Genomic DNA, 115,343 nt, shown 5'->3' with positions numbered 1-115,343 from the left:
GAACGCGGTGCGCAGCTCGATGCGGGCCAGTTGCAGCCCGGTGCACAGGTGCACGCCGCCGCCGAACGCGAGGTGGCCGGTGGCGTCGCGGGTCAGGTCGAGGTCGTCGGGCCGGGCGTAGCGGGACGGGTCGCGGTTGGCGGCGGCCAGGGACATCGTGACCGACTGCCCGGCCTCGACCAGCTGCCCGTCGACCTCGACGTCGGCCAGGGCGGTGCGCACCGGGCCGATGTGGCTGACCGTGAGGTAGCGCAGCAGCTCCTCCACGGCGGTGTCCGGGTCGGCGAGCAGCGCGGCCCGCTGGTCGGGGTTCTCCAGCAGCGCGAACGTACCCAGCGCGATGGTGTTGGAGGTGGTCTCGTGGCCCGCCATCAGCAGGATCATCGCGACGGTGACCAGTTCGCCGTCGGTGCAGCTCCCGTCGGCGACCAGCCGGCCGAGCAGGTCGTCGGCGGGGTGGGCGCGCTTGTCCTGGATCGCGCCGCCGAGGAAGTCGAGCATCGACGTCCACGCGGCCACCGTGTCCTGCTCGGTGGCGGACAGGTCGAACAGGACCTCGGAGTCGTGTTGGAAGCGCTCGTGCTCGGCGTAGGGCAGGCCGAGCATCTCGCACATCACCAGCGACGGCAGCGGCAGCGCGAACGCGCGCACCAGGTCGACCGGCGAGCCGTGGTCGACCATCGCCTCCAGGTGCTCCTCGGCGATCTGCTCGATGCGGGGCACCAGCGGCGCGAGCCGGCGCGGGGTGAATTCGGGGGCCAGCAGCCGCCGGTACTTGGTGTGCTCCGGCGGGTCGAGGCGGGTGAACATGCCGGGCAGCACCTCGGGGATCTCCACCCGGTCCATCGCCAGCGTCGGCCGCACCAGGTCCGCGCGGTGGCTGAACCTCGGGTCGGTGAGCACCGTCCGGACCGCCGCGTGCCCGGTGGCGATCCAGCCCTGGTGCCCGTCGGGGAAGGTGAACGGCGCGACGGACCGCGCGGCGCGCAGCCGGCCCAGCCGCTCGGGCGGGTCGAACGGGCACCTGCGCTCGGTCGGGATCGCGGTCAGGCCGTGCTCGATTGCCATTGCTCCAGCTCCGTTCCCGTCGGGGAGCCGAGCGTCGCACGACAACGTATCCGCAGGTGGGGACCGGTGTTCGGGGGTTGTCGTTCGGCACCGGGACGCCGAGCCGAACAACCGCCGGCCCCGATCGGGCGGACGACGGGGGCACCGGGGGAGGTCGGCGTCAGCCGTCGCAGAGCGCCGGACGGGGTTGGGCGTCGTGGAAGTCCACGGACAGGGCGGTGCACAGGGCCGTCACGGCGGCGTCGGTGTCGGTGGTCCACGTCGTGATGGTCTGGTCGCGGGCCACGCTGGCCAGGACCGAGCCGTCCGGGCTCCACGCCAGGTCGGTCACGGTCGCGGTGTGGCCGTAGAGCGTGGCCCAGCGGGTGCCGGTCGCGACGTCCCACAGGGCCACCGTGTCGTTGTGGCCGAGTGAGGCGAGCAGCCGGCCGTCCGGGCTGAACACCACGAACCCGAACTGCGCGGTGGGATCGGTCAGCTCGCCGGTGCGCTCGCCGGTCGCGGTGTCCCACACGACCACCCGGCCGGTCCCCTCGCGGTACGCGGCGGCGGTCAGCCGGGTGCCGTCCGGGCTGTACTCGACCGAGGTGACCTGGCCGTCGTCGATCGCCAGCTCGCCCCGGCCCTCGCCCGACGCGCCCCACAGCAGGACCTTGCCGGTCGCGGTGCCGACCGCCAGGCCCGTCCCGTCCGGCCGGTAGACCAGGTCGAGGGCCGAATCCGCGGGGACGTCGCGGTACGCGCCCGTCCGCACGTCGTGCAGGCGCACGGCACGCCCGTCCACGATCATCGCCAACGTCCGCGAATCGGGGCTGAACGCCAGCTTCTCCACCACGTGGCCCTCCGCGCGGGCGATCACGACCGCGCTCGGCGCGAGGGTAGCGGCGTCGCGCAGCAGCACCTCGCCCCGGTGGGCGGTGGCGATCAGCCTGCCGTCCGGGCTGACCACGGGCCCCCGGGTGTCCAGCGAGGACGTCCCGGAGCCCGGCGCGGCGGCCAGCGGCGTCCGGGTCGCGCGGTCCCACAGCACGAGGCCGCCGTCCGCGCCGCTGCTGACCAGGGTGCGGCCACCGGGGTGGAACGCGACGCCGCTCACCGTGTCGACGTGGCCGAGGAACGGCAGGCGCGCCCGGTCCCACAGCAGGGTGCTGCCGCCCGTGCTGCTGCCCGCCAGGTAGCGGCCGTCCGGGCTGAACACCGCGCCGACCACCTTGTGGTTCTCGCTGCGCACCAGCTGGCCGAGTTTGGCGCGCTGCCGCACGTCCCACACGAACACGTCGCCGCCGACGTCCACCGACACCAGCCGCTCGCCGGCCGCGTCGAACGCGACCCGCAGCACGCTGTCCACGTGGCCGAGGTCGGCGACGTGCCGCCCGGTGGCCACGTCCCACAGGCGCACCGCCCGCCCGGTCCCGGCGGTGGCCAGGGTTGCGCCGTCCGGGCTGACCGCGAGCGAGGTCGGCGCGCCCGCGTCGACCGCGCCGAGCACCGCGCCGTCCCGCCAGAACGCCACCCGGCCCGCGTCGTCGACGAACACCACCCGCCCGTCGGCGGTGAACGCCACGTCGCCGGGCCCGGCGGACAGCACGGCCAGCGGCGCGACCCGGTCGGCGGTCCACAGCCGGGTGCCGGTCGGGCCGGCGGTGGCCAGCACCCGGCCGTCCGGGCTGAACCGGACCCGGCGCACCTCCGCGCCGGCACCGCCCCGCGCCACGACCGCGCGCCCGGCGACGTCCCACACCACGATCCGCCCGTCGGCGTCGCCGAGGGCCAGCCGACGGCCGTCCGCGCTGAACGCGGGCGTCAGGACCTGGCCGAAATCGCCGGAGACGTCGTCCACCCGGGCCCGCCGGGCCACGTCCCACAGCTCGACGTGCCCCGGGCCGCCCGGCGCGGCCAGCAGCCCGCTGTCGGGCGTGAACGCCTGTTCGGCGGACACGTCGAACGGCGCGGGCAGCACGGCGTCGTAGTCGTGCCGCGAGGCGAGGCTGAGCACGGCGCTGCGCGCCTCCACCGTCGGGTGGCTGCCGTACGCCTCCAGGCTCTTGCGCAGGGCGGCGGGCACGTCGCGCCCGGCCAGCGCGCCGGCTTCGGCGGCCAGCCGCTGGGAGTCCGCGATCCGCCCCTGCCGCACGACTTCCGACCCCTGCCGCACCACCACGAACGTGATCAGCGCCGAGACCACCAGCAGCACCGACAGGGCGGCGGTGAGCACCCGCAACTGCCGGTTGCGCCGCACGTGCAGCACGTGGTCCCGCCGCGCGGTGCTGGAACTGGTGTCCAGGAACGACTTCTCGCGGGCGGTCAGGCAGTCGGGCCGGTCCTGGGCCCACTCGGCGGCGACCGCGAGCCGCACGCCCCGGTACAGCGCGCCCGGGTCGCGGCCGATCGCCTCCCACGCCGCCGCGGCCTCGGTCAGCTGGTGGTGCACCCGCAGGCCGTCGCGGTCCTCGGCGAGCCAGCCGCGCAGCCGGGGCCAGTTGCGCAGCAACGCCTCGTGCGCGATCTCGACGGTGTCGCGGTCGACGGTCACCAGCCGCGCGCCGACCAGGGCGTCGAGCACGACGGCCAGGTCCGGGTCGTCGCCCAGCTCGTCCCGGCGCACCCGGCGCTTGCCGTCCTCCACGCCCTCGCCGAGCGTGGTCAGCCGCAGCAGCAACCGCCGGGCCCGGCACCGGCCGTCCTCGTCCAGGGCGGTGAAGACGCGTTCGGCGGTCTGCGCGACCGCGCCGTGGATCCCGCCCGCCGCCTCGTACCCGGCCAGCGTCAACGCGTTGCCGCGCCGTCGCCGCCAGGTCTCCAGCAGGGCGTGCGAGACCAGCGGGAGCATTCCGGGCTGGCCGGTCGCGTCGGCCACGATCCGGGCGAGCAGGACGCCTTCGACGGTGCCGCCGGCGGCCACGGCGGGCCGGCTGATGGCCTGCGACAGCTCGTCGCCGGCCATCGGCCCCACGACGACGTGCCCGTCGGCCAGCGCGTCGGCGAGCCCCGGATCGGCGACGCAGTGGTGGTAGAAGTCGGCGCGCACGCCGAGCACCACGCGCACCCTGCTGTCCTCGCCGCCCGCCGCGCACAGCAGCGCCCGGATGAACGCCGACCGCCGCACCGGGTCGCCGCACAGCGTGAAGACCTCTTCGAACTGGTCCACCACCAGCAGCAGGTCGGTCTCGGCGGGCCGGTCGGCCAGCGCCTCGGCGACGATCGCGGACAGCGCCGCCGGGTCGTCGGCCAGCCGCCGCAGCAGCTCCTCGTGGTTGCGGCCGGTCAGCTGCACGAGCAGGGACGCGGTCTCCCACAGCGGGTTCGCGCCCGGCGTGAGCAGCAGCGCCGGTCCGGGTGCCCGGGGCAGCACACCCGCCCGCAGCAGCGACGACTTGCCCGCGCCGGACACGCCGAACACCACCAGCAGCCGGCGTTCGACGAGGCGGTCGAGCACGTCGCGGATCAGCGCGTCGCGGCCGAAGAACCGCGCGCTGTCGGTCTGCTCGTAGGCGGCCAGCCCGGCGTAGGGCGAGTCGGCGGCGTCGGCTGCGGGCGCGGCCGAGGCCAGTTCGCGCCAGCGCCGCTCCCACTCGGCCACGTCGCCGCCGCACGCGCGCACGTAGCCCAAGGTCACCGGCAGGCTGGGCAGCTTGCGCCCGCCGGCGGCGTCGGACAGCGTCCCGGCGGAGTAGTGGGCGCGCCTGGCCAGCTCCCGGTACGGCGGCGAACCGGCCCGTTCGCGGACCGCGCGCAGCCCGGCGGCGAACCGCAGCAGGGCGTCGTCGCCGTCGTCCAGCGGTCGTTCCCGACGTGGCACAACGCACCTCCCCCAGAGGACCGCGTCATTGTTCCCACGTTGTCGTTCGGTGTCGATAGCGCGAACCCGGACAACCGCCGGGCACTACACATCGCTGCCGTGGACCCAACCGCGTTCGGACTGACCGCGTCCCAACGGGACATCTGGGCGGCGGGATCGCAGCTGCCGGACTCCGCCCAGCACACCTCCGTCGCGCTCGACCGGCTGACCGGCGAGGTCGACCCGACCACCCTCGCCGCCTGCCTGGCCCGTGCGCTGAGCCGCAACGACGCCCTGCGGCTGCGCTTCGACGAGCACGACGGCGTGCCGCACCAGTGGTTCCACCCGGAGCCGGTGGTCGCGGAGGTGGTCGAGCTGCCCGGACGCGCCGAGTGCGAGGCGTGGATCGACGCGCTGTTCCAGCGGGCGTTCCCGCTGCACCGGTCGCCGATGGTGCGCGCCGCGCTGCTCAAGGAGGGCGACGACGCCGTGCACCTGTGCGTCGCGGCGCACCACATCGTCGCCGACGGGTGGGCGTTGCACGAGATCATCACGCAGGTCGTGGCGGACTACGACCACGTGGTGCGCCACGGCACGCCGCTGGACGCGACACCGCCGTCGTTCCGCGAGTTCGTGGAGCGCGACGCGGAGTACCGCGCCTCCCCCGCGTTCGAACACGACCGGGATTTCCACCGGGACGTGCTCGCCGAGGTGGAGCCCGCGTTGTTCACGCGCACGGCGGTCGGGCCGCGCCGGTTCGCCCGCCACCGCTTCGAGCTGACCGCCCACCTCGTGGCGCGGATGCGCGAAGGCGGGCATTCGCCGTTCGCGGTGGTGACCGCCGCGTTCGCGGCCTACCTGTCGCGGATCCTCGGCAGCGACCAGGTGGTGCTGGGCGTGCCCGCGCTCAACCGCAGGACGGTGCGGGAACGGCGGACCGTCGGCCAGTTCGCCACCACCGTGCCGTTGGCGCTGCACGTGTCCGCGACGTCGTCGCTGCGCGAACTCGCTACGGAGGTCCGCACCCGCACCTACGGCCTCAAGCGGCGTGAACGGCTGTCGTTGGGCGATCTGCTGCGCGGCCTCCCGGCCGACGGGGTCGGGCCGCGCCGGCTGTTCGACGTGACCGTCTCGTACATGCACTACCCGCGCCGCTCGCCGGTGCCCGGCGTCACCCGGGACATGGCGGGCCTGGGTCACGCGCACGAGCACGACGCGCTGGCCGTCGTGCTGACCGAGTTCGACGACACCGGCCACGTCGTGGTCGACCTGGAGTACGCGACCGACGTGTTCGACGCGGACTTCCCGATCGAGGCGACCGCCCGGCACGTGCTGGCGCTGCTGGACCACGGGTCGAGCCCCGGCGGACCGCCCGTGGCGACGATCCCGGTGCTGTCCGCCGCCGAACGCGCCCGGCTGACCGGCCGGCCGACACCCGCCCGGGGTCGCGGGACCGTGCACGGGCGGTTCGAGCGGCAGGCCGCGCGGACGCCCGACCGGCTCGCGCTGGTCGGCCCGGACGTGACCTACGCCGAACTGGACGCGCGGGCCGAGGCGGTCGCCACCCGGTTGCGGGCGCTGGGCGTCGGCCGCGAGGACCTGGTGGCCGTGCGGCTGCGCCGGGGGCCGGAGCTGGTCGCGGCGCTGCTGGGGGTGCTGAAGGCCGGCGGCGCGTACCTGCCGGTGGACCCCGACCACCCGGCCGCGCGGCAGGAGTTCGTGCTGGCCGACAGCGGCGCGGTCGCGTTGGTCCACGACTCGGGGGTCGAGCGCCTGGGCGCGGCCGGCGCCGGCGGGCCCGCCGGCGAACGGTCGCCGGCCTACGTCCTCTACACCTCCGGCTCGACCGGACGGCCCAAGGGAGTGCAGGTCGAACACCGGTCGGTGGTCAACCGGCTGGCGTGGATGCAGCACCGCTACCCGATCGGCGCGGACGACGTGCTGGTGCAGAAGACCCCGGTGACGTTCGACGTGTCGGTGTGGGAGCTGTTCTGGTGGTCGTTCGGCGGGGCGCGGGTCGCGTTGCTGCCGCCGGGCGCGGAGAAGGACCCCCGCGAGGTGCTGGAGTTCATCGGCCGCCACGGCGTGACCGTGGTGCACTTCGTGCCGTCGATGTTCGGGCCGTTCCTGGACGAGTGGGTGGCCCGGCCGGAGCTGGGCCGGTCGCTGCGGCGGGTGTTCGCCAGCGGCGAGGCGCTCACCCCGGACCTGGTGGCGCGGTTCGGCCGGATCGCCGGCGACGCCCGGCTGGTCAACCTGTACGGGCCGACCGAGGCGACCGTCGACGTGTCGTTCCACGACTGCGGACCCGCGCCCGACCGGGTGCCGATCGGCCGGGCCATCGACGGCATCCGGCTGAGCGTGCTCGACCGGCACGGCAACCCGCAGCCGCCCGGCGCACCGGGCGAGCTGTGCGTGACCGGCGTCGGCGTCGCGCGCGGCTACCTCAACAGGCCCGACCTGACCGCGCGGCGGTTCGTCGCCGACCCGTTCACGCCCGGCGAGCGGATGTACCGGACCGGCGACATCGCCCGCTGGCTGGCCGACGGTGAACTGGAGTACCTGGGCCGCGCGGACGAGCAGGTCAAGGTCCGGGGCAACCGGGTGGAACCCGGTGAGGTGCGGGCGTGGCTGACCGCGTTCCCCGGTGTCGCGGACGCCGTCGTCGTGCTGCGCGACCAGCGGCTGGTCGCCTACTGCGTGGCCGAGGAGCTGGACGAGGCCGAGGTGCGCGCCCACCTGGCGGCCCGGCTGCCCGAGCACATGGTCCCGGCGCGGTTCGTGCTGCTGGACCGCATTCCGTTGACGGCCAACGGAAAGCTCGACGCCAAGGCGCTGCCCGCGCCGGTGGTCGCCACGCGGGGCACCCCGCCGCGCGACGAGGTGGAGGCGGCGTTGGCCGAGCTGTGGGCGCAGGTGCTGGGCGTGCCGTCGGTCGGCGTGCACGACAACTGGTTCGCGTTGGGCGGCGACTCGATCACCGTGCTGCGGCTGCGGGCCCGCGCGGCGGCGCGTGGACTGCACTTCACGCCCTCCGACGTGCTCGCCCACCCCACGGTCGCGGCCCTGGCGGCGCGCGCGGCCTCCCGGCACGCCGACGAGGACCCGGTGCCGACGCCGTTCGAGCTGGTGGCAGCCGTGGACCGGGCGTCGCTGGGCGACGCCGTGGACGCCCACCCGATGACCGGGTTGCAGCTGGGCCTGCTCTACCACAGCCGTGAACGCGAGAACTCCGCCGTGTACCACGACGTCTTCCGCTACACGCTCGCGATGCCCTGGCGGGAGGCCGATTTCCGGCGGGCGCACGACGCGGTCGTCCACCGGCACCCGGTGCTGCGCTCGTCGTTCGACCCGGCGCGTTCGCTCCAGGTCGTCCACCAGACCGTCCACGGTGGACTGGACGTGGTCGACCTGCGGTCGTTGGACGACGGGGAGGCCGAGGTCGAGATCCGCAAGCACGTGGACGACCGGCGGTCGCACCGCTACGAGTTCGACCGGCCGCCCCTGCACCACCTGCGCGCGCACGTCCGGGCCGACCGGGTGGACCTGGTGTTCGCCTTCCACCACGCGATCCTGGACGGGTGGAGCGTGGCGACCGTGCTGCGCGAGCTGCTGGCGCGCTACCTCGGAGCCGGGGAAACCGGCTCGGAGGAGGCCGAGGTGGCCGCCGGCCCGGCCCGGCACGTGCTCGCCGAACGCCGCGCGACGGCCTCGCCCGAGCACGCCGCGCACTGGCGTGCCGTGCTGGCGGGCACGTCCCCGGCGCAGCTCACGTCGTTGCGCCCGCACGTCCCGGCCGGCGCGGACGAACTCGTGGTGCGGCTGGTGGAACTGCCCGCCGACCTGGACGACGACGTGCGCGCGTTCGCGCGCCGGCACTCCGTGCCGGTGAAGTCGGTCCTGTTCGCCGCGCACTGCCTCACCTTGCGGATGCACCACACCGGTCCCGTGGCCACCGGCCTGGTCACGCACGGCCGGCACGACGACCGGGCGGTCGGGCTGTTCCTCAACACCGTGCCCGTGCGCATCGACCCGACGTCCCGGACGTGGGCGGACGCCGTGCACGACGTGGTGCGCCAGGAACGGGAGGGCCACCCGCACCGCCGCTACCCGTTGAGCGCGATCCAGCGCGACCACGGCGGCCCGGTGCTGGAGACGGCGTTCAACCACGTGCACCCGCACGTGCTGACCGACGTGCTCGCGGACGTGGACCTGCTCGGCTTCGAGGCGTGGGAGGAGACGAGTTTCGCGTTGCTGGTCAACACGATCGTGCACCCGGTCACCCGGCGCACCTGGCTGCGGGTCGACTGCGCCGCAGCCCCGCCCGCCCAGGCCGACCTGGTGGTCGACGCCTACACCCGCGTCCTGGCGCGGATCGCGCGCCGGCCGGACGAGGACGTGGACTTCGCCTTCCTGGCCGAGGACGCCCACGTCGTGGCCACGATCGCGACCCGCCCGCCGGACGCGGCGGCGGTCGAGTTCGGCACGCGGAGCTGGACCTACCGGGAACTCGACGACCTGGCCGGGCGCATCGCCCGCGGCCTCACCGCGACCGGGGCGGGCCCGGGGACGCGGGTCGGCATCGGCCTGGAGCGGTCGTTCGAGATGGTCGCGGCCGTGCTCGGCGTGGCGAAGGCGGGCGCGGCCTGCGTCCCGCTCGACCCGTCCTACCCCCGGCACCGCCGGGACGCGATGGTCGCCAAGGCGAAACCCGCGCGGATCATCGCCACCCCCGCCGACCTGACCGAGCTGCTGCGCCACGACCGCCCCCTCACCCACGAACCTTGCCTGGACGACACGGCGTACGTGCTGTTCACGTCCGGCTCGACCGGCACGCCGAACGGCGTCGTCATGCCCCACCGCGCGTTGGCGAACCTGGTGCGCCACGGTCGTGACGCCGCCACCGGCACGACGCTCCAGTACGCGCCGCTGAGTTTCGACGTCTCGTTCCAGGAGATCTTCTCCACCCTGTGCGCGGGCGGCACCCTCCGGCTCGTGTCCGAAAAGGACAGACGAGACCCGCGAACGCTGCTGGAGACCCTGAACGGCGTGGACCGGGTGTTCCTCCCCTACGTCGCCCTGCGGCAGCTCGCCGAAGCCGCCGTCGCCCTGGACCGGATCCCGCGATCACTGCGCACGATCATCTCCTCCGGCGAGCAGTTGCGCGTCACCGAGGAGATCCGCGCCCTGTGCGCGGCCCTGCCCGGCATGACCCTGGAGAACCAGTACGGGCCGACGGAGACCCACGTGGCGACCAGCCACGCCATGACCGGCGACTTCCCCGCCCTGCCCCCGATCGGCAAGCCGCTGGCGGGCCTGCGCGCGGTGGTGCTGGACGACCGGATGCGCCCCGCACCGCCCGGCACCAGGGGCGAGATCCACCTGGGCGGCAAGGGCCTGGCCACCGGCTACGCCGACGACCCCGACCTCACCGCGCGCCGCTTCGTCACCGACCCGGCCACCGGCGACCGCCTCTACCGGACCGGCGACATCGGCACGACCCTGCCCACCGGCGAGCTGGTGCACCTGGGCCGGGTGGACGACCAGGTCAAGATCAGGGGCTTCCGGGTGGAACCCGCCGAGGTCGAACTGGCCATCGCCGCACTCGGCGTCGGCGAGGTCGCGGTGGTGGCCCACGACGACCACCTGGTCGCCTACCTGGTCGACACCGGAAACTGTCGGTGGCCCGTGGGACAATCGAACCGGGGGCCGGAGGCCACGACCACCCACGCCGACCAGTCCCCCGAACCCGTCCCCAAGGCCGTCTCCGACACCGGGACCGGACCCGACACCGACACCGGGGCTGGGGCCGGGACCAACACCGGGACCGGAGCTGGGGCTGGGGCTGGACCCGACACCGCGACCGGGACTGGGACTGGGACCGACACCGGGGCCGGATCCAGCGCCGGGACGGACCTCCGCGCGGCCTTGCACGCCACCCTGCCCGAACACCTGGTGCCGACGCGCTTCGAATGGCTCCCCGAGCTGCCCCGCACCCCCAGCGGCAAACGCGACGACGCCGCGCTGCGCCGCCTCGCCGCGACCCGCCGCGCCACCCCGACCCGGCAGGCCGCCCGACCGGCCGACGAGCACGAGCGCGTCCTCACCGAGATCCTGGCCGACCTGCTCGGCGTCCCCGGAATCGGTCCGCACGACGACTTCTTCGAGCACGGCGGCACGTCGCTCACCGCGATGCGGCTGGCCGTCCTCGTCGAGCAGCGCTACGGCACCCACCTACCCCTGGCCACCCTCGTCGCCGCCCCGACCGCCGCCGCCCTCGCCGACCGCCTGCGCGCCGGGCAGCCGACGTTCGACCCGCTGGTCCCGCTGCACCCGCACGGCACGCGCCCGCCGCTGTTCCTGGTGCACCCCATCGGCGGCAACGTCCTGTGCTACCTCCCGCTGGCCCGCCACCTGCCCGCCGACCGCCCCTGCTACGCGCTCCAGGCCGCCGGCTGCGACCCCGGCACCGAGCCGCTGCACTCCGTGCCCGACCTGGCGGACAGCTACCTCGACGCGATCCGCAAGGTGTGGCCGACCGGCCCGTACGTGCTGGCCGGGTGGTCGTTCGGCGGGTTCGTGGCCTTCGAGATGGCCCGCCGGCTGCGCGCATCCGGTGCCGAGGTCGAGCGGCTGGTCCTGCTGGACACCATCGCGCTGGCGCCGGGGCCGCGCACCGACGTGCCGCCGGAGGCCCTGCTGGACTGGTTCGCCCGCGAACTGCTGTGGCTGCGCGACGAGTCGGTCACGCTGCCCGACACCACCGAGGACGGCCGGATCGACCACCTCGCCGAGCGGGCGGTCGCCGCCGGCGTCCTGCCGCCCGGCAGTCCCGCCGCCGCGGTGCGCCGGCTGTTCCGGGTGTTCCGGGCGCACTGGCGGGCCACCCTCGACTACCACCCGGCGGTGCTCGCCGAGGACGTCGGGCTGATCCGCGCCGCCGCGCCCCTGCCCGGCCCGCTGGAGCCCGCCCACCGGGCCGCCGGGACGCTGCACCGCGACCCGGCCAACGGGTGGGGCGGCCTGACCAGCGGCTTGCTCGACGTGCTGGACGTGCCCGGCGACCACCTCGACATGATGCGCGAACCGAACGTGCGCGAGGTGGCGCGGGCGCTGACCGAACTGGTGGACCGGCGGTGAGGGCGCTGATCGCGGGCGCGGGCATCGGCGGTCTCGCGCTGGCCTCGGCGCTGCGCCGGGCGGGCGTCGAGGTGGTGGTCTTCGAGCGGGCCCGGGAGCTGCGGCCGGCCGGCACCGGGCTGTCGGTGATGAGCAACGGCCTGGCCGCGCTGCGGTCGTGCGGGATCCGGCTGGACGCCGCCCAGCCGATCGAGCGCTTCGAGCTGCTCACCCACGACGGCCGGCCGCTGCGGACCGTGCCGCTCGGGGTGACCACCGCGCGGCTCGGCGTGCCCAGCGTGTGCCTGAGCCGCGCCGACCTCCAGGCCGCGCTGCTCGCGGCAGCCGGGCCGGTCGTGCTGGGCACCGCCGTGCAGGGGTTCGACCACGACGCGACGGGGGTGCGCGTGCGGCTGAGCGACGGCGAGGCGCGCGGTGACGTGCTGATCGGCGCGGACGGGTTCCGCTCGGCGGTGCGCCGGCAGCTCGCCGGGCCGCAGCCGCCCCGCGACGCCGGGTACCGCTGCCTGCTGGCGACCACGTCGTTCCGCCACGACCGGGTCACCCGGGGCTACGTCGGCCACTACTGGGGCCGGGGGCGGCGGTTCGGGCTGGTGGACCTCGGTGACCGGGTCTACTGGTGGGCCACCGGGAACGACGGCCTCGACGACTCGTTCGAGGGGTGGGCGGAGGAGGTCGTGGCGACCGTCGCGGCGACCCCGCCCGAGGACGTGGTCGAGGTGCGCGGGGCGGACCGGCCGTTCCTGCGCCGGTGGGGTGCCGGGCCGGTGACGCTGCTGGGGGACGCGGCGCACCCGATGCTGACCAGCCTCGCCCAGGGCGCGGGGATGGCGGTCGAGGACGCGGCGGTCCTGGCCCGGCACCTGACCGGGAGCGCCGGACCGCGGCAGGCGTTGCGGGACTACGAGGACGAGCGCAGGGCGCGCACCAGGGCGATGGTGCGGACGTCCCGGTTGCTCAGCCGGGTCGAGCAGGCCGACCGCGCGGCGTGGTTGCGGGACGCGGTGTTCCGGCTGCTGCCGACGCGGGTCCTGGTGCGGCAGAACGATTCCGCGCTCGCCTGGGCGGGGGCGCGCCGTGGCTGAGGTGAACCGGCCGCTGAGCCCGGTGGAGCGCTGGTACTGGATCGCCGAGCAGTACTCGGCGCTCAACGTCGTGGCCCGCGTCCGGGTGCACGGCGACGTGGACGCGGCGTCGCTGCGCGAGGGGCTCGACCGGTTGCAGGCCCGGCATCCGCTGCTGCGCACGACGATCACCGCCGACGCGTCCGGCGGCGACCCCGCGTTCGTCGCGGGCGCGCCGCCGATCCCGCTGCGGGAGGCGTCCGGCGACTGGGTGCGCGAGACCGACGAGCGGGAACTGGCCGAACGGCTCGACCTGCGCCGGGGGCCGTTGGCGCGGGCCGTGGCCGTGGCCGTCGCACCCGGTGTGCACGACCTGCTGTTGACCGTCTCGCATTGCGTCGCCGACGCGATCACCGTGCTGTCGCTGGCCCGGGAGTGGGTGGAGGCGGCGCTCGGGCAGGTGCACGGCGAGCTGCCCGCGCTGCCCGCTCCCGAAGACCTGTTCCCGGCGCGGCACCGGGCGTTGCGCGGCACGGTCGGCGCGGCGGCGCGGGCGTTGTCCGACCAGCGGAAGCTGCGGCGGGCGGACGTGCGCCGCCTGGTGCCCACCGAACCGGTGGACGATTCCCGGCGACGCACCCGCCTGGTGCACCGCGAGTTGTCGCCGGCACAGCTGGGGTCGCTGCGGGAGGCGTGCAAGCGGCACGGGTCGACCGTGCACGGCGCGCTCGCCGCCGCGATGATCACGGCGGTCGCCCACGACGCGGGGATCGACCGCCCGTGCCACTACGGGATCGGGTCGCCGATCGACTTCCGGGGCGAGGTCGGGCTCTCCGACCGGGACGCGGGCGCGTACATCGCCACCGTCCCGTCGTTCGCCGCCTACCGCCCGGGCGGCGACTTCTGGCAGTTGGCGACGGAGCTGAGCCGGGACGTGGCGCTGCGGCGGAGCCGGGGCGACCACTTCTCGGTGATCAACCTGCTGCGGTGGGCGTGCCCGGCGGGCCCGGCGGACAGCGAGTCGTTCCGGCGGCTGGTGGAAGCGCGGGGGCCGGGCAACCTGTGCCTGTCGAACGTGGGCGTGCACGACTTCCCCGACCGGATCGGGCCGTGGCGGCTGTCCGGCGCGCAGTTCACCACCGGCCTGTCGATCAGCGGCTACCTCGCGGCCGCGGTGAACACCAGCCACGGCGCGCTGCACTGGAACTTCTCGCACGTCGAGCACGCGGTGCCCGCCGACCGGGCGCGGCGCATCGCCGACCACAGCGTCACAACCGCACTGGAAGGGTTGGCATGAAACGGATCTCGCCGGACGGCCGGGCCGTCGTCGTCACCGGGGCGTCCTCCGGGCTGGGCCGGGAGTGCGCGCTGCACCTGGACCGGCTCGGGGTCCGGGTGTACGCCGGGGTGCGCCGCGAGGCCGACGGGCGCGCGCTGGAGGCCGCGTCCACCGGCCGGCTGCGGGCGCTGCCGCTGGACATCACCGACCAGGACTCGGTGCGCGCCGCGGTGCGGACCGCCACCGAGGTGTGGGGCGTGGTCAACAACGCCGGCACCTGCGTCCCCGGCCCGTTGGAATGCCTGACCCCGCAACGGTTGCGCGAGCAGCTGGAGGTCAACGTGGTCGGCACGGCCACCGTGACGCGGGCGTTCCTGCCGCTGGTGCGCGCGGCGCGCGGTCGGATCGTCAACGTCAGCTCGGGACTGGGCCGGGTGGCGTCGCCCTACCTCGGCGCGTACGCCGCGTCGCAGTTCGCCAAGGAAGCCATGAGCGACGCGCTGCGGCGCGAGGTGCGGCCGTTCGGGGTGGCGGTGTCCGTGGTCGAGCCGGGCGCGATCCTGACCCCGATCTGGGGCAAGATCGCCGCCCAGGACGCGTCGGTGGACGACGCCGAACCCGAGGTCGCCGACCTGTACCGCCGGTCGTTCCGGGGTTTCCTGGCCGCCAACGACCAGCGCGCGCGGTCCAGCCGCACCACCCCGCACCGGTTCGCCCGAGCCGTCGAACACGCCCTGCTGGCGGCCCGTCCGAGGATCCGCTACCGGGTCGGGCCGGACGCGCGGCTGGCCGCCGTGATCGCCCGCCTGCTGCCCGACGCCGCCGTGGACGCGGCGTTCGCCACGACCACCTCCCGCTGACCCAGGACAGGACCGCCATGCGCACGCTGCAACTCCGGGCCATGCTGCTCGGTTTCGACGCCGTCACGCGCACCCGCGCGTGGCAGGGCGACCCGCTGGCCAGGGTCGTGTCGGCCAAGCCCGGCACCGACCCGTACCCGATCTACGAGCAGGCGCGCCGGCAGGGCCCGCTCAGCCGCAGCAGGCTCGGCCTGCACGTCACCGCGTCACACCGGGTGGGCGACGCGATCCTGCGCGACCCGAGGTTCGGCGTGGACACGCGGGCCGCGTTGATGGACATGAAGATGCTGTTGCGCGACGCGAAGGGCCGCCGGCCCGTCCACCCCGTGGACGACTCGTTCATCGCCCTCGACCCGCCGCGCCACACCCGGCTGCGCCGCGCGGTCGCGCCCTGGTTCACGCCGCGCGCCATGCGCGAGCTGACGCCCACCGTGGAGAAGGTGATCACCGGGTTCCTCGACGACTTCGCCGGCCGCGACGAAGCCGACCTGGTCCACGAGTTCGCCGCCCGCATCCCGATCCGCATCATCTGCGAGCTGTTCGGCATCGAGTCGGTCGACTACCCGAGGTTCACCCGGTGGGGCGCCGTCCTGGGCCCCACCCTCGACGGCGTGCGGTCGGTGGCGGAGCTGAGGCGGGTGCGCGAAACCCTGGTGGACGTGGAGGCGTACTTCACCGACCTGATCGACCGACGCCGCCGCCACCCCGGCGACGACCTGGTCAGCGGCGTGATCCAGGCGCACGGGGGCGAGACCGGCTGGGCCCGGGAAGACCTGCTGGCGACCGTGGAACTGCTGATGCTGGCGGGCTACGAGACCACCCTGAACCTGATCGGCAACGCGGCCCTGGTCCTGCTCACCGACGACACCGCGCGCCGGCGGCTCCTGGCGGACCCCGACATCGCGCCGAACCTGATCGAGGAGGTCCTGCGCTGGGACTCCTCGGTCCAGTACACCGTCCGCGCCGCCACCGAACCGGTGACCGTCGAGGGCGTCGACCTGCCGGCGGGCGCGATGGTCGTGGTGCTGCTGGGCGGCGCCAACCGGGACCCGGAGGTGTTCCCCGATCCGCGGACCCTGGACCCGGACCGCCCCAACGCGCGCGACCACCTGTCGTTCTCCTCGGGCATCCACTACTGCGTCGGCGCGGGCCTGGCCCGCCTCGAAGCCGCCACCGCGATGCGCCTGCTGCTCCAGCGCTTCCCCGACGTGCACCTGTCCGGCCCGGTGGAACGGCTCCCGTCCCGCAACATCCGGGGCGCGATCAGGCTGCCCGTCCGGCTGAGGGCGTGAGCGGGCCCAAATGGAATTGCGGTCGTCCGCCGCGATAACGACCATGACCGCGTGGACTACGAGATGTCGTTGCGCGGCTTGGCCTTGGGTGACTCGTTCGGTGAGCAGTGGTTCTCCTACCCTGCCCGCACGCGCGCGCAGGCCGTCGCCGAGCGCCGCCTGGTCGAGGGCCCGTGGCCGTGGACCGACGACACCGCGATGGCGCGGTCGGTGGTCCACGTGCTGCGCGAGTTCGGCGAGGTGGACCAGGACGCGTTGGCGCGCGCGTTCGCTGCGGCCTACCAGGAAGACCCGCACCGCAAGTACGGCGGCTCCATGCACCAGGTGCTCCGGGCGATCCACGACGGAGCCGACTGGCGCACGGTGACCGCCGGCGTGTTCGACGGCCTGGGTTCGTGGGGCAACGGCGCGGCGATGCGCGTCGCGCCCCTGGGCGTGTGGTTCGCCGACGATCTGCCCGCCGTGGTCGAGCAGGCCGGGAAACAGGCCGTGGTGACGCACGCGCACCCGGAAGCGGAAGCCGGCGCGATCGCCGTGGCCGTCGCGGCGGCCGTGGCGGCGAACGGCGTCCGCCCCGAGGACCTGATCACCGCCGTCCTGGACCACACGCCGGACAGCGAGGTGGCCACCGGCCTGCGCCGCGCCGCACGCATGCGGTTCGCCCTGGACCCGAGGAACGCCGCCGGAACCCTGGGCAACGGCAGCAGCCTCTCCGCCCCCGACACCGTCCCCTACGCCGTGTGGTGCGCCGCCCGGCACCTGGACGACCTGCCGGAAGCCCTGTGGGCGACCGCGTCGGCGTGCGGCGACAGCGACACGACCTGCGCCATCGTCGGGGGCATCGTCGCCGCCCGGACCGGCCTGGCCGCCGTGCCCGCGCAGTGGACCCCCGAGCCGCTCCCCGCCTGACCACGGGCCGGCGGGGCGCGGTGCCGACCGCGCCCCGCGCGCGGTCGGCAATTTCCGCGCGCGCCGGACCGCGCAGTGCTTTTGCCGACGAATAGTCGCACTACGGACAGGTCCCGGGGAATTCGAGCAACCCTCGCGGGACGTGCTTCCCGCGGTTCGGAGTTGCAGCCGGTACCGCCCTTTGCGCGGCATTCCCGTACGCCGGACAGTCGTGTCGATACAACACCGATCGGTTGCGGCAACACAGAAGTCGCAAGCCCCGCACGAATACGGTCGGTGTGATCACGACACGTCGAATAACCGGACACCGTAGGCCGAAAAACGAGGCCCGAACGGGTGAAGGTCCGCGCTATCCCATCAAGTTGTGCCCTGATTCCCGCACCGGCTTGCCACTATGTCCCGAGTGAGCCGAAAGCAGGTGAAGGGAGACATCACCGGTGATCGGTGTACCGCCGTCGGGGACAAGCGCGCACGGGGACCTCGACGACGCGGAGACGATCCGGCTGTCCCCGAACGCGTCCCCCCTGGCGCTGCGCGACGCCCCCGCCCTCGTCCGGGGGCTGTTCACCGGGGTCGAGCGGTGGGGGTGGGAGTTCGCGCCGCTGCCGGAGTTCACCGCCGCCCCGGAGCCGCCGCCGAAGTGGCGCGAGCCGGACGAGGTGGCGCTGGCCTGGCAAGTGCGGCGGCGCAGGCTGTGGCAACTGCCCTGGCTGGCCTCCGGTGTCGGGGCCGTGGCGCTGGCAGGCTGGGCGCTGCCGATCCCGTCCGCCGTCGCCGTCGACGCCGCGCTCGCCGGGTGGCTGGTGGTCGGGTTGGCGACCGTCCTGGTCCGGCAGGTGCTGGTGCCCAGGTCGCTGCTGCGCGCGGCCGGCCAGGACCGCGACTTCCGCTTCGAGCAGTTCCGCCACCGCATCGGCGCGTGGCGCGCCGGGGTGGCGGCGCGCGAGGAGGCGATGCGCGGCCGCGGGCTCGCCAAGGAGTGGCTGCCCCTGCGGCTGACCGCGTCGACCGACCGGGTGGAGGTCTTCGGCGGCACCGGGGCCGGCTGGGCCAGCCTGGTCACCACCGCGGGCAGTTCCCTGTTGCGCGCGGGCGGTTCGGTGCTCGTGGTCGACCTGAGCGAACGCCGCGTCGCCGGCGAACTCGCGGCGTTCGCGGCGGTGGTGGGGCAGCCGGTGGCCGACCTCTCGCTCACCCGGGACGACGGAACCCTGTTGCGGGGCCTGGACCCCGACGACGCCGCCGAGGTCGTGGCGGGCGCGGTGGCGACCATGCGGTCCGCCGACGCCGTCGACCTGAGGGTGGTCGACGCGGCGGTGCTCGGCGCGGTCACCGGCTGCCTGGACGGGCCGATCACCTTCACCCGGCTCGCGGCCGGGCTGCGGGTGGTGCGCGGCCACTACGACCCTGAGGTCCCGCTGAGCCGGGCCGAGGTGCGCCGGCTGACCGACCGGATCGACGCCGTCGGCGGCACGGACCGGGTCGCCGACGCGATGCACACGCTGACCGGCCTGGTCGACCTGCTCGCCGGGGCCGAGCCGGCCGGTGACCCCGTGCCGTGGTCCGGGCCGGGGCTGACCGTGCTGGCGACCGGCGGAACCCACCCGCGCCGCAAGGACTTCCTCGACCGGGTGCTGGTCGAGCGCGTGCTGCACGCGCTGCGGACGCGCCCGGACACCGCCGAGCGGCCGGTGGTGTTCCTGGCCGGGGCGGACCGGGTGGGCGTGGCCGGTGTCGAGGCGCTGATCCGGCAGAGCCGCCGGTCGGGCGTGCGGCTGGTGCTGATGATGGAGCGCCTGCGCGACGACCTGACCCGGCTGCTCGGCGGCGCCGGCAGCACGACGATCCTGATGCGCCTGGGCAACCACGAGGAGGCCAAGGCCGCGGCGGAGTTCATCGGCCGCGAGCACACCTTCCGGGTCAGCCAGATCACCCGCCAGGTCGGCGAGAGCTTCACCGAGGGGCGCGCCGAGACCTCCGGCGCGCAGACCAGCTCCTCGACCAACTCCGGCCGGCACCGCAGCCGTCCCGCCGACGCGAAGTGGTTCGACGTCAAGGCCGGCAGCGGCGGCACGTCGGAGGGCGTGGCCGTGTCCAGGGCGGACACCTGGCAGCAGACCGTGAACCACTCCGTCGCGACCTCGGAGAGCACCGGCACCACCGAATCCCGGGTGTACGAGTTCACCGTCGAGCCCGTCGAGGTGCAGAGCCTCCCGCAGACGGCGTTCATCCTGGTCGAGCACGGGGACCAGGGCCGCCGGGTGCTGCTGGCCGACTGCAACCCCGGCATCGCGCTGCTGCCCCGGGTGATCGGCGGTCCCCCGGCCGACGTGGGACGCCGACGTGGCTGACCCCGGCCTGCTCGACGGCGTGCGGTTCCTCCGGCTGCGGTCCGCGCCGCGCCGCACCGCCGAGGCCGACCCGGTCCCGGCGCACCTGTTCGCCGCGCTGACCGCCGCGCACGCCGGGCTGGTCGGCCACGGCGTGCTCGTCGCGGCGTGGCACCGGGTGCCGGGCGACCCGAGGGTGCACGTGCTGTTCGGCGGCCGGCCGGACTTCCCCCCGGCGACCCGGATCGGCGCCCCGGGCGACGTCGTGCCCGTGCGGTACCCGCCGGGCAGCACGGCGGAGGTCGTCGCCGGCGACGAGGTCGTGGACACCTGGCGGCGGTTCCGCAGCTGGGTGCGCTGCCCGGGCCGGTTCGACGCGCTGTGGGGCCCGGCGGACGGCCGGCGGTCCCCGGCGCGCGGCGGTTTCGACGACAGCGTGGCGCACCTGGGCGAGGCGTTCGTCTGGCTGACCGTCGCCGAGCCACTGCCGGTCGAGGACGTGGACGACGAGCTGTCCAGGCTGGACGTGGCGATCCCGCCGCTGCGCCGCGACGTCCGGCTGGAGTCGAGCCGGATCGCCCTGCACCGCGCCGAGGGCCGCTACCGGGAGCTGTCCCGGGTGCGCGCGACCGGCGCGTGGCGGGTGCACGTGCTGGTCGGCGGGCTGGACGAGGTGTCGGCGCGCCGGGGCGCGGCGCTGCTGTCCGGCGCGAGCGACCTGGACGAGCTGCCCTACGTGCTCGGCGCGGCGGGCCGGGCGGAGCCGTTCGAACGGGCGCTCGCCTCGACCACCGCCGACTCGCCGTTCACCGCCGGCGGCGAGCTGGTGGCCGCCCTGGCGCGCCCGCCGAAGCGGGAGCTGCCGGGCGTCCGGCTGACCGAGGTCGCCGGGTTCGACCTCACCCCGGAGACCAGCGGGTCGACCGGGCTGGGCGCGGTGCTGGACGACGCCGACCAGCACGTCGGGCCGTTCACCGTGCCCGAGGCGACGCTGAACCGGCACACCCTGGTCGTCGGGGCCACCGGGTCGGGCAAGTCGCAGACCGTGCGGCACCTGCTGGAGCAGCTGCACCACGCGGGTGTCCCGTGGCTGGTCGTGGAACCGGCGAAGGCGGAGTACGCGGCGATGGCGGGCCGCATCGGCGACGCCCCGGTGGCGGTGATCCGGCCGGGCGACCCCGACGCGGTCCCGGTCGGGCTCAACCCGCTGGAGCCGGAGCCGGGTTTCCCCGTGCAGACCCACATCGACCTGGTGCGGGCGCTGTTCCTGGCCGCGTTCGAGGCGGAGGAGCCGTTCCCGCAGGTGCTCGGGCAGGCGCTGCACCGGTGCTACACCGAGCTGGGCTGGAACACCGTGCTGGGCGGGTCCCGCCTGCCGGGCGTGACGCCGAGGCACCCCACCTTGGCCGACCTGCGGCGCACCGCGCTGGAGGTGGTCGACGGCATCGGCTACGGCAAGGAGGTCACCGACAACGTCAAGGGGTTCATCGACGTGCGGATCGGGGCGCTGCGGCTGGGCACGCCCGGCCTGTTCTTCGAGGGCGGCCACCCGCTCGACGTCGAGGACCTGTTGCGCCGCAACGTGGTCCTGGAGATCGAGGACATCGGCAACGACCAGGACAAGGCGTTCTTCATCGGCGCCGTGCTGATCCGCCTGCACGAGCACCTGCGCACCCGGCGCTCCCCCGGCGCGGGCGGGCTGCGGCACGTGACCGTGCTGGAGGAGGCGCACCGGCTGCTCAAACGCGCCGAACCCGGGTCCTCCACCGCGCACGCGGTGGACCTGTTCACCTCCCTGCTGGCCGAGATCCGCGCGTACGGCGAGGGGATCGTGGTGGCCGAGCAGATACCGTCGAAGATCGTCCCGGACGTCGTCAAGAACACCGCGCTCAAGATCGTCCACCGGCTGCCCGCCGACGACGACCGCGCCGCCGTCGGGGCGACGATGAACCTGGACGAGGCCCAGTCCCGGCACGTCGTGTCGCTGCCGCCGGGACGGGCCGTGGTGTTCGCCGACGGCATGGACCGGCCGGTGCGGGTGGCCGTGCCGCTGGGCGAGACCCGGGAGAAGCGGGGTGCCGGCGCGGAGATCGCGATCCGGCGGACGCGCAGCGCGGCCTGCGGTCCCGCGTGCCGGTCACGGCCGTGCGTGCTGCGGGAGATCGACTCCGCCGCGACGGTCGCCGAAGACCCGCGCGTGGTGCTGTGGATCGAACTGCTCGTGGTGGCCCACCTCGTGGGACGCCCGGCGCCCCGGCCGGAGCGCGCGTGGCTGGCCGGTCTGGTCGCGCGGGTCGACGCGCGGACGCTGGAGTGCGCGGTCGCCCACCGGGTGCAGGCCGCGATCGACGTGAGGTACGGCGGGCTCGCCGCGCACTACCAGCCCGAGTCCCTCGCCGAGCACGTGGCGGGTGCCGCGCTCGCCACCCTGCGCGCCGGCACCACGTCGTGCGACGGGTCCGAGGTGCGCTGGCAGGCCGGGCGCTACCGGTGGTTCGACGTGGTGCGCGCCCTGGTGGAGGCCGGTCCGGACGCCGGCCGGCACCCGGACACGGCGCGCTGGGCCGAGCGCGGCCTGCACCTGACCGGCGACACCACCGGCGAGCAGCTGGCGGACCTGGAGGCGCACCCGGACAGCTGGCTGCCCGACGACTCGGTGATCGTCGGCGCGGGTGCGCCGCCGGTCCACGAGTCGGCGCTGGCCAAGCTCAGCCGGCTGCACCCGCCGGACCGCCGGTTCCTGGCCGTCACCGGGTTCCTGGGCCTGGGCACGACCTGGCCGTTGACGGCGCTGAAGCTCACCGAGCAGACGGCGGGTGACCGATGAGCGCGGACCGGAGCGCGGACAGCGGCCACCCGGACCCGCCGGAGCGATTACCGGAGGCGGACCGGCGGTCGGAGGGCGCGCCGCGACCCGGTGACAGCACCGCGGCGTGGTCGCTGCGCGAGGAACGCCCGCTGGAGACCGACTCGCGGGACAAGGTGGAGGTGGAACCGACCGCGCGGACCATCGTCGAACACGCGGACCGGCGGGCGGTCGACGGGAGGGGCGACCACTACGTGCGCGGGGTGCGCCCCGACGACCTCGTCCACTACGTCGACGGGGTGCTCGACCGGAAAGTACCGAACGTGGAGGTCAAATACCCCGGTAACGGCCGGGTGGCGTACTGGGATCCGGACAAGGACGCCGTGGTCATCGAGGACGGTGACGGCGGCAGCGTGTTCACGCCGAAGCAAGGAAGGGACTACTTCGATGACCTCTGAGGGTCGGGAACTTCCCGGTGAGGGTGATCTCCTCCGATTGCGCAAGGACGAGTTCGAGCTGCTGCGGCAGGTCGTCCGCGAGGCCCGCGAGCTGAGCGACGAGCAGTTGACCGATGTCGGCGTGCAGCGCGGCAAGGTCGACGAGCTGGGCAACGCGCTGCGGTCCGTGCGCGGTGGACTCGCCGACGCCGACCACCCGGCGGTGGACGTGGTCCTGCACGAGTCCGCGGGTGCCCACCCCGCGCTGTCCCACCCGGAGCCCGCCGAACCGCCGCAGGTCACCGGCGTGCTGTCGCACTCGGTCGCGGCCCGGATGCCGGTGCTGATCCACTACGTCGGCGAGTGGCTGGGCGACCGCGAGCTGCGGCATCGGACCGGGAGCGACCAGGCGGCGCTGAGCCACCTCGCCGACCGGTTCCGCGGCCGGGAGGCGTGACCGCCGAGGCCACGAACCCGGCGGACCGGCGCCCACGGCGGTGCCGCGCACCATCGCGGAGCAAGCCGGGGGGCGTTGGCCGTTCGCGCCGATGCCGGGCGGGCCGGCCGAACTCCCGTGACGGCGCGGCGGACGTGGTTCAGCGCCAGCTCTCGCGGTGGGCCTGGAGCCCGTCGATGATCAGGTCGAGCCCGATGTCGAACTCCCCGGTGTAGGCGTACCCCGGTTTCCGGGTGCGGTCGGCGATCATCTCGGCGAGGTGCGGGAGTTCGTCGCGCGGCAGCTGCTCCAGGATCGAGCCCGCGACGTCCTCGAACCCGGCGGTCGACGCGAACGGCAGGCTCATCTCCTGGAGCGTGAACCCGTAGACGTAGCTGTCCAGCACCGAGAGCGCGTGCGCCGCGCCGGACAGCGAGAAGCCGCCCGCCCGCAGGCTGCCGATCACCGCGTCGTGGTGGCGCAGGGTCGCGGGGCCGGGGTTCGCGCGCGAGTCCATCAGCCTGATCGCCCACGGGTGGCGGACCAGCGCGCCGCGCATCGAGACCGACCGCTCCCGCATCGCGGTCCACCACTCGACCTCCGGTGACGGCAGTTCGATCTCGCCGAAGACGAGGTCGACCATGCCGTCGAGGATCAGGTCCTTGTTGCGGAAGTGGTGGTAGAGCGACATGGCCTCGACGCCGAGCCGTTCGGCGAGCTTGCGCATGCTCGGCACGCCGGCACCGGCCTCGTCCGCCATCTCGACCGCCGTGCGCAGCACCACCTCCTTGCCGAGCGTGGTGCGGCGAGGTGGGTCGGCCGACTCGGTGGGCACGCGGTTCTCCTGTCCGGACGGCTGCGCTGCTTGACAACCTTACACCGCAAGGTTGTACCTTACGACGTAAGGGTCGAGGCAGGGAGGAACGTCGTGGAACCGATCGGTGTGGACGGAACCGGGCAGCCGGGGGCGGGCCGGAGGGTGTGCGTGGTGGGCGCGTCCGGGAAGCTCGGGCGCTACCTCGTGGCGCACGCGCTGGAACGCGGGTACGAGGTCGTGGGGGTGTGCCGGGAGCAGAGCGTGGGCAAGCTCGCCGAGTTCGAGGGGCGGATCACGGTGGTCCCCGGCGCGACCGACGACCGCGCGGTCATCGCGCGGGCCGTGGACGGGTGCGACGCCGTGCTCACCGTGCTGGTGCCGTGGGGGCGCAACCACTACGCGTCCGGCACGGCCCAGGCCGTGCTCGATTACGCCCGTCCCGGCGCGCGGCTGGTGTTCTCCTGCGGCTGGCACATCACCCGTGACGGCAAGGACGTGTACTCGCGCCGTTTCAAGCTGTACGCGGCGGTCTTCGGGCGGCTGGCCAAGCTGGCCGGCGTCGTGGACGTGGACGACCAGGTCGACGCGTGCCGCCGGGTGTTCGACAGCGACACCAGGTGGACGGTCGTGCGCGGCAGCGACCTGGAAGAGGGCGAGAGCCAGGGCTTGCCGGTGTGGAGCAGGCACGTCGGCGATCCCGTGCTGGCCGGCAACCTGACCCGTCGGGTCGACTACGCCCTGTTCATGGTCGAGGCCGTGGTGGACGACGCGCTGATCCACGAGGCCCCGGCGATCGTCGGCCGGCTGACCCCGTCGGCCCTCGCCCACGCCGGGCGGTCGGCGTGAGAGCCCGACCCGACCTCGAAGGACGCGCCACCACCGCGCCGAGGAAGCTCGCGCGGATCGCGGGCGTGCTGTACCTGGTCGTCGCGGTGCTCACGACCTTCGCCGGGGTCGTGAACACCACCGTCGTCTCCGGCGACGCCGCCACCACCGCCGACGGCATCGCCGCCTCGGCCACCCTGTACCGCATCGGGTTCATCGCCGAACTGGTCGGTGCCGCGGCTTTCCTGCTGACGGGCATGACCTTGTACCTGCTGCTCAAGCACGTCAACCGGGTGGCCGCCGCCGCGATGGTCACGTTCGTGGCGGTGAGCGTGGCGATGCAGAGCCTGAACCTGCTCAACCAGCAGGCGGCACTGGCGATCGCCACCGGCCGCGACTACGCCGACGCCTTCGGCGCGACCGGTGCCGACCGGTTGACGGCGCTGTTCGCCGGCCTCCAGCACGACGGCTACCTCATCGCCCAGACGTACTTCGGCCTGTGGCTGCTGCCGCTGGGCTACCTGGTCGTCAAGTCCGGCTACTTCCCCAAGGTGCTCGGCGTGCTGGTGGTGATCGGCTGCTGCGGCCACCTCGTGGACGTGTTCGCGCGCTTCCTCGCGCCCGACTTCGGCGCGAGCCTCTCACCGTTCGCGATGACCCCGGCGGCGATCGCGGAGATCTCGTTCATCGCCTGGCTGCTGGTCAAGTCCGTGCGGATCCCCGCGTCCGGCGGCCAGGTTCCGGCGACCGCCCGGCCGTAGCGGATGGCGAGGGCGTGCGGTGCGGTCGAAGACCGTGCCACGTCAACGCGAGAACGTCGCCGGACGCCCGACGTCCGGTCCTCCGTGGACAGTCTCGTACAGCCGGCCGACGCGCAGCACGGTGGCTTCGTCGAAAGGTCTTCCGATCAGATGCAGACCGATGGGCAGGCCGTCGCCGCCCACGCCGACCGGCAGCGACCGCGCCGGTGATGTTCGCCGGCGAGGACAGCCTGACGTACGTGTCGGGCACGCTCTCGACCGAGCCGTCCGGCCACCGCACCACCTGCTGGTCGCTGCGGACCTCCGGGCCGTACAGCTCGGGGGTCGCGCGCAGCGCCCGCTCGTGGGCAGCGGTGGCCTCGGGCACCATGAGACCCCAGTGGGTGGCCTGGATGTACCTGGTCAGCGGGATTTCGACGTCGACCGGCACGGCCCCGAGCCCGCACAGGCGCGTGATGGCCCCGATGACCGCGTCGGCCACCTGCGGCGCGACCCGGTCGAAGTAGTGGTTGCGCGGAACGCCCACGCGCAGCCCGGCCAGGTCCCCGCCCGCTTCGCCGCGCCCGCTCGCGGGGCCGGACGAGGTCTTGCCCACCGGCGCGGCGAGCACGAGTCCGGCGTCCTCGACCGTGCGGGTGATCGGGCCGACGTGGTCCAGCGACCGGGACAGGGACGTCACGCCGTCCAGGGGGACCAGCCCGTAGGTGGGTTTGAGGCCCACCACGCCGTTGAGCGCGGCCGGGACCCGGATGGAGCCGCCGGTGTCCGTGCCCGGGGAGAAGGTCGCCGAGCCGGCCGCGACCGCCACCGCCGAACCGCCGCTCGAACCGCCCGCGAGCCGGTCCGCGTGCCGCGCGTTCCTGGTCTGCGGTGTCGTGAGGCCGTAGGCGAACTCGTGGGTGTGGGTCTTGCCCAGGAGCACCGCGCCGGCGTGCGCCGGCCGTGCCGCCACCGCGCTGTCGCGGCCGGCGACGTGCCGGTCGCGCACGCGGGAACTGGCGGTGGTGGGCGTTCCGGCCACGTCGACGAGATCTTTGAGAGCCATCGGGATGCCGTGCAACGGGCCGCGGTGGCGGCCCGCCGCGATCTCCCGGGCGGTCGTGCCGAAATCGAGTTCGCGCGGCAGGCCGACCACCCGGTGGATGTGGTTGGCCGTGGTGGTGACCAGGTCGAGCTGCCCGATCGGAGCCGGCAGACCGGCTTGGAGCGCCCAGTGGGCGACCTCCTCCGGCGTGAGTTCGGCGGCACTCATGCGTTGATCCTTCCCGGCAGCGCGGCGAACGCACAACGTGCACGCCCGTGTCCGGTCGGCGCGCTACGACCTGGCCGGCTCGGGCGGGGTGAACGCGAACTCGGCGGCGTCGCACACCGGCCGGAACCCGATCCGCCGGTAGATCGAGTTCGACGTCGGGTTGGCCAGGTCGGTGAACAGCACCACGTGCTCGGCTCCCGCGTCGAGCGCCCACCGCGCGCACGCCGCCGTGACGGCCGCCGCGTAGCCGTTGCGGCGGTGCTCCTTCGGCGTGAAAACAGGGCCGATGCGGGACATCCCGTGCGCCGGCCGACCGGCGCACGCCCACGACACCGGCTCGCCGTCGCGCAGCCACAGGACGTGGCCCATGCCGAAGGAGAGCGTGCCGCGCAGGTAGGTCCAGGCGTACTCCTCGTCCGGCTCGTGCGGCGCGGACTCGCGCTCGAAGTCCAGGTACCAGCGGAACAACAGGTCGAGGTCGTCCTCGGTGGCCAGGCGGAACGTGCCGGGGATCCCGGTCGGCGCGGCGAGTTCGGCCAGGCGGAACAGCCGCATCGACATCGCTTCCCGCACGTCGCACCCGGTGCGTTCGGTCCACGCCCGGACGAACGCCGCCGCCTCGACCCTCGGCCCGACGACGCCCGGCAGTTCCACGTCCGCCAACTCCTCGGCGACCACGTCCGCCCACCGCACCGGCACGCCGCTGACCGACAGCGGCCACGGCGGCGTGCACAGGGCCGCCGCGACGACCTCGCCGTGCTCGGTCACCGTCACCAGCAGCGGCGGCCGGTCCGCCGGGTCGGGTTGGTCGAGCCGCCGGTGCACGGCGGCGACCGCAATCGTGTGGAACACCGGGTCCGCGCAGAAAAAACCACTGGTCACGGCCCAGAAACCGGACAGGTCGTGGTGCCTCGCCACATCAGCCACAAGTCGGCAAGGTAGCGCAGCGGGCCGTCCGGAGCACTCGGATAACCACCCCGGTCGATCCCGGGCCCGGTCCTCGCGGTACTCCGCCTCCGCCGCCCCGCCTCGGCGGACGCGCGGCCTCGTCCGAGTCGTCCCGCCCGGCCGGGAGCCGCGCCAGGTCGACCACGCCGAGCCCGCAGCCGGCGTCGACGCTCCGGTGGCACCGGGACTCGGTCGTCTCGGCCGAGCCCTCGGTCTCGAACAGCCCGCCCGCGGCGGCCATCGCCCAGCACCGCCGGTGACTGGTCGAGCCCGAACGATCGCCGCCGGGCTTGAGCCGCTCGCCAGGAAGCGTTGCGCACCAACGGCAACCGTCCGACGGTGCCGCTGCCGCCGACCCTCGGGCAACCGCGCGCCGGGCCCGGCAGCGCCGCCGCTACTCCCCTGCGGCCTTCCGCAGCGCCTCCACGATCGCGACCGGGTCCTTGATCCTCTTCCCGTCCAGGTGGACGGTCCCCTTCTTGCCCCGGAAGGTGAGCTTCAGGTCCGACGTGCGGTGCTGGACCCACACGCTCACCGCACGGGCCAGCACGGCCCCGACCCCGCCGGAACCCAGCGCCACCATCAGCACGTCGCTCGCGCTGCCCATCTCCTCCGGACCCGGCGGGACCGGCACCAGGCGCACGGTGCTGCCCGGCACGTCGTCGTCGCCGCGCAGCCAGCGGAACAACGACCGGATCTCGGCACCCGCGTCGACGGCACCCGGGTCACCGGTGGCGGTGTCGGCGGCATCGGACACGGTGATGGCGACGTCCACCCGGACCTCCAGCGTCAGGCACGAACAGATCACCCGACGGTAGCCGACCGGCCGACGCGCTGTACGGCGATTGCCCGTTCCCGGTTCGGTGCGCTCGCGGCACGAGACCGCCGCCACCGACAGTCCACAGTGGACCGGATCAGTCCCGGAGGGGCAGTTCCACGACCGGCGCGCCGTTGAGGCTGAACCAGCAGACCCGTTCGCTCACCAGGTCGAACTCCACCGACACGACCCCCTCGGGCCGGGGCGGGACCTCCACGCGCACCGGGAACTCGACGTGCTCGCCGGGGCGCAGCCCGCCGCCCGGCAGCGCGATCCGCTCCAGGTCGCGCACGGTGAGGTCGGCCAGGTGCAGGCGCACGCCCAGCCGGACCCCGCCCACGCCCGCGTCGGACGGCAGCCACACGCGCTCGCCCGTGTTGTGCACCCGGCACGTCCCGGTGACGGTGGTCGCCGAACCCGTCCTGGTGATCCGCACGCCGTCCAGCGCGAGGTCGGCGGTCAAGCCCTGCTGCTCGCGGCTGTCCGGCACCTCCTCGCCCGCCACGCGCAGCACGAACATCCGGCGGCCGTCGATCGCGGCGCGGGTGAGGTCGAGGAAGTGCGCGCCCTCCCCCCGACCGGCCACGACCGCCCGGAAGGTGTCGAGGTCGACCCAGCCCGGCGCGGTGTCGACCGGGCACAGCCGCAGGTCCGTGAAACCGGCGGCGCGCGCCCACTCCCACACGTCCTCCATCACCACGTCGTTCTCGATCACGCCGTAGTGCCGCATCTCGTACTGCGACTGCGGCTGCACGGAGTGGCGATCGCCCGGCTCGGAGAACGCGGCGATGCCGCCGGGGCGCAGGACCCGCGCCATCTCCCGGAGCACCTCGGCCGGGTTGGGCACGTGGTGGAAGGCGTCGAAGGACAGGATCCGGTCGACGCTCGCGTCCGGCAGGTCGATCCGGTGGCCGTCGAACACCAGGAACTCCGGTTCCGGCTGCTCCCCCGGCACGGGCTGCTCGGCGAACAGCCGGCGGCCGAGTTCGAGCGCGGTGGGCGAGACGTCCAGCGCCACCACCCGGCAGCCGAGGCGGGTCAGGTAGCGGCTGGTCCAGCACGTGCCCGCGCCGAAGTCGAGCACCCGCAGGCCGGGGAACGGCCGCAGACCGCGCAGCACCTGCCCGAACGTGGTCAGCAGGTCGGCCGCGTCGGCGGCGTCCCGGAACGGCTTGGTCAGCAGGACGTCGGGCTCCTCCACGGCCCGGAAGTAGCCTTCCGCCCGCTCGGCCAACTCCTCGACGGTGACGGTGGCGATCAGCTCGGCGACGTCGATCAGGTCGGGATCGCGCTCGTCGCCCGGCTCCGCGATCCGCTCGGTGTCCGCGACGTCCGGGGCGAGCCGTCGGCCGAACTCCTCCGAGGCGGCCAGGCTCGCGCACACGTCGGCGACGGTCGTCTCACCGGCACCGAGCGCGGCCACGTAGTGCGCCACCCCGTCCGGATCGCCGGGACGGCCGAGGATGAGCCGGTAGGCGCGCTCGACCACGGCCGCCAACTCCCCGGGCCCGTCGCTCCCACCCGCTTCGACCACCGTCGGCACCCCGCCCATAACAGAGGTTTCGTCACGTTCACGTCGCACGCCGGCAAGTTACACGGCCTCGGTCGACAGGCGCAGGCGGCGTCCCGCCATTCAGGGTAGGGCCGAGGGGCGGTTCAGGGTAGTTCCCGGATCCCGGCCGGCCCGACCTGGGCGATGCTCGCAGCGGGGTTCTGCCGATATCGGGGGGTGTCGTGTTGTCCACACGCGAGGGGGCGGCCGTGCGGCCGGGGCGCTTGACGTCGTTCCTGCTGGTCCTGACCGGAGCCGCGTCGGTGTTGTTCACGGTGGGGACCGCGTTGCAGGCGTTCGTCGTCGTGGACGAGGAGACGCTTACGCGGATGATGCTGCTCGCCGGGGCCGCACCGGGGGCCGCGGCCGAGCAGGTGCCGGGGTTCCTGGTCGGGTTCCGCGCGGTCGGGTGCCTCTACCTGGTCGGCAACGCGCTGGGGGTGCTCGCGCTGCGCCGCCGACCCGACCGGCGGCTGTTCTGGCTGGTGCTGGTGGTCAACGCGACCCAGGCGGCCGGGGTGTGGCTGGTGCCGCCGGAGGTGTCCACCGCCGCGCGGGAGCGATTCGGGGTCGTCGGGGTGCTGCCGTCGCTGGTCACCGACGTCGGGGCGCTGGTCCTGGTGGCCGTCCTGGTGGTCGGGTCGCTGGCCACGCGCGCGGTCTGGGGGCAGGTGCGCCACCGCGCGGTCGGGGCGGGGGCGTCTGCCGTGGGCTGATCCGCTCACAGCAGCGACGGCGGACGGCGGCGGCGTCCGGGCGGCATGGTCGGGGCATGACCAACAACGAGAGGCAGCCGCTGTTCGACCACCGGCTGCGGGAGCGCTTCCTCAGTCAGCGGGTGCTGGTCCTCGACGGCGGCCTGGACGACGACAACGGGACCGTGCTCGCCACCCAGATGCTCTCCCTGGCCGCCGAGGACCCCGACAAGGACATCGCGCTGTGGATCCACTCGCCGGGCGGCTCGGTGCCCGCGATGCTGGCCATCCGCGACGTGATGCGGCTCGTGCCGTGCGCCGTGTCCACGCTCGCGCTCGGGCTGGCGTGCAGCGCGGGCCAGTTCCTGCTCTCCGCCGGCACGCCGGGCAAGCGGTACGCGCTGCCGCACGCCCGGATCCTGATGCACCAGGGATCGGCGGGGATCGGCGGCTCGGCGGTCGAGGTCGAGGTGCAGGCCGACGACCTGCGGCACACCCGCGACACCGTGCTCGGGCTCATCGCGCAGGACACCGGCCAGCCGATCGAGCAGATCTTCACCGACTCCCTGCACGACCGCTGGTTCACCACGGCGCAGGCCGTCGACTACGGGTTCATCGACCACGTGGTGCGCGACCTCGGCGAGGTGGTGCCCGTGCGGCGGCACGAACTCGGGCTCGGCAAGGCGACGGGAGCACGCGCGTGAGCACCTACACCATCCCCAACGTGATCACCCGCGGCATCGGCGGCGAGCGGATCATGGACGTCTACTCGCACCTGCTCTCGGAGCGGATCGTCTACCTCGGCACCGCGATCGACTCCGGCGTGGCCAACGCGCTGATCGCCCAGCTGCTGTACCTGGAGGCGGACAACCCGGACCGCGAGATCAACCTGTACATCAACTGCGAGGGCGGCGACCCGTCCGCGATGCTCGCGCTGTACGACACCATGCGCTACATCAAGGCACCCATGGTGACCACGTGCATCGGGCAGGCCGTCGCGGCCGGGGCGGTGCTGCTGGCCGCCGGCCGGGCCGGGCACCGCTTCGTGCTGCCGCACACCAGGGTCGTGCTGCACCAGCCCGCCGCGCAGGGCCGGGGCACCATCCCCGACCTGATCCTCCAGGCCGACGAGGTGGTGCGGGTGCGCACCCAGTTCGAGGAGATCCTGTCCGCGCACACCGGCCACGGCGTCGCGGAGCTGCGCCACGACACCGACCGGGACCGGGTGTTCGACGCGGCGGGGGCCGTCGCCTACGGGCTGGCCGACCACGTCCTGGAGCACCGGGGCTGACCTCAGGCCGCCAGCAGCACGGGTCCCGCCGGTCGACGGCCGACCGCCGGACCCGCGCCCCGGCGCTGCCGGATGCCGCCGGCGATGCCGATGAGCAGGTCGGCGAAGTCCACCCCGAGCGCGCCGGCGACCGCGGCGATCATCTCGCTCGACGGCTCCTTGCGGCCGCGTTCGATCTCGGACAGGTACTGCGGGGAGATCCCGGCGCGCTCCGCGACGTCGACGAGCCGCCCGCCCTGCTCCTCCCGGGCCGCCCGCAGGCTCCGGCCGAGCACGTCGCGCCACAGCGGCTCGGGCTCGGGCTCGCGCGCCGGGGCGGGCGCGCGGTCCCGGTGGAAGGGAAGGATCTCCGCCATGGGGTCATCCTGACACCGGCCCGCCGCCCGCAGACCCCGGTTCCGCTCCCGGCGAAACGCCCGCGCACGACGAGCGGGCGCGCCCGAGGCCCGGGTGCGGTCGTGCCGCCGACCGGGTGGTGGGCGGTCGATCCGGCTAACGGCCGCGCGGGCGTGGCGAACTCACCGGGTGCCGCCCCGTTTCCCCGGTCGCCGAGGAGGACGAACCCCATGCCGTCGTCACGCCTGTTCCGCTGCCTCGCCGCGCTCCTGCCGGCCGCCGCCGTCGCGCTCGCAGCCGCGCCCGCCCACGCCTCGGGGGTGGACCAGGTGTGCGTGGGCACGGAGGTCACCTCGTTCGACCCGCCGCTCACCCTCGCCACCCGGCCCACCACCATCACGGTCAGCGGCATCTACCCGAGCTGCACGAACCCCGGCGCGGGCACCGCGACCTACGCCGAGACGTTCACCATCGCCGCGTCCTGCCTGACCCTGGCCGACTCCGGCTCGGCGCTGCGCACCTTCACCTGGAGCGGGACGACGGCACCGAGCACGTTCGAGTACAACGTCACCTCCAGCTCCGCGGGCGGCCAGGTGATCGTGACCAACACCGGCGTGCTGACCTCAGGCGGTTTCGCACCGGCCGGCGCGGAACAGGTGATCACGCTGGTGACCCCGAACACCCTCCAGTGCCTGACCGGCGGTGTGCCGAACGTGACCGGCCCGACCACCCTCACCGTCCACAGCCCCTGACGGCCCGCGCGGGCCCTCAGCCGGCCGCGACGCGCCCGTGGATGCCGGTGACGGCCGCGCGGGCGGACAGGAACGCGCCGTCCTGCCACGACCACCAGTGGCTGAGCCAGTCGCCGGCGAAGTGGACCCGGCCGACCGGGCGGGTGAGCAGCCGGTACTCGGGCGCTTCCCGGGACGGCCAGGTCACCCACGCGCCCTCGGCCGGCGGGGTCCGCGACCACGCCACCGAGAACGCCGCCCGCACGTCGCGCCGGTAGACCTCGCCGTAGATCTTCGCGCCCTGCTCCAGCGCGTGCCGGACGCGCTCGTCCGGCGTCAGGCCGTCGTAGTGGGTGGCCTGCTCCTCGAAGTTGTAGTAGCCCACGACGACGCCGCGTTCGCTGTGCGCCCCGGAGGAGGGGAACCAGATCTGGTAGGGGTCCAGGTCGGTGCGGGTGATCCCGCCGTAGAGCCGCAGGTCCTGCTCCCACCAGCGGCGGCCGTACTCCAGGCCCAGCTTGCCTACCGGGGCCGGCTTCGGGGTGGCCGGCGCGGCGGTGACCTCCGGGCCGAGGTTGTGCGGGATGCGGGCCAGGACGTGCGGGGGCAGGGCGGCCACGCAGAAGTCGCCCCGGACGGCCCGCAGCACGCCGTACGGGTCGCGGTAGCCGACCTCGACCCCGTCGTCCCCGCCGGTGATCGACCGGACCTCGGAGCGCAGCCGGATCCGGGACCGCCCGACGGCGTCCGCGAGCGCCGCCGGGATCCGGTCGGTGCCGCCGACGACCTGGAACATCATCATCGCGTACTCGAACTCCAGCTCGAAGGCGACGCTCCGGTTGAGGTTGCGGGAGAACACCCGGGACAGCGCCTCCGGCGGCCCGAGCGGCGTCCCCGCCTCGGTGCCCGCGCCGGGCGGCACCGCGTAGCCGCGCCTGCTGCCGCCCCGGTAGGCGAACCCGTCGGCCCGGCCGCCGATGTCGCCGAAGGGCTCCAGGAACGCCGGCAGCCGCTCCCGGTCCTGCGCCGTCAGCTCGTCGTCCAGCGCGCCCCGGTCGGTGGCCTTGGCGAGCAGTTCGGCGAGGTAGCCGAACGCGTCGGCCCTGGCCTCCCGCACGGTGACCGGGCGCGGGTCCACCGTCGAGTCGTGCAGGTGCGCGTTGGCGTTCTGGTTGGGCGTTGAAGTACTGCCCCGACGAGAACCCGGCCGTCTGCTCGTGCCCGTCGAGGTCGCGCAGGCGGTCCCCGCCGCGCACCGTCCAGACCCGGCCGCCCACCCGCTGCCCGGCCTCCAGGACCACGCAGTCGTACCCGGCCTTGCCCAGTTCGTAGGCCGTGGCCGGCCCGGCGATCCCGACGCCCAGCACGACGACCCGGCGACCGCGCTCCGCCGGGTCGAGGTCGGCCGCGCGGGGCGGGACGTACGGCGTGGCACCGGCCTCGGGCGCCGGCCCGAGCGCGCCCATCGTGTGGAACAGCGCCCCCGCGCCACCGCCCGCGCCGACGGCCTCCGGGAATCGCCGCCGTGTCAAAGCGGACATCTGCCCTCCCTGTGTCGGATGCCTCGGCCGGGCAACGGTTTTCGAGCCGGCTGTGCGCCGCGCGGGGCGGCCTCGGCAGACCTGCGGAACACCAGGATCCGACCACCGCGGACGGTCACCGTCGACGGCCGGAAGCGGCGCTCGCGCGGTCGGCCACCGGCACTGCCCGGACGGGCTACTCCGGTCAGGTCGGGCACGCGGACCACCCTGCACGACGAACGGGACTTCCGCCCGCCGAGGTCGGCGGCGGGCGGAAGTCCCGTGGCGGGCCGTCACTTCAGCCGGACGTAGTAACCCTTGTAAGGGAACAGGTCGGTGAAGTCGCGGTGATCGGAGTAGCCGCTGCTGCAACACGCGTAGTGGACCGTCGAGTGCCCGCTCGCCTTCGCGTTGTCCACCAGCACCCGCAACGTCGTGGGGGTGTCCACGGTGATCGGGGTGCCTCGGACGGTGAGCCGGTCCGGCGGGCGCACGGTGTAGTTGATCACCGACTTGCCCTCGGCGAACGACCACGGGTAGCCGGCGGGCATCGCCTGGATCCGGTCCGAGTCCACCTGCTTGAGCTCCAGCAGCGAGGCCGCCGGCGGCGTCCCGGTCTCGATCAGGTTGGCCACCGCGTTGTCCAGGTACGCGCCCGCCGGCGCGTACATCACCACGGTGATCCCAACGGGCACGACGAACGTCCCGGACTTCTTGCGCCGCTCGGTCGGGTGGGCGTCGAGCAAGTCCTCGGTGAACCTGCCGTGTCCGCTGATCACCGCGCCGAACCGGGCACTCGGAGATGACATGTCGGGTTTCCTCTGGTCGAGGGGCGGAGGTCGCGCCGCAGCGCTCCTCATCCTCACGTGGCCCACCCGCCCCGGGGACCGGTCGCGGGGGCAGCGCGAGGGGGCCGGGCCGCCGCCCGAACGTGCGGACGGCGAGGTCGGCGGGGCGCGCCGGACCCTCCACTGTGGACCGGACGGGCCGGACCCGGCGCGGGCGACGACTTTCGTCGCGGCTTTGGATGTACCCCGATCCGGTCCACGGGGTGACGCGGGGGCGGTCCGTTCACCACCAGCATGGGCGCCAGTCGGATGAAAGGGGAGCTTCGGATGTCGACTCTGATGAGGCGGATGCCCGCGGTGGTGGTCGGATTGGCCGCGGCCGCCGCGCTGTCCGCCGGGCCCGCGCAGGCCGCCGGCGACGAGGTCGCCAGGATTTCACTGCCCCCGGTCACCGGGAGGTACCAGGTCGGGACGACCGACCTGCACCTTCTCGACCGGACGCGGCCGGATCCCTGGCAGGCCGGGCGCGAGCGGGAACTGATGGCCACCGTCACCTACCCGGCCGCCGGGCACGGCGGGACGCGGGCGGCGTGGATGTCGCCGGGGTTCGCGCGGTTCGCCGAGCAGACCTTCACCCCGGCGCTGGGCAGACCTCCGGGTTCGGTGGACTGGGAGTGGACGCGGCGGCCCGCGCGGGAACTCGCCGCCGTGGACCGGTCGCGCGGGAGGTGGCCGGTCGTGGTGTTCTCGCACGGTTTCGGGTCGGCCCGGGAGCTGGGCACCGCGCTGACCGACGACCTCGCCGGTCGCGGGTACGTCGTCGTCTCGATCTCGCACCCCGGTGACGCCTCGGCGGTCGCCTTCCCGGACGGGCGGCTGGTCACGACGTCGGTCGACCCCGGGGACCCGGTGGCGATGAAGACCGCCATCGACACCAGGGTGGCGGACGCGCGGTTCGTGCTGGACGCGGTGACCGGGCTGGACCGGGGCGTGAACCCGGACGTGGAGGGCGACCCGCTGCCGCGCGGGATCACCGGGTCGCTGGACCTGACCCGGGTCGGCGTGTTCGGCCACTCGTACGGCGGTTTCGCGGCGGCCGAGACGATGTACCACGACCAGCGCTTCGACGCCGGGATCAACCTCGACGGCGGTCTGGCGGTGGGTGGTACCGGCGAACCGGGCGAGAGCGCCAAGCACGGCGTGCAACGGCCGTTCCTGCTCGTCGGCACGGACACCCTCGACCCGGCGACGGGCCAGATGGTGGAGCACTCCACCCACGTGACCAACCCGTCGTGGAAGTTGTTCTGGGCCAACCAGCAGGGCTGGAAGCGGGACCTGCACTTCGACGGCGCGGCGCACAACAGCCTCTCCGACTTCCAGGTGCCCGAGGCCTCCGCGCTCATCCCGGAGCCCACGCGCACCGCCCTGCTGGGCACGATCGACCCGGCGCGGTCGGTGCGCGCGCAACGGGACTACGTCGCGGCGTTCTTCGACCTGCACCTGAAGGGCCGGGACCGGCACATGTTCGACCACGACGACCCGCGCCACCCGGACACCCGACTGGTCCCCTGAGTCAGGCTCCCGCCCGGCGCAGGCGTTCGGCCGCCTGCTCGCGCAACGCGGTGCCGGTCACCGGGTGATCGCCGTGCAGCGCTTCCCAGCGGGCGTTGTGGGCGGCCGGCCACAACCCGGCCGCCCACGCGACCTGCCACTCCCGCGCGGTGAACCGGCGTCCAGGGACGTCCTGGTAGGCCGGCAGGAACGCCTCGGAACCGGCGACCGGTGCCGGCGTGGGCGTGCGGGTTCCGGCGAACGACCCGCTCGCCGCTCCCGCCGGCGCCGCCTCCGGCTGCCACGCGAGGCTGTCCCAGTCGTGCACGGCCCAGATCTCCCGGCCGTGCCGGCGCAGGTTCTGCGCCTCGAAGTCGCCGTGGCCCAGCACGGGCGGCAGGTCGGCGGCCGGCAGCCGGCCGCGCGCGCGGCGAGCAGTCTCCCTTCCGTGGCCGGGCACCGCGCTTTGGTCCCGCTCGTCGAGGAAGCCGATCGCCCGCCACAGCCACGGATCCGCGTGGTCCCACCGCACCCAGCGCGGGTTGGGCAGCGGCGGCGGGACGGCCACGTCCGCCAGTCCGGCCATCAGCCGGGCGAACACCTCCGCATAGCGCACGGCCACCTCCGGCGAGTCCCCGCGCAGCACCTCGCCGCCGGGCCGCAACTCCTCGGCGTGCACGGCCGACGAGCCCACGGCGACCGCCGGCGTGAGCGGCCGGGCACAGGGGAAACCGCGCGCCGCCAACCGTTCCCGCGCCGCGACGCACGCCCCGGCGCGCCCCTCGTCGGGACGCTCCTTGACCACGACGTCGGTGCTTCCGGTCAGCCGGAGGCCGAACACCCGGGACATCTGCCGCACCTCGGACAGCACCTCGACGGGTTCGCCGCCCAGGTGGTCCAGGCACCAGCCGGGCAGCCGGCCCGGCAGATCGCCCAACGGCACACCCGGCACCTTGCCACGCGGGCCGGCGATCAGCCGAGCAGCAGGGCCGGGAGCCGGGACAGGGCGCGCCGGAACGGGCCGCTGTCGCCGAACAGGCGGCCGTGCACCAGGCCGCCCTCCATCAGCGCGAACGCGTCCTCGGCGGCCGGTCGCGCGGTGTCGGCCGCACGGCCGCCCCGGCGGGCCGCGTCGGCCATGGTCGAGATCCACACCTCGGCGACCTCGGCCGCCCGCCGCCGCACCGCCTCCGGGACGCCGCCGAGCGACATGCTGTCCATCACGCACGACAGCAGCCCGCCGCCGTAGAGCCCGCCGATCAGCTCCGCCGACCGGGTGATCCCGGCACGCACGTCCGGGTCGTCGCGCATGGGCCGCAACGCCTCGGCGAACAGCCGTTCCACCCGTTCCAGCACCGCCTCGGCCATCTGCACCTTGCCGTCCGGGAAGCGGTGGTAGAGGCTCGCCCGGCGCAGTCCCGAAGCCTCGGACAACGCGCCCAGCGACGCGCCTTCGTAGCCGGCCGTGCGGAACACCTCGGCCAGCCGGTCGCTCAGGTCGTCGTCGCGGACGGACGGGGAACGGGCCATCCCCCATCAATACCGAACGTACGGTCAAGACGCAAGGGTCGCCCCCGACCGGGTGGTGTCCGCTCCGCCACGTTGCTTTACCGATCGTTCGGTAATAGCGTCGGCGCTGTCCCGGACCGACCCGGGACGAACACCCCGAGAGGACCCGAGATGCCGTACATCACCGTGGGCCGCGAGAACAGCGCCGACATCAAGCTGCACTACACGGACCGGGGCACCGGCCGGCCCGTGGTGCTCATCCACGGCTACCCGCTCTCCGGCGCGTCGTGGGAGAAGCAGGAGCAGGCGCTGCTGGACGCCGGCCACCGCGTGATCACCTACGACCGGCGGGGCTTCGGCAAGTCCGACCAGCCGAGCACCGGCTACGACTACGACACCTTCGCCGACGACCTGGAGCAGGTGCTCAAGGCGCTGGACCTGACCGGCGTCACCCTGGTCGGCTTCTCCATGGGCACCGGCGAGGTGGGCCGCTACCTCGCCCGCCACGGTGCCGCCCGGGTCGCCAAGGCCGCGTTCCTGGCCTCGCTGGAGCCGTTCCTGCTCAAGACCGAGGACAACCCGACCGGCGTCGACGGCAGCGTGTTCGAGGGCATCGAGGCCGCCGCCAAGAGCGACCGCTACGCCTGGTTCGACCAGTTCTACCAGGACTTCTACAACCTCGACGAGAACCTGGGCAGCCGGATCAGCGAGGCCGCCGTGCGCACCAGCTACGCCGTCGCGGCCGGTGCGGGGGCCAAGGCTTCCTGGGCCGTGGTGTCGAGCTGGCTGACCGACTTCCGCGACGACGTGGCCAAGGTCGCCGAGACCGGCGTGCCGGCGTTGATCGTGCACGGCACCGCCGACCGCATCCTGCCGATCGACGCGGCCGGCCGCGAGTTCGCCAAGCGCCTGCCCGCCGCCGAGTACGTCGAGATCGAGGGCGCGCCGCACGGGTTCCTGTGGACCCACGGCGACGAGATCTCCGAGCTGCTGGTGCGCTTCCTCGCCTGACGCGCCGCGGTGTCGAGCCCGGTCCCGGGGCTCGACGCGCAGCCGTGGACGTCCCGGGTCACGACCCCCCACCGGGCCGGCTCTGCGGAGCCGGCCCGGTGGGGGTCGTCGTGCTGTCCGGCAAGCCCGCCGACGACACCCGTTCCGCGCAGGTCCGTGCGGACCACCGGCCGGCGCGCGGGACCGAAGGTTCGCCCGGCGGCCGGCCGCCGGGGTTCGACCACGACGTCGTCCGCCGGCAAGCACCGGACCGGGCACGGGATCGGCCTGATCAGCCGGCGGACCGCCGTTCGCGGCGGCCTCTCCGAGGCCCGGGAAACCGTTGCCGACCGGGGATTTCTGCTACTTCGGTGGTGACGCCGTTCGTCCTAACACCTGCGAGGGAACGGCTTGAGCCGATCTTGACCGGGGCCGCGCGGACTGGTGAGGATCTGTGGCCCATGCCGCCGCATGTCGAGGAACGGACTTGCCGATGTCACGCAGACACCTGGGTGCCGTGCTCGCCGCGGTGCTCGTCGCCGGCCTCGCCCACAGCGGCGCCCGAGCCGCCCCGGAGCAACCGGTGGTGGGCGAGCCGCGCACCGGGAACGGGTGCGCCCGGATCGAGAAGTCGTTGCCCGCCTTGGCCGACTGGCCGCACGTGCGCAGCCGGGTCGAGTCGGGCGCGGGCGACGAGCGGAGGATCCGCAAGATCCTCGGCTCGATGACGTTGGCCGAGAAGGTCGGCCAGATGACCCAGCCCGAGATCGCCGCGATCACGCCCGACGAGGTGCGCGCGTACGGCATCGGCTCGGTCCTCAACGGCGCGGGTTCCTGGCCGGGCCAGGACAAGCGCGCCGCGCCCGGGGCGTGGCTCGACCTCGCCGACGCGTACTGGGACGCGTCGACGGGATCGCGCACCCGCGTGCCGCTGATCTGGGGCACCACGGCGGTGCACGGCAACAACAACGCTTACGGCGCGACGATCTTCCCGCACAACATCGGCCTGGGCGCGGCACACGACCCGTGCCTGGTCCGCGACATCGGCGAGGCCACCGCGACGCAGATCCGGGCCACGGGCCAGGACTGGACGTACGCGCCCGTGTTGAGCGTTCCGCAGGACGACCGCTGGGGCCGCACCTACGAGGGCTACTCCGAGGACCCCCGGATCACCCGCGCGTACGGTTACGAGGCCGTGCGCGGACTCCAGGGCCCGGACCGGCGGCGGGTGGACGTGCTGGCCACCGCCAAGCACTTCCTCGGTGACGGCGGCACGTCGCGCGGCCGGGACCAGGGCGTGAACCCCTCCCCCGTCGCCGAGATGGTCAACACGCACGCCCAGGGCTTCTACGGCGCGCTGGCGGCGGGCGCGCAGACGGTGATGGTGTCGTTCAGCGGCTGGACCAACCCGGACCTCGGCATCGGCGAGGGCAAGCTGCACGGCAGCAGGCCGGTGATCACCGACGTGCTCAAGGGCAGGCTGGGTTTCGACGGCCTGGTGGTGACCGAGTGGAACGGCATCGGCCAGGTCCCCGGGTGCTCGAACTACTCGTGCCCGCAGGCGATCAACGCGGGCATCGACGTGGTGGTGGTCCCGACGGACTGGAAGGAGTTCATCGCCAACACGGTCGCCCAGGTCGAGAGCGGGCAGATCCCGTTGGCGCGCATCGACGACGCGGTGACCCGGATCCTGCGCGTCAAGCTGCGCGCGGGCGTGCTGGACGGCGGGAAGCCCTCCGCGCGCGCCGACGCCGGGTCGGCGAAAGCCCTGGCAGCGCGCGAACTGGCCCGTGCCGCCGTGCGCGGGTCGCAGGTCCTGCTGAAGAACGACGGTGGTGTGCTGCCGTTGCGCCCGCGTTCGAGGGTGTTGGTGGTCGGCAAGAGCGCGGACAGCCTCCAGAACCAGACCGGCGGGTGGACGTTCTCCTGGCAGGGCACCGGGAACGCGAACGCGGACTTCCCGCTCGGCACCACCGTGCTCGGCGGGCTGCGCGAGGCGTTGGGCGCGCGGAACGTGGTGTTCAGCGAAACCGGCGACGTGGACCCGGCCGGGTTCGACGCCGTGGTCGCGGTGCTCGGCGAGACCCCGTACGCGGAGGGGATCGGCGACCTCGGCCGGCGCACCCTGGAGGCGGCGCGGCTCTACCCGCAGGACTTGGCCGTGCTGGACAAGGTCCGCGGTCGCGGCGCGCCGGTCGTGACGGTGTACCTGTCCGGTCGGCCGTTGCACGTCAACAAGGAGCTGAACCGGTCCGACGCGTTCGTGGCGTCGTGGCTGCCCGGCACCGAAGGCGGTGGCATCGCGGACCTGTTGGTGCGCGGGCGTTACACGTACCCGGGCTTCACCGGCACGCTGTCGTACTCGTGGCCGCGCAGCGCGTGCCAGACCCCGCTGAACCCCGGCCGGCCGGGGTACGACCCGTTGTTCAAGCCGGGTTACGGCCTGAAGTCGTGGCAGCGCGGCACCATCGGGCAGTTGGACGAGACCTCGCCCGGGGCGTGGTGCGACGACGACGACGGCGGCACCGCGACCGAGGACCTGCGGCTGTTCGCGGGGGGCAAGGACATCGCGCCGCATCGCGGCTACCTGTCGTCACCGGACAACTGGGACGGCACCGAGATCGGCCCGGACGGCACCGCCGCGCACAGCACGATCTCGGTGGCACCGGGGGAGGTCGACGCTCCGGGTGACGCGCTGCGGGCGACGTGGACGGGCACCGGGCCGGGCCAGCTCTACTTCGCGAACCCGGCCGGCGGCGCGGACCTGCGCGGGTACGTCAACGCGGACGCCGCCCTGGTGTTCGACGTGGTCGTGCACCGACCGCCGACCGGCCGCACGGCGTTGAGCGCGCACTGCGGGTGGCCGTGCCTGGCGGAGGTCGACGCCACCAGGGTGTTCGCGGGCCTGCCGGTGGGCCGCAAGTCGACCGTCAAGGTCCCGGTCTCGTGCCTGGCGGAGGCGGGCCTGGACGCGGAGAAGGTCAACATCCCGTTCCTGGTCTTCGCCGACAGCCCGTTCGAGGCTTCGTTCGCGAACGTCCGCTGGGTGCCGCGGGCGGCCCACGACCCGGACGCGAAGACCTGCGCGGACCTCACCTGACCTCCGGGGGCGGGGCCTCCCCGACAGGGCTCCGCCCCCGGACCCTTCACACTCCACTGTGGACGGACCACCGCCCGGCGGTCACGACGTGCGGCCGTCGGCCAGGTCCTCCAGACCCCGCCGGTCGAGCAGGTCGAGGCGTTGGCCGTCCTCGGTGCGCTTGACCAGGCCCTTGCGCTCCAGGTGGCCCATCGCCTTGCGGAGCCGCTCGGTGGCCAGCGAACCCTTGCCCTTGGCCGCGAACTCGGTCTTCTGCCCGACGTCCAAGGTGGGCGCGACCGTCTTCTTCCACACGCCCAGCAGCGCGGAGCGCGGGACCGACGGCGCGCCGCCCGCGACGTCGAGGACGATCCCGGCCAGCACGCGCCCGAGGTCGTCCTGCCGGGTCGCGTGGCGGTTGACCAGTTCTTCCACCGACGTGCGCCCGTCACCCTCGGACGTGCCCGGCACGTCGAGCGCGCCCAGCCGCGCCCACAGCGCCTGGTCGGCCGCCGTGGGTTCGTAGCCGGCGTCGAGCACCGCGGCCCGGTGGGCGTCGATGGCCGAACCCAGGGCGAGCACCAGGTCCGTCAGCTCGTCGCGCACGTCGTCGCCGCGCAGCCGGCGGGCGGCCTGCGCGATCTGGCGGTGGTGCTCGCGCAGCAGCGTCTCGAAGTGGGCGGTCTTCGAGGCTTTGGTGGCGTCCTCGGCGGCGTCGCGCTGGTACTCGGTCTGGCTGATCTCGCCGGAGAGGGCCTTCGCCCGCGCGGTGGCGCGCTCGGCCGTGCGGTGGGTGCGCGCCACCGAGATCCGGTCGAGCATCGCCCGCAGGATCCGGTCGGTCTGCTCGACGTAGGCGTCGGTGGCCAGCAGCCGCCACGCCTCCGCGTCGCGGTTGCGCAGCGCGCCGTTGACGTAGTGGTAGGCGGCCGAGTCGTCGTCGGGCCCGTAAGGCAGCGTCACGTGTCCATCCTCGGTAGTGGGCGTGTGGACCCCCGCGTGGACAACAGGGCCGGGCACAAGGGTGCCTGGACTGCCTCGGACGTGCCGCGCGGGGTGGTCTACGCGAGGCCGCGCACCAGGTGGTACGGCGGCGGCTCCACCCACTTCGGACGGTGACCGCTCACGGCGGTGCGCGGGGAGCGCCCGGTTTCGGACGCTCCCCGCGTGGATCAGCTGTCGAACGCGACCCCGGCACCGTAGTTGCACATGGTCGGTGCCATGACCTCCTGAGGGCTGCCCCAGCCGGCGCACTGGTAGCTGGAGTGGCCGTACCAGTCGTGCCCGAACTCGTGGGCGGCCAGCAGGGCGTCGTCGTTCACCCCGCCCATGTAGAGGGCGATCCGCTGGCCCTGGCCCCAGTTGCAGCCGACGATCCGACCGCCGCCACCGCAGTCGGTGATGTAGCCGTTGCGGCACTCCACCGGGGTGCCGTTGGCGCTCTCGGTCAGCCCGTTCCACGCCCGCGCGCCCTGGCGGATGGCCGACGCGTACGGGGAGCAGGAGCTGAGGATCCGGTAGGTCCGCGCGCTCGGCACGGGCCACCCGGCCGCCGGGGCCGCCTTCAGCAGACCGGCCGGGGCTTGTGCGACCTCGACCGCGCTGGTCGCGTGGCCTTCCGCAGCGGAATGACCGTGGCCGTCCACGGCCGCGTGGCCGTCCACGGCGAACGAGCCCTGGGAGTTCGGGGCGACGAGGACGGCCAGCACCAGGGCCAGCAGGGCAGGTGCCAAGAACAACTTCTTCACGTTGCTCTTCCTTTCATTGCAGGGTCCCGACGCGTTGCAGGGCACGCCGGGCGCATTCGAAGCTAGCGAATTGACCAGACCCCGCTCAACCGTCGGCAACCCCGCCCCGCTGCGCGTAAAATGATCAGAACAACACCATGACCAGCAGGTATGTCACACACAGCGATGGTTCCCGATTACCGTGGGTGTTAATTTAACAAGCCGGACAGCGGATCGCACACCGACGTGAATAGGCATCGGACGATTTTCAACCCGTAGTCCGGCCGATATCTGTAGGTATGGTCGGGCGTTGCGATAGGTACACCCGTTCGAGCGAATACGTCGACGCGATCGCCTGGCTCCGGGCGATCTCCGGGCCGTGCCCGGCCGGTGGGGACGCCGGCCTCAGCGGCCGGTGCTGCCGTCGATCTGCTCCCGGAGGATGTCGGCGTGGCCGGCGTGGCGGCCGGTCTCCTCGATCAGGTGGACCAGGGCCCAGCGCGCGCTGGGAGCGGGACGGGTCGACCGGGGGCGCGGGATCGGGGCGCCGAGGTCGGTGCACGTGTCGAGGACGTCGTTGGCCCGGTCGACGGCCTCGCGGTAGCGGGCGACGACATCGGCCGCGGTGTCCGCCGGCGCGGCGTGGAACGTCGCCGGCCAGTCGGCGACCTCGTCGCCCAGGAACGTCGCGCGCTCCACGGACGTCAGGTGGTTGAGCAGGCCGAGCAGGTTCGTGCCGGACGGCACGCCGGGCGTCCGGACCCCGGGCTCGGGCGCGCCGTCGACCTTCGCGGCGATCGAGGTCCGCAGGTAGTCGAGGAAACCGCGCAGGGTCTCGGTCTCGCCGCTGCCGGTGCGGGGCGGCGGGGTGTCGCGGCGGCGGGGCATGGCGTTCTCCTTCGTCGGGGAGCGGTCAGGCGGTGCGGCGGACGAGCAGGACGTGGTCGGTGACCTCGGCCGGCTGCCGGGCGGGGCCGGTCGCGGTCCGGCGGAGCGCTTCGGCCCGTTCCACCACCCACGTCGCCGGGTCCAGGTCGAGGCTCGCGGCGACCTCGTGCGGTGTCGGGTACCGGGCGTCGGGGTCCTGGTTCCAGGTCCACGGCGCGGTCGAGCCGTGGTCGACCACCAGCAGCAGACCTCCGGGGCGCAGCGCGTGCGCGGCCGCGCGCAGGGCCGCCGACCGGTCCAGGTCGAACGCCGTGTGCAGGTAGTGGGCGCAGACCAGGTCGAACCGACCCCGCGGGAACGATCCGCCCAGGTCGTGCTGCTCGGCCCGGACCCGGTCGCCCAGGCCGTGCGACCGGGCGGTCGCGGCGAGCCGGTCGACCGCCACGGCCGAGAGGTCGACGGCGGTGACGCGCCACCCCCGGCGGGCGAGCCACAGCGCGTCGCCGCCGTCGCCGCAGCCGAGGTCCAGCACGTCGCCGGGCGGCAAGTCGGCGGCCACCTCGGTGAGGCGGTCGTTCGGGCCCGGGTCGCCGGTCGCCGGGCGGGAGGCGTAAACACCGTCCCAGAACGTGACCGCGTCGGCGGTGCTCATCGGGAACTCCTTCGGTCGGGATGCGGCCAGTTTCACCGGCCGCACTCCGATCCGGCACCAGTTCTTGCGGTTCTGGCAAGATGGGCGGCGTGGACCGCGCGACGGAGGACGTGCTCGGCACAGTCGGGCCGAGGTTGCGCGCGCTACGCCGGGAACGCGGCATCACCCTGGCGGACCTGGCGGCGTCGACCGGGGTGTCGGAGAGCACCCTGTCCCGGTTGGAGAGCGGGCGGCGCCGGGCGACCCTGGAACTGCTGCTGCCGCTGGCGCGCAGGTACGACGTCCCGCTGGACGACCTCGTCGGCGCGCCCCGGACCGGCGACCCCCGGATCCACCTGAAGCCGGTGCGGCGGTTCGGGATGGTGTTCATCCCGCTGTCCCGGCGGCCGGGCGGCACGCAGGCGTTCAAGATGATCATCCCGGCCCGGCCGCGACCGCTCGAACCGACGCCGCAGACCCACGAGGGCTTCGAGTGGCTCTACGTGCTCAACGGTCGTCTGCGGCTCGTGCACGGCGACCGCGACCTGACGCTGCCGCCCGGTGAGGCGGCCGAGTTCGACACGTCGGTGCCGCACTGGCTGGGCAGCGCCGACGGCGGCGCGGTCGAACTGCTCATCCTGTTCGGACCGCACGGGGTGCGCGCCCACGTGCGCGCCGATCCCGCGTCCTCACCGGACTGACCCGACCGGCCTCGGGCACCGCGTGTCACCCGGCCGCCGACCGGGTAACAGAGCCAGTGGTGCGGTCGACATACGGGTCACGTCGAGGTCCGTCCGGGGGAGGAGACTGGTGGCGCGTCGGAACAACCGCCGTGGGAAGCCGGTGGTGAAGCGGGTGTTGGACGCGTTGACCGGGCTCGTGGTCGTCGGCGTGGTCGCGGTCGGGACGATCGCCGTGTTCGCCGACAACGCGGCGTTGCTCGCGGTGCTGGACACCGGCACGTACCTGCGGGTGATCGGGCTCGCGGTCGGTCTCGGGCTGGCCCGGCTCCTGGTGGTGACCCCGGTGCGCGACAAGTGGGTGCGTGCCGGCGCGGTGGCGCTGACGGCGGCGGCCGTGGTGCTGAGCGCGACCGTCGTGCCCACGGTGGTCCGGGCGGTGCGCGCCCAGCAGGCCCCCGCCGCCACGGCCGCGCCGCAGAGCACGCCGCTGTCGGTCGAGTCGGGCGAGCTGAACCACGTCGCGCACCGCGACCAGGACCTGTCGCACTCGCGGGTCGTCCGGTCGGTCCTGGAGGACGTCGACTTCGGCGGCGCGCGCCTGCGGGAGAGCGATTTCCGCTACTCGACGTTCGTGGACGTCAACTTCGCGGGCGCGGACCTGTGCGCGGTCGACATCCGGGGTGCCGACCTCGAACGCGCGCTGCACCTGGACGAGGTGAAGAACTGGCGCTGGGTGTTCTTCGACGCCGAGACCAAGGTGCCGGCCACGATCAGCCTGCAACGGCTCGCGGGCCCGGTGGAGAGCACGACCGGCGAACTGCTCTACTCCTGCGCGCCGAACCAGACCCGCCAGATCACGGCCGACGGGCAGCGGCGGTGAACGCGCGCGGGAAGCGGACCCGGCGGAAGGTCACCCTGCCCGCCAAGCGGGCCGCGCGGGCGGCACCCGCGCCCAGGCGGTCGACGGTGCGGGACCGGTTGGTGCGCCTGGGTGTCACCGACCTGCTCGCCGCACTGGCCGCGCTCGCGCTGGTCGTCGGCGTGGTGGTGGTTCCGGCCGGTGACGGGCAGAAGCGGCTGCCGCTCCAGTTCCGGGTGGACCGCACGGCGCTGAGCGACCTGCCGGTCGTCGTGTCCGACCTGCGCTCGTGCGGCTGCTGGAGCGGACCGCGCGACCAGGCGGTCAAGAAGTTCAAGTTCGCGCTGGACAACCGGGGCGCGGGCCGGATCGCCATCGGCGGCGGCGAGGGGTCCTCGGTCCGGCTGCTGGTCGCCTACCCCGAGCAGTTCCGGCCGGCGGTCACGTTCCCGGACGAGTCGACCGTGGACGACAAGTACGTGTCGGTGCGCAACCCGCCGGACACCAGCGTGTGGCACGCCGGGACGTTCCGGTCCGCCGCCGTCTCGCGCATCGAGAACGGGCACGACCTGTTCGCCGTGCCGAGCGGGTTCGAGGTGTGGGCGCTCCCGCCGGTGCCGAACTACGTGGTCGAGCAGCAGGGCGAGAACCTGATGACCTTCGCGACGATCGTGGACCGGGACGAGCTGCTGCCGGGCGAGCAGTTCTCCGACGGCCGGCTCGGGCACGGCGCGTGGGTGTTCTTCATGCCCCTGCAACGCAAGTTCGTCGACGAGAACCTGCCGGTGTACGGGGGCATCTTCGTCGACGACCAGTCCCCGTGGCGGTCGCTGCCCAAGACGACGACGAAGGACACCGCCCCGTTCTTCCGGATCCTCGGCATCGGCGTGTTCACCCAGGACGGGTCCCCGAGGCTGGCGGGCTTCGCGCCCGCGCCGCCCGACGACGAGCTGGCGGACCCGGAGGACCTCTGAGCGCGAGGTCCGCCGGGTACCGCGACTACCGCCCGGACGCGCCGGCGGTCAGTCCCACCAGAACGTCCACGAGTGGTCGCCGACGAGCCGGTCCGCGTAGGACTGGAGCGTGTGCGGCTCGTCGTCCTGCCACACGTTGTCCGGGCACAGCGCGAAGTGCTCGGCGGCGACCGCCAGGGCCTCCTCGCGGGTGGTGGGCGGCGCGGCGACGGCGAGCAGGAGGGTGGCGAACCCGACCGCGACGACCCGCGCGCCGAAGCGCTCCTCCCAGCTGCGCAGCACCGCCGACAGCTCGGCGGTGTCGTCGGTGTAGTTCGCCGGGCCCATCCACCCGGCCGCCGTCACGGCGTCGGCGGCGCGGTCGGCGGCCACCAGCCCCAGGCGCACCGACGAGTGCCCGGCCAGGATGTGCTCGGCCAGGCCGTCGGCGATCGGACCGGGGTCCGAGGTCACCGGCCGGGCGGGGGCGAGCCCCGGCCACGCCCGGTACGGGGCCGTCACGGCGGCGCGCTCCTGCGGGGTCACCGCGTCGGCCGGGTCCTCGGCGGTGTGCTCGGCCCACCACCGCGCCAGCAGCCGGGCCGGGTCGTGCTCGGCGGGCGAGGACATCTCGCCGGGCGTCACCTCGCCGTTGCCCCAGGGGCGGTACTCCTCGTCCTCGTCGTCCAAGGCGTCCAGCAGCAGCGGCCACAGCCCCGACCGGGCGTGCTCGGCGCGCAGGCGGGCCCACAGACCTTCGGGCGCGGGCCCGTCGCTCAGCCAGAACGCGGGCCGGTCGCCGTCCTCCTCCTCCGAGGCGACCGGGCGACCGGGCGGCAGCGGGACCGACAGCGTGCGGCCCTCGTCGGCACCCCCGGCGAACAGCGTCCGGAGGTCGTCGGGCAACGGCGGCTCAGAGATCATGCCGCGGATCGTAGGCGTTGGGTACGACGCGCGGGCGCGTGTTCAGCGGGGTTTCCGCAGTCCGCCCGCGGACGTGTCCGCGGTCTTCGCCGGAGCCGCGGGTGATCGAAACGCGCCCGGGGTCGCGGCGGCGTAGGCCAGGATGGGGGCCATGGTGGAGATCAGCCTCCTGACAGGATCCGACCGCGCCGACTGGGAAGTGCTCGCCCGAGGCCACAACGGCCACTTCGGGACCGAGATCGCCGACGAGGGCTACGAGCAGACGTGGCAACGCCTGCTCTCCGGGCAGACGCGCGGGGCCGCCGCGTGGCTGGACGGCAGGATGGTCGGCATCGCGCACTACGTGTTCCACGCCGGTGTCTGGGGTGCCGGGAGGTGCTACCTGGCCGATCTGTTCGTGCCGCCGGACGTCCGGCGGCGAGGCGTCGCGACCGCGATGATCAGGTGGGTGGCGAAGGACGCCGAGGAGCACAGCGCCCCGCGCCTGTACTGGAACACGCTGGAGGACTCCCCCGCGCGCGCCCTGTACGACAAGGTGGCCAAGTCCCACGACGGGCTCGTCCTCTACACCTACCTGCGCACCACGAACCGGCGCTGAGGGGCGGCGTCATCGGGGCTCGGGCCGCGAGCCGGTCAACCGGCGCAGGCGCAGCCGGACGATCTCGGACAGCTCCGCGCGGACGACCCGGAGTTCGGCCTCCCCGGTGTTGGCCAGGCGGGCGGTCAGGTCCTCGATGACGCTCCGCCCGGTCCGGCCGTCGGCGGCGACCAGGTAGGTGAAGCCGAATCTGGCGCGGTAGCGGCGGTTCAGCCCGGACAGGGCGCGGGCCTGGTCCGGGGTGGCGGTCAACGACGACTGCTCGATCGTCGAGAACGCCGCCGCCAGGTCGCCGTCGCCGGTCTCGACGCCGATCTCCGGGTGCTTGTCGACCAGTTCCGCCACCGCCTCGTCGCCCAGCGCGGCCAGTTCCGCGTCGGCGGCGGCCAGCAGCGCGTCGAGGTCGCCGAACGGTCGCCGCGCGGCGACCCGGTCCGCCCAGCCCGCCCACGCGCAGCACGAGAGCAGCAGTTCGACCGCGCGCCGGTGCTCGACGGCGTCGAACCGCCGCAGGTCGAGCGGAACCGGCGTGCCGGTGGCCCGCAGGTCCGCCAGCGCGAGGCGGAAGACCGCGATCGCGGTCTCCGGTTCCAGCCAGCGCGGATAGGTCCGCACGGACGCGACCGCGCGGTCCAGGGCGGCCCGGAGGGCGGACGCCTCGTCCGGCAGCACCGGCTCCCCCAGCGACTCGCCGAGCGCGGTCGCCATGTCGTCGCTGGACAGGCTGTCCCACACCCAGCTCATCCCGCCGCCCACCACCCGGGGGGACAGGCAGGAGGCCGCCGGCGGGAACGCGTCCGTGCCCCGGCGGAGCACGGCCGTCACGTCCCGGGGCAGGTGCCGGAGGAAGGCGTACCGGCCCACCACCGGTTTCAACGGCGGGATGGCCACGCCGGACTCGGCCGCCACCGTCCGGGCCAGCGCGGTCAGCCGGGTCAGGTCGATCCCGGTCCGCACGCCGTAGAGCACCTCCAGCGCCGGCACGACCTCCTCCATCGCGGCGAACCCCGCCCGGTAGGAGACGCCGGCGGAGGCCACGTCCGGCGAGGCCCCGGCGGTGACGGCGGCGATGGTGCACGCCGCGGCGAGGCCGAAATCGTCGTGGGTGTGCATCGTCAGCGGTACCGGGACGTCGAGGCGCTCCCGGAACCGGCGGAGGAACACCTTCACCGCCTCCGGTCCCATGCTGCTCAACGAGTCCATCAGGTCCAGCCGCGACGCGCCCAGGGCGGCGGCGTGGTTCGCGGCGGCCACCAGCTCGTCGAAGTCGCGCAGGCCGACCTGCGCCAGGGTGATCGTCACCCCGACGCCCAGCCCCCGGGCCACGTCGAACAGCGCGGCCAGCTCGTCGCGCTGCCGGGCGCGGGCGTCGGCGTCCGGTGCCGGCACGATCCCGGGCGCGAGGGTGTGCGCGCCCAGGTCCACGAGGAGTTCGGCGGTCTCCCGCATCCCGACCGGCTGCGGGGTGCGCCCGTCGGTCAGCAGGGTGTCGGCGTAGACGTTGAGGGTGAACCCGAAGTCCCGCGCGCCGATGGTGCGCAGGAGTTCGAGCTGCCGGTCCACCGGTGCCCGGCCGCCGGCCCAGTCCACGTTCAGGCTCTCGTGCCGGACGCCCGCGAGCGCGAGTTCGTCGGCGATGCGCAGGAAACCGTCCATGGTGGTCAGCGATCCGGCGGTGAACAACGTCTTGCGCAGCGTGCTGTCGACGACCTCCACGGGGTCCGGCCAGTCGAACCCCTCGCGCGTGCTCGGGTCGACGTTGAAGGGGCTCACCACGAACCGGCCGTCCCGCTGCCACTCGCCGGCGTCGTCCATGCGTTCTCCAGGAAGGTTCAACGGGGGCAACGGGATCGGCGACGGGATCACCGGAGGCGGTCCAGGCCCCGGCGCTCCGCGCGGGTCGCGGCGACGAACGCCAGGACGGCGAGGACCGTCGCCACGACACCGGTCCCCCACGCCCTGGCGTACTGGGCGTAGGACACCGAGTCCACGAACAGGAAACCCAAGCCGCTCTTGCCGATCAGGAACTCGGCCAGCATCGCCGACAGGATCGTGCTCGGGGCCGCGATCCGCACGGCCACCAGGACGTTGGGCACCGCGCACGGCACGCACAGCCTGGTCAGCGACCGCCACTTCGACGCGCCCAGCACGGTGAACAGGTCCCTGGTCGCCGGGGTCGCGGACCGCAGGCCGGACCCGACCAGGCTGAACGCCGGGAAGAACGTCACGATCGCGGTGATCGCCACCACCGTGGGCTTGCCGGTGCCGAGCACGCCGATCATCACCGGCACGATCGCCACCACCGGGATCGACCGCATCAGCACGGCCGTGGGCGTGAGCACCGCCGTCAGGATCCGCGAGGCCCACACCGCGACCGCGAGCACGAACCCGAACGCCGTGCCCAGCACCAGTCCCGCGAGCGCCGTCCCGGTGGTCGTCAGCAACGCGCCCAGGTAGGCGCCGGGATTGCCGACCAGGTCCGCCAGGACGCGTTCGGGCAGCGGGGCGACCAGTTCGGTGTAGCCGTTGGCGCGGACCCAGATCCGCCAGCCGGCCACCAGCACGACCAGCGGCCACGTCAGTTCCGGGATCCGCAGCAGGAAGCGCAGCGCCTTCACCCGATCTCCCCTCTCACGTGAACCGGCGCACGGCCGCCCGGCGCGCGCCGGTCACCGCGCCGTACATGACCAGCGACAGCAGCGAGGTGCACACCGCGGCGGCCCAGAGCTGGGCCACCTGGTAGTTCTGCATGGAGCTGACCAGCAGCACGCCGACGCCGCGCGCGGCCCCGAACCACTCGCCGACCACCGCGCCGAGCAGGGCCGACGGCGCGGCCAGCGCCAGCCCGTCGAAGAACGCCGGCACCGACGCCGGGGCGGTCAGCCGGACCAGGGTCGCCACCCGCGACGCGCCGAGCACGCGGAACAGGTCGCGGGTGCTGTCCGCCGGGCGGGAGAACGCCGACGACATGGCGACGAACACCATGAACCCGGCGCCGAGCGCGGCGATCACCGCCGGCGCCCGCTCGCTGCCGACCGTGGTGATCAGGATCGGCCCGAGCGCGATCAGCGGCAGCGTGCTGAGCACGATGGCGGCCTGGTTCATCCCCGCCCGCAGCCACGGCACCAGCAGCCCGAACGCGGCGGCCGGCAGCCCGGCGAGGGTGCCCAGGGCCAAGCCGCCCAACGCCTCGCCGACCGTGGCGGCGACCGCCCGGCCGATGATCAGCCGCCCCGGCTCGCCCACGCCGTAGGCCACCACCTCGGTCAGCGGCGGCCAGATCGGACCGGCCAACCCGAGCCGCCCGACCAGTTCCAGGGCCGCCACCAGGATCGCGACGCCCAGCGCACCGACGCCGAGCCCGCGCGCCGCGATCATCGCGTCCCCGGCGGCTGCTCCGTGCCCGACTTCTCCCGACCCGCTTTCGCGTTCTCCGGTCGCCCGCTGTCCGGTCCTTCCGGGGAGGGGGCGTCGAGCAGGGCCGTCAGCCGGTCCACGGTCCGGTGGAACTCCGGTGTCCGGGTGAACTGCTCGTCGCGCGGCCGGGCCTGCGCCACGTGCTCGACGTGCGCGCACGACCCGGGGCGGCCGGTCATCACCACGATCCGGTCGGCCAGCAGCACGGCCTCGGGCACGTCGTGCGTCACCAGGACCGTGGTCGTGCGCCGGGCCGCCCACACGGCGGCGAGTTCGAGGTTGAGCCGCCGCCTGGTGACGGCGTCGAGCGCGCCGAACGGTTCGTCCAGCAGGAGCACGTCCGGGTCCAGCGCCATCGCCCGGGCGATCGAGATCCGCTGCCGCATCCCGCCGGAGAGCTGGCTCGGGCGGGCCGTGCCGAACCCCTCCAGCCCGACCGTGGCGAGCAGGTGGCGGACGCGCTCGCCGGGCACCGGGCGGCCGGCGAGCCGGAACGGCAGCGCGATGTTGTCCCACGCGGTCGCCCACGGCAGCAGGGCGGAGTCCTGGAAGCCCACGCCCATCCGGTGCTGCCCGATCAGCGCGGACGGCGGGCCGCCCTCCACCCGCACGGTGCCGGACGTCGGGGTCTCCAGTCCCGCGACCATCCGCAGCACCGTCGACTTGCCGCACCCCGAAGGCCCCAGGATCGCCACGAACTCGCCCCGGCCGACCGCGAGGTCGAAATTGTCCAAGGCGCGGAAGGACTTCCGCTTGCGGGCGAGCGTGAACTCCTTGGTCACGCCGGAGATCTCCACCGCCTGCGGCGGCACCGCCGCCTGGTCCCCCGCCCCCGCGTCCGCCGCCGGCCGACCGCGGCTCACGACCGGCCGCCGTTCTTCCGCGCGTCGGCCAGGATCGAGGTGTCCACGACCGCCGCCGGGTCGGGCAGCCGCTCCGCGCCGGCCAGCCGCAGCCACGGGTACATCTCGTCGCGCACGACGACCGGGTCGATCGCCAGCACGCCCTGCCGCTCGGTCAACGCGCTCCTGGTCAGCGGCACCTGCAACTGGTTCTGGCGGGTCTGCTGCTTCTCGTCGAGGCCGAGGTCCACGCCGTACTTGTCCATCACCAGCTTCACCGCCGCGCCCGGGTCCTCGGCGTTGTCCTGCCAGCCGCGCGCCGAGGCCCGCATGAACTTCACGACCTGGTCGCGCTTCTGCTGGACCAGCGACCGCCGGCAGCAGATCACGTTCGCGTAGGCCGGGCAGCCCAGTTCGCTGTAGGTCACCACCTCGTACCCCGAACCCCGGCCTAGCCCGAACTGCTCCTCCAGGATGATCGGCTGGTTGGTGGCGAAGCAGTTGTAGGCGTCGCCCTTGCCCTGCACCAGGGCGCCGGGGTCGAAACCGGTGGGGATGAACTCGAACTCGGGCGCCAGGCCGTTGGCCCGGTAGAGCCCGTTGAGCAGCGGCTGGGTGCCCTGCTGGCTCAGGATCCGCAGGCCCGGCAGGTCGGCGGCGGTCCGCACCGGCCGCTTGGCCAGCGAGAGCAGGGCGTTCGGGTCGGTCTGGAACTGCGCCCCGAGCAGCACCAGGTCGTTGCCCTGCCCGATCACCTCCAGGACCTGCCGCAGGTTCGGGTCGACGGTGAAGTCCACCGCGCCGGACGCGAGCTGCACGTGCGGCAGCGGGGTGTTGGCCCCGCCGCCCTTGAACACCACGTCCAGCCCCTCGTCGCGGTAGTAGCCCCGCTCGGCGGCCAGCCAGAACCCGGCGAAGCCCACGTCGGTGACCCAGCCGAGGGCGACCCGGAACGCGGTCGCGCCGCCGCTCCCGTCGCCGCAGGCGCCCAGCGCGCCCCCGGCACCCAGCAGCATCCCCCCGGCGGCCAGCGCCTTGAGGAAGCCCCGGCGCGAGGGCGCGCCCGGGGTCGAGCGGGACGATCCGCTGCTTTCCCTGAGTTCGTACACGGTTCACGCCCTTCGTGAGCTGGAACGGGCTAGCGGGGTCGGGCCATCACGCGCAGGCCGCGCGCCGAGCGGGTCAACCACTCGCCGCCGGACGCGGTCACCCGGGCCATGTCGCCGGCGCAGACGTGGCCCAGGCCCGGCACCGAGTAGTTGGGGTGGACCTCGACCACCATCCCCTCGGCGAACACCACGTCCGCGAACGCCGGGTCGGGCGGCACGGCCCCGGACACCGCGCGCATCCCGGGCTCGGAGTAGCTCAGGCCGAGCCCGTGGCAGAACTGGAACCGGAACGGGTCGTCGCCGCGCCCGTAGGGGCAGGCGTCGTCGACCAGGTCCGCCACCCCCGCCGCCACGTCCCGCAGGGACCCGCCCGGGGTCATCGAGCGCGCCACGAAGTCCTGGATCGCGGTCAGCCGCTCGGCGTGCTCCACGAGCAGCGCGGACGGCTCGCCGATCACGCCCGTGCGCAGGCTCTGCCCGAAGAACCCCTCGTACGCCACCGTCGTGCCCAGCTGGACCCGGTGACCCGCCGTCGCCACCCCGCGCAGCTCGGAGAGTTCGAAGTAGGTCGTCTCCGGCGTCGGACCGGTGGCCAGCCAGCAGGACGCCGATTCCGCGCCCAGGCCGCGACCGACGTGCTCGGCCAGCGTCATCAGCTCCGCGCCCGAGCGCGGACCCGTGGCGGCGGCGTCCAGCACGGCCTCGACCATCGCGTCCGAGATCGCCGCGACCGCCTCGGCCAGTCCGCCGAACTCCGCGCAGTGGTCCAGGCGGAGCCGGTGCAGCACGCCGTCGTACTCGACGCCGTTCGGCACGACCTCGCCGAGCGCGGACGCCACCGGAGTCGTCAGCTCCGCCCACCCGGCCACGCCGACGCGGCCCGCGGCGGCGGTGCCCAGTGCGTGCCGCGCCGCCTCGGCGAACGCGCCGGGACCGCCGGCGATCCGGCGGACGTCGGCGAACCCCTCGGCCCGGCGGGAGAACCCGCGCGCGTCGTGCGGCCCGACGGCGATCACCGCGGCCGGCTCGCCGGGCCGCACGACCACGACGGCCGGGCTGTGCGTGGACATCCACCCGGTCAGGAACCGGACGTTGCCGGGCGAGTCGGCCGCCGGGCCCAGGCGCGCGGGCGCCCCGACCACGACCACGGCGTCGAGGCCGTCGGCGTCGGCCCGGCGGCGCAGCGCGTCCAGCCTGCCTTCGAGCACCTCGGGGGCGATGGTGGTGGCGAACACTCAGCACCTCCCGGAACCGGGCAGCGACCGCAGGTAGGCGGTGCCGGCCCGGAGGAAGTCGACGGCCTCGGCGTGGCCGAACGGGCGGCCGGCGGCGGTCTGCATCGACTCGGTCTCGCCCGCGCCCACCCGGCGGCTGCCCTCGACGCCCAGCCGGATGGTGCCGGCCAGCTCCGCCGGGCCCAGGTCCTGGTGCTGCGCGTGCCAGACCGGGTCGTAGATCTCGATCAGCAGCGGCCGCAGGTAGCGGTTCTGTCCACTGTGGACACCCGGGGACTCCTCGGCCGCCGTGACGGTCTCCAGGCTCAGGTTCGCGGTAACCCCCGCCCCGGCCAGGACCTCCAGCACGCCGGGGATGTCCACCACGCCGTGGCCGACCGGGGTCAGCTGGTAGAACAGCCCCTCGTCGGTGACGGTGAGCAGGCAGTCCTTGATGTGCGTCTGCCGCACGTACGGGGCGACCCGGTGCGCGGTCTCGACCGGGTGCTCCCCCCGCTGGAGCAGGTTGGTGGTGTCGAAGGTGATGCCCAGGACGTCCGGGCCGACCTGTTCGACCAGCCGGACCAGTTCGAAGCTGGTGATCTCCTCGTGCGTCTCCAGGTTCAGGTGCACGCCGTGCGCCCGGCAGATCGGCGCGAGCCGGTCGAGGAAGCGGGCGGTCTGCGCGAGCTGGTCCGCCCAGTCGACGTCGGTGCGGAACCGGTCGTAGGCGAACCGGCCGGGGTAGTCCTGGAAACCCCCGGTCACCGCCCAGAGTTCGGTGCACCCGATCGCGGCGGCGGCCTCGATCGCCCGCCGGAAGCCCAGCAGCGTGTCCCCGTCGCCGGCCCGGCGCAGGTGCGGGTGCTCGGCCATGGCGTACGGGTTCACGTTGCCGACCCCGGCTTCCAGGTACAGGCCGAGTTCGTCGGCGCGCTCCCGGAACCCGCGCAGCACGACCGGGTCGAGGTCCGGGGCCATGTCGAACACGGTCCGGTAGAAGACGCCGTCCAGCCCCAGTTTCCGGGCCAGGTCGAGCCGCTCGACGGCGGGCCGCCCGGCCGCTCCGGGCACCTTGCGCCCGTCGATGCCGACACGCATCCGAACTCCTCCTGCCCGTGGTGGGCGGTCAGTGCGCGACGCCGCGCGACTCGGTGATCCGGCCGACGACGGCGCGGACGTGGTCGCGGCTGCGCAGCAGGTCCGCGATGGCCTGGTCGTGGCCGAAGTGGGCCGGGAGCCCGCCGGCCGGGACGGGGGTCGCGCCCACCAGCCCGGCGAAGGCGGCGAACTCCTCGACCGACAGGTGCCGGTGGGAGGCGATGAACTCGGGGTCGCCGATCGGCAGGAGCGTGACCGGCGTCGGGCCCGGGAAGTCCGCGCGCGACTCCCGGCCCTCGATGGTGAGCGTCACGTCCGGGTTGTGGGCCAGCACCGTCGACACGACGTGCTCGAAGTCGACCACGCCGGAACCGCACGGCGTCAGGTCGAACCGGTAGCCGCCGGCGGCGGGCGTGATCACGCAGTCCTTCAACTGGGTCTGGCGCACGTAGGGCGCGACCCGTTCCGCCGTGCGGCGCGGGTGTTCCAGGCGCTGCAACGGGTTCGCGGTGTCGAAGACGATCCCGCACGCGTCCGGGCCGACCGCCTCGACCAGCTCGACCAGCTCGAAGGAGGTGATCTCCTCGTGCGTTTCGAGGTTGACGTGGAGGCCGAGGTCCACCGCGATCGGCCGCAGCCTGAGCAGGAAGCGCCGGGTCGCGGCGAGCTGGTCGGCCCAGCCCACGTCGGTGCGGAACCGGTCCCACACGAACTTCCCCGGGTAACCGAGCTGGTAGTTGGTGGTCGCCGCCCACAGCTCGACGCAGCCGATCCCGGCGGCGGCCTCCATCATCCGGCGGAACCCCAGCAGGATGTCGCCGTCGCCCGCGGCGCGCAGCTCGGGCACCTCCGGCGTGGCGAACGGGTTCACCTTGCCCAGCCCGGTTTCCAGGTACAGGCCGAGTTCGTCGGCGTGCGCCCGGACCTCCCGGAGTTCACCGGGGTCCAGCGCCGGGCTCAGGTCCAGGACGGTCCGGAAGAAGACCCCGTCGAGCCCCAGCGCGGCGACGTCGTCGAGGGTGCCGTGCGGACCGCGCGCGGCGGCCCGGGGGAACTTGCGGCCGTCGACGCCGACCCTCGGCCGGGCCGGTCCGTCCAGGTCTGGGCGCATCGTCGCACTCCTCGCCAACCGGTGACAGGGCGTAACTGGTATTACCGCTCTTACCAGTGGGACGGTAACAACCGGCGGGATCGCTTGTCCAGAGCCCGCCTCCCCGCTCCCACCTGGCACGTTGCCGGCCGGCCCGGTCGCGGCGGGTATCTTGTCGATGATCGGTGCACGGCCGACCGGCCTCGTACCGGTGGCCCGACACCACCGACAGGAGGGCACGGCGTTGACCGTTCAGACCACCGGCGGACCAGCCGCCCGGAGCGCCCGATGAGTTCGGGCACGCAGCGTTCGCGGGTCGCCGACCGGCTGTTGCAGGACATCCGCGCCGGCCGCTACCGACCGGGCGAGCGGCTGCCCTCGGAGCGGCAGATGGCCGAGGCGCTGGGCGTCTCCCGCCCGGTGGTCCGCGAAGCGCTCGGGATGCTCAGCTCGCTGGGCCTGGTGGACGTGCAGGTGGGCCGCGGCGCGTTCGTCACCGCGAACGACGTCACCGCCCAGTCGCGCAACGCCCAGCGCTCCCTGATCGACATCACGGTCGTCCGCGAGGTCTTGGAGAGCGGCGCGCTGACCCTGGTCTCGCAACGCGATCCGTCCGAAGTGGACACCGCGCCGGTGCGCGCGGCCCTGGCCGAGTTGCGGCGCTGCGTCGAGAACCGCACCGACGCGACCGAGGCGGACCGCGAGCTGCACCGCGCCATCGTCGCCTCCGCCCGCTCGGCGACGGTGCTGGGCCTGTGGGAGGACCACACCCGCGAGATCTCCGGCGTCATCCGGATCAGCCCGCGCGGCGGCACCATGGACGAGGCCACCCTCGACCGCCACCGCGTGCTGGCCGACGGGCTGACCGGCGACGCGCGGGCCGCCCTGGCCGCGTGCCACGACCTGCACGAGGACTACCGCCGCTTCCTGCGCGACCTCCTGGACTGAGCCGGTCCACAAAGGACGGCTGCCGGATTGCGCCGAACGGCGGACACCCTCGGTTTCCGGCACGCCGGAACGTCCCCGACACGACCGGCCGGGCCGCGGCGGCAGGCCCTACCGTGGTCGCATGAGCGATCTGCCGGAAACGTTCGACGACGCGTTCCTGGTCTCGGAGCGGTCGGAGTGGTTGCGCCGGGTGTTCCCGGTCCTGTTCGACCCGGACCTGCCGCCGGAGGTGGAGCCGTTCTCGTTCGTGCCGGTGTCCGGGCTCCGGGAGATCGCGGCGGGCGTCCGCGTCGCGCCCGGCGGGCTGCTGGTGGATCTCGCGTGCGGGCGGGGCGGGCCGGGGATGTGGGTGGCGCGCGAGGTCGGCGCGCGGCTGTGCGGTGTCGACGGTTCGGCGGTCGCGGTGGCCGCCGCGACCCGGCGACGTGCGGCGTTCGGGTTGGCGAGCGCGCGGTTCGCGGTCGGGGACCTGGCCGCCACGGGCCTGGACGACGGCGTGGCCGACGCGGTGATGTGCGTCGACGCGTTCCAGTTCGCCACCGACCACGACCTGACGGCGCGCGAACTGCGCCGGGTGCTGCGGCCCGGCGGCCGGCTCGTGCTGACCTGCTGGGAGGCGCGCGACCACGGCGATACCGCGGTGCCGGCGCGGTTTTCCACGTTGCGCTGCGGGGACGTCCTGCACCGCAACGGTTTCACCGACGTCGAGGTGGTCACCCGGCCCGAGTGGGAGGCGCGCCGGAAGGCGGTCTACGACGCGGCGCTGGCCACCGACCCGGCCGAGGATGCCGGGTTGGCGCTGATCCGCACCGAGGCGTCCACGGGGCTGGCGGTGATGTCCCGCATCGATCGCGTTCTCGTGACGGCCGCCAGCCCGTTGTGATTCGGTCTGCACTGAAGTCATCACGGGTGCTGATCAATGATGGAATACCGGCTCAGCCGTGGCGTCGGCGCGCCAGGGTCGCCGCTTCCTCGACCAGCGCGAGGGTGGCGCGCACCGAGACGCCGCACAGGTCCTGCGGCGCGGACTGCCAGTGGCCCGCCCGCAGCGCCGACACCGCGCACCGGACCGCGAGGTCCCACGGGCCACCGCTCGCCACGGCCTTCGCCGCGGCCATCCACGCCTGGCTCTGCTGCTCGGGATCGGTGATCGACCGGACGACCTCGATCGCGAGTTCGTGGTTGCCCCGCTCGGTGATCGCCCGCGCGAGCAGCACCAGCGCGCGCCCGTGCTGGTAGGGGTCCTCGACCGAGCCGATGGCCTCGATCGCCGCCTCGTAGGCACCCGCCCGGCCGAGCACCGACGCCGCCGAGATCAGGATCTCCCCGCGCCGGTAGGGATCCGGGTAGGACAGCGCCAGCCCGACGACCAGCACCATCAGCCGGACGTCCCGGCCGTCGCGCCGGGTCCGCGCGGCGGACTCGGCCACCGCTACCAGCAGTTGGCACCGCTGGTCCAGGTCGGGGTTGGCCAGCGCGGCGTCGACCGCCTCGTCGATCAGCCCGGCGGCCTGGTCGCCGCGCCCCTCCTTGCCCAGCGCCCGGCCCACCGCCAGCAGCGCCCGGCCCTGCTGGTCGGGGTCGGCGATGGCCCGCGCGGTGGAGACCGCGGCGGCATGCTCCCCCACCCGGGCCAGCGCTCCCGCGACCGAGATCATCGCCTCCGCCCGCTGGTACGGGTCGGTGACCGACTCGGCGACGTCGACCGCCTCGTGGACCAGTTGGCCGGCGCGCTCCGCGTGACCGGTGTCGGCCAGCACCTCGGCGACGCCCACCAGGGCCTGGCCCGCCTGCACCGGGTTCGCGATGGAGAGGGCGGTGTCCACCGCGCTCTCGTGCTCGCCCACGCGGGCCAGCACGGTGGCCGCCGACGCCTGGACCTTCCCGCGCTGCAACGGGACCGGGAGCGTGGCGGAGATCCGCACCGCCGACCGCGCGAGCCGCACCGCCCGCTCCCGCGCGCCCGCCCGCGCCACCGCCTCGGCCGCCAGCACCAGCACTTCGCCGTGCTGGTAGCGGTCCGGCGACGCGCCGACCGCCTCGGCCGCGCGGTCCGCCAGGGCCAGCGCGCGCCGCACGTGGCCGGCCGACGCCGACACCTCGGCCACCGCGAGCAGCACCCGGCTGTCCCGCACGGGATTGGTGACCGCGTACGCGCTGGAGATCGACTGCTCCACCAGTTCCGCGGCCCACTCCAGGTACCCCACGCGGGCCACCGCCTCCGCCACGAACATCAGCGCCTGGCTCTGCTGCGGCGAGTTGACCGGCGAGCGGAACAGCTCGATCGCCTGCTCGACCAGCCCGATCACGTCCGGGCTGCCCTCCCTGGCCAGGGATTCCGCCACCAGCAGCAGGGTTTCGCCGCGCTGGTACGGGTCGGTGATGGACCGGGCGGTGTCGGTGGCGAGCGCGTACTTGCCCTTGCGGATCAGCAGTTCGGCCACCAGGACGAGGGCGCGGTGCTGGTAGTAGGGGTCGGACGCGGAACGGGCGGCCTCGATCGCCAGTTCGTGCTCGTCCACCCGCACGGCCACCTCGGTGACCGCGAGCAGCGCGTCCGCCTGCCGGTAGGAGACGGTGGTCGAGCGGGCGGCGTCGATCGCCGTGCGGATCAGCCGGACGGCCTGGTCGCGGTGCCCGTTGCCGATCAGCACCTCGGCCGCCGCCGCGAGGTCCTCGGCCTGCCGCTCCAGGTCGTCCGGGACGTGCCCGGCGTCCCCGCGCGGCCCGGTGCGGCCCGGCTCCACCCCGCCGGCGGACGGCGGGCGCGCGGTCTGCCCGATGGCCCTGGCCGACACCAGGGCCCGGCCCAGCTGGTGGGCGGCCTGGCTGGACCGGGCCACCTGGATCGCCGACTCCATCAGCTCCTCGGCCCGCTCGGTGTGCCCGGCCTTCTCGAACGTGCGGGCGATCCGCGCCAGCACCTCGCTCTGCCGCTCGGCGGGCGCGATCGAGTGGGCGAGCGCGAGCGCCCGGTCGTGGTGGCCGAGCCGGGCCAGCAGCACGGGGGCGCCCGACGGGATGCGGGCGTTGCGGTCGCGCAGGTGGTCGCGGTGCACCGCGAGCCGGGCCACCGCCGCGAGGTCGACGTCCGGCGCGCCGGCGTAGGCGTCCAGCGTCGCGGTGATCTGGGCGAGCGCGGTGGCGTCACCGCCGGTGACGGCGACCAGGCGGTCGTGGCGGCGCGGGTCGGTGCACAGGGCGGTGGCGCGGTCGAGCCCGGCGCTCGCCATGAGCATCGCGTGGTAGCCGCGCAGCAGGTACTCGGGCGTGTCGGCCGGCCAGCCGCGCCGCGCGTAGTCGTCGGCCCAGGCGTGCAGGCGGTCGCGGTAGCCGGGCAGCCCGTCGTGCACCAGGTCCGCGGCGGCGGCCTGGAGTTCTTCGTGGCCCAGCAGGTAGCTCTCGGTCTCCGGGACGAGGGTGCCGGCGCGCCGGGTGAAGCTGCGCCCGGCGGCGGTGTCGAGGTGTTCGCGCACGTGCCGCCGGTTCGCGCCGGTGAGCCCGGCCAGGTCCGCCGCGCCGAGCCCGCCGCCCGAGGCGACCAGCAGGCCGAGCAGGTCCCGTTCCAGCGGCGTGCCGGCGAGCAGCCGCTTGAGGTCGCGCTCCATCTCGGTGCGCGACGCCCGCGCGTGCGGCGAGGGCGTCAGCGGGCGCACGACTTCGGGCCCCCGCAACGGGTGGTGCCCGGCGAGGTCGCCCGGCAGGGGCGGGTCGGGGCGGCCGGCGACCACCACCCGCATCCCGGCGGGCGGGGTCGCGGGCAGCAGCGCGGCGACGCTGTGCGCGTCGTGGCTGGTCGTGTAGCCGCGGTCCTCGTCCAGCCCGTCCACGACCAGCAGCAACGTCTCGCCCCGGTCCCGGCACGCCGCCGCGGCCTCGGCCAGCAGGCCGTGCAGGTGGGCCTCGCGGGTCGTGTCGGTCAGCAGCGGCGGGGCGTCCTGGCCCAGCACGGTCAGCAGTTGCTCCAGCAGCGCGTCGACGAACGCGGCCCGGTCGGACTGGCCCGGGAGCCGGGCGGTGACGAAGAACGACACCACGCGCACGCCCTCGGGCGGGTTGAGCACGAACCACGACAGCAGCGCGGTCTTGCCCGCCCACGGACCGGCCCGCCACCACCGGTAGCGGCCCGCCGTGTCGGCCGAGCGGGCGAAGGCGGCCAGTTCGGCCAGTTCCTCTTCGCGGCCCAGCAGCCGCGTCGGGGCGATCCGCTCCACCTGGTGCCGGTAGCGCGCCTGGACCGGCAGGCCGGTCCGCAGGTTCACCTCGCCCACGAACACGTCGCGACCGGATTGCACGACCACCGATCCACCGGCGGAACTCGCCCGCTGGTCAACCCCAGTCAGCCCACGACCTCCGTTCTGCCACGGGATCCACCGGGCCATTCGGGAGCAATCGGGGAGTGAATCGCCTGCCGGCGAACAACCGCGCCGATGCGGTCACGCCCCCCGTCACCCGATCCGCGCCAGTCCGACCCCGACGGACTGAAAGCGCGGAAACCCACCCCGTTCGACACAATCCGCAACTTGCGGATGACGCGCCGTCACGAACAGTTCACGATGGTCGCGGATTCCCCCACCCCACCGCCCCTGACCTGCACACCGGTGTTCCAGAACGCAATCCCGGCAACACCCTCACATTACCGCCCGAGTCGAATAGCGGACTCCGCGCGGCAACCCCCTCGACAAGTGCCGCAGACGATAGCGCATTCTCCGGCGATCGGGGAACGTCCGCCGGTTCCCGAGCACCGGCGCAAGCCGACGGGTGCTCATCCCGGCGGAAATGCGCGGCACCCCGACCAATCGGTAAGGGAGCGGACCAATCACCCGTCGGCGGAACACCCGAACGATTCTCGATCTCTCGGCGGCGAAACTCGGAGTTCGCGACGCACCCGGTGGCAGGACCCGGTTCCGGCACCTCCGGCGGCGGCATCGAGGGGTAACGCAGAGCACCCGGACAACCCGCCTGGTGGTGCCTGATGGGGTGAAATCGGTGTTAGGCTCCCCCGGCTCGCCAACTCCATATCTCCGCCCAACGTGAGGAAGCCGGTCGAAGTCCGGCACTGTCGCGCAACCGTGGGTCGCCGCAAGGCGACAAGTCGGGTCAACACGTGGGCGGGTGACTGTCCATCCACTGTCGCGAACTACAGGGGTGACGCTCGACATGTGGTGTCGAACCGTCTTTCACGTGGACGACGACGGGACGGCCCGCCACCGCAGGCTCACCCGCTCGTTCGCCGCGCTGTCCGCCGTGCTGCTGCTCGGCACCGTCGCCACCGTCGCCACCGCCGGCGTCGCCACCGCCCGGGACCGGCCGGCCGCCGGTGCCAACGCCCGCTGGCTCGCCGCGCACCTCTCCCCCGACGGCACCTACGAGAACCCCCTCGGCGGAACGCTGCCCGACCACGGCCTGATGATCGACGCCCTGTTCGCCATGCACGCCGCGAACGAGGCCGCGCTGGCCGCGCCGATCGTGTCGTTCCTGGACGACCAGAGGCGCGCGAGCGACTACTTCACCTGGGACGGCCTGGTTCCCGGCCAGGGCTACGACGCCGTCATCGTCGGCGGCGCGACGGCCAAGGTGCTGGTCGCGGCCGAGGTCTCGGGCCGGAACCCGCGCGCCTTCGGCGGCTACGACATGGTCCTGGAGACCGAGCGCACGATCCGCCGCTCCGGCCCGGACATCGGCCGGGTCAGCGACTACTCGAAGAACCCCGACTTCAACGACTTCGTCGGCAACAACGCCAACATGTTCGGCCAGGCGCTGGCCGTGATCGGGCTGGCCGCGGTGGGGCGCAACGACCCCATGGCCATCGACAAGATGGTCAGCCAGCAGTGCGCGGAGGGCTTCTTCCGGATCTTCTTCGAGTACATCCCGGCCACCGCCGGGGATCCGCCCGACCAGGTCACCTCCACCGGCTTCAAGGTGTCGACCTGCGACGAGGGCAAGCCGTACGACAAGGCCGCGCCCGACCGCGACACGACGGGGCTCGCGCTCTCCGCGATGCTGGCCGCCCGCGCAGCCGGTGCCGGCGGCCTGGACGACGCCATCGGCCGGGCCGTCACGTGGCTCCTGGGCCAGCAGGACGCGAGCGGCGGCTGGGGCGGCGGCGTCAGCACCGAAGCGCCCAACACCAACAGCACCGGCCTGGTCGTGCAGGCCCTCGCCGAGGCCGGCGGCGCGGAGGACGCCGTGCGGCGCGGCCTGGCGTACCTCAAGTCGGCGCAGGCCACCGACGCGGACGCGAACACCTCGCTGGTCGACGACATCGGCGCGATCGCCTACAACCCCGACCAGTACCGGCAGGCCCGCACCGGCGGCATCGCCGGCGTGGACACCTGGATCAGGGCGGGCGCGCAGGCGTCGCTGGGCCTGTCCCAGGTCGGCTTCCACGACCTGACCAAGCGGCGCGTCCCGTCCGACGAGCCGACGACCACACCGGAGCCCGAACCCGAGGCCACCCCGCCGCCCGCCGCCGAGCCCGAACCGGCCGCGCCGACCGCCGGGCGGTCCGGGAACCTCGCGCCGCCACCGGGTTCGGCCAAGGGCACGCCGGTCACGCCGCAGGCCCCGCCACCGCCGCCCGGCACGCCGACCCCGGCCGGGCGGCTGGGCGCGCACCTGGCGGGCACGCTGGTCGGCGGCGACCACGTGGAGGTCACCCAGAACGGTTCGACCTTCACCGACTACGACGCGACCGCCGACCTGGTGCTGGCGCTGCGCACGTTGGGCGAGCAGCCGGACGCGGTCGAACGCGCCACGAGGTTCCTGCTGCGCCCCGAATCGGTCGACGCCTACGCCCACGGCAAGCCCTACGAGACCGGCGGTGCCGCGTACGCCGAGCCGTTGGCCAAACTGACCCTCGTCGCCCGCTTCGACCAGGCCGACGGCCAGGCGCCGCCGGACCTGCCGGTGGTCCTCGACCGGCTGGCCAAGGACCTGGCGGCGCTGCGCGGCGAGGACGGCCGGTTCACCGACACCGGTTCGTTCGCCGACTCCGACGACACCGCGCGCCGGCAGGCGTGGGCGATCGCCGCGACCGTCGCGGTGCCGGGCGCGCCGGACGCGAAGTCCGCGATCGACGTCCTGGTCCGCTCCCGGTGCGACGACGGTTCGTTCCCCGCCGACCTGGGCGCCCGCGACTGCGCGTCGGGCGACGTCGCCGCGACCTCGGCCGCGGTCACCGCGCTCAACCTGCGCCCGCGCGACGGCACCAAGTCCCGGGACACCGCTCCCGACGACTGGTCGGAGGAGCGCACGGCGGCGCTGATGGACGGGGCGAAGTCGCTCAACGCCGCCGTCACCGACGACGGCCTGGTGCTCGACGGCGACGGGAACACCGACGTCGCGCGCAGCGCCGCCGCCGCCTCCGGCCGCCAAGCGCTCGGGCTGGACGCGACGACCACCGCGCGGTCGCTGGGATCGTTGCTGGACAAGGCGGACGCGGGCGCGGAGGACGCGCTCGCGGTCGGCGTGGCCGCCGCGTCGGGCGTGGCCGGGCGGTCGTGGATCGACGCCGAGGGCTCTCCGGTCGCGGCGGCCGTGCGGCTTCCGCTGACCGGCCGCCAGGTCGCGCCGACGCCCGTCGCGGCGGAGGAGCCGACCGTGCCGATCTGGGCCGTGGCCGCGTTGAGCGGCGTGGTCCTGGCGGTGGCGCTGGGTCTGCTGATCCGACGCACCCGCACGCGCAAGTACAACAAGACCCTGGGGGTTGCACCATGAGGAGAGTCCTGTCCGTCCTGTCGGCGGCGGCGCTGTCGCTGGCCGTCGCGGTGGCCGGCGCGCCGAACGCCGGCGCGATCGACCCGACCAAGGGCTACAACGGGATCTGCACCGGGGGCGACGCGCTCAGCGGCGTCACCGTCGTCATCGACTTCCAGGAACTGGACGGCAACGGCGGCACGGCCGCGCCGACGATCACCCGCTGCTCGCCCAACGCCGGCCCCGGCACCGCTCGCACCGGCATCAAGGCGTTGCAGGACGCGGGGATCGCGGTGGCCGGTGTCGCGCAGTGGGGCCTGGGTTTCGTGTGCCGCCTGGAGAACCGGCCCGCGTCGACCGAGACGATCCCGCGCACCACGAACCCGACCTACAAGGAGGCGTGCGTCGTCACGCCGCCCGCCGAGGCGTACTGGTCGTACTGGCACGCCGACGGCGCGGGCACCACGTGGAACTACAGCAGCTACGGCGCGCTGAACCGCAACGTGACCCCCGGCGGTTTCGAGGGCTGGTCGTTCTCGCTCAACAAGTCGGCCACCACGAACCCCGCGCCCGGTGTCACGCCGACCAACCCGGCGGTCGGCCCGACCAACCCGACCGTCGGCCTGTCGGTGGACGACCTGGACCGGAAGATCAACCTCGGGCAGAGCACCACGTTGACGTGGACGTCCAGCAACGCCACCACCGTGACCGCGCACGCCGTCTCCCCCGCCAGTGGCGGCGGCAGCTGGTCGGGCACGCTGGCCGCGAACGGCACGCAGAGCATCACGCCCACCGCGAAGGGCACCTACACCTACACGATCAAGGCCACCGGAACGGGAGGCACCGTGTACAACACCGCGGTCCTCACGGTCCAGTGAGCCGGACCACCCGACGCGCGTCGGGCGCGGTGGCCGCCGCCTTCCTGGTGGTGGCCGCCGCGCCCGGCGCGCACGCCGTCGACCAGTCCAAGGGCGCGCCCGGTTTCTGCCCGTCCGGGACCGGGGTCACGGTGGTGATCGACTTCCAGCAGCTCGGCGGCACCACCCTGGTCCGCTGCAACCCGCAGAGCACCGGGGGAACCGGCCTGGACGCCATGAAGGGCGCGGGGTTCCAGGTCAACGGCGTGCAGCGGTGGGGCGAGGCGTTCATCTGCCGCATCGAGAACCGGCCCTCCGCCGTGGAAACCCTGCCGGTCAAGGGCAACGAGGGCTACCAGGAGTCGTGCATCGACACGCCCCCGGCGGCCGGGTACTGGTCGTACTGGCACGCGGGCAACAACTGCGCGTGGGAGTACAGCCAGTGGGGGGTGAAGAACCGCAGGTTCATCCCCGGCGGGTTCGAGGGCTGGTCGTTCTCCTTGAACGCCACCGCGGACTCCAACCCGACGCCGCGCGTCGCGGCCGTCCGCCCCGGCACCGAGGGCGAACCGTGCGTCGCGCCGGACGAGGGCAAGCCCGCTTCCGGCGACCCGAACGAGCAGCAGCCCGACGGCCGACCGGACCCCCGGGCCGACCGGCCGCAGGACGGAGAACCGGGGCAGGACAACGGGAATCCGGAGACCGCCGAGCCCGGCACGCCCGGTGAGCGGAGTGCCGCCCTGCCGCCGCCCAAGCCGCGCGCGAGCGCGTCGCCCAAGTCGCCCGCACCGGACCCGGGGCGCAACGTGGCGTTCGACGGCGGGCAGAGCGCGCCGGACGTCAACCAGGTCGTCAAGGAGCAGTCGGGGGCGAGCGACTTCGCGCCCTGGGCGGCGGCCGGGCTGGTGGCGCTGCTGCTCGCGGCGACCCTGCTGACGGCCCGGCGGCGCGGCCGCGCGAGGGATTCCTGACGTGCGCGCGATGTACTTCCTGCCGCGCGACCTGCACCCCGGCGCGTGGTGGGTGTGGGCGCTGGGGCTCGCGGTGGCGGCGAGCCGCACCACCAACCCGTGGCTGCTGCTCACCGTCATCGCGGTCGTCTGCCACGTCGTGGTGGCCCGCCGCACGGAAGCGCCGTGGGCGCTGGCGTTCCGGATGTACCTGGTGCTGGGCGGCGTGATCGTGGCGGTGCGGGTGTTCTTCCGGTTCGTCTTCGGCGGGGCCGAGGGGTCGACGATCATCCTGCGGCTGCCCGAGATCCCGCTGCCCGAGTGGGCGGCGGGCATCCGGCTGTTCGGGGACGTGTCGGCGGAGTCGCTGCTCGGCGGCCTCTACGACGGGCTGCGGCTGGCGACCATGGTGATCTGCCTGGGCGCGGCCAACGCGCTGGCCAACCCCAAGCGGCTGCTCAAGTCCATGCCGCCCGCCCTGTACGAGATGGGCACGGCCGTCGTCGTCGCGCTCTCGGTGTTCCCGCAACTGGCCGAGAGCGTGCTGCGCGTGCGGCGCGCCCGCAAGCTGCGCGGCGGCGTGAGCCGCAAGCGCTTCCGGGCCGTCCACACGATCCTGATCCCGGTGCTGGAGGACGCGCTGGACCGCTCGCTGCGGCTCGCGTCCTCGATGGACTCGCGCGGCTACGGGCGCTCCGCGCTGGTCGACGCGCGCCAGCGGCTGGCCACCGGCACGTTGATGATCGTGGGCCTGATCGGGGTGTGCGTGGGCGTCTACGCCACGCTGGACGGCTCCACCCCGAGGTTCCTCGCGGCCCCGATGCTGGTGTTCGGCACCGTCGTCGGGCTGGTGGGGTTCCACCTGGCCGGCCGCCGGGTCCACCGCACCCGCTACCGGCCCGACCGCTGGCACGCCGCCGAAGTCGTGGTCGCGGCCGGCGGGGTCGGGGTGGCGGCGGCGCTGTTCGCCACCTCCGGCGTCGACCCGACGAACCTCAACCCGTCGCTGATCGCCCTGTCCTGGCCGCTGCTGTCGTGGCCGCCGCTGCTGGGCGTGCTGCTCGGGGTGCTGCCCGCGTACCTGTCCCCGCAGCCCGAACCGCCGCACGCCGACGCGGCCCGTGACGCCACCGAGGTGCCCGCGTGATCGAGTGGAAGCAGGTCTCCTTCTGGTACCACGGGCAGCCCGAGCCGGTGCTGTCCGAGGTGGACCTCACCGTCGAGGAGGGCGAGCTGGTGCTCGTCGCCGGCCGCACGGGCGCGGGCAAGTCGACGTTGCTGGGCATGGTCAACGGCCTGGTGCCGCACTTCACCGGCGGCCACCTCGACGGCCTGGTCACGGTCGACGGCGTGCCCACCAGGTCGCGCCCGCCCCGCGAGTTCGCGCACCTGGTCGGCGTGGTGGGCCAGGACCCGCTGGCGGGCTTCGTGACCGACACGGTCGAGGAGGAACTGGCCTACGGCATGGAACAGCTCGGGCTGGCGCCGCAGGTGATGCGCCGCCGGGTGGAGGAGACGCTGGACCTGCTGGGCATCGCCGACCTGCGCCGCCGCGCGCTGCGCGGCCTGTCCGGCGGGCAGCAGCAGCGGGTCGCCATCGGCTCGGTGCTCACCACCCACCCCAAGGTGCTGGTGCTCGACGAGCCGACCTCCGCGCTGGACCCGACGGCGGCCGAGGACGTGCTGGCCACGTTGGCGCGCCTGGTGCAGGACCTGGGCACCACCGTGCTGATGGCCGAGCACCGGATGGAACGGGTCGTGCCCTTCGCCGACCGCATGGTCTACGTGCCCGGCGACCGGTCGGTGGTCTCCGGCAGGCCGGCCGACGTCCTGCGGGACACGCCGATCGCGCCGCCGATCGTCGAGCTGGGCCGGCTCGCCGGCTGGGCGCCGCTGCCGCTGTCGGTGCGCGACGCCCGCCGGCTGGCCGGGCCGCTGCGCGACACGCTCGGCCGGTCGCCGGAGCGGACCGTGCCGCCCGGCGAGACCGTGCTGGCCGCCCGTGAGGTGCTGGTGCGCTACGGGCCGACGGTGGCGGTGCGCGGGGTCGACCTCGACCTGCGCTCCGGCGCGGTGCTGGCGCTGATGGGCCGCAACGGTTCGGGCAAGTCGTCGCTGCTGTGGGCGTTGCAGGGCTCCGGGCCCCGGCAGGGCGGCACGGTCCGCGTCGCGGGCCAGGACCCGAAGGCGCGCAACGCCGCCGACGCGCGCAAGCTCGTCGGCCTGGTGCCGCAGACCGCGAGCGACCTGCTGTACCTGGAGACCGTGGCCGACGAGTGCGCCTCCGCCGACCGCGAGTCCGACGCCCGGCCCGGCACCAGCCGGGCGCTGCTGGACCGGATCGCCCCGGACGTCGACCCCGGCCGGCACCCCCGGGACCTGTCCGAGGGGCAGCGCCTGGCGCTGGTGCTGGCCGTGCAGCTCTCGGCCGCGCCGCACGTGATGCTGCTCGACGAGCCCACCCGCGGCCTGGACTACACCGCCAAGGCCGGCCTGGCCCGGATCATCACCGGGCTGGCGGCGGAGGGGCGGGCGGTGGTGGTCGCCACCCACGACGTCGAGTTCGTCGCGATCGTCGCGGACCGGGCGGTGGTGATGGCCGAGGGCGAGATCGTGTCCGACGGCCCGACCACCGAGGTGCTCGGCGGCTCGCCCGCGTTCGCGCCGCAGGTCGCCAAGATCCTCGGCCCGGACTGGCTCACCGTCGAGGACGTCCGCACGGCGCGCGCGGGGGTGGCGTCGTGATCCGGGACTGGAGCGACACCGGCCGCGTGGTGCGGATCGGGCCGCGCTCGGCGGCCGTGCTGGGCCTGGCTTCGCTGGCCGGCCTGATGATGTTCGTGTGGCCGCTGCTGGTGCGGGTGGAGCCGCAGTCCATGCAGCACGGGCCGGACGCGCCGTTCGTCTTCCTGGGCATCCTGCCGGTGCTGATCGTGATCGTGCTGGCCGAGCTGTCCGAGGGCGGCCTGGACGCGAAGGCGTTGGCGCTGCTGGGCGTGCTGTCGGCGGTGAACGCCGGGCTGCGCCCGCTGGGCGCGGGGGTGGCCGGGATCGAGACGGTGTTCTTCCTGCTGGTGCTGTCCGGGCGGGTCTTCGGCGCGGGGTTCGGGTTCGTGCTGGGCTGCACGTCGCTGTTCGCGTCGGCGCTGCTGACCGCCGGTGTCGGGCCGTGGCTGCCGTTCCAGATGTTGTGCTCGGCGTGGATCGGGATGGGCGCGGGCCTGCTGCCACGCCGGGTGACCGGCAAGGCCGAGATCGCGATGCTGGTCGGGTACGGGATCGTGGTGGCCTACGTCTTCGGGTTCCTGATGAACCTGTGGTTCTGGCCGTTCATCGCCGGAGCCGAGGTCGACTACTACGCGGGCCACATCTCGTACGTGCCGGGCGCGTCGGTGCTGGACAACCTGCACCGGTTCGCGATCTTCACCCTGCTCACCTCGACCGCGGGCTGGGACACCGGGCGGGCGATCACCAACACGGTCGCGATCCTGGTGCTGGGGCCGGCGGTGCTCTCGACGCTGCGGCGGGCTTCGCGCAAGGCGTCGCACGGTGTGCTGCCGACGTTCGGCGAACTGTCCACAGCGGACAAGACGTCCCGTTGACCGCGCGGTGGCCGCCCGGGTCGGGGCGGCCACCGCGCGGCGGTTCACCGGATCACGCGCACGCCAGGACCGGGGCCTCGCCCCGGCCGCCGCTGTGCAGGTCGAACAGGGCGACCCCGGCCACGCCGAGGATCGCCTGGGCGGTCGCGCGGGTGACCGTCGCCGGGTCGAAACCCGTTGCCTGGTAGGCGATCGCGCCGCGCTGGTCGACCGGTCCGGCGCAGCCGACCTGCAGGCCCTTGAGGAACTGCCTGGCCTTGTGCGCGCCGACCAGCCGGCCGCCGGCCTTCAGCGCCTGCCCGGCCAGGCCGGTGCTGTTGGAGTTGGGCGGGTTCGCGCCCACCCCGAAGCCGCCGTTCGCGTGCTGCACGCCCACCAGCCACGACAGGCCCTGCTGGGCCTTGAGCGGGCGGCCGACCGCTTGCAGCGCCTGGGTGACCATCGCGGTCGAGTCCACGTCGCTGACGCACGGGGTGGTCGCGAGGTCGAGCGGGAACCCGCCGTCCGGGCACTGCGTGCCGACCAGGAAGTTCACCGCCGACGCGGGCGCGCCCGCCGCCGTGCGGTCCAGCGCGAGCAGCGCCAGGGACTGGCTGAACGCGTTGCTGTAGTCGCCGAAGGCCGAGACGTCGGAGAACCGGCCCGACGGGGTGAGCAGCGCGCGCAGCCCGGCGTCGAGGTCCACCCCGCCGAACGAGGCGGGGTTCTTGCCGGCGACCAGCGCGGCGAGCAGCAGCTTGGCGTGCGCGCCCGCGTACGCCTCACCGCCGGAACCGATGTAGCCGGCCGTGACGGAGGGCTGCCCGAGCCACGCGATCGCGCGGTCGGCGTAGTCGTCGGCGGTGCGCGTCGCGGCGAACGCGAACACCGCGTCGATCGTCAAGCCCTGGCTGGGGTAGAGCACACCCCCGAAGTCCACCTCCAGGCGTTCGCCGTCGGCCATCTGGCGGGCGAGCCAGCCGGCCGCGGCGTCGGCGCGGTTGTGGGTGGTCGGGGTGGCGGCGGCGACGGCCGGTGCGAGCAGCACCAGGCCGCACAACAGCGTGAGGACAGCGGAAATACTACGTCTCATGGACGGTGTGACCTTTCCCTGCGTACCACGACAGGAGTCGGCGGGAAGGCGCGGTGCGGGTACTCGGGCTCACCGTCCACGAGGGACGGCACACCGTTGCGGGTCAGCGCCGGATTCGCACCGGACTTCCCCCGACAACCGCGCATTCGGTTGGCCCGCCAAGCTTGCCATCCGAGACGGCCCCGGGCATCGACCATTCGGTGCGCCGGTGCGGACGTCCGGAGCAGCGCGGCGCGGGCACCCGGACCCGGGCGCCCGCGCCGACCGGCTCACGCCAGGGTTTCCCGGACCCGGCGGGTGGCCGCGACCAGGTTGCGCAGCGCGGGCTCGACCTCGGCGTAGCCCCGGGTCTTGAGCCCGCAGTCCGGGTTGACCCACAACCGGTTGCCGGGCACGACCCGGGACGCGGCGGCGACCAGCCCGGCCACCTCGTCGGTGCCCGGGACGCGCGGCGAGTGGATGTCGTAGACGCCCGGCCCGACGCCCCGGCTGAACCCGACCGACCGCAGGTCGTCCAGGACCTCCATCTTCGACCGGGCCGCCTCGATCGTGGTCACGTCCGCGCCGAGCCCGTCGATCGCGTCGATGACCTCGCCGAACTCCGAGTAGCACAGGTGGGTGTGCACCTGCGTGCCGGTCGCCGCGCCCGACGTGGCCAGCCGGAAGGCCCCCACCGACCAGTCGAGGTACGCCCGGTGGTCGGCGGCCCGCAGCGGCAGCAGTTCGCGCAGCGCCGGTTCGTCGACCTGGATGACGCGGATGCCGGCGGCCTCCAGGTCGGCGACCTCGTCGCGCAGCGCGAGGGCCACCTGGTCGGCGGTGTCGCCCAGCGGCTGGTCGTCGCGCACGAACGACCACGCCAGGATCGTCACCGGTCCGGTCAGCATCCCCTTCACCGGGCGGTCGGTCAGCGACTGGGCGTAGGCGCTCCACGGCACGGTGATCGGCGCTGGCCGGGACACGTCGCCGTGCAGGATCGGCGGGCGCACGCACCGCGAGCCGTAGGACTGCACCCAGCCCAGGTCGGTGACCGCGAAGCCGTCGAGGTGCTCGGCGAAGTACTGGACCATGTCGTTGCGCTCGGGTTCGCCGTGCACCAGCACGTCGAGCCCGATGTCCTCCTGCAACGCGATCACCCGGGCGATCTCGGCGCGCATCCGCTCGTCGTACTCGCCCGCCGCCAGCTCGCCCGACCGCAGGCCGGCGCGGGCGGTGCGGATCCCGGTCGTCTGCGGGAAGGACCCGATGGTCGTGGTGGGCAGCGCGGGCAGGCCGAGGTGGGCGTCCTGCGCCGCCGCCCGCTCGGCGTAGGGCGCGCGGTCGCGGTCGTGCGGCCCGAGCCCGGCCAGCCGCGCCCGCACGGTGTCGTCCCGGCGGGGAGCGGCGAGCGGCTCGTCCGCCGCGTCCGCCCATGCCCCGTCCACGCCCTCGCGCAGCGCCTGCCCGAGCAGCACGACCTCGCGGACCTTCTGCCGGGCGAACGCCAGCCGCCCGCGCACCGCCGGTTCCAGCGCGGTCTCGGCGTCGAGGTCGTAGGGCACGTGCAGCAGCGTCGAGGAGGTCGAGATCACCACCTCGTCGGCGAGGCCGAGCAGCGGCACGGCGGTGGCCAGCGCCCGGCGCAGGTCGGTGCGCCACACGTTGCGGCCGTCGACCACACCGGCCACCAAGGTCTTGTCCCGCAAGGCGGGCACGGCCGCGATGCCGTCCACCGAGCCCGCGACCAGGTCCACGCCGACGGCTTCGACGGCGGTGCCGGCGAGCACCTCCAGCGCCGGGCCGAGCGACCCGTAGTAGCCGGTGACCAGCAGCTTCGGCCGGGAGTGCAGGGACGCCAGGCGGGTGTAGGCGCGGCCGAGCGCGGCCAGCTCGGCCGACGTGCGGTCCGCGGCGAACGCGGGCTCGTCCAGCTGCACCCACCCGACGCCCTCGGCCGCCAGCTCCACCAGCAGCTCGACGTAGACGTCGACCAGGTCGTCCAGCCGCGCCAGCGGGTCGGTCCCCTTGGCCAGCAACAGGAACGTCACCGGGCCCAGCACGACCGGACGGGTGGTGACGCCCAGCGCGCGGGCCTCGCGGTACTCGGCCAGCGGCTTGTCGCCGGCCAGCCGGAACACCGTGTCCGGCTCGATCTCCGGGACCAGGTAGTGGTAGTTGGTGTCGAACCACTTGGTCAGCTCCAGCGGCGGCAGGTCGTCGGTGCCGCGCGCCGCCGCGAAGTAGCTGTCCAGCTCCGATTCGCGCCGGTAGCGCGGCGGGACCGCACCGACCAGGAACGCGGTGTCCAGGACGTGGTCGTAGAACGAGAAGGTGTTGCCGGGCACCGAGTCCAGCCCGGCGTCGCGCAGTTGCGCCCAGGTGGCCGCGCGCAGTCGCGCCGCGGTGTCCAGCAGGGCCTGCCGGTCGATGTCCCCGGCCCAGTACCGCTCGACCGCCCGCTTGAGTTCCCGACGTGGACCGATCCGGGGGTAGCCCAGGACGGTGGCGCCGATTTCGCTGGTCACTAGCTCTCTCCTCGCGAGCGCGTGGGACGCCCGGGGATTCCCGGGCACGCTTCGCGGGCGGCACGTGCCGCGTCCGCCGCTGCCCACCCGAGAGGCCACCGGACACCGCGGGCCCGGTGGGCACGCGGACGGGTGGCAGGTCTTCGGACTCGCGGGCGCACCACTCGCTCCTACCGGCCGTCGCTTCCCACGCTCGCGCGCAGTGCTCGATTGACGGCTTTCGTTCCCGCTCACCGCTGCGGGGCAGTCCCGGATTCCCACCGGGTTCCCTCTTGCCTCGCCCCGACCGACTTCAGACCGGGGCGAACCACCAGCACCCGCGAGCGTAGCGCACGGTGGGCCCCCGTCCCGAGGACCGGGAAGCGCCCGCGCGACGGCCCGCGCGACGGTCCCGGAGACCTACATCACGCGGCACGCGACACGCCCATCTGGGGTCGTGTTGCGAACCGATCTACAACATGTAGTGTCTCGCCCGTCGATGGTTCCGACGCCCTCTTCGAGGGCCGAGGAGGCAAGAGGGAACCCGGTGCGAGTCCGGGACTGCCCCGCAGCGGTGAGCGGAAACAACCGCCGTCACGAAGCACTGGGAGCGCGTGCTCCCGGGAAGCGACGGCCAGTAGGTCCGGCTGGACAGCCGGGTGTCCGCGAGTCCGAAGACCTGCCAGCGATGCGCGCGCCGACCGGCGTGCGCGTGTCCGGGGCCTCGTGGGCGGGCCGACACGGATGGTGCGCCGTCGTGCGCGCCGATGCGTGGTCGCCGCGTGCTCCGGGCCGTTGAGGCTCGCGAGGAGAGGGCTTTGTCGACCACAACCACGGGCACCGGGGTCACCCAGGTTCGGGTGATCCGCCGCGACGGCAGCGTCTCGGCTTTCGACCCCACCAAGATCCAGGTGGCGATGACCAAGGCGTTCCTGGCCGTGGAGGGCGACGGCGCGGCCGCGGCGTCGCACCTGCACCCGCTCGTGGCGGAGCTGACCGCCCAGGTGGAGGCCGCGCTGCGCAAGCACGCCCGGCCGGAGACCGCGCTGCACATCGAGCAGATCCAGGACCAGGTCGAACTCGTGCTGATGCGCGGCGGCCACCACAAGGTCGCCCGCGCCTACGTGCTCTACCGCGACGAGCACGCGAAAGCCCGCGCGGTCACGCCGGTCGCCGTCCGGTTCCGGGTGAAGGACGCCGACGGCGGACTCTCCCCGGTCGACTGGGAGCGGATCGCGGTCGTGGTCGGCGAGGCGTGCGCGGGCCTGGCGGACGTGTCGGCGGAGCCGGTGCTCGCCGAGGTCCGGCGCGCGCTCTACGACGGCATCCCGGTCGACGAACTGGCCGTCGCGCTGGTCATGTCGGCGCGGACGCTGGTGGAGACCGAGCCGAACTACTCCTTCGTCGCCGCCCGCCTGCTGCTCGACCAGCTCCGCCGCGAGGTGCTGACCAGGGTGGCGGGCCGCCCGGTGGAGGCGACCGGCGAGCAGATGTCCTATGTGGACTACTTCCCGGCGTACGTGCGGCTGGGCGTCGAGCTGGAGCGGCTGGACCCGGCGCTGGAGACCTTCGACGTGGCCCGGATCGCGGCCGCGATCCGCCCGGAGCGCGACGCGAAGTTCGACTTCCTCGGCATGCAGACCTTGTACGACCGCTACTTCCTGCACGACCACGGCGTCCGGTACGAGCTGCCGCAGGCGTTCTTCATGCGGGTCGCGATGGGGCTGGCGCTGCGCGAGGACGACCGCGAGGCGCGGGCGATCGAGTTCTACGAACTGCTCTCCACGTTCGACTTCATGTGCTCGACCCCGACGCTGTTCAACTCCGGCACCACCCGCGCCCAGCTCTCGTCGTGCTTCCTGACCACGGTCGACGACGACCTCAAGAGCATCTTCCAGAGCTACCAGAACAACGCGCTGCTGGCGAAGTTCTCCGGCGGGCTGGGCAACGACTGGACGCCGGTGCGCGGCATGGGCGCGCACATCAAGGGCACCAACGGCCAGTCGCAGGGCGTCGTGCCGTTCCTCAAGATCGCCAACGACACGGCGGTCGCGGTCAACCAGGGCGGCAAGCGCAAGGGCGCGGCGTGCGCGTACCTGGAGACCTGGCACGTCGACGTCGAGGAGTTCCTCGACCTGCGCAAGAACACCGGCGACGACCGGCGGCGCACGCACGACATGAACACCGCGAACTGGGTGCCCGACGAGTTCCTCCGCCGGGTCGAGGCGGACGCCGAGTGGACCCTGTTCTCCCCGGACGAGACGCCGGACCTGCACGACAGCTACGGCCTGGACTTCGCCGCCCGCTACCGCGCCTACGAGGCCGCCGCCGACCGGGGCGAGATCCGGGTGTTCAAGCGCGTCCGGGCCACGGAGCTGTGGCGGCGAATGCTGACCATGCTGTTCGAGACCGGCCACCCGTGGATCACGTTCAAGGACCCGTGCAACCTGCGCTCGCCGCAGCAGCACGCCGGTGTCGTGCACTCGTCCAACCTGTGCACCGAGATCACCCTGAACACCGGCGCCGACGAGGTCGCGGTGTGCAACCTCGGCTCGGTCAACCTGGCCAACCACGTGACCACGCGGGGCCTGGACGCCCAGCGGCTGGAGCGCACCGTGCGCACCGCCGTGCGGATGCTGGACAACGTGATCGACATCAACTACTACACGATCCCGGAGGCGAGCCGGTCCAACCTGCGGCACCGGCCGATCGGCCTGGGCCTGATGGGGTTCAGCGACGCGCTGTTCACCCTGCGGCTGGTGCCCGGCTCGCCGGAGGCCGTGGAGTTCGCCGACCGCAGCATGGAGCACATCGGTTACCACGCGCTGTCGGCGTCGGCGGACCTGGCGCGCGAGCGCGGCAGCTACGAGTCGTTCGACGGCTCGCTGTGGAGCCGGGGCGTCCTGCCGATCGACTCGATCGCCCTGCTGGCCGAGGCCCGCGACGGCGCGCTGGACATGGACACCTCGTCCACTCTGGACTGGGACGCGCTGCGCACCAAGGTGCGCGGCGGGATGCGCAACTCCAACACGATGGCGATCGCGCCGACCGCGACGATCTCCAACATCTGCGGTGTCGGCCAGTCCATCGAGCCGCTTTTCCGCAACCTGTACGTGAAGTCGAACATGTCCGGCGACTTCACCGTCCTCAACCGGCACCTGGTCGCCGACCTCAAGGCGCTGGGCCTGTGGGACGAGGCGATGGTGTCGGACCTGAAGTACTTCGACGGCTCGCTCGCGCCGATCGACCGGGTGCCCGACGACCTCAAGGCCCTCTACGCCACCGCGTTCGAGGTGCCCTCCGAGTGGCTGATCGAAGCCGGGTCGCGCCGCCAGAAGTGGATCGACCAGGCGCAGTCGCTCAACCTCTACATCGCCGCGCCCAACGGCCGCAAGCTCGACAACCTGTACCGGCTGGCCTGGCACAAGGGCCTCAAGACCACCTACTACCTGCGGTCCACCGCGGCCACCAGCGTGGAGAAGTCCACCCTGCGCGGCACCGACGGCAAGCTCAACGCCGTCCGGCCCGGCGCGGCACCCGCGGCTCCCCCGCCGCCTCCCCCGCGCCGACGCCCGCCGCGCCGCCCCCGCCGGCGGCCGTGCCGGCGACGATCCCGACCGTGACGTCGGACGACGCGCTCGTCTGCTCGATCACCGACCCCGACTGCGAGGCCTGCCAGTGACCACCGACCTCCCCGACACCTCCGGCCTGGGCTCCATCGAGCGCGGCGCGGGCCGGGTGCACGTCGACGACAAGTCGATGATCAACGCCCGCGCGGACGTCAACCAGCTGCTGCCGCTGAAGTACCACTGGGCGTGGGAGAAGTACCTGGCCGGCTGCGCCAACCACTGGATGCCGACCGAGGTCTCCATGCAGGCCGACATCGCCCTGTGGCGCTCCCCCACCGGGCTGACCGAGGACGAGCGCCACACCATCAAGCGCAACCTCGGCTTCTTCGCCACCTCGGAGTCGTTGGTGGCCAACAACATCGTGCTGGCCGTGTACCGCCACCTGACCAACCCCGAGTGCCGCCAGTACCTGCTGCGCCAGGCGTTCGAGGAGGCCGTGCACACCCACACCTTCCAGTACATCTGCGAATCGCTGGGCCTGGACGAGGGCGAGCTGTTCAACATGTACCGCGAGGTGCCGTCGATCACCGACAAGGCCGCGTGGGCGCTGAACTACACCCAGCACCTCGAAGACCCCGAGTTCCGCACCGGCACGCCGGAGACCGACCAGGCGTTCCTGCGCGACCTGGTGGCGTTCTACGTGGTGTTCGAGGGCATGTGGTTCTACACCGGCTTCGCCCAGATCCTCTCGTTCGGGCGGCGCAACAAGATGATCGGCATCGCCGAGCAGTACCAGTACATCCTGCGCGACGAGTCGATCCACCTGAACTTCGGCATCGACTCGATCAACCAGATCAAGATCGAGAACCCGCACCTGTGGAGCGACGCCTTCCAGGCCGAGGTGCGCACCATGCTGGGCGAGGCGTGCGAGCTGGAGATCGCCTACGGCCGCGACACCATGCCCAACGGCCTGCTCGGCCTCAACGCCGACCAGTGCGAGCAGTACATGCACTTCATCACCAACCGCCGCTGCGCGCAGCTCGGCCTCGCCCCGGTCTTCGGCCCGTCGGACAACCCGTTCCCGTGGATGTCCGAGGCGATCGACCTGAAGAAGGAGAAGAACTTCTTCGAGACCCGGGTGACCGAGTACGCCTCCGGCGCGTCGCTCGACTGGGACTGAGCCGAGCACGGGGGGCCGGGGCGCGGACCCCGGCCCCGGCTACGGTAGCGCGAGATCTGTCCAGCGCCCGTCGCGACCGCCCCGGCGCGACGGGCGTCCAGGCCGTGGGAAAGGCGACCAGCTGTGCGCTGCCCGTTCTGCCGCAACGCGGACTCCCGCGTGGTCGACTCGCGCGAGGTCGACGAGGGCCAGGTGATCCGCCGCCGGCGGTCGTGCGCCGCCTGCGGGCGCAGGTTCACCACGGTCGAGGAAGCCGTCCTGGCCGTGGTCAAGCGCTCCGGGGCGACCGAGCCGTTCAGCCGGGACAAGGTGGTCAACGGCGTGCGCCGGGCCTGCCAGGGCCGCCCGGTGCACGAGGACGCCCTGCACCTGCTCGCCCAGCGCGTCGAGGAGACCATCCGCTCGACCGGGTCCGCCGAGATCCCCAGCCACGAGGTGGGCCTGGCGATCCTCGGCCCGCTGAGCGAACTCGACCAGGTCGCCTACCTGCGCTTCGCCAGCGTGTACCGGTCCTTCTCGTCGGTCGAGGACTTCGAGAAGGCGATCACCGCGCTGCGCACCGGGCAGGACGACGCCACCGGGCCGGACGAGCAGGAGTAGGCCGCCCCGGCGGTCAGACCCCCGGTCCGCGATCCGGGTACCCACGATCGGTGTACCCGCGATCCGGGTACACCCGGTCCGGGTACGCCCTGGTGCCACTGCGGGCCACCCCGTTGAGCATGAGCACGATCGAGACCCCGAGCACCAGGTTGATCAGGGCGGTCGCCAGGCCGGGGCCACCCAGGCCGCCGATGCCCAGCGGCAGGATCACCGCGATGGCGGTCAGCAGCAACCCGATCCAGGTGAAGAACTGGCGCGACCGGGGCGTGCTGACGATCAGCAGGTTGAGCAGACCGGTCGCGAGCAGCGCCGCCAGCGCGGCGCCCAACGCGTAGGTCACGGTGTTGGCGTTGCCCCACACGCCCTCGCCCTCCGGCGCGAGCACGGCGACCCCGAGCAGGCCGCGCGCGACCAGGATGCCGACGACGGCGAGCAGCGCGGCGACGACGGCCGTGGCGAACCCGCCCGCCCACAGCCGACCGGCGCCCGCCGAGGCCGGCGGCACGAACGCCTCCGTCGGGCCGGTCACCGCGCGCCTCCCGCCCCGGGCACCCGCCGCACGCAGCCCGGCACCACCGACATCGCGACCATCCCCTCTCGACCGACCTCCCGGACAGTGTCGCGCCGACCGGCGCGCGCTGCCCGCCGGCGAACCCCGCTCAGGTCACCGGAACGGGTGAACGCGGGCCGCGTCGCGTGGACGCGCGAAGGCCGGCGCGCGCCGTCCGGTCGTGGTCGGTGTGGACACGTCAGGGGACAATGGACGTGAGGCGGAGGTGGTCCGGTGACGGAGTCGGCAGACGGTTCCCCGGCGGCGTTGCGGGGTGAGCGCGTCGAGGGTGGCGACCCGGTGTGCTGGTTGTCCCGGGTGTGCCCGGAGTGCGGGCTGCTGACCGACGGCGAACCGCCCCCGGTGTGCCCGCGCTGCGGCGCTACGGCCGACGACGACGTGCGCTGAGTTCGACCGGACTGTCGCGGGCGCGACGTGCGTTCTCGTTCGTCGAGGCACTGGTGAAGTGAGGCACCGTGGAAGTTCCGGGCGCGTCGGGTGTGGCCCTGGTGATCGGGCCGGGCGTCGGCCGGATCGTGTTCCGCGCCCCCGACCCCGCCGGGTCGGCACCGGCCGCCCTCACCGCCGGCTGACGGTGGTCCCGCGCCGTTCTCAGCGCCGCAGGACCCGGGCCACGCTGGTGACCAACGCCGCGCCCAGGAGCCAGCCGGCGATCGTCAGCACGTTGCCCATCCACAGGTCCCAGCCCCGGAACAGCCACCGGCTGTCCTGCCCCAGGTCGACGATCGGCAACAACTGGTCGAGGGTGAAGGCCGCCGGGTTCCACACCAGGTGGTCGTCGGCGTTGATCGGGACCGGCGCGGGGCGGACGGTGAACCACACCGTGCCCAGCAGGGTGAACACCGCCAGGCACCACAGGGACCGCAGCGGCCGGTAGCCGTAGCCGGTGCTCCACCGCTGGAGCGCGCTCCAGGTCACGATGAACGGGGCGCTGAGCCGCCGCGCCGCCGCCCTCGCCGCGTAACGGGCCCGCGACTTCGCCATCAGGACTTCCTCGGCGTCGTCGTCGTAGCCCTCGTCGTAGTAGGCGGCGGCGAGCCGGTCGTAGTGGCGCGGGGCGTACCTGGGCAGCCGGCGGCGCAGCTCCCGCAGGCCCTCGCGGGCCGGGACGTGGTCGGCGGGCGGCACGATCTCACCGGTCGTGACCGACTCGCCCACGACCGGGACCCGCAGCGCGGGCGCGCCGCCGTGCCGGAACGCCGCGTTGCGCACCAGCGCCAGTTGGCTCGCGGTGTCCTTGGTCTGCTGGTGGGGCTTCGGCAGGCCCGCCCGGACCAGCAGTTCGCGCAGGTACGGGTACAGGTAGCCGGCCGTGAGCAGCTCCGGGCCGCCGTTGACCCCGTTGCGCAGCAACTGGAGCAGGACGTCGGTGAACGCGGTGAACTCGGCGTCGGCGAGCGCGCGGGCCGTCTGGCTCGGGCCGGACGCGGTCAGCACGTGGGTGCCCTCGACGTCGATCTGGTTGAGCACCGCCGAGACGCCGCCCAGCCGGCCCAGCCGCACCATCGCCTGGCCGCTGTGGCAGCAGTCCAGGACCAGGATCCTGGTCTGCGCCGGGCTGTCCAGCACCGCCCGCTTGACCCACGCGAACGGCACGCCCGTGCTGTGGATGCGGTCGAGGTCCGACTCGCCGACGGTCAGGTACAGCTCCTCGTCGTCCCCGATGACCCCGTGGCCGCTGTAGTAGACGAGCAGCAGGTCCCGCGCGGACTTGGCGACGTCGGTCAGCCAGGCGTCGACGGCCGCCGGCCGGGCCGGGTCGAGCAGCGTGGACACGTTCGACGGCGGGAGGCCGCCCAGGTCGGTGTCGGTGAGCACCGCGTGCAGGGCGCGCAGGTTGTTGGCGACGGCCGGGACGTCGGCCAGGCCGCCGCCGGGGGCGTACGCCGAGGTCCCGATCAGCGCCACCCGCGAGGTGAGCGGATCCGGCAGCCGCACGTCAGCCCTCGCGCGCGACGGTCGGCGGGCACGGCCCGACGCCGGCGTCCCGTGCGGCGGTGCGGGTGCGTTCGACCATCGACGACCTCTCCACGATCGATTCCGGCGGTCAGGCTAGCGCCTCCGGCCGATCACCGGGACGGGTTCGGACGGGTTCGGCACCGGCCCGGACACCCCACCGGTCGGGTCACGCCGAGGGCGGGCGCGCAGCCGTGCGTAGCCGGGGTCACCAGCGCGGGTGAGCCGCCGGGATGGAGGGGTGAACACCGGTCGCGGGCGTTGGCTCGCGGGCGCGGCGGGCGCGAAGATCGGCACGCCGGTGCCCGTGCCGGCGGCACACCAGGGAGCAGCACATGACGAACGCGCCTGTCCAGGCCCCGGCCTCGATCGCACAGGTCGTCCAGCGGATGCGGGAGATCGACCGGGAGTCGGACCCGCACGACGGCGTCGCCTGCTTCAACCGCATGCACCTGCGCGTCACCGAGTTGGTGGAGCAGAACCTCGTCAACGGCTTCTTCGAGGACCCGTCGTTCCTCGAACGCACGGACGTCCTGGTCGCCGAGCGGTACTTCGAGGCCGTCGACGCGGCCAGGGCGGGGCACCGGCCGCCCGGGCCGTGGAAGCCGCTGTTCGACGCGCGCGGCGACCGCACCGTCTGGCCGGTCCAGTTCGCCTTGGCGGGCATGAACGCCCACATCAACCACGATCTCGCGCTCGCCGTCAACGCGGCCTGCCGGGAACGCGGCACCACGCCCCACACCGAGCCCGTCCACGCCGACTACCTGCGGATCAACGAACTGCTCGGCGCGGTCGAGGCCGAGATCCGCGCCGAGTACGAGCCGTTGCTGCTCAAGCTCACCACCGCGCGCGCCGAACAGCTCAAGCACGTCCTGTCCGCCTTCAGCACCTCCCGCTCGCGGGACGCGGCATGGGGCCTGGTGCTGACGCTGTGGGAGCAGCGCGACGTCGAGGTGCTGCACAAAGCCACCCTCGCCACGGTCTCGCACAGCGTCGCGTCGGCGAGCACCGCCCTGCTCACGCCGGTCGTGCCGCCGCCCGCGTAGTCCTCGCCCGGACCGGTTCGGCGGTGCCGGCCGGCACCGGGACCTCCCCGCGCGGCGGGGAAGCCGCCGGCGTCGACACCGGGCGGTCCACCCTTCGGTCTTGTCCCCGACGCGAATCGGAGTTCTCCCATGGTCTTCACCAGGATGGTCGTCGTGCTGTCCGCCGTGCTCGTGTCCGCCGTCGCCCAGCTCCCGGCCGCCCAGGCCGCGCCGGTCGAAGACGTCGTCGCGGAGAGCGTGGCCCACCCCGGGCAGGCGTGGCAGGCCCCGGCCAGGTCGGGGCGCGCGGTCACGGCGCAGCGCCTCGACCGGCAGGACCGCCAGCTCTGGTCGCACCACCACGGAGGCCCGATCGTGAACGCGGGGACGGGCCTGTGCGCGACGGCGGCCGGGAACGGCGTCGTCGCCCTCCCCTGCCAGGACGACGACGCCCAGCAGTGGCACGGGATCAGCCGCGACCCGATGGTGATCCGCAACAGGGCCACCGGCACGTGCGTCGCCCACGGCGGCAGCGCCCAGCGCCTCGTGCTGGCCCCGTGCGACACCGACCGGCCCGACCAGCAGTGGCACGTGCACCCCTGACACCGCCTCGGACCGAGCAGGTCAGGAGCGTCGGGTGGCGCGCACGACGACGTCGTGCAGAGCGGCGTGCGCGCCCCCGTGACCGGGGAGCGTCCGGCGGCCCTCCTCGGCGGTGACGACCGTCCACCCGGTCTCGTCGAGGAGCGCCGTGACGGCCTCGGCGGTGGCGGACGCCTCGGCGGGCGGGTGGTGGTGGCCCACCTCGTGGGTGTGCAGGTGGCCGACGATCAGCAAGGTGCCGCCGGGGGCCACCCAGTCGGCGATGCGGCCGTAGAACTCCAGCTGCGGCGTCGCCGGATGCGCGTAGTGGGTCGTGACGAGGTCGAACCGCGTGCCCGGGTCCCAGACGCCCAGGTCGGCCTCGACCCACCGCAGGCGTTCGGGCGCGCCGCTCGCGGTGGCGCGGTCGGCGGCCTTGGCGAGCGCTTCGGCCGAGATGTCGACGGCGGTCACCCGCCACCCGTGCTCGGCCAGCCAGATCGCCTCGGCCCCCGCGCCGCAGCCCGCGTCCAGGGCCGTGCCCGGGACCAGGTCGCCGGTCTCGCGGGCGAGGTAGGGGTTCGGCGGGTTCGCGGCCATGGAGCCGGCGTCGTCGCCCTGCCGCCAGTGCCGCTCCCAGTACTCCTTGTCGAAGCCGTGCGCCATCGCGTCCTCCCCGTCGGTCCCGCCAGGTCCGGTGATGGTGGCAACCGGACCGGCCGGCCGGCAATTCCTCTTGCCGGACCGGCAAGCCCGGGCCGCCGGGTGCGCCGGTCATCTACGTCCACCTGCGGATGTCTCGCGGGGTCGGCCGGGTGGACGGTGGTGCGGAAGGACCGTCGACGCGACGGAAGGCCCGTGCGACGTCACGGGCCGCCCGACGGAAAGGGGACGCGCAATGGCCGAGATCCGCGAGAACCGTTTCGTGCCGACGACACCGCGGCTGGTCTGCCGCTGGCACCGCGACCGCGCCGGCCGGTTGCGGTGCGAGTGGGGACGGCCCGCCAGGTCCGGGAGCGTGGTCGTGCGGCCGGATCGCGTGCCGGTGTCGCAGGACGTCCTCGGGCTCGGTGCGTGACCGCGCCCCGGACCCGACGTCGAGCGGTGGCGGGGTCGGCGCACCGACCCCGCCACCGGGTCACGGGCGGGGGAAGTAGCCCCGCCCGGTGAAGAAGTCCACGTGTCGCCCGAACAAGTCCAGGGTGGTCGGTGGGCAGGCGATGCCGGTGCCGGCCAGGGCCGCCGCGGTCTCCTCGTCGTCGATCGGCGGGTAGAACGCGGCCGGCGCGGCGGACATCACGTCGAACGCGTCCATCAGCGGCACCAGGGCGTTGCCGCGGTCGGCCAGGATCCGGGCCCGGAACGCCTCGTCGTCCACCGGGTCCAGGCGGTGGCCCCGGCGGCGGAGTTCGGCGATCATCGCGGCCATCGGCAGCGTGGTGCGACCGCTGACGTGGAAGGTCCGCGAGTGCGTGGTCCGGGAGATGTGCAGGATCGCCGAGGCCGCGTAGTCCACCGGCATCAGGCGCAGGTCCACGCCGGGGTCGGCCGGTGCCGCGCCCGCGTCGAGCATGCCCTTCAGGCTCAGCCACACGAAGTCGCGGGTCTGGCACGCCCCGGTCTCCCGGTCGCCCGCGATCAGGTCGACCCGGTACACCGACACCGGCAGGCCGCGCTCCCTGGCCAGCTCCACGACCTGCTCGGCCACCCACTTGCTCTGGGTGTACCCGGTGGGCAGGGCCGCGCCGGGGCCGGACGGGTCGCCCACCGCGATGCCCCGGCCCCCGTTGTCCGACGCGGTCAGGTACACGCCCAGCGTGGACACGTGGTGCAGCGGCACGGTGCGGTGGCGGGCGGCCAGCCGCAGGAGTTCCTTCACCGCCAGCACGTTCGCGCCGCGCACCGCCGCGTACGGCCGCACCCAGTTGACCTCGGCGGCCGGGTGGTAGACGGCGTCCACCGAGCGGGCCAGGGCGTCGAACCGCTCCGGGTCGAGCCCCAGGCCCGGCGCGGCCAGGTCGCCGGGCAGCACGGTGATCCGGGACCGGTCGAGGTCGAGCCCGTACCACTCCAGGGTCGCGTCGAGCCGGGCGCGGGCGGCGGGCTCGTCGGCGGCACGCACCAGGCAGTGCACGTGGGCGCGGGTGTCCGCCAGCAGGTCGCGCAGCAGGTACGCGCCGAGGAACCCGGTGGCCCCGGTGAGCAGCACCTCGTCCGGGTCGGCGGCGACGGTCACCACCTCGGCGGCGGGCCGGACGTCGGGGTCGAGCCCCAGGTCGGCGGCTAGCGCGGCGGCGAGGTCGTCCCGGTCCGGGGCGGCCTCGCCCAGCAGCGCACCGCCCAGGTGCCCGGCCAGCGCGTCGAGCGTCGGGTGGTCGAACACCAGGGTGGTGGGCAGCCGCAGGCCGGTCAGCCCGGCCAGCCGGTTGCGCAGCTCGACCCCGGTCAGCGAGTCGAACCCGAGGTCGGCGAACCGCTCCCGCTCGCCGATCACGTCCGGGTCGGCGTGGCCGAGCACGCCGCCCACCTCGGCGCGCAGCAGGTCCAGCAGCCGCTCCCGGCGGCCCGCCGCGTCCAGCCCGGCGAGGTCGGCGGTCAGCGAGTCGGTGGTGACCGCGCTGTTGCGGGCGGCCGGCCGGGACGGCACGCGCACCAGGCCGGCCAGCGCCGGCGGCACCTGGCGGGGCTGGGCGCGCAGCGCGGCGGTGTCCAGTGGCGCGGCGGTGAGCGCGGGCAGGCCGGTGGCCACGGCCAGGTCCAGCAGGGCCGGGCCGGTGTCGGACGGGATCGGCGGGTAGCCGGCGCGGGCGATGCGCTCGACGTCGGCCGCGCCCAGGTCACCGCCGGCGACGGTCGCCGCCCACAGGCCCCAGGCGACCGACGTGGCGGGCAGGCCGAGTGCCGCGCGGTGCTCGGCGAGCCCGTCGAGGAACGTGTTGGCGGCGGCGTAGCTGGACTGGCCCGCGCCGCCGATCACCCCGGCCAGCGAGGAGAACAGCACGAACGCGGTCAGGTCGTGGTCGCGGGTCAGCTCGTGCAGGTGCCAGGCCGCGTCCGCCTTGGGCCGCAGGACGCCCGCGAGCCGCCCGTGGTCGGTGCCCACGATCAGGCCGTCGTCGATCACGCCCGCCGCGTGCAGGACCGCGCGCAGCGGCCGGTCGGCCGGGACGCCCGCGACCAGGTCGGCGACGGCGGCGCGGTCGGCCAGGTCGCACGCGACGACCTCGGCCCGCGCGCCGAGCGCGGCCAGTTCGGCGGTCAGCTCCGCCGCGCCGGGTGCGGCGGGGCCGCGTCGCCCGGCGAGCAGCAGGTGCCGGACGCCGTGCCGGGTGACCAGGTGGCGGGCGAACAGCGCGCCGAGCGTGCCGGTGCCGCCGGTGATCAGGACGGTGCCCTCCGGGTCGAACCGGTGGGCCGGGCCGCGCGGGACGCGCCGCAGGCGGGGCGTGAACGCCCGGTCGCCGCGCAGGACGACCTGGGCTTCCCCGGAGGCGACGACCGCCGCGACGGCCTGCGCCACGGGTGCGTCGGCGGCGGCGTCGAGCAGCACGAACCGGCCGGGGTTCTCCGACTGGGCGGACCGCACCTGCCCCCACACCGCGGCGGCGGCCGGGTCGGTGACCGGCTCGCCCCCGATGGACATCGCGCCCGTGGTGCGCAGCACCAGCGGTACGTCGGCCCGGCGGTCGTCGTTCAGCCAGGTGTGGACGAGGGTCAGCACCGCGCCGGTGAGCCGGTGCAGCGCGGCGGGCACGTCCTCGCCGGGCTCGGTGGCCAGCGGGACGACCACGGCTTCCCCGCCGAGCCCGCCGGCGGTGGCCGGCAGCAGCACGGGGGTCCACTCGGTCCACAGCAGGGCTTCGTGCTCGCGGCCGGGCGCGGCGGCGACCGGTCCGACCACCAGGTCGGCGGACACGACGGGCTGCCCGGAGCGGTCGACGGCGCGCAGCCGCAGCCCGTCGCCGTGCGGGGTCAGGGTCGCCCGCACGGCGACCGCGCCCACGGCGTGCACCCCGGCCTCGCGCCAGGCCACGACGTGCCCGCCGGCGCTGCGCACGACGTCGTCCAGCAGCGCCGGGTGCAGCAGGTACCCGTCCGGGCGGTGCGACTCGGCCAGCTCGGCCTCGACCTGCGTCACGTCGACGGCAGGCGGGTCGGCGGGCGGGCCGCCCGGTTCGGGGCGCACGCCGCCCGGCACCAGCACACCGGTCGCGGCGGCGGTCCACAGCTGTTCGCCGTCCTCCGGGCGGGTGTGCACGGCGACCTGCCGCACGCCGTCCGCGTCCGGTGCGCCGACCCGGACCTGGAGGTGCAGCCCACCCCGCCCGGGCAGCGCGAGCGGGGTGTCCACCCGCAGTTCCCGCACCGCCGGGCAGCCGACCTCGTCGCCCGCGCGCAGCACCACGTCCAGCAGCGCCGCCGACGGCAGCAGCACCGCCCCGTCCGCGTCGGGGAGCGCCCACGGCACGGACCGCGCGGTCACCCGGCTGGTGAACAGCACCTCGTCCGCGCCCGCCAGGTGCACGGCCGCGCCGAGCAGCGGGTGGCCGGCCGGGGTGAGGCCGAGCGCGGCGGTGTCCAGCGTCTGCGAGCCCGCGACGTGCCAGAACCGCTCGTGCTGGAAGGCGTAGGTGGGCAGCGGCACGGTCCGCGCGCCGGGGAACGCCCGCCGCCAGTCGACCGCGACGCCCCGGCTGTGCAGCACGCCCAGCGCCCGCAGGAACGTCTCGGGGCCGCCCTCGTCGCGGCGCAGCGTCCCGGTGAGCACGACCTCGTCGCCCGCCGTCTCCTGCACCGAGACCTGGAGCACCGGGTGCGGGCTGACCTCCACGAACACCCCGTAGCCGGCGTCGGCGAGCGCGGCGACCGACCGCGCGAACTCGACCGTGCCGCGCAGGTTGCGGTACCAGTAGCCGGCGTCGAGGCCGGCGGTGTCCTGCCAGTCGGCGGTGACGGTGGAGAAGAACGGGATCGTCCCCGCGCGCGGCTCGATGGGCGCGAACGCCGCCAGCAGCTCGTCACGCACCAGCTCGACCTGCGGCGAGTGCGAGGCGAAGTCGGTGTCGAACCGCTTGACCCGCGCGCCGTCGGCCTTGCACGCGGCGAGGAACTCCTCCAGCGCGTCCCGGTCGCCGCCGACCAGGACGCCGTTCGGCCCGTTCTCCACGGTGACCGACAGCTTCCCCGGCCACGCCGCCAGCCGGGCCGTGACCTCGGCGCGCGGCAGCGCGACCGCGCCCATCCCGCCGACGCCCTGGAGCTTGAGCGCGATCCGGCTGCGCAGCGCGACGACCCGGGCGGCGTCCTCCAGCGAGAGCGCGCCGGCGACGTGCGCGGCGGCCACCTCGCCCTGGGAGTGGCCGACCACGGCGTCGGGCCGCACGCCCCGCGCCTGCCACAGCGCGGCCAGCGACACCATGACCGCGAACAGCACGGGCTGCACCACGTCGAGCCGGTCCAGCGCGGGCGCGCCGTCCCGGCCGCGCAGCACGTCCTCCAGGGAGAAGTCGACGAACGGCTCCAGCGCCTTGGCGCACAACGCGATCTGCTCGGCGAACTCGGGCGAGGAGTCCAGCAGCGGCACGGCCATGCCCGCCCACTGGCTGCCCTGGCCGGGGAAGACGAACACGGTCCGGCCGACCTCGCCGGCCGTGCCGCGCACGACCGCCGGGCTGTCCGCGCCCTCGGCGACCGCCGCGAGCCCGGCCAGCAGCGCGGCCCGGTCGGTGCCGACGACGACGGCCCGGTGCTCGTGCGCGGCACGGGTGGTGGCCAGCGAGTGCGCCACGTCGTAGGGGTCGGCGTCGGCGGGCAGGGCGGCGGCCAGCCGGGCGGCCTGGGCGCGCAACGCCGCCGCGCCCCGGCCGGACAGCACCCACGGCACGGCGGCGGGCGCGGGACGCGGGACGGGCTCGACGTCCTGCTCCGGCAGGACCTGCTCCAGCACGACGTGCGCGTTGGTGCCGCTGGCCCCGAACGCCGACACCGCGCCGCGCCGGGGTCCGCCGGTCCTCGGCCAGTCCCGGGGTTCGGCGAGCAGCTCGACGTCGCCGGCCGACCAGTCCACGAACGGGCTGGGCTCGGCCAGGTGCAGGGTGCGCGGCAGGTGCCCGTGCCGGATCGCCTGGATCATCTTGACCAGCCCGGCGATGCCGGCTGCGGCCTGGGCGTGGCCGATGTTGGACTTGAGCGAGCCCAGCAGCAGCGGCCGGCCGGGCGGGCGGCCCTGGCCGTAGGTGGCGAGCAGGGCCTGGGCCTCGATCGGGTCGCCGAGCTTCGTGCCGGTGCCGTGCGCCTCCACCGCGTCCACATCGGACGGTCGCAGGCCCGCGTCGGCGAGCGCGGCGTGGATCACCCGTTCCTGGGACGGGCCGTTGGGCGCGGTGAGCCCGTTGGACGCGCCGTCGGAGTTCACCGCGCTGCCGCGCACCACCGCCAGCACCCGGTGGCCGTTGCGGCGGGCGTCGGAGAGCCGTTCCACGACCAGCACGCCCCCGCCCTCCGACCAGCCGATCCCGTCCGCGGCGGCGGAGAACGGCTTGGAGCGGCCGTCGACGGCCAGGCCGCGCTGCCGCGCGCCGTCGAGGTAGCCGCCGGGGTGCGCGGCGATGTAGACCGCGCCGGCCAGCGCCAGGTCGCACTCCCCCGCGCGCAGCGCGCCCGCCGCGAGGTGCAGCGCGACCAGGCCGGAGGAGCACGCGGTGTCGATCGACACCGAGGGGCCCTCCAGACCGAGGGTGTAGGAGATCCGGCCGGACGCCATGGAGCTGAGCTTGGAGGTCATCTGGTAGCCCTCGAACTCCGGCGGGCCGTCCAGGTCGAGGTAGCTCTGCTCGACCAGCCCGGCGAACACGCCGGTCCGGCTGCCGCGCAGGGTGGTGGCGTCGATGCCGGCGTGCTCGACGGCTTCCCACGCGGCCTCCAGCAGCACCCGCTGCTGCGGGTCCATGGCCAGCGCCTCGCGCGGCGAGATGCCGAAGAACGCGGCGTCGAACCCGCCCGCGGTCTCCAGGAAACCGGCTTCCCGGATGTAGAACTTCCCGGGCGCGGCGGGGTCGGGGTCGTAGAGCGCGTCGAGGTCCCAGCCCCGGTCGTCGGGGAACGGCCCGATGCTGTCGCGGCCCTCGACGGCCAGCTGCCACAGCTCGTCCGGGTCGGCCGCGCCGGGGTAGCGGGCGGACATGCCGACGATCGCGATCGGGTCGTCGCGGGTCGCCTCCAGCTCGGCCACGCGCTTGCGCGCCCGGCGCAGGTCGGTGGTGACCCGTTTGAGGTACTCGACCAGCTTGGCCTGGTCGTCCTGCGGTTCGGCCATGTCGGGCGCGTCTCCTTCTGCTGGGTGGGCCGGGCGGTCAGTCGGCACTGCCGAACTCGCTGTCGATCAGGTCGAGGATCTCGCCGACCGACGCCGCCGAGATCTCCTCGTCCACGTCGGCGCGGTCGGGTTCGAGCACCGCGAGCAGGTCCCGCAGCCGCCGGGCCACCGCGTCCGCCCGCGCGCCGTCGAGCCGCCCGGCGGCCAGCGCGCCCTCCAGGTCGGCCAGGTGCGCCAGCGGGCCGGTCGCCGCGTCGAGCCGGGCCAGCACGAACTTGGCCAGCGCGGCGGGTGTGGCGTGGTCGAACAGGGCGGTGGCGGGCAGCGCGACGCCGAGCGCCGAGCCCAGCCGCTTGCCTAACTCGACGGCGGTCATCGAGTCGAACCCGGCGTCGTGGAACGCCCGGTCGCGGCCGATCGCGGCCAGGTCGCCGTGCCCGAGGACGGCGGCGGCCTGGCCGCGGATCGCGTCCAGCACGGCGCGTTCGCGGGTGTCGTCGTCCAGTCCGGACAGGTCGAGCCGGGCCGGCGGCGGGGTGGCGGCGGGCGGCACGAGGTCGCGGAACAGCGCGGGCACGCCCCGGTCGCGGACCACGTCGACCCGGACCGGGCCCGCCACGAGCAGCGTCTCGGCCACGCCGAGGGCGGCGTCCAGCAGCAGGACCGCCGTGGCCGGGTCGACCGGGCCCACCACGTCGTCGGGACGTCCCCAGGCGATGACCCGGGCCGGGCGGCCTTCGGCGAAGGCGGTCAGCGCCGTCGCCTCCTCCGTCGGCGCGGGCGATATCGCGGCGATGTCGGTGAACAGCACGAACAGCGCGTCCGGCGCGACCTCGGCGAGCCGGTGGGCCTGTTCGGCGGTCGCGTCGGCGAGCACCACCGCCGCCACGGCCTGCCCGGCGAGGGCGGCCGGGTCCGCGTCGAGCAGCCGTGCCGGGCCGTGGCGTTCGGCCAGGTGCCGGGTCAGCCAGTCCGGGCCGGACACCGCGATCCGGCCGTCGAGCGCCGGGGCCGGGCCCGGGGTGACGGGGGTGAGCCTCGGCGCGAAGGGGATCCCGTCGCGCCACTGGACAACCGGTTCGCCCCCGGTGGCCGGGCCGGTGCGGTCGTCGGCCCCGCCCGAGGTCGCCGGCCCGGTCGGGATCTGCACCCAGCGCACGGCGAACAGGGCGTCGCCGGGGTCGGGCGCGACCTGGTCGACGTCGACCGGGACGACCTCCTCGACCGCGAACACCACCGTGCCGTCGGCGTCGAGCAGCGCGGCGGACGTCCCGGTGACGGCGGCCCGTTCCGGCGCACCGCCGGGGAACCTGCGCACGCCGCGCCAGTGCTTGCGCCATCGGGTGTCGTCGGCACGCGGGAGTACCGCGTCCACCACGATTTCGGGCAGTTCGGCGGGCACCTCGACCGAGAGCGGCACGGCGGTGCCCACCGCCGGCGGGGCGCTGGTCGTGGTGAGCACGCCGGACGCCGCTTCGGTCCACGGACCGCCGGCACGGGTCCGGACGTGCGCGGTGAGCTGTCGATCACCGTCCACGCCGGGAGAACCGACCCGGATCTGGTAGGCGACCGTGCCGCGGGCCGGCACCGCCACGGGGTCCGTCAAGTCCATTTCGGACAATGTCGGCGCGCCCACGGACTCCCCCGCGCGCAGCGCCAACACGGCCACCACCGCCCCGGACAGGACCGGCACGCCCCGCACGGCGTGCCCGTGCAGCCACTCGGCGGCGGGCAGTTCTCCGGTGAGCAGCGCGCTTCCGTCGGCCAGGACCACGGGCGTGCCGAGCGGGTCGCGGTCGGCACGCCCCCGATCGGCGGTGAGCCAGTAGTCGCGGTGCTCGAACGGGTAGGTGGGCACCGCCACCGGCCGGGCTCCGGTGCCCGCGAAGTAGGCCGCCCAGTCGACCTCCGCACCCAGCGCGTGCGCGGTGCCGAGCGCCGACAGCAGCGTGCCCGGCTCGGCGCGTTCCCGGCGCAGCAACGCGACGGCGGGCACCTCGGCGGAGAGTCCGACCAGGGCCGACAGCACCGCGTCCGGCCCGAGTTCGACGAACCGCCCGACGCCGTTCGCGGCGGCGGTGTGGACGGCGTCGCCGAACCGCACGGTCCGGCGCACCTGCGCGACCCAGTAGTCCGGGTCGGCGAACTCGTCGCCGGAGACCAGGCTGCCGGTGAGCGTGGACGCCACCGGGATGCGCGGCGGCCGGAAGTCGAGCTGTGCCACCACGTCCCGGAATTCCGCGAGCATGGGGTCCATCCGCGCCGAGTGGAAGGCGTGCGACACGGACAGCCGGGTCACCTTCACGCCGTCACCGGCCAACCGGTCCGCGACCCGGGACACCGCCGTTTCCTCGCCCGACAACACCACCGATCGCGGACCGTTCACCGCCGCGATCTCGACGTCGGGTTCCAGCAACGGCAGCACCTCCGCCTCGCTCATGCGGACGGCGACCATCGCGCCGCCGGTCGGCAGCGCGGCCATCAGCCGGGCGCGGGCCGACACCAACCTCACCGCGTCGTCCAACGACAGCACACCCGCGACGTGCGCGGCAGCGACCTCACCCACGGAGTGCCCGACCACGAAATCCGGGCGCACACCCCACGAACCCAGCAGGTCCGCCAGCGCCACGCCCAACGCGAACAGGCCGGGCTGCGCGAACCCCGTCCCGTCGAGCCCCACACCCGACACCACCGCCTCCCGCAAACCCGGGAAACGGCCCAACAAACCGGAATACACCTCACCGAAAGCCGGAAAAGCCTCCGCCAGACCCAACCCCATACCCGCCCGCTGCGCACCCTGACCCGGGAACAGGAACCCGGTGTCGCCGGTGACCGGCTCCGCGAGCGGCCCGTCCACCAGTTCGCGCAACCCGTCGAGCAGCGCCGCGCGGTCGGCCCCGACGACCACGGCCCGGTGCGGGAGGGCGGCACGCCCGGTCGCCAGGGCGGCGGCCACGTCGAGCGGTTCCACGGCCGGGTCCGCCAGCCGCGCCACCACCCGGTCGGCCCACGCGCGAACCGCTTCCGGGGTCGCACCGCGCAGCACGAGCGGGAGCACGGCGGGCACGGCCCGGTCCGGCGGCGCGGCCTGTTCGGCGGGTTCCTCGATGATCACGTGCGCGTTGGTGCCGCTGATCCCGAACGACGACACCGCCGCCCGACGCGGACGATCACCGGACGGCCACGGCTGCTCCTCGGTGAGCAGCCGGACCGCGCCGCTGTCCCAGTCGATGTGCGGGCTGGGCTCGTCGGCGTGCAGGGTGCGCGGCAAGGTGTTGTGCCGCAGCGCTTCCACGACCTTGATGATCCCGCCGACACCCGCAGCGGCTTGAGAGTGGCCGATGTTGGACTTCAGCGACCCCAACCACAGCGGACGGTCCCGGTCACGGCCGTAGGTCGCCAGCAGGGCGTTGGCCTCGATCGGATCTCCCAGGGACGTTCCGGTGCCGTGCGCCTCGACCGCGTCCACATCGGACGGACGCAGGCCCGCGTCGGCGAGCGCGGCACGGATGACCGCCTCCTGGGCGGGACCGTTGGGCGCGGTCAGGCCGTTGGAGGCGCCGTCGGAGTTCATGGCGGTGCCCCGCACGACGGCCAGCACGCGATGTCCGTTGCGGCGGGCGTCGGACAGGCGTTCCACGACCAGCACGCCGACGCCCTCGGCCCAGCCGGTGCCGTCCGCACCGGCACCGAACGCCTTGCAGCGCCCGTCCGGCGACAACCCCCGCTGCCGCGAGAACTCCACGAAGGCCGTGGGCGTCGCCATCACCGCCGCACCACCGGCCAGCGCCAGATCGCACTCGCCGCGCCGCAGGGCCGCAGCGGCGAGGTGCAGGGCCACCAGCGACGACGAACACGCGGTGTCGACGGTGAGCGCGGGCCCGGTGAGCCCGAACGCGTAGGCGACCCGGCCCGACGCGACGCTGCCCGCGCTGCCGGCCGCGAGGTAGCCCTCGACGCCGTCGGGCAGGCGGTCCACGCCGGTGCCGTAGTCGTGGTACATCACCCCGGTGAACACCCCGGTCCGGCTGCCCCGCACCGAATCCGGCGCGATGCCGGCGGATTCGAACGCCTCCCAGGTGGTTTCCAGCAGCAGTCGCTGCTGCGGGTCGGTGGCCAGCGCCTCACGCGGCGACATCCCGAACAACCCCGCGTCGAACCCCGCCACATCGCCCAGAAACCCACCCGAACGCGTGTAGCTGTGCCCCACCCGATCAGGATCCGGGTCGTACAACGACTCCACGTCCCAACCACGATCCCCCGGGAACGGACCAACCGCGTCCACACCATCAGCCACCAACCGCCACAGATCCCCCGGCGACGCCACCCCACCCGGATAACGGCACCCCATGCCGACGATCGCGATCGGTTCGGTGGTCTCCACCGCCACCACCGGCTCGGCGGACCCGGTGCCCGCGAGTTCGCGGTCCAGGTGGGCGACGAACGCGGCCAGGTCGGGGTGGTCGAACACGACCGTGGCGGGCAGCCGGACGCCGGTCGCGGCGGCCACCCGGTTGCGCAGCTCGACCGCCGTCAACGAGTCGAAACCCAGGTCGCGGAACGGTTTGCGCTCGGCGATGCCGGCCGGGTCGGCGTGCCCCAGGACGGCGGCGGCCTCGGCGCGCACCAGGTCGCGCAGGGCCCGCCCGCGTTCCTCCGGGCCGAGCCCGGCCAGCCGGTCGGCCGGGGCCGGGGCCGGCGTGGCCGGCCCGAGCGAGCCGGCCGCGGCCAGGTCCAGCCGGGCGGCGGACGGTGTCGCGTCCGCGCCGGAAGCGGCCAGGTCGAACAGCGCCAGTCCGTCCTGAGTGGACAGTGCACGGACGCCGACGCGTTCGAGCCGGGCCAGGTCGGCCGTGCCCAGTCCGGCGCGCAGCGAGCTGTCGGCCTCCCACAGGCCCCAGGCGATGGAGACGGCGGGCAGCCCGGCCGCCGCCCGCAGCGCGGCGAGGGCGTCGAGCGCGGTGTTGGCGGCGGCGTAGTTCGCCTGGCCCGCCGTGCCGAGCACACCGGCCAGCGACGAGTAGAGGACGAACGCCGTCAGGTCCCGGTCGAGGGTCAGCTCGTGCAGGTGCCAGGCGGCGTCGGCCTTCGGCCGCAGGGCGGCGTCGAGCAGCTCCGGGGTGAGGTCGGTCAGCACCCGGTCGTCGGTGACGCCCGCCAGGTGCACCACCGCCCGCAGGTCCGGCAGGTCGGCGACCACCCGGGCCAGCGCGGCGCGGTCGGCCACGTCCACCGCCAGCAGCCGGACGCCCGGCCCGGCCAGGTCCGCCGCGCCGGGCGCGTCGGCTCCGCGCCGGCTGAGCAGGACGACGTCGTGCGCGCCGTGCGCGTCGACCAGGTGGCGCACCAGGGCCGTGCCGAGCGCGCCGGTCGCCCCGGTGACCAGGACGGTGCCGGCGGACCAGGACGGCGGGGTGCCGGGCGCGGCGGACGCGCGGGTCAGCCGGGGCGCGAGCAGCGCGCCGGCGCGGATCGCGACCTGGGGCCGGCCGGTGGCCGCCGCGAGCCGGGGATCGCCGTCGCCGTCGACGAGCACGAACCGGTCCGGGTGCTCGGCCTGGGCCGAGCGCACCAGGCCCCACACGGGTGCCTGCGCCAGGTCGGTGGGCGGGCCGCCGGCGGCCACCGCGCCGAGCGTGTGCACCACCAGCGGGCCGGGGCGGTCGTCGGCCAGCCACCGCTGGAGCCGGGCGAGGGTGGCGTGCACCGGGTGCCGGTCGGTCGGGCCGTCGCCGGCCGGGACGGTGAACACCTCGGCCCGGACCGGGCGGTCCGGCACGGGCACCGGCCGCCAGTCGACGGTGTGCAGGCCGTCGGGCCCGGTGCGGGTGAGCGGGCGCAGGGTGAGCGCGTCGACGGTGGCGACCGGCCGGCCCCCGGCGTCGGCGAGCAGCAGGGCGACCGCGCCGTCCGGGCGCGGGGTGAGGCGGACCCGGGCGGGCGTGGCCGTCGGGTCGAGCACCTCGACGCCGGCCCAGGCGAAGGGCACGCGCGGGTCCGGGGAGTCCGGGATCAGCACGTGCAGCGCGGCGTCGAGCAGCGCCGGGTCGAGCACCGCGCCCGCCGGCCGGTCCGGCAGCGCGATCTCGGCGTGCCGCACGTCCGACCGCCAGCCGCCGACCAGGCCCCGGAACGCGGGCCCGTACTCCAGCTCCACCGCGGCGGCCAGCCGGTAGACCTCGGTCACGTCCACCGGCTCGCCCGCCGGGGGCCACGCCGACAGCGCGTCGGCGTCGGCCCGGCTCGCGGGCGCGACGGTGCCGGTGGCGTGGGTGGTCCACGGGCCGTCGTCCGCACGGGCGTGCACGGCGACCGCGCCGGCGGCGGACACCTCGACCTGGACGTCCAGTCCGGCCCCGAGCACGAGCGGCGCGGTGAGGACGAGGTCGCGCACGCGCGGCGCGCCCACCTCGGCACCCGCGCGCAGCACCCAGTCCAGCACGGCCGCTCCGGGCACGACGACGTCCGCGCCCACCCGGTGGTCGGCCAGCCACGGGTGCGTGCGCAGCGACGTGCGGCCGGTCAGCAGCACGCCGCCGTCCGCCGTGTGCACCACCGCGCCGAGCACCGGGTGCCCGCTCGCGGTCAGGCCGAGGTCGTGGGCGTCGGCGGCGGGGCGCACGGGGTCGATCCAGTACCGCTCGGTCCGGAACGGGTAGGTGGGCAGCGGGACCGTGCGGGCACCCGCGAAGAACGCGGACCAGTCGACGGCCGCGCCCCGCGCGGCGAGGGTCGCGACGGCGTTCACGGCGGTGGCGGCTTCGTCGTGCTCCGGGCGCAGCAACGGGAAAGCGGCCACGTCGCCGGGCAGGTCGGCGGTCTCCACCAGGGCCGACAACGTCGTGGCGGGTCCGAGTTCGAGGAACCGGGTGACGTTGTTCGCGGCGGCGGTGTGGACGGCGTCGCCGAACCGCACGGTCCGGCGCACCTGCGCGACCCAGTAGTCCGGGTCGGCGAACTCGTCACCGGACACGACATCGCCGGTCACGGTGGACACCACCGGGATCTGTGGCGGCCGGAAACCGAGCTGTGCCACCACGTCCCGGAATTCCGCGAGCATAGGGTCCATCCGCGCCGAGTGGAACGCGTGCGAGACCGACAGCCGCGTCACCTTCACGCCGTCACCGGCCAACCGGTCCGCGACCCGGGACACCGCCGTTTCCTCGCCCGACAACACCACCGACCGCGGACCGTTCACCGCCGCGATCTCGACACCTTCGGCCAGCAGGGGAAGGACGTCGTGCTCGGTCGCCCGCACGGCGACCATCGCCCCGCCGGTCGGCAGCGCGGCCATCAGCCGGGCACGGGCCGACACCAACCTCACCGCGTCGTCCAACGACAGCACACCCGCGACGTGCACGGCAGCGACCTCGCCGACCGAATGCCCGACGAGGAAATCCGGGCGCACGCCCCACGAACCGGTCAACTCCCCCAGCGCCACGCCCAACGCGAACAAGCCAGGCTGCGCGAACCCCGTCCCGTCGAGCCCCACACCCGACACCACCGCCTCCCGCAAACCCGGAAAACGGCCCAACAAAACGGAATACACCTCACCGAAAACCGGAAAAGCCTCCGCCAGACCCAACCCCATACCCGCCCGCTGCGCACCCTGACCCGGGAACAGGAACCCGGTCCGTCCGGACACCCTCGTCACGACGGGGCCGCCGTCCGCGACTGCCCGCAAACCGGCCACGAGTTCCGCGCGGTCCCTGCCGGTGACGACGGCGGAGGCGGCCAAGCGGGCACGGCCGGTGGCGAGGGTGTGGGCGATGTCGGCGGGTTCCCGGGTCTCCGCCACGTCCAGCAGCCGGATCGCCTGGTCGCGCAAGGTGATCGGGTCGGCGGCGGACAGCACCCACGGCAGCACGGGCGGCGCGACCGGCGGCGTGGTGGTTTCCGCTTGGTACTCCTCGACGATGACGTGCGCGTTCGTGCCGCCGAAGCCGAACGACGACACCCCGGCCCGGCGCGGGCGTTCCCCCGCCGGCCACGGCTGTTCCCGGGTCAGCAGCCGCACCGCGCCGCTGTCCCAGTCCACGCGCGGGCTGGGCTGTTCGGCGTGCAGGGTCCGGGGCAGCACCCCGTGCCGCAGCGCCTCGACCACCTTGATGATCCCGCCGACGCCCGCCGCCGCCTGCGCGTGGCCGATGTTGGACTTCAGCGACCCCAACCACAGCGGACGGTCCCGGTCACGGCCGTAGGTCGCCAGCAGGGCGTTGGCCTCGATCGGGTCGCCCAGGGACGTTCCGGTGCCGTGCCCTTCGACCGCATCCACATCGGACGGTGTCAACCCCGAATCCGCCAGGGCGGCAAGGATGACCCGTTCCTGTGACGGCCCGTTGGGCGCGGTCAGGCCGTTGGACGCGCCATCGGAGTTCACCGCCGAACCGCGCAGCACGGCGAGCACGTGGTGGCCGGCCCGCAGGGCGTCGGACAGGCGTTCCACCGCGAGCACGCCGACGCCCTCGGCCCAGCCGGTGCCGTCCGCACCGGCACCGAACGCCTTGCAGCGCCCGTCCGGCGACAGCCCGCGCTGCCGGGAGAATTCGAGGAACGGCATGGGGGTCGCCATCACCGCCGCACCTCCCGCCAGCGCCAGATCGCACTCGCCGCGCCGCAGGGCGTTCATCGCCAGGTGCAGGGCGACCAGCGAGGAGGAGCAGGCGGTGTCGACCGCGATGGACGGCCCGACCAGGCCGAACACGTAGGACAGCCGGCCCGCCGCGACGCTGCCCGCGCTGCCGCTGTACAGGTAGCCCTCGAACTCGCCGGGCGACGGGCGGCTGCCGTAGTCGCTGTACATCAGACCGGTGTAGACGCCGACCCGCCGGTCCCGCAGTCCGTCCGGGCGGATTCCCGCGTACTCCAACGCTTCCCACGCGGTCTGCAACAGCAGTCGCTGCTGCGGGTCGGTGGCCAGCGCCTCACGCGGCGACATCCCGAACAGTTCCGCGTCGAACCCGGCCGGATCCCGCAGGAACCCGCCGGACCGGGTGTAGCTGTGCCCCACCCGATCAGGATCCGGGTCGTACAACGACTCCACGTCCCAACCACGATCCCCCGGAAACGGACCAACCGCGTCGACACCACCGGCCACCAACCGCCACAGATCCCGCGGCGACGCCACCCCACCCGGATAACGGCACCCCATGCCGACGATCGCGATCGGCTCGTGCCGCCGGTCCTCGGCCTCCCGCAGCCGGTCCCGGGCGTCCTTGGCCTCGGCGACCGCGCGCTTCAGGTACTCGCGGAGCTTGTCCTCGTCTGCCACCGTTCCCGCTTTCCTCCGTGCCACAGGGGTTTTCCGTCAGGCCGACGTGCCGAAGCCGTCGACCAGGGCGAACAGCTCGTCGTCGGACGCGGCGCCCAGCCCGTTGCCGGGGGGCTCCGCGCCGGCCGGGTCGAGCAGGCCGCGCAGCCGGGCGTCCACCTCGACCGGGTCCGCGCCGTCGGCCAGCGCGGACCGCACGGCCTCCTCCAGCCGGTCCAGCGCGGCCCGGCCGGGCGCGGGCAGACCGGCCACCAGCAGGTCGGCCAGCGCGCCGGCCGTGGGGTGGTCGAACACCAGCGAGGTGGGCAGCCGCTGCCCGGTGGCCGCGCCGAGCCGGTTGCGCAGCTCGACGGCGGTCAGCGAGTCGAAGCCGAGCCCGCCGAACGCCGAGTCCTCGGCGACCCCGGTCGGGTCGGGGTGCCCGAGGACGGCCGCCACCTCGGCGCGCACCAGGTCGACCAGCACCTGCCGGCGTCGGGCGGGCGGGAGCGCGGCCAGGCTCGCCGGGTCCGCCCCGGTCCGATCCGCGCCGGCCGGCGTCGACCGGGTGGTGACCCGACGCGGCGGGGCGAGCGCGGCCAGCAGCGGGTGCGGGTCGGCGGCGGCCAGGTCGAACCGGGTCAGCACGGCCAGCGGGTCGGGGTCGGCGACGGCGGCGTCGAACAGCGCCATCGCCCGGTCCTCGGTCAGCGGCACCAGTCCGGTGCGGCGCAACCTGGTCCGGTCGGCGTCGGTGAGGTGCCCGGCCATCGCGCCCGGCTGGTCCCACACGCCCCACGCCAGCGAGGTGCCGGGCAGGCCGCGCGCGGCGCGGTGGGCGGCCAGCGCGTCCAGGTAGGCGTTGCCGGCGGCGTAGTTCGCCTGGCCCGCCGTGCCGAGCAGGCCCGCGACCGAGGAGTAGAGCACGAACGCGGCGACGTCCCCGACCAGGTCGTGCAGGTTCCGCGCGGCGTCGGCCTTGGCCCGCAGCACGGTGGCCAGCCGGTCCGGCGTGAGACCGGTGACCGGGACGTCGTCCAGCACGCCGGCGGTGTGCACGACGGCGTGCACCGGGTGGAGGTCGAGCAGGTCGGCCAGCGCGGCCCGGTCGGCGGCGTCGCACGCCTCGACCACGACGTGCGCGCCGAGCGCGGCCAGGTCGTCGCGCAGCCGTTCGGCACCCGGCGCGGCCAGGCCGCGCCGGCTGATCAGCAGCAGGTCGCGGGCACCGTGGACGGTCACCAGGTGCCGGGCGAGCACCGCGCCCAGCGCGCCGGTCCCGCCGGTGATCAGCACGGTGCCGCCGGTCCACGGGTTGTCCGGGGTCGGGCCGGGCGGGGTGCCGCGCACCAGGACGGGTTCGAGCGGGGTCCCGCCGCGCACGGCCGCCTGGCCGCCCGCCGGGACCAGCGCCGCCACCTCGTCGTCGGTCGGGTCGGTGCCGGGTTCGAGGTCGACCAGCGTGAACCGGCCGGGGTGCTCGGTCCGCGCGCTGCGCACCAGGCCCCACGCGGCGGCCTGGTCCAGGTCCGGCACGTCGTCCGGGCCGGCGGCGACCGCGCCGCGCGTCACCACGGCCAGCACCCCATCGGGTTCGGCGAGCCAGTCCCGCACGGCGGTGAGCACCTCGGCGGTCCGGTCGCCGGTCGCCCGGCCGTCGCGCCCGGCGAGCCGGAACACGGCGTCCGGGCGTTCGCCGGGGGTGGCGGGACGCCAGCGCAGCCGGTGCAGGCCCGGCGCGGCGGCGGCCTTCGGGCGCAGCGCGAGCGTCGCCGAGACGACCGGCGTGCCGTTCTCGTCGGCCGCCAGCACCTCTACCGCGTCCGCGCCCACCGGGGTGAGCCGCACCCGCAGCGCGGTGGGCCGGGTGCCGGGGTGGACGGTCACGTCCGACCAGGTGAACGGGATCCGGGCGGGCACGTCCGGGTCGACGCCGGGCAGCAGCGGGTGCAGCGCGGCGTCGAGCAGCGCGGGCGGCACGACGTGCGCGCCCGTGTCGGGGGCCGCCACCTCGGCGTAGCGGACCTCGCCGGACCGCCACGCGCGGCGCAGCCCCCGGAACGCGGGCCCGTAGCCGTAACCGTGGTCGGCCAGCCGGTCGTAGGCCCCGGTCAGGTCGATCTCCTCGGCGTCGGGCGGCCACCGGTCCGGCAGCGGCCGCGCGGCGGTCCCGGGGGCGACCCGCCCGGTCGCGACGGCCGTCCACGAACCGGAGTGCGCGAAGATCTCCAGGGGCCGGGTGGCGTCGACGGCGGGAGCGCCCACCACGACCTGCACCCGCACCGCGCCGGACTCGGGCAGCACCAGCGGCACGCCCAGCGTCAGCTCGACCACCGCCGGGCAGCCCGCGGCGGCGCCGGCGTGCAGCGCCATGTCCAGCAGCGCGGTGCCGGGCACCAGCGCCTCGCCGTCGACCCGGTGGTCGGCCAGCCAGGGGTGGCTGCGCGCGGACAGCGAGCCGGTGAGCAGCGCCCCGTCCCGGTCGGCCGGCGGCACGGCCCCGCCGAGCAGGGCGTGCCCGGTCGCGTCGACGCCCAGGCCGGTCGCCCCGGTCGCGGCGGCCGGGGCGGCCAGCCAGTACCGGGTGCGGCGGAACGCCGGACCGGGCAGGTCCACCGGCCGGCCGCCGGGGTTGAGCCCGGTGACCTCGCCGCCGCGCGCGGCGCGGGCGGCCAGGGCGGCGGTGAACGCGGCCGGTTCGGGCCGGCCGGGCCGCAGCACCGGCACCACCAGGCCCGCGTCGGGCAGCGCCTCCTCGGCCAGGACGGCGGGCGCGGCGTCCGGCCCGACGGCCAGGAACTCGGTGACGCCCGCCTCGGCCAGGGTGCGCAAGCCGTCGTGGAAGCGGACGGCGGCGCGGACGTGCCGGGCCCAGTAGTCCGGCGAGCGCAGTTCGTCGGCGGTGGCGAGCCGGCCGGTCACGTTGGACACCACGGGGATGCGCGGCTCGCGGAAGGTCAGCGAGGCGGCTGCTTCCCGGATGCCGGCCAGCACCTCGTCCATGTGCGGGGAGTGGAACGCGTGGCTCACGGTCAGCAGCCGACCCCGGTGGCCCGCCGCCCGCCACCGCCGGGCGATCGCCTCGACCGCGTCGGCGTCACCGGACACGACGGTGGAGCGCGGCCCGTTGACGGCGGCGACGGACACCCCGGCGTGGTCGCCGATCAGGGCGCGCGCCTGGTCCTCGTCGGCGCGCAGGGCGAGCATCAGCCCGCCGGGGCGCGCCGCGCCCATCAGCCGGCCCCGGGCCGCGACGAACCGGCACGCGTCCGGCAGGTCGAGCACGCCGGCCAGGTGCGCGGCGGCGACCTCGCCGACGGAGTGGCCGAGCAGGTAGTCCGGGGTGACGCCGTGCGCGGCGAGGGTCCGCGCGAGCGCCACCTCCACGGCGAACAGCGCGGGCTGGGCCGCCCCGGTGTGGTCGAGCGCGTCGGCGTCGGCGAGCAGGTCGGCCAGCGGCGCGGGCAGGTGCGGGTCGAGTTCGGCGGCGACCTCCGCGAAGGCGTCGGCGAACGGCCGGGACACCGCGGCGAGGTCGCGCCCCATGCCGAGCCGCTGGCTGCCCTGCCCGGCGAGCAGGAACGCGGTGCGCCCCGGCGCGGAGTCCGACACCGGCAGCACGGCGGGGTGGGCGGTGCCGGCGGCGACCGCGTCGAGGCCCGCGAGCAGGTCGTCCCCGGCCAGCACGACCCGGTGCGGCCGACGGGTGCGGGCGGCGAGGGTGGCCCCGACGTCCACCGGGTGCGCGGTCGCCGCGGCCGGCCGCAGCCGGGCGGCCGTGGCGCGCAGGTCCTCCTCGTCGCGGCCGGTCACCAGCCAGGCGGCGGGCCCGGTCGGCTCGGCGGCGGGCCCGGGTTCCGGCTCCTCGATGACGACGTGCGCGTTGGTGCCGCTGATCCCGAACGACGACACGCCGGCCCGGCGCGGGCGACCGCCCGCCGGCCACGGCTGCTCCTCGGTGAGCAACCGGACCGCGCCGCTGTCCCACTCCACGTGCGGGCTGGGTTCCTCGGCGTGCAGGGTGCGCGGCAACGTGTTGTGCCGCAACGCCTCCACCACCTTGATGATCCCGCCGACACCCGCCGCCGCCTGCGCGTGGCCGATGTTCGACTTCAACGAACCCAGCCACAGCGGGCGGTCCCGGTCCTGCCCGTAGACCGAGAGCAGGGCGGTGGCCTCGATCGGGTCGCCCAGCGCGGTACCGGTCCCGTGCGCCTCCACCGCGTCCACATCGGACGGACGCAGGCCCGCGTCGGCGAGCGCGGCGCGGATCACCCGCTCCTGGGACGGCCCGTTCGGGGCGGTGAGCCCGTTGGACCCGCCGTCGGAGTTCACCGCGCTGCCCCGGACCACCGCCAGCACCCGGTGGCCGTTGCGGCGGGCGTCGGAGAGCCGTTCCACCAGCAGGAGCCCGGCGCCCTCGGACCAGCCGGTGCCCGACGCGCCCGCGCCGAACGACCGGCAGCGGCCGTCCTCGGCCAGGCCGCGCTGGCGGGAGAACTCCACGAAGGTGTCCGGCCCGCACATCACGGTCACCCCGCCGGCCAGCGCCAGGTCGCACTCGCCGCGCCGCAGCGCCGACGCCGCCAGGTGCAGGGCCACCAGCGACGAGGAGCACGCGGTGTCGACGGTGACCGCCGGGCCCTCCAGCCCGTAGACGTAGGCGAGCCGGCCGGAGACCACGCTGGACAGGTTGCCGGTGAGCAGGAAGCCCTCGACCTCGGTCGGCGCGGCGGGCAGGCGGGACGCGTAGTCGTTGTACATCGCGCCCGCGAACACGCCGGTCCGGCTGCCGCGCACCGAGTCCGGTGCGACACCGGCCGATTCGAACGCCTCCCACGCGGTCTCCAGCAGCAGCCGGTGCTGCGGGTCGGTGGCCAGCGCCTCGCGCGGCGACATGCCGAAGAAGCCCGCGTCGAACAGGTCCGCGTCGTGCAGGAAACCGCCGTGCCGGGCGTAGGAGGTGCCCGAGTGGTCGGGGTCGGGGTGGTAGAGCCGGTCCAGGTCCCAGCCCCGGTTGTCCGGGAACGCGCTGATGGCGTCCACCCCGTCGGCGACCAGCCGCCACAGGTCGGCGGGCGACTCGACCCCGCCGGGGAACCGGCAGGCCATGCCGACGATCGCGATCGGCTCGTCGGCGCGGACCGGCGCGGCGGCGGCCACGGCGGCCTTCGTGCCGGCGACCCGGCCGAGCAGGAACGCGGCCAGCGCGTCCGGCGTCGGGTGGTCGAACGTGGCGGTCGCGGGCAGCCGCAGCCCGGTGCGCTCGGCCAGCCGGGAGCGCAGCTCCAGCCCGGCCAGCGAGTCGAACCCGAGGTCGCGGAACGGCCGGTCGCCGGGCACGGTCGCCGCGTCGCCGTGCCCCAGCACGGCCGCGACGGTGGCCAGCACCAGGCCGCGCACGGCGGCGCGGCGGGCGTCCTCGGGCAGGGCGGCGGTGCGCGTCCGCCACGAACCGCCCGCCGCCGGGCGCGTCCGCACCGGGTCGCGGCGGGTGATCCGGGCGGCGACCAGCGCGGGCCGGGGGTCGGCGAGCACGGCGTCGAGCAGGGCCAGCCCGGCGGCGGGCTCCAGCGGTTCGACGCCGGCCCGGGACCAGCGGGTGCGGTCGGCGTCGCCGAGCGCCGCGCCCATGCCGACCTCGGCCCACAGGCCCCACGCCACCGAGGTCGCGGGCAGGCCCTCCCGCCGGCGGTGCGCGGCGAGGGCGTCGAGGTAGGCGTTGGCGGCGGCGTAGTTGGCCTGGCCGGGTGTGCCGAGCACCCCGGACACCGAGGAGAACAGCACGAACGCGGTCAGCGGCCGGTCGCGGGTCAGCTCGTGCAGGTGCCAGGCGGCGTCCGCCTTGGGCGCGAGCACCGCGCTGATCCGCTCGTCGGTCAGGTTCTGCACGGTCGCGTCGGCGAGCACCCCGGCGGCGTGCACGACCGCGCACAGCGGCCGGTCCGCCGGGATCGCGTCGAGCACCCGGGCCACCTCGGCGCGCCGGCCCAGGTCGGCCGCGACCACGTCGACGTGCGCGCCCAGGCCGCGCAGCTCGGCGGCCAGGTCGGCGGCTCCGGGGGCGTCCGGGCCGCGCCTGCTCACCAGCGCCAGCGAGCGCACGCCGTGCGCGAGCACCAGGTGCCGGGCCACCAGCGCGCCGAGCCCGCCGGTGCCGCCGGTGACCAGGACGGTGCCGGGGAACTCGACGGCGGCGGGTTCGGCGGTGGTCTTCTCCAGGCGTGGCACGCGGAGCGCGCCGGCGCGCACCGCCACGGCCGGCGCGCCGGTCGCCAGGGCGGCGGGCAGTGCGGTCTCCTCGCCGGGTGCGGCGAGGTCCACCAGCGCGAACCGGTCGGGGTGCTCGGACTGGGCGGTGCGCACCAGGCCCCACACCGCGCCGCCGGCGGCCCCGGTCGTGACGACGGCGAGCCGCGCGCCCCTGGTCCAGTCGAGGTCCAGCCACTCGCGCAGCAGGCGGGCGGTGCGGTGCAGCACCGCGTGGTCGGGCGCGGGACCGGTCTCGGGCACGTGCCACACCACGTCCGCGGCCGATTCGTCCACAGTGGACAGATCGGCGTCGGCGGACAGCACGGCGTGGTCGGCGGGCGGGGCGGAGGGAGCCTCGACCGGTCGCCAGACGACCTCGTGCAGGCCGCCCCGGACGGGGGCGAGCGCGCCGCGGTCGACCGGGCGCAGCACCAGCGAGCCCACCGACACGACCGGCGCCCCGGTGCCGTCGGCCACCAGCAGGGCGACCCGGTCGGGCCCGGTCGGCGTCACCCGCACCCGCAGCACGCCCTCGGCGGGGCCGTGCCGGCGGAGGTCCGCCCAGGCGAACGGGAGGGCGGTGCCGGGGCGGTCCAGCACGGCGGGGTGCAGGGCGGCGTCCAGCAGCGCCGGGTGCACGCCGTAGCCGGTCGGGTCGGTGCCGGGGGCGATCTCGGCGTACAGGGCGTCCGGGCCGCGCCACAGCGCCCGCATCCCGGTGAACGCCGGGCCGTAGTGGTACCCGGCGTCCGCGAGCCGGGCGTAGGCGTCGGCGACGTCTTCGGCGACGGCGTCCGGCGGCCACGCCGTCAGGTCGCCGGGAGCCGGGGTGTCGGCGGCGCCGTCGGCGAGCACGCCGGTCGCGTGGCGGGTCCACGGGTCGTCGTCGGTCTCCCGGGCGTGCACCACGAGGTCCCGCCCGGTCACCACGACCTGCACGGTGACGGTCGCCGCGTCGGGCAGCGGCAGCGGCTTCTCCAGCACCAGCTCCGCCACCCCGGCCGCGCCGGTGCGGGTCGCGGCCTCCCCCGCCAGCTCCACGAACAGCGTCGCGGGCACCAGGACGGCGTCGCCGATCCGGTGGTCGGCCAGCCACGGGTGGGTGCGCGCGGACAGCTCGGCGGTCAGCACGGTCTCGTCCCGCCCGGCGACCGCGACCGCCGCCGACACCAGCGGGTGGCCGGCCGCCGCCGCGCGGCCCGGCGCGAGCCAGAACCGCTCCCGGCGGAACCGGCGGGTCGGCAGGTCGACCGGCCGGCCGGGGGTCAGCGCGGCCAGGTCGACCGGCGCGCCCGCCACGTGCAGCCGGGCGACGGCCTCGGCGAACACGGCGGGTTCGGCGCGGCCGGCGCGGGCCAGCGGCACCGCGCCGGGGACCAGCGGGGCGAGCACGGCGTCCGGCCCCACCTCGACCGGCAGGTGGGCGTCCAGGGCCGAGACCGCGTCGTGGAAGTGCACGGCGGTGCGGATCTGGCGCACCCAGTACTCCGGGTCGCGCAGGTCGTCGGCGGTCGCGCCGGCCACCGTGGGGACGACCACCAGGTCGGTCTCGCGGTACTCCAGGCTCGCCGCGACCTCGCGGAACCCGGCCAGCACGTCGTCCATGTGGTGCGAGTGGAACGCCCGGCCGACCCGCAATCGCCGGGTGCGACGCCCGCGCCGGGACCACTCCTCGGCCAGCGCGAGGGTGGGTTCGGCGTCGCCGGAGACCACCACCGACCGGGCCCCGTTGACGGCGGCCAGCGCCACCCCCTCGGGCAGCTCGACCTCGTCCGCCGCCGCCTCCAGCGCGACCATCGCGCCACCCGGCCGGGCCGCGCCCATCAGCCGCCCCCGGGCCGCGACGAGCCGGGCCGCGTCCGGCAGCGACCACAGCCCGGCCACGTGCGCGGCGGCCACCTCGCCCACCGAGTGCCCGACCAGCGCGGCCGGCAGGCACCCCAGGTCGCGGAGCAGTCCCGCCGCGGCCACCTCGAACGCGAACAGCGCGGGCTGCGTGTACTCGGTGCGGTGCACGTCGTCGGTGCCCAAAACGGCGCGCAGCGGCCGGTCGAGGTGCCGGTCCAGCTCGTCGACCACGCGGTCGAACCGCGCGCGGAAGCCGGGGTGCGCGGCGGCCAGCCCCGCGCCCATGCCGGGCCGCTGCGCGCCCTGGCCGGAGAACAGCCACACCAGCTCGGGCGTGCCCGCGACGCCCCGCACGACACCGGGCGCGTCGCCGTCGCCGGCCACCGCGTCCAGCCCGGCGGCCAGCTGCGGCCCGCTGCCGACCACGACGGCCCGGTGCGCGAACGCGGTGCGCCGGGCCAGGGTGTGCGCGACGTCGGCCGGCCCGGGTCCGGCGGTCCGCAGGTACTCGGCCGACGCGGCGGCCTGGGCGCGCACGTCCTCGGCGTCGACGCCGGACACCGCCCACAGGTGCACCGCGTCGGGCCCGGGAGCGGCCGGGGCCGCCTCGGCGGGCGGCTCCTCGATCACGACGTGCGCGTTGGTGCCGCTGATGCCGAACGACGACACCCCGGCGCGGCGGGGCCGTCCGGCGGCTGCCCACGGCCGGGCCTCGGTGAGCAGTTCGACGTCGCCGGACCAGTCGACGTGCGGGGTCGGCTCGGCCGCGTGCAGGGTCGCGGGGAGCACGCCGTGGCGCATCGCCTGCACCATCTTGACCACACCGGCCACGCCGGCGGCGGCCTGCGCGTGGCCGATGTTGGACTTGAGCGACCCCAGGGCCAGCGGGCGGTCGCGGTCGCGGCCGTAGGTCGCGGCGATCGCCTCGGCCTCGATCGGGTCGCCGAGCCGGGTCCCGGTGCCGTGCGCCTCCACCGCGTCCACGTCGGAGGGACGCAGGCCCGCGTCGGCCAGGGCGGCCCGGATCACCCGGCGCTGGGCCAGGCCGCTGGGCGCGGTGAGGCCGTTGGACGCGCCGTCGGAGTTGATCGCCGTGCCGCGCACGACCGCCAGCACGCGGTGGCCGTCGCGCACCGCGTCGGACAGCCGGCGCACCAGCAGCACGCCGACGCCCTCGGCCCACGACGTGCCGTCGGCGGCGGCCGAGAACGCCTTGCTGCGGCCGTCCGCCGCGAGGCCGCGCTGGCGGGAGAACTCCACGAACATGCCCGGCGTGGCCATCACCGCGACGCCGCCGGCGAGCGCCAGGTCCGACTCGCCCGACCGCAGCGAGCGCACCGCCAGGTGCAGGGCGACCAGCGACGACGAGCACGCGGTGTCCACCGTGACGGCGGGGCCGTGCAGCCCGAGGTGATAGGCGATCCGGCCGGAGAGCACGCTGGGCGCGGTGCCGGTGAGCACCGCCCCGTCGACCTCGGCGCGGCCGTCGTGCATCCGGGGCCCGTAGTCGGCGGCGGTGGCCCCGATGAACACGCCGGTGTCCGTGCCGCGCAACGAGGTCGGGTCGATGCCCGCGTGCTCGACGGCCGACCAGGCGGTCTCCACCAGCAGGCGCTGCTGGGGGTCCATCGCCAGCGCTTCGCGCGGCGAGATGCCGAAGAACGCCGCGTCGAAGCCCGCCACGTCGTCCAGGAACCCGCCCCGGGCCACCGTGCTGTGCCCGCTGCGCTCCGGGTCGGGGTGGAACAGGTCGGCGGGCCAGCCCCGGTCGGCCGGGAACGGCCCGATCGCGTCCACCCCGTCGGCGACGACCCGCCACAGGTCCTCCGGCGAGGCCACGCCGCCGGGGTAGCGCACGGCCATCCCGACGATCGCGATCGGCTCGGCCGGGTCGACCGCCGCCCGCCGACCGTCCACATCGGACTCCGCGCGGCCGGCGGCGAGCGCGGTCAGGTGGTCGGCGAGCGCGGCGGGCGTGGGGTGGTCGAACAGCAGGCCGGTGGGCAGGGCGGTACCGGCGACGGCGGCCAGCGCGTCGCGCAGTTCCACCGCCATCAGCGAGTCGAAGCCCAGCGCCTGGAAGGTCCGGTTCCGGTCGACCCGCTCGGCGTCGGCGTGCCCGAGGACGGCGGCGACGTGCGCGTGCACCAGGTCGGCCACCGCCGGGCCGGACGCGGCCGGGCGCGCGGCCGGCCCCGGTGCGGCGGGAGCCGGTGCCGGCCGCGCGTCCGGGGTGCCCGGCGCGGCGAACCAGTGGCGTTCGCGTTGGAACGGGTAGCCGGGCAGGTCGACCGGGCGGACGTCGACGCCCTCGAACGCGCGGCCCCAGTCGACCGCCGCGCCTCGGGTGAACACGCCGGCGAGCGCGGCGGTGAACGCCTCGGGCTCGGGCCGGTCGCGGCGCAGCACGGGCACCGCGACGCACCCCGACTCGGCGGCGGCCGACGACAGCGCGCCGTCCGGGCCCAGCTCCAGCGCGGTGGCCACGCCCGCGCCGGCCAGCGCGCGCACGGCGTCGGCGAACCGCACCGGGGCGGCGATCTGGTCCACCCAGTAGTCCGGGGTGGACAGCGCGCCGGTGACCGTCCCGGTGACCGTGGAGACCACCGGCAGCCGCGCCGGCCGGAACTCCAGCCCCGCCACCACGTCGCGGAACCGGTCGAGCACCGGGGTCATCAGCGGCGAGTGGAACGCGTGCGAGACCGGCAGCCGCTTGACCTTCCGGCCCCGCGCCCGCAACCGCTCGGCGATCTCCCCGCACGGACCGGCCGCGCCGGAGAGCACCACCGAGCCCGGCGCGTTCACCGCCGCGATCCCGACCTCCGGCACGTCCGCCAGCAGCGGCAGCACCTCGTCCTCGGCCGCGCCGACGGCGATCATCACGCCGCCGGCGGGCAGCGCGCCCATGAGCCGGCCGCGTTCGGCGACCAGCCGGGCGGCGTCGGGCAGCGAGAGCACCCCGGCGACGTGCGCGGCGGCGATCTCGCCCACCGAGTGGCCCACCAGGTGGGTCGGCCGCAGCCCCCAGTGCTCGACCAGCCGGTAGAGGGCGACCTCCAGCGCGAACAGCGCGGGCTGGGTCAGCGCCGTGTCGTCCAGTCCGTCGCCCGTGGCGACCGCGTGCCCCAGCCGCGCCGGCAGCAGGGCGGTGACCTCGGCGAGCGCGGCGGCGAACACCGGGTGCGCGGCGGCCAGCCCGAGCCCCATGCCGGCCCGCTGCCCGCCCTGGCCGGCGAACAGCACGCCCAGCCCGCCCGGCACCTCCGCGCCGACCACCACGTCCGGGTGCGGCACGCCGGCGGCCAGCGCGCCCAGCGCAGCCGCCCGGCGCACCGGCCCGGCACCGGTCACGACGGCTCGCTCCGCCAGCACCTCCCGCGTCGCCACCAACGAGTGCGCCACGTCGGCGGGGTGCCCGTCCACCCCGGCCAGGGCGGCGGCACGGGCCCGCAGCGCGGCCGGGGACGCGGCGGTGACCGCCCACGGCTGCCCGTCCGGCGGGTCGGCGCGCGGCGGCACCGGCACTGCGGGCGCTTCGGCGATCACGACGTGGCAGTTGGTGCCGCCCATGCCGAACGAGCTGACGCCCGCCACCAGCGGGCCGGTCAGCGCGACCGGTTCGGCGGCCACCGCCAGGCCCAGCCGCGCGAACGGGATGTCCGGGTTGGGCGCGGTGAAGTTCAGCGTGGCGGGCAGTTCCCGGTGGGACACCGCGAGCACCGCCGAGAGCAGCCCGGCGATGCCCGCCGCGCCCGCGAGGTGGCCGATGGCGGGCTTCACCGAGCCGATCAGCAGCGGGTCCCCGGCCGGTCGGCCGGCACCGAGGGCCGCGCCGAGCGCCTGGGCCTCGATCGGGTCGCCGAGCGCCGTGCCGGTGCCGTGCGCCTCCACGAACCGGACCGCGCCCGGTTCGACACCGGCCCGGCGCAGCGCGGCCCGCACCACGTCGGCCTGGGCCTGTGCGCCGGGCACGGTCAAGCCGGGTGCCGCGCCGCCGTGGTTGACCGCCGTGCCGCGCACCACCGCGTACACCCGGTCACCGTCGGCGAGCGCACGCGCCAGCGGCTTGAGCACCAGCACCACCGCGCCCTCGCCGGGCACGAAACCGTTGGCACCGGCCGCGAACGCGCGGCTCACCCCGTCCGGGCTCAGCCCGCCGAACCGCTCCTCGACCACCCGGCCGCCAGGCAGCAGGCCCAGGTGCACGCCGCCCGCGAGCGCCAGGTCCGACTCGCCCGCCTCCAGGCTCGCCACCGCCAGGTGCACGGCGACCAGCGACGAGGACTGCGCGGTGTCGACGGTCAGGCTGGGCCCGGTGAAGTCCAGCGCGTAGGAGACCCGGTTCGCGATCAGGCCGCGGCTCAGGCCGGTCATCGAGTGCGAGGTGACGGCGGCGGGCCCGTGCCGGTGCACCAAGGCGGCGTAGTCGTCGCGCAGCGCGCCCACGAACACGCCGGTCCGGCTGCCGCGCAACGACGACGGCACCACCCGCGCGTCCTCCAGCGCCGCCCACGCCAGCTCCAGCACCAGCCGCTGCTGCGGGTCGGTGGCCGCCGCCTCGCGGGGCGAGACGCCGAAGAACGCCGCGTCGAAGCCGTCCGCGCCGTCGAGGTGCCCGCCCCGGGTGCCGTCCGGACCGGTGGTGATCGCGCCGGTCCCGGACCGCAGCAATGCCCAGAACCCGGCCG

70 protein-coding genes, 4 pseudogenes and 4 riboswitches (2 of these 78 only partly in view) are annotated in these 115,343 nt (G+C 74.8%); of the genes and pseudogenes, 38 read left to right on the top strand and 36 right to left on the bottom strand.

What is annotated here, in order from left to right:
• Positions 1–1,068 carry the 5' portion of a cytochrome P450 gene (locus AC0HI0_RS06665; RefSeq protein ID WP_480931371.1) on the bottom strand. 117 nt of this gene lie to the left of the window's left edge, so 1,068 of the gene's 1,185 nt are visible here — the first part of the coding sequence; the start codon lies at positions 1,066–1,068; its stop codon lies off the left edge, out of view.
• Positions 1,069–1,228: 160 nt separating this feature from the next.
• A complete protein-coding gene (locus tag AC0HI0_RS06660) occupies positions 1,229–4,867 on the bottom strand; it encodes an nSTAND1 domain-containing NTPase (protein WP_480931370.1) in 3,639 nt (1,212 codons plus the stop codon).
• A gap of 99 nt (positions 4,868–4,966) precedes the next feature.
• Between AC0HI0_RS06660 and AC0HI0_RS06655 the strand changes: the two genes are divergently transcribed.
• The 10 genes from AC0HI0_RS06655 to AC0HI0_RS06610 all read left to right on the top strand — a co-directional run bounded on the left by AC0HI0_RS06655 (position 4,967) and on the right by AC0HI0_RS06610 (position 23,420).
• Positions 4,967–11,986: an amino acid adenylation domain-containing protein gene (locus AC0HI0_RS06655; RefSeq protein ID WP_480931369.1), complete on the top strand. Its 7,020-nt coding sequence runs from the start codon at positions 4,967–4,969 to the stop codon at positions 11,984–11,986.
• Positions 11,983–13,071, top strand: a complete 1,089-nt coding sequence (locus tag AC0HI0_RS06650) for an FAD-dependent monooxygenase (RefSeq protein WP_480931368.1) — start codon at positions 11,983–11,985, stop codon at positions 13,069–13,071. Before AC0HI0_RS06655 ends, AC0HI0_RS06650 begins: the two co-directional genes overlap by 4 nt.
• The gene (locus AC0HI0_RS06645) at positions 13,064–14,347 is read left to right on the top strand and encodes a condensation domain-containing protein (protein ID WP_480931367.1); all 1,284 of its coding nucleotides are present in this window, start codon (positions 13,064–13,066) and stop codon (positions 14,345–14,347) included. The genes AC0HI0_RS06650 and AC0HI0_RS06645 overlap by 8 nt, the downstream gene beginning before the upstream one ends.
• Positions 14,344–15,189 carry an SDR family NAD(P)-dependent oxidoreductase gene (locus AC0HI0_RS06640; protein ID WP_480931366.1) on the top strand — a complete coding sequence of 282 codons (846 nt, stop codon included), beginning with the start codon at positions 14,344–14,346 and terminating at the stop codon, positions 15,187–15,189. Before AC0HI0_RS06645 ends, AC0HI0_RS06640 begins: the two co-directional genes overlap by 4 nt.
• 17 nt (positions 15,190–15,206) lie before the next feature.
• Positions 15,207–16,481: a cytochrome P450 gene (locus tag AC0HI0_RS06635; RefSeq protein WP_480931365.1), complete on the top strand. Its 1,275-nt coding sequence runs from the start codon at positions 15,207–15,209 to the stop codon at positions 16,479–16,481.
• Positions 16,482–16,532: 51 nt separating this feature from the next.
• Positions 16,533–17,390: an ADP-ribosylglycohydrolase family protein gene (locus AC0HI0_RS06630; protein WP_480931364.1), complete on the top strand. Its 858-nt coding sequence runs from the start codon at positions 16,533–16,535 to the stop codon at positions 17,388–17,390.
• Between the two features lie 437 nt (positions 17,391–17,827).
• A complete protein-coding gene (locus AC0HI0_RS06625; RefSeq protein ID WP_480931363.1) occupies positions 17,828–19,741 on the top strand; it encodes a hypothetical protein in 1,914 nt (637 codons plus the stop codon).
• Positions 19,734–22,547 (top strand): ATP-binding protein, encoded by a 2,814-nt coding sequence (locus AC0HI0_RS06620; RefSeq protein ID WP_480931362.1) that lies wholly within the window; start codon positions 19,734–19,736, stop codon positions 22,545–22,547. The genes AC0HI0_RS06625 and AC0HI0_RS06620 overlap by 8 nt, the downstream gene beginning before the upstream one ends.
• On the top strand, positions 22,544–22,984 hold the full coding sequence (locus AC0HI0_RS06615; RefSeq protein WP_480931361.1) for a hypothetical protein: 441 nt from the start codon (positions 22,544–22,546) through the stop codon (positions 22,982–22,984). The genes AC0HI0_RS06620 and AC0HI0_RS06615 overlap by 4 nt, the downstream gene beginning before the upstream one ends.
• Positions 22,974–23,420, top strand: coding sequence for a hypothetical protein (locus tag AC0HI0_RS06610; protein ID WP_480931360.1), 447 nt, complete (start codon positions 22,974–22,976; stop codon positions 23,418–23,420). The genes AC0HI0_RS06615 and AC0HI0_RS06610 overlap by 11 nt, the downstream gene beginning before the upstream one ends.
• Before the next feature lie 139 nt (positions 23,421–23,559).
• Here AC0HI0_RS06610 and AC0HI0_RS06605 read toward each other — a convergent pair whose 3' ends face one another.
• The gene (locus AC0HI0_RS06605) at positions 23,560–24,234 is read right to left on the bottom strand and encodes a TetR/AcrR family transcriptional regulator (protein WP_480931359.1); all 675 of its coding nucleotides are present in this window, start codon (positions 24,232–24,234) and stop codon (positions 23,560–23,562) included.
• 93 nt (positions 24,235–24,327) lie between these two features.
• Between AC0HI0_RS06605 and AC0HI0_RS06600 the strand changes: the two genes are divergently transcribed.
• Both AC0HI0_RS06600 and AC0HI0_RS06595 read left to right on the top strand, forming a co-directional pair.
• The gene (locus tag AC0HI0_RS06600) at positions 24,328–25,062 is read left to right on the top strand and encodes an NAD(P)-dependent oxidoreductase (RefSeq protein ID WP_480931358.1); all 735 of its coding nucleotides are present in this window, start codon (positions 24,328–24,330) and stop codon (positions 25,060–25,062) included.
• A complete protein-coding gene (locus AC0HI0_RS06595) occupies positions 25,059–25,802 on the top strand; it encodes a DUF4386 domain-containing protein (protein WP_480931357.1) in 744 nt (247 codons plus the stop codon). The genes AC0HI0_RS06600 and AC0HI0_RS06595 overlap by 4 nt, the downstream gene beginning before the upstream one ends.
• Here the strand turns inward: AC0HI0_RS06595 and AC0HI0_RS06590 are convergent.
• From AC0HI0_RS06590 to AC0HI0_RS06575, 4 genes are all read right to left on the bottom strand, one after another.
• Entirely contained in the window at positions 25,744–27,054 is a 1,311-nt protein-coding gene (locus tag AC0HI0_RS06590) for an amidase (protein ID WP_480931356.1), read from the bottom strand. The two genes, AC0HI0_RS06595 and AC0HI0_RS06590, sit on opposite strands and share 59 nt — an antisense overlap.
• 63 nt (positions 27,055–27,117) lie before the next feature.
• A complete protein-coding gene (locus tag AC0HI0_RS06585) occupies positions 27,118–27,981 on the bottom strand; it encodes a GNAT family N-acetyltransferase (protein WP_480931355.1) in 864 nt (287 codons plus the stop codon).
• A 415-nt stretch (positions 27,982–28,396) separates the two neighbouring features.
• A complete protein-coding gene (locus tag AC0HI0_RS06580; RefSeq protein WP_480931354.1) occupies positions 28,397–28,810 on the bottom strand; it encodes an effector-associated constant component EACC1 in 414 nt (137 codons plus the stop codon).
• A gap of 106 nt (positions 28,811–28,916) precedes the next feature.
• The gene (locus tag AC0HI0_RS06575) at positions 28,917–30,362 is read right to left on the bottom strand and encodes a methyltransferase domain-containing protein (protein WP_480931353.1); all 1,446 of its coding nucleotides are present in this window, start codon (positions 30,360–30,362) and stop codon (positions 28,917–28,919) included.
• Positions 30,363–30,556: 194 nt separating this feature from the next.
• Here AC0HI0_RS06575 and AC0HI0_RS06570 point away from each other — a divergent pair, with 194 nt between their 5' ends.
• Genes AC0HI0_RS06570 through AC0HI0_RS06560 form a run of 3 tightly spaced genes read left to right on the top strand, consistent with a single transcriptional unit; the run spans position 30,557 to position 32,357 of the window.
• The gene (locus tag AC0HI0_RS06570) at positions 30,557–31,087 is read left to right on the top strand and encodes a hypothetical protein (protein WP_480931352.1); all 531 of its coding nucleotides are present in this window, start codon (positions 30,557–30,559) and stop codon (positions 31,085–31,087) included.
• Positions 31,088–31,143: 56 nt separating this feature from the next.
• The gene (locus tag AC0HI0_RS06565; protein ID WP_480931351.1) at positions 31,144–31,770 is read left to right on the top strand and encodes a ClpP family protease; all 627 of its coding nucleotides are present in this window, start codon (positions 31,144–31,146) and stop codon (positions 31,768–31,770) included.
• Positions 31,767–32,357 carry a ClpP family protease gene (locus AC0HI0_RS06560; protein ID WP_480931350.1) on the top strand — a complete coding sequence of 197 codons (591 nt, stop codon included), beginning with the start codon at positions 31,767–31,769 and terminating at the stop codon, positions 32,355–32,357. The genes AC0HI0_RS06565 and AC0HI0_RS06560 overlap by 4 nt, the downstream gene beginning before the upstream one ends.
• 2 nt (positions 32,358–32,359) lie before the next feature.
• Here the strand turns inward: AC0HI0_RS06560 and AC0HI0_RS06555 are convergent, their stop codons facing one another.
• Positions 32,360–32,713, bottom strand: a complete 354-nt coding sequence (locus tag AC0HI0_RS06555) for a helix-turn-helix domain-containing protein (protein WP_480931349.1) — start codon at positions 32,711–32,713, stop codon at positions 32,360–32,362.
• A 210-nt stretch (positions 32,714–32,923) separates the two neighbouring features.
• Here AC0HI0_RS06555 and AC0HI0_RS06550 point away from each other — a divergent pair, with 210 nt between their 5' ends.
• A complete protein-coding gene (locus AC0HI0_RS06550) occupies positions 32,924–33,445 on the top strand; it encodes a hypothetical protein (RefSeq protein WP_480931348.1) in 522 nt (173 codons plus the stop codon).
• 16 nt (positions 33,446–33,461) lie between these two features.
• Here the strand turns inward: AC0HI0_RS06550 and AC0HI0_RS06545 are convergent, their stop codons facing one another.
• The 3 genes and pseudogenes from AC0HI0_RS06545 to AC0HI0_RS06535 form a co-directional block, all read right to left on the bottom strand.
• Positions 33,462–34,562 carry a flavin monoamine oxidase family protein gene (locus AC0HI0_RS06545; RefSeq protein WP_480931347.1) on the bottom strand — a complete coding sequence of 367 codons (1,101 nt, stop codon included), beginning with the start codon at positions 34,560–34,562 and terminating at the stop codon, positions 33,462–33,464.
• Positions 34,563–34,710: 148 nt separating this feature from the next.
• Positions 34,711–34,890, bottom strand: a pseudogene (locus AC0HI0_RS06540) (amino acid oxidase); the annotation flags it as partial.
• A 347-nt stretch (positions 34,891–35,237) separates the two neighbouring features.
• Positions 35,238–35,753 (bottom strand): putative adhesin, encoded by a 516-nt coding sequence (locus AC0HI0_RS06535; protein WP_480931346.1) that lies wholly within the window; start codon positions 35,751–35,753, stop codon positions 35,238–35,240.
• Between the two features lie 306 nt (positions 35,754–36,059).
• On the opposite strand from AC0HI0_RS06535, the gene AC0HI0_RS06530 reads away from it, so the two are divergent.
• A complete protein-coding gene (locus tag AC0HI0_RS06530) occupies positions 36,060–37,304 on the top strand; it encodes an alpha/beta hydrolase family protein (RefSeq protein ID WP_480931345.1) in 1,245 nt (414 codons plus the stop codon).
• Position 37,305: 1 nt separating this feature from the next.
• Here AC0HI0_RS06530 and AC0HI0_RS06525 read toward each other — a convergent pair whose 3' ends face one another.
• Both AC0HI0_RS06525 and AC0HI0_RS06520 read right to left on the bottom strand, forming a co-directional pair.
• Positions 37,306–38,226, bottom strand: a complete 921-nt coding sequence (locus AC0HI0_RS06525; protein WP_480931344.1) for an aminoglycoside phosphotransferase/kinase family protein — start codon at positions 38,224–38,226, stop codon at positions 37,306–37,308.
• Between the two features lie 29 nt (positions 38,227–38,255).
• Positions 38,256–38,813, bottom strand: coding sequence for a TetR/AcrR family transcriptional regulator (locus tag AC0HI0_RS06520; protein WP_480931343.1), 558 nt, complete (start codon positions 38,811–38,813; stop codon positions 38,256–38,258).
• A 150-nt stretch (positions 38,814–38,963) separates the two neighbouring features.
• On the opposite strand from AC0HI0_RS06520, the gene AC0HI0_RS06515 reads away from it, so the two are divergent.
• Positions 38,964–39,803, top strand: coding sequence for an alpha/beta fold hydrolase (locus tag AC0HI0_RS06515; RefSeq protein WP_480931342.1), 840 nt, complete (start codon positions 38,964–38,966; stop codon positions 39,801–39,803).
• A 472-nt stretch (positions 39,804–40,275) separates the two neighbouring features.
• Positions 40,276–42,882: a glycoside hydrolase family 3 N-terminal domain-containing protein gene (locus AC0HI0_RS06510; RefSeq protein ID WP_480931341.1), complete on the top strand. Its 2,607-nt coding sequence runs from the start codon at positions 40,276–40,278 to the stop codon at positions 42,880–42,882.
• Positions 42,883–42,963: 81 nt separating this feature from the next.
• Here AC0HI0_RS06510 and AC0HI0_RS06505 read toward each other — a convergent pair whose 3' ends face one another.
• The 4 genes from AC0HI0_RS06505 to AC0HI0_RS06490 all read right to left on the bottom strand — a co-directional run bounded on the left by AC0HI0_RS06505 (position 42,964) and on the right by AC0HI0_RS06490 (position 46,128).
• The gene (locus AC0HI0_RS06505; protein WP_480931340.1) at positions 42,964–43,824 is read right to left on the bottom strand and encodes a hypothetical protein; all 861 of its coding nucleotides are present in this window, start codon (positions 43,822–43,824) and stop codon (positions 42,964–42,966) included.
• Positions 43,825–44,033: 209 nt separating this feature from the next.
• Positions 44,034–44,609 (bottom strand): hypothetical protein, encoded by a 576-nt coding sequence (locus AC0HI0_RS06500; protein WP_480931339.1) that lies wholly within the window; start codon positions 44,607–44,609, stop codon positions 44,034–44,036.
• A gap of 384 nt (positions 44,610–44,993) precedes the next feature.
• Complete coding sequence (locus AC0HI0_RS06495) at positions 44,994–45,476, bottom strand: DinB family protein (protein WP_480931338.1); 483 nt, start codon at positions 45,474–45,476, stop codon at positions 44,994–44,996.
• 25 nt (positions 45,477–45,501) lie between these two features.
• Complete coding sequence (locus AC0HI0_RS06490) at positions 45,502–46,128, bottom strand: SAM-dependent methyltransferase (RefSeq protein WP_480931337.1); 627 nt, start codon at positions 46,126–46,128, stop codon at positions 45,502–45,504.
• Between the two features lie 89 nt (positions 46,129–46,217).
• Between AC0HI0_RS06490 and AC0HI0_RS06485 the strand changes: the two genes are divergently transcribed.
• The 3 genes from AC0HI0_RS06485 to AC0HI0_RS06475 all read left to right on the top strand — a co-directional run bounded on the left by AC0HI0_RS06485 (position 46,218) and on the right by AC0HI0_RS06475 (position 48,623).
• Positions 46,218–46,808 carry a helix-turn-helix domain-containing protein gene (locus AC0HI0_RS06485; protein WP_480931336.1) on the top strand — a complete coding sequence of 197 codons (591 nt, stop codon included), beginning with the start codon at positions 46,218–46,220 and terminating at the stop codon, positions 46,806–46,808.
• Between the two features lie 145 nt (positions 46,809–46,953).
• Entirely contained in the window at positions 46,954–47,670 is a 717-nt protein-coding gene (locus AC0HI0_RS06480) for a pentapeptide repeat-containing protein (protein ID WP_480931335.1), read from the top strand.
• On the top strand, positions 47,667–48,623 hold the full coding sequence (locus tag AC0HI0_RS06475) for a hypothetical protein (protein WP_480931334.1): 957 nt from the start codon (positions 47,667–47,669) through the stop codon (positions 48,621–48,623). The genes AC0HI0_RS06480 and AC0HI0_RS06475 overlap by 4 nt, the downstream gene beginning before the upstream one ends.
• 48 nt (positions 48,624–48,671) lie before the next feature.
• On the opposite strand, the gene AC0HI0_RS06470 is transcribed toward AC0HI0_RS06475, so the two are convergent.
• On the bottom strand, positions 48,672–49,526 hold the full coding sequence (locus AC0HI0_RS06470) for a DUF4253 domain-containing protein (RefSeq protein WP_480931333.1): 855 nt from the start codon (positions 49,524–49,526) through the stop codon (positions 48,672–48,674).
• A gap of 151 nt (positions 49,527–49,677) precedes the next feature.
• Between AC0HI0_RS06470 and AC0HI0_RS06465 the strand changes: the two genes are divergently transcribed.
• Positions 49,678–50,124, top strand: coding sequence for a GNAT family N-acetyltransferase (locus AC0HI0_RS06465; protein WP_480931332.1), 447 nt, complete (start codon positions 49,678–49,680; stop codon positions 50,122–50,124).
• A 9-nt stretch (positions 50,125–50,133) separates the two neighbouring features.
• Here the strand turns inward: AC0HI0_RS06465 and AC0HI0_RS06460 are convergent, their stop codons facing one another.
• The 8 genes from AC0HI0_RS06460 to AC0HI0_RS06425 are packed head-to-tail and all read right to left on the bottom strand — an operon-like array spanning position 50,134 to position 58,918.
• A complete protein-coding gene (locus tag AC0HI0_RS06460; RefSeq protein WP_480931331.1) occupies positions 50,134–51,939 on the bottom strand; it encodes a 2-oxo-4-hydroxy-4-carboxy-5-ureidoimidazoline decarboxylase in 1,806 nt (601 codons plus the stop codon).
• A 47-nt stretch (positions 51,940–51,986) separates the two neighbouring features.
• Entirely contained in the window at positions 51,987–52,742 is a 756-nt protein-coding gene (locus AC0HI0_RS06455; RefSeq protein ID WP_480931330.1) for an ABC transporter permease, read from the bottom strand.
• Between the two features lie 13 nt (positions 52,743–52,755).
• Positions 52,756–53,502, bottom strand: a complete 747-nt coding sequence (locus tag AC0HI0_RS06450; RefSeq protein ID WP_480931329.1) for an ABC transporter permease — start codon at positions 53,500–53,502, stop codon at positions 52,756–52,758.
• On the bottom strand, positions 53,499–54,404 hold the full coding sequence (locus tag AC0HI0_RS06445) for an ABC transporter ATP-binding protein (protein WP_480931328.1): 906 nt from the start codon (positions 54,402–54,404) through the stop codon (positions 53,499–53,501). Before AC0HI0_RS06445 ends, AC0HI0_RS06450 begins: the two co-directional genes overlap by 4 nt.
• Positions 54,401–55,492 (bottom strand): ABC transporter substrate-binding protein, encoded by a 1,092-nt coding sequence (locus tag AC0HI0_RS06440; protein WP_480931327.1) that lies wholly within the window; start codon positions 55,490–55,492, stop codon positions 54,401–54,403. The genes AC0HI0_RS06445 and AC0HI0_RS06440 overlap by 4 nt, the downstream gene beginning before the upstream one ends.
• 29 nt (positions 55,493–55,521) lie before the next feature.
• Entirely contained in the window at positions 55,522–56,727 is a 1,206-nt protein-coding gene (locus AC0HI0_RS06435) for a M24 family metallopeptidase (protein WP_480931326.1), read from the bottom strand.
• Positions 56,728–57,807: a sugar phosphate isomerase/epimerase family protein gene (locus AC0HI0_RS06430; protein WP_480931325.1), complete on the bottom strand. Its 1,080-nt coding sequence runs from the start codon at positions 57,805–57,807 to the stop codon at positions 56,728–56,730.
• A gap of 28 nt (positions 57,808–57,835) precedes the next feature.
• Positions 57,836–58,918 (bottom strand): sugar phosphate isomerase/epimerase family protein, encoded by a 1,083-nt coding sequence (locus AC0HI0_RS06425; protein ID WP_480931324.1) that lies wholly within the window; start codon positions 58,916–58,918, stop codon positions 57,836–57,838.
• A 267-nt stretch (positions 58,919–59,185) separates the two neighbouring features.
• On the opposite strand from AC0HI0_RS06425, the gene AC0HI0_RS06420 reads away from it, so the two are divergent.
• Together AC0HI0_RS06420 and AC0HI0_RS06415 are read left to right on the top strand one after the other, a co-directional pair.
• Positions 59,186–59,845 (top strand): FadR/GntR family transcriptional regulator, encoded by a 660-nt coding sequence (locus AC0HI0_RS06420; protein ID WP_480931323.1) that lies wholly within the window; start codon positions 59,186–59,188, stop codon positions 59,843–59,845.
• Positions 59,846–59,966: 121 nt separating this feature from the next.
• A complete protein-coding gene (locus AC0HI0_RS06415; RefSeq protein ID WP_480931322.1) occupies positions 59,967–60,728 on the top strand; it encodes a class I SAM-dependent methyltransferase in 762 nt (253 codons plus the stop codon).
• A gap of 52 nt (positions 60,729–60,780) precedes the next feature.
• Here AC0HI0_RS06415 and AC0HI0_RS06410 read toward each other — a convergent pair whose 3' ends face one another.
• Entirely contained in the window at positions 60,781–64,140 is a 3,360-nt protein-coding gene (locus AC0HI0_RS06410) for a hypothetical protein (protein ID WP_480931321.1), read from the bottom strand.
• A 715-nt stretch (positions 64,141–64,855) separates the two neighbouring features.
• Positions 64,856–65,001: riboswitch (adenosylcobalamin (AdoCbl) riboswitch) on the top strand.
• A gap of 28 nt (positions 65,002–65,029) precedes the next feature.
• Between AC0HI0_RS06410 and AC0HI0_RS06405 the strand changes: the two genes are divergently transcribed.
• The 6 genes from AC0HI0_RS06405 to AC0HI0_RS06380 are packed head-to-tail and all read left to right on the top strand — an operon-like array spanning position 65,030 to position 72,952.
• The gene (locus AC0HI0_RS06405) at positions 65,030–67,564 is read left to right on the top strand and encodes a prenyltransferase/squalene oxidase repeat-containing protein (RefSeq protein ID WP_480931320.1); all 2,535 of its coding nucleotides are present in this window, start codon (positions 65,030–65,032) and stop codon (positions 67,562–67,564) included.
• Positions 67,561–68,421: a cupredoxin domain-containing protein gene (locus tag AC0HI0_RS06400; RefSeq protein ID WP_480931319.1), complete on the top strand. Its 861-nt coding sequence runs from the start codon at positions 67,561–67,563 to the stop codon at positions 68,419–68,421. The genes AC0HI0_RS06405 and AC0HI0_RS06400 overlap by 4 nt, the downstream gene beginning before the upstream one ends.
• Positions 68,418–69,371 (top strand): ABC transporter substrate-binding protein, encoded by a 954-nt coding sequence (locus AC0HI0_RS06395; RefSeq protein ID WP_480931318.1) that lies wholly within the window; start codon positions 68,418–68,420, stop codon positions 69,369–69,371. Before AC0HI0_RS06400 ends, AC0HI0_RS06395 begins: the two co-directional genes overlap by 4 nt.
• A gap of 10 nt (positions 69,372–69,381) precedes the next feature.
• The gene (locus tag AC0HI0_RS06390) at positions 69,382–70,497 is read left to right on the top strand and encodes an energy-coupling factor transporter transmembrane component T (RefSeq protein WP_480934263.1); all 1,116 of its coding nucleotides are present in this window, start codon (positions 69,382–69,384) and stop codon (positions 70,495–70,497) included.
• The gene (locus AC0HI0_RS06385) at positions 70,494–72,095 is read left to right on the top strand and encodes an ABC transporter ATP-binding protein (RefSeq protein WP_480931317.1); all 1,602 of its coding nucleotides are present in this window, start codon (positions 70,494–70,496) and stop codon (positions 72,093–72,095) included. The genes AC0HI0_RS06390 and AC0HI0_RS06385 overlap by 4 nt, the downstream gene beginning before the upstream one ends.
• Positions 72,092–72,952, top strand: coding sequence for an ECF transporter S component family protein (locus tag AC0HI0_RS06380; RefSeq protein WP_480931316.1), 861 nt, complete (start codon positions 72,092–72,094; stop codon positions 72,950–72,952). The genes AC0HI0_RS06385 and AC0HI0_RS06380 overlap by 4 nt, the downstream gene beginning before the upstream one ends.
• A gap of 52 nt (positions 72,953–73,004) precedes the next feature.
• Here the strand turns inward: AC0HI0_RS06380 and AC0HI0_RS06375 are convergent, their stop codons facing one another.
• Complete coding sequence (locus AC0HI0_RS06375; RefSeq protein WP_480931315.1) at positions 73,005–74,024, bottom strand: prenyltransferase/squalene oxidase repeat-containing protein; 1,020 nt, start codon at positions 74,022–74,024, stop codon at positions 73,005–73,007.
• A 40-nt stretch (positions 74,025–74,064) separates the two neighbouring features.
• Positions 74,065–74,192, bottom strand: a riboswitch (cobalamin riboswitch).
• 101 nt (positions 74,193–74,293) lie between these two features.
• Positions 74,294–76,528, bottom strand: coding sequence for a 5-methyltetrahydropteroyltriglutamate--homocysteine S-methyltransferase (metE, locus tag AC0HI0_RS06370; RefSeq protein WP_480931314.1), 2,235 nt, complete (start codon positions 76,526–76,528; stop codon positions 74,294–74,296).
• A gap of 117 nt (positions 76,529–76,645) precedes the next feature.
• Positions 76,646–76,855: riboswitch (cobalamin riboswitch) on the bottom strand.
• Positions 76,856–76,990: 135 nt separating this feature from the next.
• A riboswitch (cobalamin riboswitch) is annotated at positions 76,991–77,208 on the top strand.
• A 66-nt stretch (positions 77,209–77,274) separates the two neighbouring features.
• On the opposite strand from metE, the pseudogene AC0HI0_RS06365 reads away from it, so the two are divergent.
• The 3 genes and pseudogenes from AC0HI0_RS06365 (at position 77,275) to nrdR (ending at position 81,856) form a co-directional block, all read left to right on the top strand.
• Positions 77,275–80,189: pseudogene (locus tag AC0HI0_RS06365) on the top strand (ribonucleoside-diphosphate reductase subunit alpha).
• Positions 80,186–81,256 (top strand): ribonucleotide-diphosphate reductase subunit beta, encoded by a 1,071-nt coding sequence (locus AC0HI0_RS06360; RefSeq protein WP_480931313.1) that lies wholly within the window; start codon positions 80,186–80,188, stop codon positions 81,254–81,256. Before AC0HI0_RS06365 ends, AC0HI0_RS06360 begins: the two are co-directional and overlap by 4 nt.
• A 123-nt stretch (positions 81,257–81,379) precedes the next feature.
• A complete protein-coding gene (gene nrdR, locus AC0HI0_RS06355; protein WP_480931312.1) occupies positions 81,380–81,856 on the top strand; it encodes a transcriptional regulator NrdR in 477 nt (158 codons plus the stop codon).
• A gap of 13 nt (positions 81,857–81,869) precedes the next feature.
• On the opposite strand, the gene AC0HI0_RS06350 is transcribed toward nrdR, so the two are convergent.
• A complete protein-coding gene (locus tag AC0HI0_RS06350) occupies positions 81,870–82,385 on the bottom strand; it encodes a DUF6069 family protein (RefSeq protein WP_480931311.1) in 516 nt (171 codons plus the stop codon).
• A gap of 255 nt (positions 82,386–82,640) precedes the next feature.
• On the opposite strand from AC0HI0_RS06350, the gene AC0HI0_RS06345 reads away from it, so the two are divergent.
• Complete coding sequence (locus AC0HI0_RS06345; RefSeq protein ID WP_480931310.1) at positions 82,641–82,814, top strand: transposase family protein; 174 nt, start codon at positions 82,641–82,643, stop codon at positions 82,812–82,814.
• A gap of 204 nt (positions 82,815–83,018) precedes the next feature.
• Here AC0HI0_RS06345 and AC0HI0_RS06340 read toward each other — a convergent pair whose 3' ends face one another.
• Positions 83,019–84,365, bottom strand: a complete 1,347-nt coding sequence (locus AC0HI0_RS06340; RefSeq protein ID WP_480931309.1) for a caspase family protein — start codon at positions 84,363–84,365, stop codon at positions 83,019–83,021.
• A gap of 353 nt (positions 84,366–84,718) precedes the next feature.
• Here AC0HI0_RS06340 and AC0HI0_RS06335 point away from each other — a divergent pair, with 353 nt between their 5' ends.
• Positions 84,719–85,429: a DUF5995 family protein gene (locus AC0HI0_RS06335; RefSeq protein ID WP_480931308.1), complete on the top strand. Its 711-nt coding sequence runs from the start codon at positions 84,719–84,721 to the stop codon at positions 85,427–85,429.
• Between the two features lie 129 nt (positions 85,430–85,558).
• Positions 85,559–86,011, top strand: a complete 453-nt coding sequence (locus AC0HI0_RS06330; protein ID WP_480931307.1) for a ricin-type beta-trefoil lectin domain protein — start codon at positions 85,559–85,561, stop codon at positions 86,009–86,011.
• Positions 86,012–86,032: 21 nt separating this feature from the next.
• On the opposite strand, the gene AC0HI0_RS06325 is transcribed toward AC0HI0_RS06330, so the two are convergent.
• On the bottom strand, positions 86,033–86,656 hold the full coding sequence (locus AC0HI0_RS06325; protein ID WP_480931306.1) for a class I SAM-dependent methyltransferase: 624 nt from the start codon (positions 86,654–86,656) through the stop codon (positions 86,033–86,035).
• A gap of 232 nt (positions 86,657–86,888) precedes the next feature.
• Here AC0HI0_RS06325 and AC0HI0_RS06320 point away from each other — a divergent pair, with 232 nt between their 5' ends.
• Positions 86,889–87,068, top strand: coding sequence for a hypothetical protein (locus AC0HI0_RS06320; RefSeq protein ID WP_480931305.1), 180 nt, complete (start codon positions 86,889–86,891; stop codon positions 87,066–87,068).
• A gap of 60 nt (positions 87,069–87,128) precedes the next feature.
• Here the strand turns inward: AC0HI0_RS06320 and AC0HI0_RS06315 are convergent.
• From AC0HI0_RS06315 to AC0HI0_RS06300, 4 genes and pseudogenes are all read right to left on the bottom strand, one after another.
• Positions 87,129–88,520: pseudogene (locus AC0HI0_RS06315) on the bottom strand (thioester reductase domain-containing protein); the annotation flags it as partial.
• 357 nt (positions 88,521–88,877) lie between these two features.
• Positions 88,878–93,353: pseudogene (locus AC0HI0_RS06310) on the bottom strand (SDR family NAD(P)-dependent oxidoreductase); the annotation flags it as partial.
• Positions 93,343–102,576 carry an SDR family NAD(P)-dependent oxidoreductase gene (locus AC0HI0_RS06305; protein WP_480931304.1) on the bottom strand — a complete coding sequence of 3,078 codons (9,234 nt, stop codon included), beginning with the start codon at positions 102,574–102,576 and terminating at the stop codon, positions 93,343–93,345. The pseudogene AC0HI0_RS06310 and the gene AC0HI0_RS06305, both read right to left, overlap by 11 nt.
• A gap of 36 nt (positions 102,577–102,612) precedes the next feature.
• On the bottom strand, positions 102,613–115,343 hold the 3' portion of the coding sequence (locus AC0HI0_RS06300; protein WP_480931303.1) for an SDR family NAD(P)-dependent oxidoreductase. 55 nt of this gene lie beyond the right edge of the window; only the last 12,731 of its 12,786 coding nucleotides appear in the window; its start codon lies beyond the right edge, outside the window; it ends in the stop codon at positions 102,613–102,615.

It is taken from the genome of Saccharothrix sp. NBAS 001 (genome assembly GCF_056640475.1).
Note: the sequence above shows the minus strand (reverse complement) of the source record. Positions and strands in the feature narration are given on the sequence as shown.

Coding starts and splice junctions, on each gene's coding strand:
- AC0HI0_RS06640 (WP_480931366.1), top strand. CDS start 14,344: ATGAAACGGATCTCGCCGGACGGCCGGGCCGTCGTCGTCACCGGGGCG.
- AC0HI0_RS06635 (WP_480931365.1), top strand. CDS start 15,207: ATGCGCACGCTGCAACTCCGGGCCATGCTGCTCGGTTTCGACGCCGTC.
- AC0HI0_RS06615 (WP_480931361.1), top strand. CDS start 22,544: ATGAGCGCGGACCGGAGCGCGGACAGCGGCCACCCGGACCCGCCGGAG.
- AC0HI0_RS06610 (WP_480931360.1), top strand. CDS start 22,974: ATGACCTCTGAGGGTCGGGAACTTCCCGGTGAGGGTGATCTCCTCCGA.
- AC0HI0_RS06590 (WP_480931356.1), bottom strand. CDS start 27,054: ATGAGTGCCGCCGAACTCACGCCGGAGGAGGTCGCCCACTGGGCGCTC.
- AC0HI0_RS06565 (WP_480931351.1), top strand. CDS start 31,144: ATGACCAACAACGAGAGGCAGCCGCTGTTCGACCACCGGCTGCGGGAG.
- AC0HI0_RS06555 (WP_480931349.1), bottom strand. CDS start 32,713: ATGGCGGAGATCCTTCCCTTCCACCGGGACCGCGCGCCCGCCCCGGCG.
- AC0HI0_RS06550 (WP_480931348.1), top strand. CDS start 32,924: ATGCCGTCGTCACGCCTGTTCCGCTGCCTCGCCGCGCTCCTGCCGGCC.
- AC0HI0_RS06535 (WP_480931346.1), bottom strand. CDS start 35,753: ATGTCATCTCCGAGTGCCCGGTTCGGCGCGGTGATCAGCGGACACGGC.
- AC0HI0_RS06530 (WP_480931345.1), top strand. CDS start 36,060: ATGTCGACTCTGATGAGGCGGATGCCCGCGGTGGTGGTCGGATTGGCC.
- AC0HI0_RS06520 (WP_480931343.1), bottom strand. CDS start 38,813: ATGGCCCGTTCCCCGTCCGTCCGCGACGACGACCTGAGCGACCGGCTG.
- AC0HI0_RS06515 (WP_480931342.1), top strand. CDS start 38,964: ATGCCGTACATCACCGTGGGCCGCGAGAACAGCGCCGACATCAAGCTG.
- AC0HI0_RS06510 (WP_480931341.1), top strand. CDS start 40,276: ATGTCACGCAGACACCTGGGTGCCGTGCTCGCCGCGGTGCTCGTCGCC.
- AC0HI0_RS06495 (WP_480931338.1), bottom strand. CDS start 45,476: ATGCCCCGCCGCCGCGACACCCCGCCGCCCCGCACCGGCAGCGGCGAG.
- AC0HI0_RS06490 (WP_480931337.1), bottom strand. CDS start 46,128: ATGAGCACCGCCGACGCGGTCACGTTCTGGGACGGTGTTTACGCCTCC.
- AC0HI0_RS06470 (WP_480931333.1), bottom strand. CDS start 49,526: ATGATCTCTGAGCCGCCGTTGCCCGACGACCTCCGGACGCTGTTCGCC.
- AC0HI0_RS06465 (WP_480931332.1), top strand. CDS start 49,678: ATGGTGGAGATCAGCCTCCTGACAGGATCCGACCGCGCCGACTGGGAA.
- AC0HI0_RS06460 (WP_480931331.1), bottom strand. CDS start 51,939: ATGGACGACGCCGGCGAGTGGCAGCGGGACGGCCGGTTCGTGGTGAGC.
- AC0HI0_RS06450 (WP_480931329.1), bottom strand. CDS start 53,502: ATGATCGCGGCGCGCGGGCTCGGCGTCGGTGCGCTGGGCGTCGCGATC.
- AC0HI0_RS06430 (WP_480931325.1), bottom strand. CDS start 57,807: ATGCGTGTCGGCATCGACGGGCGCAAGGTGCCCGGAGCGGCCGGGCGG.
- AC0HI0_RS06425 (WP_480931324.1), bottom strand. CDS start 58,918: ATGCGCCCAGACCTGGACGGACCGGCCCGGCCGAGGGTCGGCGTCGAC.
- AC0HI0_RS06420 (WP_480931323.1), top strand. CDS start 59,186: ATGAGTTCGGGCACGCAGCGTTCGCGGGTCGCCGACCGGCTGTTGCAG.
- AC0HI0_RS06415 (WP_480931322.1), top strand. CDS start 59,967: ATGAGCGATCTGCCGGAAACGTTCGACGACGCGTTCCTGGTCTCGGAG.
- AC0HI0_RS06400 (WP_480931319.1), top strand. CDS start 67,561: ATGAGGAGAGTCCTGTCCGTCCTGTCGGCGGCGGCGCTGTCGCTGGCC.
- AC0HI0_RS06390 (WP_480934263.1), top strand. CDS start 69,382: ATGTACTTCCTGCCGCGCGACCTGCACCCCGGCGCGTGGTGGGTGTGG.
- AC0HI0_RS06375 (WP_480931315.1), bottom strand. CDS start 74,024: ATGAGACGTAGTATTTCCGCTGTCCTCACGCTGTTGTGCGGCCTGGTG.
- AC0HI0_RS06335 (WP_480931308.1), top strand. CDS start 84,719: ATGACGAACGCGCCTGTCCAGGCCCCGGCCTCGATCGCACAGGTCGTC.
- AC0HI0_RS06330 (WP_480931307.1), top strand. CDS start 85,559: ATGGTCTTCACCAGGATGGTCGTCGTGCTGTCCGCCGTGCTCGTGTCC.
- AC0HI0_RS06325 (WP_480931306.1), bottom strand. CDS start 86,656: ATGGCGCACGGCTTCGACAAGGAGTACTGGGAGCGGCACTGGCGGCAG.
- AC0HI0_RS06320 (WP_480931305.1), top strand. CDS start 86,889: ATGGCCGAGATCCGCGAGAACCGTTTCGTGCCGACGACACCGCGGCTG.